This is a genomic window from Pseudomonas sp. ANT_J28, assembly GCF_008370005.1.
In the GTDB taxonomy this organism is placed as follows: domain Bacteria; phylum Pseudomonadota; class Gammaproteobacteria; order Pseudomonadales; family Pseudomonadaceae; genus Aquipseudomonas; species Aquipseudomonas frigoris.
Window position 1 is genome coordinate 1 of record NZ_VOBM01000004.1, and the last position, 115,343, is coordinate 115,343.

Sequence of the window (115,343 nt, forward strand, 5' to 3'; positions counted from 1 at the left end):
CGGAAGAAGACAGGGATTGATCAATCGAACTATGATTTTTCATGGACTCGCCCTCGCTGTCGTTGGCTGTTTAGACTGCCACCGTGGCGCATTGACGCCTCGGCTTGGGCGAGTCCATCCAATTACAAAGGTCCGTGTTTAGATGAGGTGAAGGTGGTTGTCCCAGAGCCCTGCCGGCAGCTCCAGCGGTTTTGCAACCAGATCTGTCTGGCGGCAATCGTAGTACCGGCAACGACCCTGCCCCGAGGTCACGACAAAGCCATCGGCTACCGCGCCGACTCCGGCGCAATCGGGAAGCGGTGCGTCCAGGCGCACTTCACCGCTGTCCAGGTCCCAGATGAAAAAGCGGTTGCCCCGTGGTGCGGTCAACGCCACCAGGCGCAGTTCGCTGTGCACCGCGACGCTGGCGGTGTAATGCCCCATGGCCTGCAACTGATGCTCAGGCACCGGGAAGGCCACGAATGGCTGGCCGGGACGCTTGATCGCCAGAAGCTCCGACGACTCGTGAGACGGCCCCATGAACTGCTGACCGGCGACGATGGTGCCGTCGCTGGCAATCCCCAAATGACGCACGCTGTTCATCTGCTGGGCCAGGGTTTCCTTGCTCAGCAGGGTGCCGTCGCGTTGCATCAGGACCAGGCTCGGTTCCATGGCGTTGAGGTTCATATCGACGCGGCTTTCGGCCTCGGTGCGAATGCCTCCATTGGCCACCACCAGGGTTTCGCCATCGGGCATCCACGACACCTGATGCGGGCCGACGCCGTGGGTCGAAATCTCGCCGCTGTGCACCAGTCGCTCACCTTCGAACTTATACACACCGAGCAAGCCGCGACCCGGATCGGAGGTGTCGTTCTCGGTGGCGTACAGCCAGTCGCCGCTCTTGTGAATCACCGCGTGACCGTAGAAGTGCCGGTTCGGCAGCGAGGTCACGGTTTGCAGCAGCGTGCCGTCGCGCAGGTCGATCAGGTAACTCTCGGTGCCGGGACGACGGGCGACGAACAGCGCAATCGGCAGCGTCGGGTGGTTGATGATGTCGTGGCAACGCTGGCCGACCTGGGTGGCAAATACCCGGGTGCCGTCCAGCCGATAGCCGACGGCGTAGTGTTTGCCGTCAGTATCGTCCCGCGCCGAGAGCAGCAGCGGGCTTTTGTCCTTCTGCTTGAACAGCGTCCAGCCACCCAGTGTCACCGCACCCAGCAGCAAACTACCTAACGTTAAAGCCTGGCGTCGCAGCATGGAACTTGCCCTCATCAGTCACCGTCGTTGGCGTTGAAGCCCAGTTGAATGCCCAGCGCCTTCGCCAGTTCGCCTTCGTGCAGGCGGTGGACGACGTTGAGGCTGTCGTAGAGATCATTGAGTTGCTGGCGACCGGCATCGTCGTTGAGCATCTCGGTCAGCGAGCGCTGGTTGCTGGCGAACAGTTTCAGGGACGCGGCGTAAGCGGCGTCGATCTTGTCGGCCAAAGGTTTTTGCTCGCTCGGCAACAGGCCGCGCAGGCCTTTGTTGTCGACGCCTTCCCATACCGTTTTGGCGGCGGCGAGGCTGGCTTCGAGGCCGGTCAGGGACGACTGGCTGCGCCATGCATCGGCCTGGAACGGTTGTGGCACACCCTTCGTCTGACGGCCCATCGGCGTGCCGAGTTTTTTCTTCAGGCTGTCGAGGGCGGTGACTTGCACGCGCAACAGATCGGCGATGGCTTCGTGGGAATCGGCGTAGCGCTGGTTCGGGAATTTGCTCAATTGCGCGAGCATGCCGTCGGTGTTGTTCCAGGTTTTCAGGATCTCTTCGGCCAGCTGTTTCTGACGCTCGCCAATCGCTTTCAGCAGCGGGCAGTATTTGGCTTTCTGTTCAGCGTTGGCCACATCAGGCTTGCTGTCGAACAGGATGTATTCGTAGGCGGAAAGGCCTTGAACCACAACGCTGGACTTGGCCAATGCAGCGGCATCGATCTGCGGCTGTGCGGTGACCAGTTGCTCGACCTGACGGCCGACCAGGTTTTTCTTGTCCGGCCAGAACTGCACCTGCCAGGCGCGATTGCCTTCGGCCAGCGGCCCGATCAGCAACGGTTGCAGCTCGGCCCAGGCTTTCTGCGCGTGCAGGAAGTCGGCGCGGGCGGTGTCGAGGTTTTCCTTGCCTTCGCAGTAGGCCAATGCGCTGACGGCCAATTGGCGATCGGCTTCAACCCAACGCGTGTAGGTTGGCAGTATCACCGACTTGGCGATCGCCGCCGAGGTGACGGCCTGCGGATCCTGAGGCGAACAGGCGCCCAAGGCTAGCGCAGCAAGGCTGGTGAACAACAATTTGGGACGGAACATGTCGGGCTCCCGGTTCTTATCGAAAAGTGTTTAGAGAGAATTCAAAAACGCCAGCAACGCAGCACGCTGCTCGGCATTGAAAGACAAAACCTGTTGCTGCGCCGCTGCGGCTTCGCCGCCATGCCAAAGCACGGCTTCGAGCAGATTGCGGGCGCGGCCATCGTGTAAAAACTGGGTGTGGCCACTGACCGCCTGCGTCAGGCCGATGCCCCACAACGGCGGGGTGCGCCAGTCGCGGCCGCTGGCCTGGAATTCGGTACGGTTGTCGGCCAGGCCGTCGCCCATGTCATGCAGCAGCAGATCGCTGTAAGGGCGAATCACTTGATTGGCCAGTTCAGGTTCTGCGGCGTTGGCGGCGGTGGTGTATTTCGGGGTGTGGCAGGACTGGCATCCGGCCTGGAAAAACAGGGTCTTGCCGGTCAGCACCTGGGGGGCGCTGACATCGCGGCGGGCCGGTACGGCAAGGTTACGGCTGTAGAACAGCACCAGACGCAGGATGTTATCGCTGACTTCCGGCTCGCCATCCGGGCCATTGCCATTCGGTGCCTGTTTGCAGGCGGTTTGCGCGTCGGCGCAGTCGTCGACGGGCCTCAGGTTTGTGGTCAGACCCATGTCGCCGGAGAACGCATGAACATTTTGCTGATTGAGGTTCGGTTGGCCGGCCTTCCAGCCGAATCGCCCGAGAACGGTTTTTTGCTGCGCGTCATCCCAGACCCGGTTCGGGCGTCCGGCGATCCCGTTCTTCGCTTTTGCCTGAGCGTCGGCATTGGCCAGGATGGCCTCGTCGGGGATCGCTTCGAGCAGGCCCAGGCCAATCATTGGCGGTGCAACCCTGGCCGAGAAACGCGTGTCAGGGTGCATCGGGCCGTAGCCGAGCTGGGTGATCTGCAACGTCGGCTTGCGCAACTCGACTTCGGTGCCGTCCTTGAAACGAATCGGAACGGGCGTGTAATCGACGCGCACTTTGCCTTCCGGCACGACACCCGGCACGGACATGTCCTGGAATTGTCCGCCGTAGACAGGCTCCGGGACCACACCGAGCTGCTCGATGACGTTGGCATAGGCCGGCGTATCGGGAATCGACAGGCGTACCAGCATCGACACGGCGTTCTGCGCATCAGGCGCGGGCGGATGACCGCGGCCGTCCTTGATGTGGCAGCCCTGGCAGGCATTGGTGTTGAACAATGGGCCAAGGCCATCCCGGGCGGTGGTGGTCGAAGGGGCGATCACCCAGGGGTTGCGGAAGAAACTGTTGCCAACGCTGAAGTCCACCCGCCGTGACGGCGAGAGGTTGGCGGACGGCAAAGAAAATGAGTTCTGATCGGTCTTGCGCACGGTTGCGCTGCCACCGGACCGGGCTTCACCGGGTTCGGCTTGGGTAAAACGCGGGGCGTCATCGCAGGCACTCAGGCCCAGGGCCAGAAACAGTGCGGACAAGCGAAGAGGCAGCGAAGGCATCAGACATCCTGCAAGACGAGCAAAACAAGGGGCGCAAAGTCTAACAGGGCAGGGGAGATTGAATAAGAGGAATTATCGTTTGCTTGATGTGGAGCAGGGTTTTTCTGGAAAACCGCAATCCCCTGTGGGAGCGGTGTGAAACCCGATTTTGGGCAGGGATAAAAAAGGCGACCTGCGAAGGTCGCCTTTTTACTCAGCCAGCGTTGATCAGAACTCGTGATCAGCGTTGTCCGGGTTCAGGTCGCTGATGCCCAGTTTGCCAGCGGCCGCTTCGATCGAACCGGTCTGCTTGACCAGGGAGGCGATAGCGTCGCGGACGATCTGGTTGCCTGCGGTGTTGCCGGCGGCGATCAGTTGGTCGTAGTGCTCACCCTTGTTGGCGTGATCGACCATCACCTGCAACTTGGCTTCGGTGGCGGCCAGGTCGGCTTTGAGCGCGGTGTCGGCAGCCGGGTCGGCTTTGGCCACCAGGGACGACAGGCTGGTGCCGGTCATTTTGGTGCCGTCGACGCGGGTGTATTCGCCCAGGTACACGTTACGAATGCCTTTGGCATCGTAGAAGTGCGAGTTGTGGGTGTTGTCGCTGAAGCAATCCTGTTCGTCTTCCGGGGAGTTCGCTTCCAGGGAAACCTTCATGCGCTCGCCTGCCAGTTCGCCCAGGGACAGGCTGCCCATGCCGAACAGCATTTTGCGCAGGCCGGATTCAGCTGGCTCGGCTTCCAGGGTGGCGCGGTAGTTGTCGGCCACGTTCGGCTTCCAGTTACCGACCATTTCTTCCAGGTCGCTGACCAGCAGTTGGGTCACGGACTTCAGATAAGCGCGACGACGATCGTTATGACCGCCGGTTGCGCCTTTGCCTTCCAGGTAGTCGGAAGCTGGACGGTTGCCGGCGCCAGGGCCGGTACCGTTCAAGTCCTGGCCCCAGAGCAGGAATTCGATAGCGTGGTAGCCGGTGGCGACGTTGGCCTCGGAACCACCCAGCTCGTTCAGGCTGGCAAGTTTTGCCGGGGTGATGTCTTTCACATCGACCTTGTCTTCGCCGACCTGAACCTGGGTGTTGGCGATGATGTTGGCCGTGGCGCCCGGGTTACCCAGTGCGTGCTCGTAGGATTTGTCGACGTAGTCGATCAGGCCTTCGTCCAGTGGCCAGGAGTTCACCTGACCTTCCCAGTCGTCGATGATGGTGTTGCCGAAGCGGAACACTTCGCTCTGCAGGTAAGGAACGCGGGCAGCGATCCAGGCAGCCTTGGCGGCTTTCAGGGTGTCGGCGTTCGGCTTGGCGAGGAAAGCGTCGACGGCGGTTTGCAGGGTCTTCGCGGTGGATTCGGCATCGCTGTAAACGGCGAAGACGATGTCGGCGTAATGCGCGACAACGGCTTTGGCGGCGGTTTCGTCGACTTTACTGGCAGCGGCAGGTGCAGCCGCCGGGGCCGTGGTGCTGGCGGCCGGAGTCGGTGCTTGCGCAGCGACTGCTTTGTCTTTGCCTTCGCCACAACCGGCGAGGGAAATAGCGATGGCCAACAGACTGGCGGTAGCCAGAGGCATACGAATCATGGCGAACATCCTGCTTCGAGAGGGGGTGGAATGGCGCAGCAAGCGCGCAAAACTGCGACATAATGCAAATCTTTCGCATTATGTGTAAAGGGTTGTGCTTGGAAATATTTCTTATTCAGGGGGGCAGGTGAGGTAGATCAAAAGATCGCAGCCTCGTTTCACTCTGTAGGAGTTGTCGAGTGAAACGAGGCTGCGATCTTTTGATTTTTTACAAAATAGCCGCGTTACTGCGCTGAGCCTGTTTCAGATACGCGCTCAATTCCCGCGCCGGCAGCGGCTTGCTGTAGAGATAGCCCTGACCTTCGTGACAGCCCTCGGAAATGATGTAGGCCTCTTGCTCGGGAGTTTCCACGCCTTCGGCAATTACCTGCATGCCCAGGCTCTTGCCCAGCTGGATGATGGCCCGAACGATGGTCGCATCGTCGTCGTCATCGAGCAGGTCCTGAACGAAGCTCTTGTCGATCTTGATCTTGTCCAGCGGCAGGCTTTTCAGATAGCTCAGTGACGAGTAGCCGGTGCCGAAGTCGTCGATCGCGATCAGCGCACCGGAGCGGCGCAGGCTCAGCAGGTGCTGGGCGGCCGTGCTGATGTCTTCCATCAGGCCGGTTTCGGTGACTTCCAGCTCCAGGCTGCGCGGAGGCAGGCGATACATCTGCAGCAAATTGTTGACCACCCGTGGCAACTCGGCGTGGTGCAGCTGCACCGTGGACAGATTCACTGCCATGCGCAGGTCGACGAAACCCTGGTCATGCCAGTCGCGCAATTGCTTGCACGCCTGATCCAGCACCCATTCGCCGATGGCGATGATGGTGCCGTTCTGCTCGGCCAGGGGGATGAACAAGTCCGGTGGAACCAACCCGTGCTCGGGATGCTGCCAGCGAATCAGCGCCTCGACACCCACCACCCGGTGATCGCGATAGCTGATCTGCGGCTGGTAGACGAGGTAGAACTGGCCACGGGCCAAGGCGTCGCGCAAGTCTTTCTCCAGCTCGCGACGGCGGCGCATCTCGGTGTCGACGCTGGCGATATAGAACTGATAACGGTTGCGTGAGCGAGTCTTGGCCAGGGTCATGGTCTGCTCGGCTTTTTGCAGCAGTTTCTCGGTGCTGTCACCGTCCTCGGGGAACAGGGTGATGCCGATGGTGGCGCGCAGGCGAATCTCTTGATGATCGAGGGCAAATGCCGCTTCCAGGTCATCGAGAATGCTTTGGGCCAGTTCGGCCGCTTCGTAGGGCTGTTCGATGTCGGCCTGAACCAGGGCGAACTGGTCGCCGCCGAGGCGGGCGAGGGCGCCGAGGCGTCCGCTGTGAGCCCGCAGGCGATCGGCCAGGGCCAGCAGCAGTTGGTCGCCGGTCTGGTAGCTGAATTGTTCGTTGATGCCCTTGAAGTCGTCCAGGCCGACCACCAATACCGCGACCCGACGTTGCAACCTGCCGGCGTCTACCAGGATTTTGTCCAGTTGCTGCTGCAATTGCTGGCGGTTCGGCAGGCCGGTGAGGAAGTCGTACTGGGCCATGCGAAGCAGGCTGTTTTCCGCTTCGTGGCGCAAATGGGTGTTGCGCTCGATGGACTCGAGCAACTGGTTGGCGGTGTTGATCCAGATCCCCAACTCGTTCTTTTCATGCCCCTTGAGCAGCGGGATTTTGTGTTCGCTGGGGCGATCCGGATTGATTTCCGTGAGGTGTTCGATGATCCGCGACAGCGGTTTGGTCAGCAGCCAGTGATAGACCAGGTACAGCACGAGCCCCATGGCCATGGCACGCAACACGCCGGAGATGAAGATGATCACCGAACTGACAATGAAACCCTGGCCGTAGGTGGCGGTGTCGAGGGTGATGCTCAAGTCGCCGTAATACTCGCTGTAGGGTCCGCGACCCACCAGTTGGGTGGTGAAGGTGCGTTCCTTGCCAAGGATCAGGTCGGTCAGCCAGCGACTGTCGGAATGCTGCAGCTCGCGAGACTTTTGCGCGAGCATGGCTTCGTTGGGATGGCCAATGGAGGCCTTGCGCACAGCGTCGTCCTGAAACAGGCCTTCGATCACCTGCATGCCCATCTCCCGGTCCAGGCTGTAGACGGCCTGCGTCGAGGGGTCGCGGAACATGTCGAGGATGCGTTGGGCATCGCCGGCCACAGCCTGGCGCGTTTTATAGGCATCGAAAACGATCTGCGCGCAGCTCAAGACCACGCCGACGACCAATGCCGACAGGAGCACGACCCGAAGCAACTTCACCGACAAGCTGTTCTTGAGTTCCAGCTTCAAAGAGTCATTCCTTGTTCCGTGCGGGTAGCGTCAAGTTGCCATGAGTATTGGCAATCCGGTGATGGCAGTCAAAGGGACAATCAATCACATGGGTTTTTGCCTGTGGCTTGGCCGAAATGCTGTGGTTTGGAGTATTTGCGCTATTTGTACTGTGTCGGTTGTTGGGTCCTTCAACTTGAGGGGGATTGGGACATATTTTCCGTTTGGTTGATGTTAGACGGCTGTGGCGTTGGGGCAAGGGGCTGAAGGCTGGTTTCATCGTGGGAAATCGGCCTGGTTTCTGTGGGTACACTCTGTGTACATATCCATTTCTGCGGTAACGGCCACTGCAGGTTTCGCCCTTACGGCGACTCCCTTTGGCAAACGCCCCAAAGGAAGCAAAGGTCTCGCCCCGAGCGTCCGGCCCCTCGCTTAGGCTCGGCGTTCCTTCGCTCCGGCATTCATCTGGGGGCATCGCCTCCGGTCGGCTTCGCTTCGACCTCCTCTCGATGTGTTCGACTTCGTCGAACGGCGCTGCGCGCCTGCCCCCCAGATGAACACCTCCACTCAGCCTCCCGAAGGGGCGGGTGGATCAAGATCAAGGGCTGCAGGCGAGCTAACGCTCGGCCTGTTGAGTGGTGAGAAGCGAAAGGCGAACACTGATCCCCCTGTGGGAGCGGGCTTGCTCGCGAAGGCGGCCGCACAGACAACGGATGCGTCCGTTTAAATAGCGGTAAAAAAACCAGACCTTTCCCACGAGGTTTTCAGGTTGCCTGTCGGAAGCGGGGTCAATAACCTTTTGGCTGTCGCTGAAAACTCAGCGATCGGGCGTGAGAACCCGGCAACTTATGGTCATACAGAGCCTGTACACGCATAATTAGCGCCAGCTTATCCTGTCGTAAATGCGTTATGGCGGCTGTGTGCGGGCAGACTTTGTTCCTTTGGTCTGGCCCGGGTGTCCATAACCGGTTTCTCACCCCGCACATAGCTGCCACCTCTCCACCGCGTGAGAACGGTAAGTGGTGGCCCTCAACGCGTGAGGAATTTTCTATGGATAAATTAATCCCCGACCCACCCTTCAACACCACCAAACCCTACAGTCCCAACACCATGTTCATGATCGCCCCCGACATGGATACCGAATCCCTCCTGGCCCACGCCTGTGAGTCATTGGCTTCAGCCAACGTCTTGGCCAGTGATTTCGCCACCTACCTGACCGGCTCCCAGCGCAGTACTGCGTTGGCCATTGCGCAGATCGTCATGTTGGCGGACTTAGCCGTTAATCGGGCGTTGGATATCGTCGATCCGCAGGCGACCTGACATTCTCCAGGCAATAAAAAACCCGGCAAAAGCCGGGTTTTTTTACTGGCATCGATCTTAAGCAGTGAAGGTTTTGCCTTCGAACTGCTCAGACACGAATTTCCAGTTGACCAGGTTCCAGAACGCTTCGACGTATTTTGGACGAAGGTTGCGGTAGTCGATGTAGTAAGCGTGTTCCCAGACGTCGCAGGTCAGCAGCGGAGTGTCGCCGTTGGTCAGCGGGTTGCCGGCGCCGATGGTGCTGGCCAGGGCCAGGGAACCGTCAGCCTTTTTCACCAGCCAGCCCCAACCGGAACCGAAGGTGCCGATGGAAGTCTTGCTGAATTCTTCCTTGAACTTGTCGAACGAACCGAAGGCTGCGTTGATGGCTTCCGCCAGTGCGCCGGTTGGTTGACCGCCGGCGTTTGGCGCCAGGCAGTTCCAGTAGAAAGTGTGGTTCCAGACCTGAGCGGCGTTGTTGAAGATACCGCCCGAAGAAGATTTAACGATTTCTTCCAGGGTCTTGCCTTCGAACTCGGTGCCTGGCACCAGGTTGTTCAGGTTCACGACGTAGGTGTTGTGGTGCTTGTCGTGGTGAAATTCCAGAGTTTCCTTGGAAATGTGCGGCTGCAAGGCATCGTGTGCGTAAGGCAGCGGCGGCAATTCGAAAGCCATGATGATTCTCCTAATCAGGTCAGTTGCGGTGAGCGCAAGGCCGATCACGGGCGGCCAGACAAGCGCCGGGGAGTTTGTACTCTTTGCGGCGCATCGGATCGGATCATAGCACCGGGGGTGCGGCATAACCACGCAACAACTGTGTGGGATAGAGGTTCCAGAGCCTTTTGGAATAAATCAGGCGCTGGTGATTAGTTGGGCCGCCACTGTGAACATCATCACGGCCACGAGCAGGTCGAGAATTCTCCAGGTGCTTGGTCGGGCCAACCATGGCGCCAACCACGCCGCGCCGAGCGCCAAGGTGAAAAACCACAGCAACGACGCACTGGCCGCGCCCACGACATAAGCGCCGGGCTCGGTTTGTTGGGCACCGAGGGAGCCGATCAGCAATACAGTGTCCAGATAAACGTGCGGGTTAAGCAGCGTTACGGCCAAAGCACTGAGCATCACTGCGCGCAGCGAGCGCACGGTCTGGCTTTCGCCTTGTTGCAGGCTCTGTTTCGAGCAGGCCCGACGCAACGCCAGGCTGCCATACCAAATCAGGAACGCCGCGCCACCCCAACGGGCGACTGCCAGCAACGTCGGGTTCTGCGCCAGCACCGTCGCCAGGCCGAATACCCCGGCGGCCACCAGCAAGGCATCGCAGGTCACGCAGAGTGCCGCCACGGGCAGGTGATGTTCGCGCCTAAGGCTCTGGGCCAAGACAAACGCATTCTGAGTACCGATCGCCATGATCAGCCCCGCGGCCACCAACAGGCCGTTCACATAGCTTTGCCACATAAGATGTTTACTCCGCGTTGGCCGCCAGATCCCGCAGCACGTGCAGGGCGCGTTCGGCATCGGCCTGGCCGACGAATAAATGGTCGTGGTAATAGCCGGCGATCACGTTGCAGCTGATGCCGGCCTGGCCTAATGCCGTGGCGAATGCGGCGGTCAGGCCGACGGCTTCGAGGGCCGAGTGCACGTTCAAGGTGATCCAGGCCGCGACGTAATCGAAACTGAAACCCGCCTTCTCGGCGTGGGAACGTTCCAGAATCACTGTCAGGCCTTCCTGCTCGCGAAAGCTGCCGACAATCTCAAGACCTGCCGGCAACTTGCCGTCGCGCAGGGTGCAGAACACGTATTCGCCGACGTTGAGTTGCGGGCTCATGCTGCGCAGCAGGGTTGCCAATGAAGTTTCGCCAGCCATGTCGATGATCCTTGTTCAAGAGTTCTTGCTGGCTATTCTCCGGTGCAAAGATGTATAAGAAAAACCAATCTTGCTGATCGCTCATTAGGAAAACTGATGTTCGACTATAAATTGCTTTCTGCCTTGGCCGCGGTGGTCGAGCAGGCCGGGTTCGAACGTGCGGCTCAGGTGCTCGGCTTGTCGCAATCGGCGATCTCCCAGCGCATCAAATTGCTTGAGGCGCGGGTCGGCCAACCGGTGCTGGTGCGGGTGACACCTCCGGCCCCGACCGAAATCGGCCGACGGCTGCTCAACCATGTGCAGCAGGTGCGTTTACTTGAACGGGACTTGCAAACGCTGGTGCCGGCACTCGACGAAGAAGGTCTGCCGGAACGTCTGCGCATCGCCTTGAATGCCGACAGCCTCGCCACGTGGTGGGCCGTGGCGGTCGGGGATTTTTGCGCGGAACAGCGTTTGCTGCTCGATCTGGTGGTCGAAGACCAGACTGTCGGCCTCAAGCGCATGCGCGCCGGTGAAGTTGCGGCGTGCGTCTGCGCCAGCGAGCGCCCGGTGGCCGGCGCACGCAGCGTTTTGCTGGGGGCCATGCGCTACCGTGCGTTGGCCAACCCGGCATTTATTGCCCGGCATTTTCCTGAAGGTGTGCGCGCCGATCTGTTGTCGAAAACGCCCGCGTTGGTGTTTGGCCCGGACGATTTCCTACAGCATCGCTACCTCGCGTCCCTCGGTGTCGAAGGCGGATTCGAACACCATCTATGCCCCTCGTCCGAAGGTTTCATCCGCCTCACGGAAGCGGGACTCGGTTGGGGCCTGGTGCCTGAACTGCAGGTGCGCGAGCAACTGGAGCGCGGTGTATTGGTAGAGCTTTTGCCCGATAAGCCGATCGATGTGCCGCTGTACTGGCATCATTGGCGCAATGGCGGTCAGTTGCTGGGGTTACTCACCGATCAGTTGGTGCGTTCGTCAAAGCAATGGCTGGTGCCGTTGGACTGACGGCCAGCGTCAAGACCTCACGTCTTACGCGATATGCAAAACGCAAAACGAAATATTCGGAGCAATTCATGAAGATTCTGGTTACCGGCGCAAGCGGCTTCATCGGCGGGCGCTTTGCGCGTTTTGCCCTGGAGCAGGGCCTGGACGTGCGGGTCAACGGTCGCCGGGCCGAAAGTGTGGAGCATCTGGTGCGCCGTGGCGCCGAGTTCATCCCGGGGGACTTGAGCGACCCGGAACTGGCACGCGATCTGTGCTCCGACGTTGAAGCCGTGGTGCATTGCGCCGGTGCGGTCGGTTTGTGGGGACGTTATCAAGACTTCCATCAAGGCAATGTCCAGGTCACGGAAAACGTGGTGGAGGCCTGTCTGAAACAGCGGGTTCGGCGACTGGTGCATTTGTCATCACCATCGATCTACTTCGATGGTCGCGATCATCTGGGGCTGACCGAAGAACAGGTGCCTAAGCGCTTCAAGCATCCCTACGCCGCGACCAAATACCTGGCCGAGCAAAAAGTTTTCGGCGCTCAGGAGTTCGGCCTCGAAACCCTGGCCCTGCGCCCGCGTTTCGTGACGGGGGCTGGCGACATGAGCATCTTCCCGAGATTGCTGAAAATGCAGCGCAAGGGACGACTGGCGATCATCGGCAACGGCCTGAACAAGGTTGATTTCACCAGCGTGCAAAACCTCAATGAAGCGTTGCTCAGCAGTTTGCTGGCCAGTGGTTCGGCGTTGGGCAAGGCCTACAACATCAGCAACGGCACGCCGGTTCCGTTGTGGGATGTGGTTAATTACGTAATGCGCAAGATGGATGTCCCACAGGTCACGCGCTACCGTTCCTACGGCTTGGCCTACACCGTAGCGGCGCTCAACGAGGGGGTGTGCAAGTTGTGGCCGGGTCGTCCCGAACCGACCCTGTCGCGCCTGGGCATGCAGGTGATGAACAAAAATTTCACCCTGGACATCAGCCGCGCCCGGCATTATCTGGACTACGATCCGAAAGTCAGTCTCTGGACCGCCCTCGATGAATTCTGCGGCTGGTGGAAGGCCCAGGACATTCGCTGACGCATGGGTTAGCGCCGCCACACTGAACCGAGTTCGGGGTTGAGGGTCAATCGATGCGGCAGTGGGGGTTATACTGCGCCGCATCAAGCCATCACCGCGTTCCTCAAAGGTTGACTCAATGTCCATGCGTAACGATGCCAACGACGACTTCGACGATGTACCGAGCCTGCGTGCCGACAGCCTCGACGACGATGATTTTGTGCCCACTGCTCGCACCACCGTGCATTCGCGGACCGCGCCAGTCGTCAAAGTCAAAAGCCCGAGCACCGGCCCGCTGTGGGCGCTGGTTGGTGCCTTGTTCTTTGCGTTTGCAGGCCTTGCCTGGTGGAGCTTTCAGCAGCTCTCGCTGATGGAACAGCAATTGGTGGCGACCCAGGAAAGTTTCGCGCGTATCAGTGAGGATGCGGCGGGGCGTTTGCAGGACATTTCCGGCAAGGTTGTCGCCAGTCAGACCAACGTCAGCAGCGACAGCGAAGCCTTGAAGCTGCAAATCAAACAGCTGGAAAGCAAACTCCAGGATCAAAGTAAACAACAGCAAGGCGTTGTCGGCCAGACCAGCGATCTGGACAAACGCCTGGCGCAGATGAGTGCACAAACCACCGATCTGGATAAGCGCTTGGCGCAGATAACCGCGCAAGGCACCGAACAACAGACCGCCACCATTCAATTGCAGGCTCAGGTCAAAGTCTTGAACAGCGATGTAGCCGTGCTGAAAAGCAACCCGGCGGACACAGACAAATTCGACGCACAGCTAAAAAGCCTTGGCTCCGACATCGTTGCACTGAAGAAACAAGGCAACCCGAGCGCCGCCATCGAGCGTCTGGAGCAGGAAGTCATCATCCTCAAAAGCCAACAGGACAATCGCCCGGCCGCGACGCCAGGCGGGACCAACACCGCCGAATTCGACGCCTTCCGTAGCCAGGTCACCCGCAACATCAACACCCTTCAGGCGCAGATCCAGAATCTGCAGCAGCAGCTGCGCGCAAGGCCTTGAGCCATGGATCATTCCCGGATTCCCCGGGAATGATTTCCTTACACACTGCCATTCGCTGAATATCCATACATACCCCATTGCCGTCTACGCTCTTGAAACACCAACAAGAACGAGGGATGCGCAATGGGTTTTTTGCATAGGTTGGCCTTGCTGGGCGTGATGCTTTTGCTGTGCCTGGGCCAGGTTCAAGCTGCCGGCAAGAAAAAAGACGACAGCCAGGCTGCCAAAGCCTTGCTGGAAAAAGCCCTGGCGTACCACGACCATGGCGACAAGGCCTTCGCTGCTTTCAGCCGTCAGGGGGAGTTTGTCGACAAGGATCGTTACGTGTTCGTGGTCGACACCAAGGGCGTGATGCTCGCCAGCGGCGGACCGTCTTCGGCGTTGATAGGCCGTGATGTGTCCGATGTGCTCGGGCCGGATTTGCAGAAAACCTTCAAACCCGCCTTGAACGTGCCGGAGGGCAATGGCATCCAGCAGGACGAATATCGCTGGCAGAACTGGTCCGACGGCAAGGTCGAGGACAAGCATGCCTACCTGAAAAAGGTCGGGCATTTTCTCGTGGCTGTCGGGTATTACAGCCCTTGAATGGCGGTGCCTGACTCACCGCTCTCATCCTAATCCCTGCGCAAGACACAAGCGGGCTGCTCGCGAATGCAGGCGACTCGGTCTTCCTATCGAACTTTGTCCTCGCGCCCACGCAACACCATGTTCGGCATGGCAATCGCTGCCGCCAGCCCCAGCAGCGACACCGCCGCGCTGACCATCAGCAAATGTTGAAAGGTCAGCAGCAGCTCAGCGTGCAAGGCGTTCTGCGCATCCCCCGGCGCGGCGTTCAAACCATCGAGCAAGACGTTCCCGGAACTGCCCTCGGCAATCATCGAAGAGCCGGCCAGGTGGGCAAAACTTGAGTCCTGTAACAACGCCAGCAGCAGGGCTGACATCAATGCCACACCCACCGCGCCGCCCAATGAGCGGAACAGGTTGGTGGTGCTGGTGGCGACACCGATGTCCCGTTGTGCCACCGAGTTCTGCGTTCCGACCAGGGACGTCGGGAACTGCATGCCGCTAGCGATCCCGCTGAGCAACATGAACAGACTACTGAGCACAAAGGCCTGGGGAGGACTGAACGCCATACCGAGAATCGAGATCGGCATGATTAGGGCCCCGGTCAGAATCATGGGTTTGTAGCGCCCGGTCACCGAGGTTCGGCGGCCGGCGAAATACGCACCGATCGGCAAGCCCATCGCCAGCGGCAACAGGTGCAGCGCGGCGCTGTCGGCCCCGGCACCGGTAACGCTCTGGAAGCGCAGCGGCATCAACACAATCAGCGAGATCGCCTGGAAACTGGTGAAGAAGATCGTGCACCAGCACAGGATCGCATTGCGATTGGCGAACAAATGCATGGGCAGCAGCGGCTCCCGCGCCCGGCGTTCATGCCAGACGAACAGCGCCAGTACCAACACCGCACAACCGAGCAGGCCCAGCACTTCGGCGCTGCGCCACGAATGGCCCTGGCCGACTTGGGTGATGCCCAGCAACAAGGCGGTCAAGCCGATGATCATCAGCAACGTGCCGAGGTAATCGATGATCGGTTTGCGTTGTGGCACTGGCAAACCCACCAACGTTCGATTGGCCACCAGCCAGGCACCGAGGCCTAACGGCAGGTTGATCAGAAATACCCAGCGCCATGACAGGTACTCGGTCATGTAACCGCCGAGTACTGGGCCGGCCACGCTGGCCACGGCGTACATGCTGCTGAAATAGCCTTGATAGCGGCCGCGTTCCCGGGGCGGCACGATGTCGCCGATGATCGCCTGGCTGACCGAAATCATCCCGCCAGCACCGATGCCTTGAAGAATCCGTGCCAGCACCAGTTGCTCCATGCTCTGGGCCATGCCACAGAAAAACGAAGCGACCGTGAACAACCCCATGCCAAACAGCATCAACGTGCGTCGACCGTACAGATCGCCCAATTTGCCGTAGATCGGCACGGCCACCGTCATCGCCACCATGTAGCCGGAAATCACCCAGGCCAGCAGGCTGACGTCCTTGAATTGTGCGGAAATGGCCGGCATCGACACCGCGACGATGGTCTGGTCCAGCGCGCCAAGAAAAATTGCCAGCATCAGGGCGATCAACACGCTGCGAATGGCCGGTTTGGGCGTTTCAGGCTGGTTGAGATTGGTCACGGGTTAGAACCTGCGGACAGTGATTGACCCGCAAGGAGCAAGGCGAGCGGGGATGCTCGCCAGTGTAAGTCGATAGCAGGCTATTCGATAGCCTCGTATGGAAGGCCGACGTAATTTTCTGCAATGGTTTTCCGACCGGCCTCGGAGTCGACGAAGTACCCCAGTTCCGACTCGGCAATCCGCTGGCTGAAGGCGTCGTTATCGTCGAAGCGGTGCAGCATCGAGGTCATCCACCAGGAAAACCGTTCGGCTTTCCACACCCGACGCAAACAGATCTCGGAGTATTTCTCCAGCAAATCCATACGGCCTTCTCGGTAAACCTTCAACAGAATGTTGAACAGCGTACTGACGTCGCTGGCTGCCAGGTTAAGGCCCTTGGCGCCGGTAGGCGGGACGATGTGCGCGGCGTCGCCGACCAAAAACATCCGCCCGTACTGCATTGGTTCGACGACAAAACTGCGTAACGGCGCGATGCTTTTTTCGATGGAGGGTCCAGTGACCAACGACTCCGCCAACACGCAAGGCAGACGGGATTTGAGTTCATCTCAGAAGCGCTGATCAGACCAGTTCTCGACGTGCTCGTCGGCCGGCACCTGGAGGTAATAGCGGGTGCGGATGGCCGAACGCATGCTGCACAGGGCAAAACCGCGCTCATGCCGGGCGTAAACCAGCTCCTCGTGCACTGGCGGGGTATCGGCAAGAATCCCCAGCCAGCCAAACGGATAGACCCGCTCGAACACGTTCAGGCACTCGGCAGGAATCGACTGCCGGGCCACGCCATGGAAACCGTCGCACCCGGCGATGTAGTCGCAATCGAGTCGATACAGCTCGCCGTCCTTCTCAAAAGTCACGAACGACTCTTCGGTTTTCATCCCGTGAGGAACGACGTTGCTTGCCTGGTAAATCGTCTGCGCACCGGCCTCCCGACGAGCGGCCATCAGGTCGCGAGTGACCTCGGTCTGACCGTAGATCATCACCGTTTTGCCACCGGTCAGGGCTTGCAGATCGATGTGTACGCGGCGTGCGTCGAGGGCCAGTTCGAAGCCTGTGTGGACCAGCCCTTCGGCGTCCATGCGCTGACCCACGCCGGCCTGGCGCAACAGCTCTACCATTCCTTGTTCGAGGACGCCGGCCCGGATTCGTCCGAGCACATAGTCCGGGGTCTGGCGTTCGAGAATGAGGGTGTCGATGCCGGCGTTGTGCAGCAATTGGCCGAGCAATAAACCGGACGGACCGGCGCCGATGATGGCGATTTGGGCTTTCAGCATTTTCATTGTTTTTATGACTCGCAAGCTTCACGCAACCAGGGCCGGTGAATAATTTTTATGGATCGAGTGCTTGCATTTTTCTCTCGCGAGTCTGTCAATTGAAGGGGAAAACTGAGCCGATACCTGTACATTCTGCCAATCGGTGCGATTATCGCCCGCCTACCCCCGAGGCCTGGATTGAAGTGATGAACAAGCCTGACCTACCTTCGATTCCAGTGTTCAAGCTCTACGGTGAAAGCCTGGATTGGCCGACCCCGGACTTGCTGCACTGTGAAACCATTTCCAAACGCAGCCGCGAACACCAATGGGAAATCAAACCCCACCGCCACGCCGATTTGTGCCAGTTGCTCTTCGTATTCAAAGGTCAGGCAGAGCTTGAAATCGAAGGCAAACGTACGCAGCTGACCGAGCCGGCGATCCAGATCCTGCCACCGCTGTCCGTTCACGGTTTCCGGTTTTCCGAGGACGTCGAAGGGTTTGTGGTTACCCTTGCCGCGCCGCTGGTCGCCCATCTTCAGGCGCAACTGGGTAACTCGGTGAACGCTTTGGCCCAGGCCGAAAGTTATCCGGCGGGCAAGGAAGGCGACTACCTCAATAGCCTGTTTTCAGCGCTGCAAGACGAATACACCGGCCACCAGCCGGCTCGCGAAATGCTCATGCATTCGCTGGTCAGCGTGATCATGGTGTGGGTCAGCCGCCAGGTGATTTCCCGTCGCAACGCCAGCCAGCGTCCGCAGCGTGCCCGGGAGTACCTCAACGGTTTTATCCAACTGGTGGAAGAGACCTATCGCCAACACGTCAAGGTCGAAGACCTGGCCCATCGGCTGGGGATTTCCGTGTCCCACCTCAACGGCACCTGCCGTGAGCTGGCGGGACAACCGGCGTTGCAGATCATGCACGAACGTCAATTGCTGGAGGCCAAGCGCTTGCTGACCTACACCAGCATGACCATTTATGAGATGTCCGACGTGTTGGGGTTCTCTGATCCGACCAACTTCACGCGCCTGTTCCGGCGTCGAGTGGGGATCTCGCCGAAGGCATTTCGCGACCGCTTGAAGGCCGATCAGGACAACGAGGCCTGATCCCCTTCGTTACTTGAGGGCGTTGAGGGTCGCGTTGTGGGGAATGCAGCGTTCGAAGTTGCAGCTTGCGTATTCACGGGGCAGTTGTCGCAACTGCTCGACGCGCCAGGCCGCCGTGCCATACAGCGCAAGCGTGGCCGCGCAGGTGATGAAAATCGCGAGGTATCTTCTTGTTTTGATGTTCATGGCGTTGACCTCTGAACGAATACCTTTCGGTATTACTTTCAGCATAGGTCAGTGCCTGTGAGTTGCCAGGCGCGTGGCTTGCGCATGTAACCCGACATTCAGAACACTAATATCCCCATGTGGGAGCGGGCTTGCTCGCGAAAGCGGTGGGTCAGTCGCCATCAATGTTGAATGATCGACCGCATTCGCGAGCAAGCCCGCTCCCACATTTGATCTGGTTACAGGCCGATATCCCACTCCGGTTCTTCCGGGAATCTGAGCACCAGAAAATCCAGCATGCTGCGCAACGCCGCCGGCATGTGTTTGCGTGAGGCATACACCGCGTAAACGTTCATTTGCCGGGGTTCAGCGTGGGGCAGCAGGCGGATCAGTTCGCCGCTGTGGATGTGCACGCCGGCCTGATAACTGGGGAGCATCGCCACCCCGGCACCGGCCATCGCCGCACGCAACAAGGTGCTGGCTTCGTTGGCGCTGATGTTGCCCTGCACCGGCACTGACACCTGCTCACCGTCCTCCTCGAAATGCCAGAGGCTTTTGCCGAAGTAGGAGTGGGTCAGGCAATTGTGCTGGCTCAGATCCTCGACCCGCCGCGGTGTCGGGTGTTCGAGCAGATAAGCGGGGGAGGCGCAGATCACCGAGCGGCAGACCGTCAGCCGTCGCGCGATCAGGTTCGGGTCCAGGTCGTTGCTGGTGCGGATCGCCAGATCGATGCGCTCATCCACCAGGTTCACCGTGCGGTCGAGCATCTGCAGGTCGATGCTGACGCCGGGATAACGTTTGACGTAAGCGGCCATGGCATCCGCCAGTTGTGCCTGACCGAACGAGGTGCTGACGCTGATGCGCAACACGCCGCGCGGTGCCTCGTCCGGTTCGCTGACGGCGGCTTGCATGTCCGTGGACAGGTCGAGCATCTGCCGACATCGAGGCAGGATTTCACTGCCGGCGGCGGTCAGGCTCAACTTGCGCGTGGTGCGGTGCATCAGGCGTGCGCCGACCCAATCCTCCAGCTCCGCCAGATAGCGCGAAACCACGGGCCGTGACAGCTCCAGGTGATCGGCGGCGGCCGACTGGCTGCCGAGGTCAACCACCGTGACAAACACCCGCATTGCTTGTAGACGATCCATCATTTGCTCACTTTCAGAAACAAACTATGTTCCAGCATCGCATTTTTTGTACTGAGTCATGCAACTAAGCTCTGTCCCATCGCCAAACACGGCAGTCGGACCACGGAGCAACAGATGATCGGCTTCACCTCGCTTAAACGTATTTTGCTGGCCACCGCCACCCTCGGTTTCGCCGCCCACGCAGCGGCAGCGTCGATCCTGACCCTGGACGTCTACAACCCGGGCGACAAGGCGATCTTCCCGGTGACCTCGGTGTTGGTCAGCGGCGAGAAAGACGCGATTTTGGTGGATGCGCAATTTGGCAAATCCCAGGCCGAGCAAGTGGTCGAAAAGATCCGCGCCAGCGGCAAGCAACTGACCACCATTTACATCAGCCACGGTGACCCGGATTACTACTTCGGCCTCGACACCCTGACTGCAGCATTCCCCAACGCCAAAGTGCTCGCCTCGCAGCCGACCGTGGATCACATCCAGAAAACCGTCGACGGCAAACTGGCGTTCTGGGGGCCGAAAATGGGCGCCGATGTACCGGCCAAAACCATCGTGCCGGATGTACTCAAAGGCGACAGCCTGATGCTCGAAGGGCAGAAGTTGCAGTTGGTGGGGCTTGAGGGCAAGCAGCCGGATCGCACCTTTGTCTGGATTCCGTCGATCAAGGCTGTGGTCGGTGGCGTCGTCGTCGCGGAAAACATCCATGTGTGGATGGCTGACACCCAGACGCCGCAGTCCCACGCTGATTGGCTGACCACATTGCACGCCATCGAAACCCTGAAACCGAAAACCATCGTGCCGGGTCATTACCTCGGTGAGAGCGCCCGCTCCCTGGCCGCCGTGCAGTTCACCGCCGATTACATCAAGGCATTTGACGAAGAAACCGCCAAGGCAAAGGACGCTGCCGCGCTGATCGCCGCGATGAAAAAACGCTACCCGCAGCTGGGTGAAGAAAGCTCCCTGGAACTGAGCGCCAAAGTCGCCAAGGGCGAGATGAAGTGGTAACCCGATTCACCTACTCTCACTGATCAACACTGGAGAACGTCATGAGCAAGATCGCAATCATTGGTGCTACCGGTCGCGCCGGTAGCCAACTCTTGGAAGAAGCCCTGCGCCGTGGTTATAGCGTTACCGCCATCGCCCGCGACACCTCGAAGATCGGCCAGCGTGCCGGTGTGGTGAGCAGAAATGTGGATGCCCTGGACGCCGAAGCCTTACAAGCGGCAGTCGCTGGCCATGACGTAGTGATCAGCGCTGCGCACTTCGCGACGCTTCCTGCCAGCGCCGTGATCGGGCCGGTGAAGAAGGCGGGAGTGCAACGTCTGCTGGTGGTGGGCGGTGCCGGTTCGCTGTTGCTGCCGGACGGAACCCGCGTCATCGACAGCGAGGGTTTTCCGCAGGCGTACAAGGCTGAGGCCAGTGCCGGTGCGCTGTTTCTGGAAAACCTGCGACAGGAAAAAGAGCTGGATTGGACCTTTGTGTCGCCGTCGGCAGAGTTTGTCGAAGGTGAGCGCACGGGGACGTTTCGGATCGGCAAGGATGATTTGCTGATGAGTAGCGAAGGGCGGAGCTGGATCACTTTCGCCGATTATGCGATTGCGATGCTGGATGAAGTGGAAGTGCCGAAGCATTCACGGCAGCGGTTTGCTGTGGGCTACTGAGTTCACTGAACACTTGTGGGAGCAAGCTCGCTCCCACAGGGTGTGCGCCAAGCCTTCAGGGCTCAGCGACTCTGCGCCTGCTCCACCAACCACCCCATCAACTCGCGCAACTTCGGCGAAGGTCCCGGTTTTTCCGGGAAAACCAGGTAATACGCCAACCCGGTCTTCACCTTCAATTCAAACGGCATGACCAGCCGCCCGGCACTCAGATCATCGCCAATCAGCGACCAATCCCCGATCGCCACGCCTGTCCCCTGGGACGCCATCGACATCGCCAGATCCAGCGTTTCGAAATGCTGACCCTTGGCGACATTGCTCAAGCGAACATCCGCGGTGGCCAGCCAGGCCTTCCAGTCCCGTTCATCCCGGGTCGGGTGGAGCAGCATGTGCTGCTCCAGATCCTCCGGCGTCAGCAGCGGCACCGGACCTTCGAGCAACGGCTTGGAACAGACCGGCGTCAGCTGTTCATCAAACAGATGTTGAGACACCAATGAACTGTCCGGCGGTGCGCCGTACATCACCGCTGCATCGAACTGTTCGCGATGAAAATCCACGCCGTGCTTGACCGTAGTGGTCAATTCCACCGGCACATCTGGGCGCTCCCTTTGCCACTGCAACAGCCGTGGCAACAGCCAGCGCATGACACACGTCGGGGCCTTGAGTTGCAGAGTTTCGCGCTTCTCGCCGATCTGCTCCACCGCCTCGTCGATCAAGCCGAAAATCTGCTGGACCCGTGGCAGCCATTCCCGTCCTTCGGCCGTCAGGTCAAGGCCCCGGGCCTGGCGAATGAACAGTTCATAACCCAGATGTTCTTCCAGCCCGGCGATCTGCCGACTCACCGCACCTTGGGTGATGTACAGCTGTTCAGCAGCGCGGGTGAAGTTGCAGCACTGCGCGGTAATCAGAAAAGTGTGCAGCGCCGGCAGGGGAGGCAATCGTTTCATTGGGATCCAAGGTATGACGTGAGGACATGGCTAGTATGACTTTTTATCCATTGTTGCGGCTACGTGTCGCCCGTTCCAATAAGGCCATCCCTGGACCTGCCCACTCATCATAAACACTGCGCAGGTCCGGCGTCTCGAACGAACAAAAAGGGCAAAGAAATGGCGACGTGCGGCGAAGTATTGGTCAAGTTACTCGAAGATTACGGGGTTGAGCAGGTGTTCGGCATTCCCGGGGTTCACACCGTGGAGCTGTATCGCGGGCTGGCCCGTTCGAGCATCAACCACGTCACTCCGCGTCACGAACAGGGCGCCGGTTTCATGGCCGACGGTTACGCTCGCACCAGCGGCAAACCGGGTGTGTGCTTCATCATCACCGGCCCTGGCATGACCAACATCACCACCGCCATGGGCCAGGCCTACGCCGACTCGATCCCGATGCTGGTGATCTCCAGCGTGCAATCGCGCAACCAGTTGGGCGGCGGTCGCGGCAAGCTCCACGAGCTGCCAAACCAGAGCGCATTGGTCGGTGGCGTCGCGGCGTTCTCCCACACCTTGATGTCGGCGGCTGAATTGCCGGGCGTCCTGGCGCGTGCCTTTGCTCTGTTCCAGGCCGGCCGTCCGCGTCCGGTTCATATCGAAATTCCGTTGGACGTTCTGGTCGAAGAGGCCGATGACCTGCTCGCCAGCGTACCGGTGAACATCGACCGCGCCGGTGCCTCGCCGAGTGCAATCAGCCGCATGACCGCGCTGCTGGCCAGTGCCAAGCGCCCACTGATTCTCGCCGGTGGCGGCGCCATCGATGCCGCCGCCGAGTTGACTGAGCTGGCCGAACTGCTGGACGCCCCGGTGGCCTTGACCATCAACGCCAAAGGCATGCTCGAGTCCAACCATCCGTTGCTGATCGGCTCGACCCAAAGCCTGGTCGCGACTCGTGCTTTGGTGGCTGAAGCTGACGTAGTGTTGGCGATCGGCACCGAACTGGCCGAGACCGATTACGACGTCACCTTCGCCGGCGGTTTCGAGATTCCTGGCGTGCTGCTGCGTGTGGACATCGACCCCGACCAGACCGTGCGCAACTACCCGCCGAAAGTCGCATTGGTAGCCGACTCGCGCAACGCGGTTCAATCCTTGCTTAGCGAACTGTCTCACCACTCGCTGGCCGAGCGCCGTAACGATTGGGGCCAGGTCCGTGCCGCACGCTTGCGCGACGAGCTGGCCGCCACCTGGGATGCGCCGACCCTGGCCCAGACCCGTTTCCTGGAAACGGTTCTGCACGAATTGCCAGAGGCCGTTTTCGTTGGCGATTCCACCCAACCGGTGTACACCGGCAACCTGACCTTCAACCCGGAACGCCCGCGTCGCTGGTTCAACTCGTCCACCGGTTACGGCACCCTCGGTTACGCCTTGCCGGCAGCGATTGGCGCCTGGCTCGGCGGCAGCGTCGAAGGCGGTGCCCGACCCCCAGTGGTGTGCCTGATCGGCGACGGCGGCCTGCAATTTACCCTGCCGGAACTGGCCAGCGCTGTTGAAGCGCGCACCCCGGTGATCGTCCTGCTGTGGAATAACCAGGGCTACGAAGAGATCAAGAAATACATGGTCAACCGCGCCATCGAGCCGGTCGGCGTGGACATCTACACCCCGGACTTCATCGGTGTCGCCAAGGCGCTGGGCTGTGCAGCCGAAGCCGTCTGCGGTGTCGAGCAACTGCGCAGCGCACTGCGCGCCGCGGCCGATCGCCAGGGTCCGACCCTGATTGAAATCGATCAGACTGTGTGGATGAAGGCGGTGTCGAAATGACTTTCCGCATGACTTTCCCAACGGCACTGGACGGCCTGTTCATCGACGGCCAATGGTCCGCTGGCAACGAACACCTGCGCGTGATCAACCCGGCGACCGAAGCCTTGTTGACCACCGTGAACGGCGGCGATGAACGTGCTGTCGATCAAGCCGTCACTGCCGCGACCAACGCCTTCAAGGAGTGGTCGAAAACCACCGGCGCCGAACGCGGCGCGATCCTGCGCAAAATTGCTGCGGGCGTGCAGGCCAGTCGCGAACAGTTGATGCATTTGCAGTCGAGCAACAACGGCAAGCCGCTGTTTGAAGCCGCCATCGACGTCGACGACGTGATCGCCACCTTCGAGTACTACGCAGGTCTGGCCGAAGGTCTCGATGCCAAGCAAGACAGCAATGTGGAGCTGCCAACCGACGACTTCAGCGCTCGCGTGCGCCGCGAACCCTGCGGTTTGGTCGGCCTGATCGTGCCGTGGAATTTCCCGATGGTCACTACCGCCTGGAAACTCGCCCCGGCCTTGGCCGCCGGTTGCTGCGTGGTGCTTAAGCCGTCCGAAGTGACACCGCTGCCAGAACTGGAACTGGCGACGATCATCGCCGAGGCCGGTGTGCCCAAGGGTGTGTTCAACCTGGTCTGCGGTACCGGCCTGGCGGTCGGCGCGCCGTTGTCCGCTGATCCGCGCATCGCCAAAATCTCCTTCACCGGCAGCAACGCCGTCGGCGTGCAGGTCATGCAACGCGCAGCAGAAACCGTGAAGGGCGTGAGCCTGGAACTGGGCGGAAAATCCTCGCTGCTGGTGCTCAAAGACGCAGACATTGAACTGGCCGTGGAAGTGGCCTGTGGTGGCGGCTTCTTCAATGCCGGGCAGATGTGTTCGGCCACCAGCCGCGTGCTGATCGCCGATGAACTGGCGGACGAATTCCTCATCCGTTTGAAGGCCCGCGCCGAAGCCATTCGTGTTGCCGACCCGTTCGACCCGAACGTGGAAATGGGCGCACTGGTCAATCAGGCGCAATACCAGCGCGTGCTGGGCCACATCGATCGTGGTTTGAGTGCAGGCGCCAAACTGGTTTGCGGCGGCAATCGTCCGGCGGACCTGTCGCGCGGTTATTTTTTGCAGCCGACGATTTTCACCGAAGTGCCCCTCGACAGTGCGCTGTGGTGTGAAGAGATATTCGGGCCGGTGATCTGCGTGCGCAGTTTTGCCACCGAAGCCGAGGCGATTGCCCTGGCCAACGACAGCCAGTTCGGTCTGGTGGCCAGCGTGGTCACCCGCGACGCCGAAGCGGCAGATCGGGTCGCCAACGCCTTGCAAGCGGGGCTTGTGTGGATCAATGCGCCGCAAGTGATCTTCCCGCAGACCGCTTGGGGTGGCTACAAACAGAGCAGCATCGGTCGCGAATTGGGGCCGTGGGGCTTGCAGGCTTTCCAGGAAATCAAACACGTGATTCGAGCGGTCTGACGGCTCGAAAAGGGTCAGCGCATGCCTCGTGATGAGGCATGCGCTGGCGTCATGGCTACAATGAGTTTTTATCGATAGTCAGGTGTTTTACACGACCTCAGGATGAACCCGTCGGCTCAGCGCAAACCCCGTGAATACGGGGGCTTGAAGCAGATCTGGCGGCGCAGATGCAACGGTTGCGACCAGCCTCATACCTACAAAAACAAAGGGAGTCCGTAATGGGCGAGCATGATCTGAACAGACGTCAATTCATCAAAACCGTGGGCGTAGCCTCGGTGGCAGCGGCCGCCATGAGCATGCCGTTCATCAAGGCTAACGCCAGCGACACACGCTTTGCGGGCAAGACCCTGCGTTTGCTGACCTGGTCCGATGACACCGGCTTGGCAGCCCTGCGTAACATCGCAGCGACCTTCGAAGACAAGTACGGCTGCAAGGTCATTGCTGACCGCACCGGCAGTACCTCGGAAATGGTCGCTAAACTCAAGGCCGGCGGTGACCGTCCGCAGTACGACATCATCACCCTGGCAGGCGTCGGCGCCGAAGGTCTGGCCGCCGCCAACCTGCTGGAAAAACCCGACCTCAACCGCATTCCCAACCTGGTCGACGTACCGGAGAAATACCGCACCGGCGCCAATGGCCACGGTATCGGTTACCTGCTCTGGTGCAACAGCCTGGTCTACAGCACCCGCACCCAGAAAGAAGCCCCGGACAGCTATGCAGCCCTGTGGGACCCGGAGCTGGCGCCAAACATCTTCCTGCCGCCGCCGAACTGGACCGAGGCCATGGACCTGATCATCATCGCCGCCAAACTGGCCGGTGGTGACGAACACAACATTGAGCCGGGCTTCAAGAAACTCGCCGAGCTGAAAGATCGCGTGGTGACCCTGGGTGAAAACCCGAACCAGATCGCCGAGCTGTTCCGCACCGGTTCCCTGGACATGGGCGGTCTGTACGCGCCGGCATTCTTCCCGAAACAGATCCGCGATCCGGCCTACGGTCTGAGTGCAACCTTTGGCATGAAGGAAGGTTTCTATACCGACTTGATGCAATCGGTGATGCCGAAGAACCGTCCGGGCGACACCGACATGGCGTACGCCTTTATCAACCACTCTCTGGACCCACTGGTGCAGGGCAAGATGGCTGAAGACATCTACAACGGCCCGGTCAACGCCAAGGCGATCATCTCCGCCGAAGCACGCAAGAGCCCGTACATCCTCACGCCAGAGCAGATTGCCGAGAAGGCGATCATGCACGACAACGCCTTCCTGGCCACCGTGCATGACCAATGGATTCGTCGTTACACGGAAATCTTTTCTTCCTGATCGAGTGACGAACACAAGCCCCAAGAGCACCACAAATCAAATGTGGGAGCGGGCTTGCTCGCGAATGCAATCCGTCAGTCGACATCGATGCTGACTGACCCACCGCTTTCGCGAGCAAGCCCGCTCCCACACTAGAACGTCGTTGCTTCAGGTGTTGTGTTTGTCAGCTGCTTTCCATTGACGAGACCCTTGCTATGGAACACCAACCTCTGACTCATCCGGTCGCCGTCGCTGCATCGCGCTCTCCCCGAGGTGTTTCGCCGACGACGCGTGCCTGGTTTTTCCTCTCGCCGTCGATGCTGTTTCTGGGCGTATTGATCGCCGCCAGCCTGCTGGTACTGCGCATGAGCGTGGGCACCAAGGGCGCGGAGTGGACCGGGTTCAGCCTGGCCAGTTACGCCCAACTGCTGGAACCGTATTACCTTAAATCCTTGCTGCTGACCCTGCGTCTGGCCCTGATCAGCGCAGTGATTGCGGTCGTGTTGGCGATCCCGGTGGCCTACACCATGTCGCGGCTGACCTCACCGTTTGTGCGACGGATCTTCCTCGCCGCGGTGCTGCTGCCATTGTTGGTCAACCTGCTGCTGCAAAGCTACGGCTGGCTGGTGATTCTGGGCCCGGGCGGGATGCTCAACCAGGCGCTGATGGGCCTGGGCCTGATCAAGCGTCCGATCATGCTGCTCTACAACCAGAACGGCGTACTGATGGGCCTGGTGCAAACCGCGTTCCCGTTGGCCGTGCTGCCGATTGCCAGCGCCATGCGCGGCGTCGCCCGTACTTATGAAGAAGCCGCTGCAACCCTGGGTGCCAGCCGTTTTCAGGTGTTCCGTCAGGTGGTGTTGCCGATGAGCATGCCGGGGATCATCACTGGCGCGACGTTGGTATTCGCCTACAACGCCAGCAGCTTCGTGGTGCCATTGCTGCTCGGTGGCCGACGCGTGCCGATGCTGGCCGTGATGGTCCATGACCAGATCGCCCCGCTGATGAACTGGCCCGCCGCATCCGCTGCCGGTGTGGTGTTGATTGTCACCACGCTTGCGATCATGACCTTGTCCGAATACATCACTGGCCGTCGTCGGCGCATGCTGGAGGCTTCCCAATGAGCACCCTGATCAAGAAACGTTATGGGCTGCTGCCCGGCGAGACCGGCAAGTTTGCCGGCATCCTGTCGGGCTTCATCCTGCTGCTGGCGGTGTTGCCGATCCTGACCATGATCGTGATGTCGTTCAGCGGTGCGTCGAACCTCGACTTCCCGCCGAGCAGCTACAGCCTGCAATGGTACAAGGCTGCCTGGCACACCTTCGTGTCGCCGGATGCCAGCGATGTGCTGAGCCTCGGCAAGGCCATGACCACCAGCCTGATGGTGGCGTGCCTGACCATGGTGTTTGCAACGATCATTGCGGTGCCGGCCGCTTATGCCCTGACCCGTTGCGAGTTCCGCGGCAAAGCCGTGGCGCTGCAATTGATGTCGCTGCCGCTGGTGTTTCCGATGGTGGTGTTGGGCCTGGCGTTGCTGCTGGTGTTCGACAGCCTGCCGTTCCAGATGACCACCTCGCGGCTGGTGATTGCCCACGTGATCCTGGCGCTGCCGTTCGTGGTGAAAAACTGCACCGCCGCGATGCTCTCCATTGGCAGCGAAGTCGAAGAAGCCGCGCAGATGCTCGGTGCTTCACCGACCCGGGCGATTATCGATGTGGTGGTGCCGCTGATGAAGTCGGGGATTCTGGCGGGGATGCTGCTGGCGTTCATCGTCTCGTTCAACGAATTCACCGTGACCTACTTCCTCTACACCATCGACGTCATGACCGTGCCGATCTGGATGTACAGCCGCACCGTGTCTTCGCTCGACCCAACCGTTTTCTCGTTTGCCGTGCTGATCGTGCTGATCGACTTCGTCCTGATCTGGGCGTTGGAGAAGCTGGTTGGTGAAGGTGGCGTTTCGTTCTGATTCTTGAGGTGCAACATGACTGGTCTGATTCTGGAAAACGTCGAGAAACATTACGGCTCGGCCTGCGCGGTAAAGGATGTAAACCTGCATTTGCCTGAGGGCAAACTGGTGTGTTTTCTCGGCCCTTCGGGCTGCGGCAAAACCACCTTGCTGCGAATGATTGCAGGGCTTGAAACCCTGAGCGGCGGTGAGATTCGCCTGGACGGTGAAGACATCGGCCACACCCCGGCTCATCAACGTAATTTCGGCATGGTGTTTCAATCCCTGGCGCTGTTTCCGCACATGACGGTGGGGGAGAACATCGCCTATCCGCTGAAACTGCGCGGGGTCAGCAAGGCCAATCAGCAGGCGCGGGTGGTGGAGTTGCTGCAACTGATTCAGCTGCAGGAAATGATCGACCGACCGGTGTCGAAACTCTCTGGCGGTCAACGTCAGCGGGTGGCGATTGCCCGGGCGATTGCCAATCACCCGAAAATTCTGCTGCTCGACGAACCGTTGTCGGCGCTGGACGCCAAGCTGCGTGAATCGATGCAGGTGGAAATCCGTCAGCTGCAACAACGCTTGAACATCACCACCATCATGGTGACCCACGACCAGCGTGAAGCCATGACCATGGCGGATATCGTTGTGGTATTGGGTGAACATCGCGTGCAGCAAGTGGGCACGCCGATTGAAATCTATCGTCACCCGGCCAATGAATTTGTTGCGGACTTCATCGGCTCGGGGAATATTTTCCCTGCCACCGCGCTGGGCAACGGCAAGATTGGGTTGCCGGGTGGCGATGCGCTGCAAGTGCCGATCTGCAGCAGCATCGTGGTGGGTGAGAAAGTGAAGATGCTGATTCGTCCTGAGGACCTGCAACTGTCGCATCCGCAGGCGACGGCGGGGAATCGGCTGCTCGGTAAGGTGACGTTCGTGCGCGATATCGGCGCGACGATTGAAACCACCGTTGAATGTTCCGGGGTGTCGTTTACGGCGTTGAGCACGCCGTGTCAGGGGTTTGGGTTGAGCATTGGCAATCCGGTGTCGGTGACATTGCCGGCTGAGGCTTGTCGCGTACTCGGCGCCTGACATTAGAGGTGGATTGACTGTACCGGCCTCTTCGCGAGCAAGCCCGCTCCCACATTGGACCGGTGTACACCAGACCCCTGTGGGAGCGGGCTTGCTCGCGAAGGGGCCCTCAGCCACACAACAAATGCCGGATCAAACCGTCAACCGCAACCGCGCCAAATCCCTTAACGGCGGAGCCCCAAACAACCGGCTGTATTCCCGGCTGAATTGCGAAGGGCTTTCATACCCCACCCGATACCCCGCCGCCGAAGCCTCCAGCCCTTCCGCCAGCATCAACCGCCGCGCTTCTTGCAGGCGCAGTTGCTTCTGATACTGCAACGGACTCATCGCTGTCATCGCCTTGAACCGGTGATGCAACGTCGACACGCTCAGGTTCACTTCCTTCGCCAGATCATCGATGCGCAGCGGCTGTTCATAGTTGCCGTTTAGCCATTTGATCGCCTGGCTGATGCGATGGCTCTGGCTGTTGGCGATAGCGATTTCGTACAGCCGATGACCCTGCTGGCTGCGCAACAGCCGATACAGAATTTCCCGGCGAATCAGCGGTGCGAGCATGGCGATGTCTTTCGGCGCATCCAGCAAACGTGCCAGACGCAACACCGCGTCGAGCATCGCGGTGTCGATCCGTTCGACATACAAACCTCGTCCCGTTGGCCGGGTTGGCACACCGAGAGGACCGGCATCGGCAATCAGCGCGGTGATTTCTGCCGGATCAATGTCCAGCCGCACCGCGAGGATCGGTTCTTCAGACGTGACGTTCACCACTCGTCCGCTCAATGGCATCGAGACCGACACCACCAGGTAGTTCAGCGGATCGTAATTGAAGTATTCATCGGCCAGCCTGACCTCTTTACGGCCCTGCGCCATGATGCACAGCGCGGGTTGCGCCAGTACCGGGGCAAACTCATGGGACTTGCTATGACGAGACATGAAGAGCGAGCCGACGGCAGTCGCATAAGTGCCATCCTCCGCCGTGTTATGGCGAATGATAGCGGCCAGTTCCGCGCGCTGTTTCTCCATGTCGGCGTCCAGCGGGGCTTCAAAGTGATCGAGCGACGACATGCAAGGCATCCTCGGTGGTGCGTCAGTAATGAAGCGAGCTTAAGTTTGTGCAAGACAAAGCGGTAGACACATCCTGCCTCAACCTTGCCTGATTCTGCACGGAGTGAATTTACGGCACCTCTATGACAGGGCAACCCAAGGAAAACTTGCTTGAAAGCCGTGTTTCATCGGCACGAAAACTTTCACAGGTTGTTCCAGGTTTTTCGAGAGACCGCGCAGGATTGTGCAACAAGCCGGCAGGAATCGACTAACCGTGATGGAAGGGGCGCGCTTAACCTTGGATCCTGTCGCAGCCCGTCCCACGGCTGCCACTCGAGTACCTGGGAGGGTTGAACATGTCTACGCAGATCCCCGTCAGTCATATGGCCTTTGTCCGCGCCCGCGCCGGGCGTTCGGCGGAACTCGGTGCGCGCCTGAGCGCCTTGATCGAGCCGTCCCGCAGCGCACCGGGTTGCCTGAATTTTGCCCTGCAACATTCGCAATGCGATCCCGAGTTGTGGCTGGTGTCCGGTTTCTGGATGAACCAGCAGGCCATGACCGCTTATTTCAGCACCCCGGCCATGCAGATTTTTGCCGAGTTGGTGCAAGACCTTGTGGTCAACAGCCTGGATTTTCATACCTTCAAGGACGTGTCTGCTGCCCAGGCGCTGGGACAGTCCCAGTCGTGGGTACACAAAATGGCGGGTTGAGGGTTTAATGGCTCAACTCTCAATCAGCCAGGATCCACGACATGGCACGCAAAGCCTTTGAAACCTTCGAAGCCGTATCTGCCGTAGTACCCCGCGAGGGCGGTTATCACGCCGCAATCGCCACCAAAGCCATCGGTGGTTCGGGTGCACCGCGCTTTCACAAGCTGCTCGAAGAACAGACCTTCAAAACTGCCCGCGAGGCCGATGAAGCCGCGGCGCTGCAGTTGACACACCTCAAAGACGTCAGCGAAGACGGCGACCTGATCTGGTAATTACTTGACCGCCCCCGGGCGATACATCTTGAACAACGCCTCAGGCCCCAGCTGGAAATAATCCGCTGGCCCGCCGCCGCGCAGAATCGGTTCTGCCGCGGCGGTGTCGTACACCCCATCCTTCAACAGCCACTTGGCGATATGCACGGCGACCACTTCGCCGAGAATCAGCCAGCTCGGCACCACGTTCCCATCCGCCCGCTGCAACTGAATGATCTGCGTGACCTTGCACTCGAAGGACACCGGGCTTTCGGCGACGCGTGGCACCTGAATGATTTTCGACGCTGCCGGGGTCAGTCCGGACAGCTCGAACTCGTTGACCTCAGGTCCGACCATGGCAGAGCACTGGTTCATCTGCTCGGCCAGCGTACGGGTCGCCAGGTTCCAGGCGAATTCGCCGGTTCGCTCGATGTTATTCAGGCTGTCTTTGCGCCCGACACTGGAAAAACCGATGATCGGCGGAATGTAGTTGAACGCGTTGAAGAAACTGTAAGGCGCCAGGTTCAGGCGGCCATCGGCATCCTGAGAGGAAATCCAGCCAATGGGACGCGGGCCGACGATGGCATTGAACGGGTCATGCGGCAGGCCGTGGCCGTTGGCGGGTTCGTAGAAATGGATGTCGTCGGGCATGGCGTAAATTCCTGGGGGGCTCGGGAGGCGGTCATGGTGCAAGGACGAACGGATAACTTCCAGCGATGAGATCCAAATGTGGAAACGAGTAAGCCCGGCCGAAGCCGGGCTGTGAACCTTCCTCCAACTATTAGCCGATGGTTTCTGCGGTACCGGTTTTGTCAAAACCGTCAGCGGCATAGGTATCAGAATGAGCGCGGTCGACGGAGGCGCTGGCTTCGGACGCGAAGGAGGCCGAACCGGTTTGGTCATAACCATCAGCGGCGAAGGTGTTGGCGGCCAATACGGAAAGAGTCAGGGCGAGGATCAGTTGGATTTTCATGATAGGTACTCCAGGTTCGTTCGCAATGAATACGTACAGGCGCTGATTCGGGGGCCTGTAACGGATATACGTGCGTCACGTTGATTTGGATGCGGTCAGCTGCAGAATGCTGCGGGGGCATTAACCGATCGTTATCTGCTGGAGAGGGGCGACTTGAAACCGAGGTGCGGCCATCGCGAGCAAGCTCGCTCCCACATTGGATCTGCTTATACCAGACCCTTGTGGGAGCGAGCTTGCTCCGGGCGGCGTTCCGACGATGGGGCCAGTACAGCCACCATCAATGTAACTGTCAGTCCGTCTCGATCCGCGAATGCTTGCGGGTGTCTTTCATGGTCACGTAGACCAGCAACGACACCGCAATACACGCAGTGACATACCAGTAGTAACCGGTTTCCATGCCGATGCTCTTGAACCACAGCGCGATGTATTCAGCGGTGCCGCCGAAGATCGACACGGTCAGCGCGTACGGCAAACCAACGCCCAGCGCACGAATCTCGGTCGGGAACAGTTCGGCTTTAACCACCGCGTTGATCGAGGTGTAGCCGCTGACGATGATCAGCGCCGCCATGATCAGGAAGAACGCGCCCCACCAGGTCTGCACGGTGTGCAGGGTGGTCAGGATCGGCACGGTGAACAGCGTCCCGAGAATACCGAAGGCAATCAGGATTGGCCGGCGACCGACTTTATCCGAGAGCCCGCCAATGATCGGTTGCAGGCACATGAACAGGAACAGCGTGGCGGCCGAAATAGTGGTGGAGTCGGAGATGCTCATGCCGACGGTGTTCACCAGGTATTTCTGCATGTACGTGGTGTAGGTGTAGAACGCCAGGGTGCCGCCCATGGTCAGGCCGACCACGGTCATCAGTTCCTTCGGATGGCGCATCAAGGTGCGCATCGCGCTTTCCTTGGCCTTCTCTTTCTTGGAGAACGACTCGGTTTCTTCCATGCCACGACGCAGGTACAGCGCAACCACGGCACACAGCGCGCCGATGGCGAACGGGATGCGCCAGCCCCAGGCGTACAGCTCTTCAGTGGTCAGGGTCTGTTGCAGCACGATCAGCACTGCCAAAGCGATGAGCTGGCCGGAGATCAGGGTCACGTACTGGAAGCTGGAGTAGAAGCCGCGACGTTCCTTGGTCGCCATCTCACTGAGGTACGTTGCCGAGGTGCCGTACTCGCCACCGACCGACAAACCTTGCAGCAGGCGCGCGAACACCAGCAGGATCGGCGCGCCGATGCCGATGGTTTCATAACCCGGGCTCAGGGCGATCAGCAGAGAGCCGAAGCACATCAGGTAGACCGAGGCCATCAACGCACGTTTGCGACCGGCCTTGTCGGCGTAGAGGCCCATCAACCAGCCACCGATCGGGCGCATCAGGAAGCCCACGGCGAAGATCGCGGCGGTGTTCAGCAGTTGCGCGGTGGTGTCGCCTTTGGGGAAAAAGGCCTTGGCGAAGTACAGGGAGAAGGCGGCGTAGACGTACCAGTCGTACCACTCGACCATGTTGCCGACAGAGCCGCTGAAGATCGATTTGATGCGACTGGCAGTGGTTCTTTCTTTGGCAGGCGAAGCTGCCGACCCAAGAGGCAGGGATTGTGAGTTATCCATGACGGATCCTTCATTTAATTGTTTTTGTGGAGCGCGTTGAAACGCAGCCTGCTTGGGCTATAGCAGGAGATGTGCCAAAGGGAGGAGGGCCGGTTTAGAGGGGGTAGCGAGTTTTATTGAGCGGAAATCCGCTTATTCAGGATCGGGTGCGAGCGGAAAACCGCTTATTCAGGCGTGGGATTGCTTCGTCAGTGCTGGCCCCTTCGCGAGCAAGCCCGCTCCCACATTGGATCTACGGTGAACACAGAATTTGCCTACACCTCGAATCAACTGTGGGAGCGGGCTTGCTCGCGAAGAGGCCAGTTCAGGCACCACAAAAATCAGCTGTCTTGCAAAAACATCTCGCGGGTCAGGCCATGCCGCTGCATCTTTTCATTGAACGTCCGGCGCGGCAGTTGCAGCTCTTCAAGCACCGCTTTCACATCGCCCTTATGCCGGGTCAACGCCGCGCGCAGACAATGCGCTTCAAAGGCTTCCTGCTGCGCCGCCAGGGATTGCCCAGGATCGATCCCCACCGGTTCCGGCTCGCCCAGCCCCAACACTTGTCGCTCAGCAACGTTTGCCAATTCGCGCACATTGCCCGGCCAGTCGTGGCTCAGCAGATGGCTCAACTGCGGGCCGCTCAGCGGTGGAAAAGTGCGCCCCAAACGCTCGGCGGCATTTTGCGCAAACGACTCGAACAACAGCGGAATGTCTTCACGTCGCTCGCGCAACGGCGGCAGCCGCAACTCGGCCACGTTCAACCGATAGGCCAGGTCCTCGCGAAAGCGTCCGGCCCGGGCTTCGTCCAGCAAGTCGGGTTTGGTCGCGGCGATTATCCGCAGATCCACGCGGATGCTCTGATTGGAGCCCAACCGCTCCAGCTTCTGCTCCTGCAACACCCGCAACAATTTCACCTGCTGAGCCAGCGGCATGCTTTCGATTTCATCGAGAAACAGCGTGCCGCCATCGGCGTATTCGAGCTTGCCGATGCGTTTGCCCGAGGCTCCGGTGAATGCACCGCTCTCGTGGCCGAACAGTTCGGCCTCGAACAACTGCTCGGGGATCGCCGCACAGTTCAGCGCCACAAACGGTTTGTCGGCACGCGGACCAAAGTCGTGCAGGCAACGGGCAACCAATTCCTTGCCGCTGCCGGTTTCACCGCGGATCAACACATTGACCGGCAGCGTCGCCAGGTCCAGCACTTGCCGACGCAGCGTCTGTAAACCACGGGACACGCCCAGCAACGTCGCATCGAGTTTGGCGCGGTTGTCTGCCTGCTCGTGCAGGGCGCGGTTTTCCAGCACCAGCCGCCGCTTGTCCAGCGCACGGCGCAGACTGCCGAGCAAGGTTTCGGGGCTGAAGGGTTTTTCAAGGAAGTCGTAGGCACCATCGCGCATCGCTTCGACCGCCATCGGCACATCGCCGTGACCGGTCAGCAGAATCACCGGCAAGTCGGCATCGCGGCGCTGAACCTCGGCCAGCAGTTCCAGGCCGGTCATGCCCGGCATGCGCACGTCGCTGAGGATCACCCCGGGAAAATGCGTCGGCAGCTGCGCCAGGCATTCATCGGCGCGGCTGAATAACTGCACCTCGAACCCCGACAGGCTCAGCCATTGTTCAACGGCGCTGCGAATACTGCTTTCGTCGTCGACCACCATCACTGAGTTCAGCATGAGCCGGGTGCCTCCAGGTCGATGGGCAAGGTCACGGTGAACACCGCTCCGTTTGCATGATTGTCGGCGCTCAGGCGTCCGCCCGATTCGTGAACGATGGCAAAGGATACGGCCAGCCCGAGGCCCAGGCCATCACCCACCGGTTTTGTGGTGAAGAACGGATCAAACACGTTGGCCAAGTGTTCTTCGGCAATGCCGCCACCGTTGTCAGCGACCGTCAGGCGCCAGAGTTGTTCGTCGGCTTCGAGACGGATTTCCAAGCGTTTGCAGGGCTTGTCCTGCATGGCGTCCAGGGCATTGCGCAGCAAATTGATCAGCACCTGTTCCAGGCGAATCGCATCGCCACGCACCCAGGCCGGACGCGTCAGGTGCAGCACCGTGCTGACCTGTTCGTCACGCAAACGCGCGTCTAGCAACTGCAGCGATTGGTCCACCACCGCCGCCAGGTCCAGGCGTTCGCGTAAACCGCTGGGGCTTTTGCGGGCGAAGGTTTTCAGGTGGCCGGTCAGGGCGGCCATGCGCGTCAGCATCTCATCCACCGGTCTGAGTGCTTTGTAGGCGTCATCGACTCGGCCGTGATCGAGCAGCAGCCTCAGAGTAGCCAGTTGCATGCGCTGGGCGGTCAGCGGCTGGTTGATTTCATGGGCCAGCGCGGCAGACATCTGGCCGAGGGCGGCGAGTTTGGCCGATTGCACCAGACCGTCCTGAGCGGTGCGCAGGTCGCGGGTGCGCTCTTCCACCAGTTGTTCGAGCTCTTCACGACTGCGCTGACGCAGCTTGGCCAGACGCCAGCGTTGATTGAGAAACAGCAACAGAAACACCACCGCCAGCCACAGTCCGGCAGCGGCGAGCCCAGCGTTGCGGCTGTCTTCGAAAGCGATTTGCGGGCGGCGCAGCAGGTGCAACGTCCAGCCTTCAGTGCTCAGCGGCAGCGATTCCCACAGATAATTGGCCGTCCCGTCAGGACCCACGACCCGCGTCAGGTCACTGTTGTCGTCGAAGCGCCGCACCGATTGATACTCGAGCGGTGTCAGCGGTTGTTTGTCGTATTGGCGGGTGGCCTTGAGTTCGGCGTGATCGCTGTCACCCAGCGGTTTCAACAAGCGATAGCGCCAGCCCGGCTGGTTGGCGATGAAGATAATGCCGCGCGCATCACTGACCAGCAGTGTGTCGCTGCCCTGACGCCATTCGCGCTCCAGTTCCGGAAATTCGAGTTTCACCACCATTGCGCCGAGGAACTGGCCGTCGTCACCGGTGACCGCGCTGGACAGGAAGTAACCGGGAATGCCGCTGGTCACGCCCACCGCGTAAAAGCGCCCGGTGCCCTGGGTGCGGGTCTGGCTGAAGTAGGGGCGAAAGCCATAGTTGTGGCCGACGTAACTGCTGGGCAAGCGCCAGTTGCTGGCGGCCACGGCGAGGCCGGTGCGGTCGAGCAGTTCCAGGGTTGAGGATTGCGCCGCGCCGTTGATCTTTTCCAGTTTGCGGTTCAGTGCGTCCTGTTGCTCAGCAGACACAGTGCCATTGAGGGCGCCGCGCAACTCCGGGTCTAGCGCCAATACGGCGGGCAGGGCGCGGTAGCGATCGATCAGGGTGTGCAGGGAGTTGGCGTACAACGCCAGTTGCTGATTGGCGCGGGCAGCGTCTTCGACCAGGGCCTGGCGTTCGGTGTGGCGCATGGCCAAACCAGCCGCCAACGCCGCGCCGGCAACGATCAGCAAGGTGTACAGCATCAGACGTAACGTCCGGGAGGTCGCAAGCATGGCGTAGTAAAAAGTCAGCAATACGGGCGCGCACCATAGCATGCCGCTGCTAGGGGACAGAGTTGCCGGTGTAAAGCTCATCCGTTTATGCAGCGGCTTTACCGCTGTTTCTGTGAGCCCGAACAGTATTCACGAAGCTGTACAGCATGCCGGTGATTTTACCCGTTTCCTCATCCAGGCTTCGAATATCGATCCCATTGATACTGGTGACGGAAAGTGCGTCGGCATACTCGTGAAAGCGAGGCCATCAGAATCAACAGCGTCGACGCGGGTGAACGCCTGATCCTGATGGGGCTGGCCGGCTCAAACTGAGCAGCTTCAGCCGGCACGGCCAGCCGTTGCGCGATCACCGAACGATGACCGATGTCGGCTCCCTCACCAGCAGTGGCACCTACAGCCCGCTCGGCGACCTGCTGACCCAGACCAATGCCGGTGGACATCAACAAAGGATGCGGTACGACAACGCCGGGCAGCTCAAACAGGTGTTTGTGCAACTCTGGAACGGCGAGCTGCAATGCGTGCTGCGGGACTCGCGGTACAACGCTGCCGCCAGATCATCGAACAACAGGCTGGCAACCAGGTGGTCAGCACCTGGACCTACGGACGTGTCGGGTGTGAGTGTTTCCACGTCACCACCGACTGTTTTGCGCAGGTAAGTCAGATGACGAATCGGTGAGCCTCTAGCGTCAGTGGCCGTGAGGCTTGGGGTTCAATAGTGTCTGTCATCAGATCAAGCTGCGCGTTGTTGCTGAAGACGTTGTTTTAATCGAGCGTTCAGGTCCACCACGCGTTGCATCTTGGCTTTCACAACGGTTTCGTTATCTCCAAGCCGATGTCGGAGCCCTGCGGCTTCTGCCTTATCGATGGAGTTAGTGCTGCTCTCAAGCTCGTCCAGAGCCTCATCAGCCAGGTCTTTCTGGCTGTTCAGGAAGTCCCCCATTGTTTCGAGGGCCTGGTTTGTTACCTCGAGGTCTCGTGGACCGAGTGTGCCATTTAACGCTTCTGTCATTTCGGTGCTCAAGCGAAAGAGGGCCAGCGATTTTTCCAGGTGAGTTGTGCTGATGAATGTATCTGCAACATTGAAGGTTATTGTTAAGGCAGCTTCTTTTTGGCCGTCCGTTGTTCGGGGGTCGTATTTGGATGCCATTGCTTTCACTTCCGACCTCAGGCTCAAAGGCCCCGCTTCTTTGACGATATTGTCCACAGAAAAGTCGTCCGCCTTTGGTAAGAGTGGAAATCCAAAAGCGCTCTTTTTAGCAACTTTGTCTAGAGCATTGCCTGTTAAATCCGCCGCCAAGATGGCAGCGCCGATACCGAATATCGGTCCGACTATCGGGGCTACCGGTCCCGTAACGACGGCACTGGCTGTCGCCATCGTGCCCGCTACACCGGCTGTAAAGGCTGAGGCAATCAAATTGACGCTGGTGAAAATTAATCTTTTGGCGCCTGATTTGTAGATATCTCGGGTACGGTGCAAATTATTCAATTGATAAATCGACTGATCCAGTTTGGGCTGCAGCGTCGCCAACAGAGTAGAGTAATGATTGACGATGGCTTTCAACTCCGCTGGCGTTCGTTTCTCTCCTAGCTCATCGACATGGTTGAGCGGATTGTTCCCCACAAACCCATACAAATTCAGCCCATCCACATCCCCCGCGGGATCAGCACTCACCCAACGTTGCAACCACGGTGCGTAATAGCGTGCGCCGTAGTAGTACAGCCCGCTGTCATCCATTTCCTTGCCCGAATAGCGAATGGTTTTGTAGTCGACGTCTACCTCGTTACTGCGTGCGTACCAGGCCGTGGCGCCGAACGGGTAATAACCTTCCTCGCTGATCACCTGCGCCTGTTGATCGAGCTCCAGAGCGCAGGAACCCAAATGATCGTCGAGGCTGTAGCGCAATTGGTCTTCGGCGATTTTTGCGGGTTTGCCGCTGGCCCAGTGCAGGCAACGCACGCTGCCGTGCCCGCCAGACAGGGAGATCACGTGTAGCTCTTCGCCGTTGTCGCGGGTGCGGATTTCCAGCCCCGGCAGGTAGATCACTTCCTGGAAATGGCTGAGCGAAGAGGTGTGGGTTTCATGGCGTTTGAACACGCGCACGCCTTGGCTGTAGCGGTAGAACTCTTCGTCATCGGGGCCGTTGGCGCGATTGACCAGAGTCACTGATTCCAGCTGATCAAGGCTGTTCCACGTCAAGATTTTGCCTGGCTGCAAGTCGTTGAGGTTGCCGTGGCGGTCGAACAATGTTTCGAAGTCCGGTGGCGGATCACCGGGTTTCCAGCGCACACCACGGTTGCTGGTGGGGTCGATGAACATCTCGCGGGTCTGTGAGGCGCCCGCACGCACGTGACACAGTTCGATCAGATTACCGCCAGGGTCGTACTCATAGTGTTGCGTGTAGTTGAGCCGATTGCTGGGGTCGCCGGGCAGAGGCCGTCCCGGAATATCCGACGGCGGTGCATCGTCGTAACCGCTGGCGCTGGTCAGCCGGTACAGCGAGTCATAGGTGAAGTCGCGGTGGCCATCGACGAGCTGGTTGGCGAAATAAATCGGCTGGAAGGTGTGGTCTTCGAGGCGGGTGATGTTGCCGACGCGATCGTAGAAATATTCCAGATCCTGCAGCGCCGGCTCGGCGTTTTTTTGCGCTCGCTGCGTGGACAGGCGGCCATCGACCGGGTCGTAGGTCCAGGTGCTGAGCACGTCATTGCCGGCGCGTTGTTCGATGATCTGGCCGGCGGCGTTGTACTGCGCGTCTTTGAGCACCGGCTGCCAGTTCAGGCTGCCTTTTATCCGCAGCTGAACGTGTTTGAGCTGCCCGGCAACGTCGTAGCCGAACTGTTGCTGGTGATCACCGGCATCGGTCTGGCTCAGCACGGTGCCGAGCGGGCTATAAATCCGGTTGCTGTGGTAGGGCTTGCCCTCGACCAGGGTTCGGGTTTCGCGCAACGGTTGTCCGAGCAGGCCGTAGCTGTCGAGGCTCAGGGTGCCGGAGCGGTCGACCTGCTCGGTCAATTGGCCGCGCAGGTTGCGGGCGGGATCGGCGGAGGCGTCAGCGTAGGTAACGGTTTCGACGTTCGGCTGGCCGTTTTCCTCGATGGCGAGCGGGCGCAACTGAGGGTCGTAGGTGGTGCGCCAATGACTGCCACGCTGATCCCAACGCTGAAGCTCTTCACCGGTCAGCCCGACCAGGCTCAAGCGCCAGCCGGCATCTACAGAGGAGACCTTCAGCGGCTCGCCGGAAAGTCGGTAGGTCGTGCTCAGGTTGGCGACGATACCGAACAATCGTGGGTCCCATTGTTCGAGCAATCGCCCGGCAGCGTCATGCCGTTGTCGGGTAATCAGGGTTTCCAGTGGCCCGCCGTTGACCTTGCGCAAGTACGCGATCTGGCGAATCGGTAAGCCCCGGCTATCAATGGCCGTCACATTCGGGGTCCGCCAATGAACCGAGGTCGTCATGGCTTGCCTGCCTTCAACCCACTTTCAGGCGGCGCAACGTAGGTGTCATTAAAGTCCAGACTGGTGGTGTACCAGGGGTGGATGATTTCGAGCGCGACATCTCCTTTGGCATTGATGACTTTGGTCAGGCGACCGAGCACGTCGTAGAACTGTTGATCGTGATGGCCGAACTGACGAAAGGAGTGGTCATTGATATAGCGGTGCCCATTGGCGAAGTAAGGGCGAAACACCCGAACGGCCAAGCCCTTGTTGTTGTATTCCACACGTTCGCTGACGCGCCAGCGCGGGTCGGCGTGCGCGACCTTTGGCTTGCCGTCTTCAATCACCAGCTCACCGTTTTCCACCACAAAAGCCTGCCCCGGCTCGACCAACTGTTTGGTCTGCAGTGGCCGGCCAAAACCATCCACGAAAGCTTTGACGATCTGAATTTGCTGCAGCTCATCATCCCAATAGCGGTCGGCGGTGAGGACGACGCTGTGCACCGGTTCGCGGGGAATCGAGTGGATCAGGTCGAGCAGCGCTTGTTCAGGCCCGGTCAGGGACTTGAGCCGGGACAGTCTACGTCGGGCGCTGGCGCGAATATGCAGGGTGGGTAGCACGTAACCTTGCGCAATCCAGGTGGTCAGCCAGTCAGGTGTCTGCCTGACGGAATGGGGGAGTTCGCCCATCCAGCTGAACAGGTCCTTGCGCAATACACTGGCCGCTTTTTGCAGGGCGCCTTTCGGATCTTCGATGGCAGGGTCTGGACGATGGTCCGCAGGACGTTCGTGTTCGTCGAGGGGGCGAAAACCCATTTGTTCGCCGTCTTCAGTGCCATAAAAACTGATGGCAAGGGGTTGTCCGGACGGCTCGTAAAGGGCTTCCTCGACATTGTCATTGGCATCGATGCTGCGCATGAGTTGCAGCGCGTGATAGTCATATTCGAAACGGGCTTCGCACCCGTCCGGCTGCGTGATGCTTTTCGGCAGCAGACAGTAGGCGTCGTAGCGGGCTGTCGTGATGCCGTAACTGGGCGTTTCGTTGTACTCCATCACTTTGTAAAAACTGTCGAGCTCGCCGTACTTGGCATAACCATACCGGGACGACCATAGATTCCTCTCCTTGTCCTCCTCCTTGTCTGCCTCCTCGTCTACCCCCAGTACCAGGGGCATGGCCGAATAGCCGATTTTTTCCAGTTCGTCCCGAATAACGAGCGACGGCACCGTGTCGTAGGCTTGCAGTGCTGTCTTGTCCAGTTGGGCAATTTCCAACGGTGCCCGCAGTGCCTCGAAATCGGCCTTGCCATCGGCAAGCACTGTTCGGTCGTCAGTCTTGAAGTAGCGATAGACCGACTGCGTGGTCAGTAGCCTCTGTGCGGCCCATTCGGGCGAGGCGTACAGGTCGATAAATCCTTCATAGGAAATGTCTGCGGGGGCGAGCCCCCCGGATGCTGGCTTCTTGGGCAGTACCAACGCATTGTCACGTTGCAGATAAGGCAGGCCCAGTCGCCAGCCTTGCAGGTCCTCTTTCAAGTGAATGAACTCGGCGCGGGATTCACTCAGGTAGTAGGACTGTTGGGCCGGGTCATGGGCATCCGTCCACCATTGGTTTTCATCAGCGTCATCGAACGGCGGTTCGTCATCATCCGGGTTTCTGCGCCGTGCATAACTGACCGAAATGGCATGCACAGGCAGACCAAACTCGTCGTGGCCCAACGTGATTTCATGTCGGCACAGAGGGTCATTCAGGAAGCGTTCGTACTGATAGCTGATCTTTTCCAGCGACAAGGGCAGCATGATCGGGTAAGCGTCATGCTTTCCCTTTTTGCGCAGCTCGCGCACCTTGAAACGACTTTCCTCCACCGCGAAAGGCACCGCCCTGGTCAGGTCATCGTCGGCGGCGTAGGTCTCCACACGCAGCACTGAACCGGCGAGGGCGTGGGCGATTTCGTGGGCGGTGGCTTCATCGGGCGGCGGGATCGGGTCATCGAAATCGTCGTCGCGGTGATACTGGCAGAACAGCGTGGGTTTCAAATCACACGCTTCGGAGTCACGGTTGAAATAGCCATCGCGTGGCAGATCGATTTGCCGTCCGGTGTGAAACCACGTGCAGACCAGTGCCGGGGCGGTAAAGCCGATGTCGTCTTCACTTGCGCTGGTTTCGCTGTCGGTCTGGCGCAGCAGCCCGAAGCCGCGAAACTCGCGGTTTCGGCCATCGTAATAACCGTGCAAATACTCAAAGAACTGGTTGAGGCAGTTGCCGGTGATTTCATCGAGCTGGCTTTGTTGCTTGACCACCGGCACCGGGAACGGCAGGTAGCAAATCGGCAAGCGTTTGAGCTTGAGTATCCGATTCTTTTCATCCAGCCATTCCTGTGCCGAACTGCGATACACCACTTGGGTGCTGCAACCCATGTTGTTGTTACTGGCCACCAGCATGTAAGGCTTGGCGCTGACGAAATCGTAGCGCCAATGCTGTGGTTTCATGTGCGGCACGGTCAGGATCAGGCTGGCGCAGCCCAGGCCTTGCAGGTCGGCGAGGGTGACCTGGCACAGGTTGTCGTAACGGATGTCGTCGGGCCAAGGGACCGTGACGGGGATCTGCTCCAGACCATTGCCGCCGCGATTGAAATAGATCTCGAAACAGTCGGACTTCAGATAAATCAGTGCCGGTGCACCGGAGCCGTCGAGGTCGGCAATCCGCACCCGCGCCGCGTCGAATGTCGCGTAATCGAAGGGCAGGGCACTCATGACAAAACCCTTGCCGAACCGACCGTGACCGAGGTTCGGCCAGCATTTGATTTCGTCGTGCCGGATGCGGCACAGCTCGGTCATGTCGCTGCCCAGCAAGTTGCCCAGCATCACCAGTTCGGTGCGGGAGTTGCTGAACAGCGGCAGGCGATCGGTGTTTGGTTCGTGCTCGACCTCCTGGCCCGGCGCGAAACCTTCCTCACGTCGATTAGCGTACAGGCGCACGCTCCGCGGACCGATCAGCGCCATCGAGCTGAGCCCGTCACCCATCAAATCGCCAGACTGTGAAAGCGTGTGGAAGAATTCCACCGGGAAGGCAGAAAAGGGAATGAACCCTGACCAGCTGCGATCAGGATTGAGGGTGTGGAAACCGCTCATACCAGGCGAGGCGAGGACCCAGTCCAGCCGGCCGTCGCCGGTCAGATCGGTCAACGCCTGATAGGTCGGTTGATTGCGATCGGCCACGGGAATGCGGTTCAGTTCTGTCCATGGGCCATAGTGGATGTCATCCGCCCCCGTCGGCGCGCGCAAGGGTTCGCGGTAATACCAGCTCTGGTCGTAACGACAGAGAAAACCAGGAACGCCTTCACCGAACAGATCGACGCATTGGTGGTTCGCACCGTCCTCGATGCCGGGCATGTTTTCGAACGGGAAGAACTGGCTCGACTGCTTATTGAGTTCGAAGCCTGAATAGTCGAACTCCACCGGCGGCATGTTTTCCACCGCGCCACGGGCATCGTACGCTTGATAGTGCGCCGCCACGATTTGACTATAGGACCAGAGCGCTATGCTGCGGGGGTAGTCGAATACCACACGCCGAACCAGCACCGGATCGGCCTCTGAATCGGGAAATTGATGAAACATCAATACTTGTTGGCAGAGGCGGCGAGTGCCCACTTCAAAGCCTTGACCATAGGAGGAAAAGGGGTCTGAGCGTGTCAGCCACGGATTAAGTGTGTCGCCGTCATAGACCGGTTTTTCCGTCAGGGCTTTAGTACGCTCGCCGTAGTCGAATACCAGATGGAAGTGCCATGAAGGCGGCGCTGATCTCAGTACGTTCCAGCCATACAAGTGCTGACTCGCTTCGAAGTTGCCATACAGCACGCGATGCAAGTAACGCTGAGCCCGGTAGTCGTGTGGCTGATCCGGGTCCTCAGACGAGTCCTCTGCTTTGTATTCGAAGCAAATGTGTTCACCGTGGGGGTTCATGCTTTCCTGCAACAACCAGGCACCAACGCGTTGCGGGTCCTGCGGATCAGCCCGGCGCGAGGTATCGGATTTACCGAACAGGTGAAGACTGCCATCGGCCCCATGCACCAGCCAGAAACCCTCGGGAGTGGTGTCGGAGCGCCAGAGTTCAATCAGATCGAACGAACTCTCGACCCGTGGCCAGTAGCGCACAACGTGGTGTTCACCAATGGGGAGACCGCGATAATCGGTTACAACACTGGACTTTGGCTTGCCCTCGTCATCCAGTTCGGGCATCAACTCCTCGCCGCCGGGGCCGACCATGATGTCGGTGGCGAGGTAATCGGGTACACCCTTGCTGGTCCGGCGAGTGATAGCACTGACGCCCAAACGCCATCCGATGCCAAACGGGCCGTTACCGCCCTGGCTGTCATAGCTCAGCGCCATTGCGGGATCGAAACCGCGTCCTCCTGAAAGGGGCAGCGGCAACTCGAACGAGGCACTGCCGGTCACGCCGACCGATCCCCAGCTTTTGCCAATCGTGGCAATGGAAGCACTCTTGGCGATGGAGGGTTCAGTGATGCTCAGGGAGGCTTGTTCTTCCATGGGGCTGATCCTGTTTTGGCTTGGCACCCGCGCGTGGCAACGGTATCGCGTGATGAAGCAAAGCTAACAAGACCAGCAGGCGGCGTGACCTGTCAGATATGACAGGTAAGGCCGGTTTTTTTAGACCGAATACCGTGGAAAACGCTGCGTTATATAGCGAATAGTTAAAGTGACACGCAAAAAAAAACGGCCGGGTCATCTAAAAGACGACCCGGCCGTATTGGCAGGCTGAAGTGCTTACTGCACTTCCACCGCCAGGCTTTCACTGATCTTTTTCTGCCAGATGGCAGGACCGGTGATGTGTACCGACTCACCCTTGCTATCAACCGCAACGGTAACCGGCATGTCTTTCACGTCGAACTCGTAGATCGCTTCCATGCCCAGTTCGGCGAAAGCCACCACGCGGGATTTCTTGATGGCTTGTGCCACCAGGTAAGCCGCGCCGCCAACTGCCATCAGGTAAACGGCTTTGTGGTCCTTGATCGCTTCGATCGCGGTCGGGCCGCGCTCGGATTTGCCGATCATGCCCAGCAGGCCGGTTTGCTCGAGGATCTGGCGGGTGAACTTGTCCATCCGCGTTGCCGTTGTCGGACCGGCAGGGCCAACCACTTCTTCGCGCACCGGATCAACCGGGCCGACGTAGTAGATGAAGCGACCTTTCAGGTCCACTGGCAGGGTTTCACCCTTGTTCAGCATCTCGACCATGCGCTTGTGCGCAGCATCGCGACCGGTGAGCATCTTGCCGTTGAGCAGGACGGTTTCGCCCGGCTTCCAGCTCTGCACGTCTTCCGGGGTCAGGGTGTCGAGGTTGACGCGACGAGCCGATGGGCCGGCTTCCCAGACGATTTCCGGGTAGGCGTCCAGCGGTGGCGCTTCCAGCGAGGCCGGGCCGGAACCGTCGAGCACGAAGTGCGCGTGACGGGTGGCGGCGCAGTTCGGGATCATGCACACCGGCAACGAAGCGGCGTGGGTCGGGTAATCCATGATCTTCACGTCGAGCACGGTGGTCAGGCCGCCCAGGCCCTGGGCGCCGATGCCCAGTTGGTTGACCTTCTCGAACAGCTCCAGGCGCATCTCTTCGATACGGTTGGACGGGCCGCGCTTTTTCAGCTCGTGAATGTCGATGGATTCCATCAACACTTCCTTGGCCATGACGGCGGCTTTCTCGGCGGTGCCGCCGATGCCGATGCCGAGCATGCCCGGAGGGCACCAGCCGGCGCCCATTTCCGGAACGGTTTTCAGCACCCAGTCGACGATCGAGTCGGACGGGTTGAGCATGGCCATTTTCGACTTGTTCTCGGAACCGCCGCCCTTGGCCGCCACGTCCACTTCGACGGTGTTACCCGGAACGATGGAGTAGTGGATAACGGCCGGGGTGTTGTCCTTGGTGTTTTTACGAGCACCCGCCGGGTCAGCGAGGATCGAGGCACGCAGGACGTTTTCCGGCAGGTTGTAAGCCCGGCGCACGCCTTCGTTGATCATGTCGTCCAGGCCCATGGTGGCGCCATCCCAACGTACGTCCATGCCCACGCGAACGAACACGGTAACGATGCCGGTGTCCTGGCAGATCGGGCGGTGGCCGGTGGCGCACATCCGCGAGTTGATCAGGATTTGCGCCATGGAGTCACGGGCTGCTGGCGATTCTTCGCGCAGGTAGGCTTCGTGCATCGCCTGGATGAAGTCAACGGGGTGGTAATAGGAAATGAACTGCAGGGCGTCGGCAACGCTCTGAATCAGGTCGTCTTGCTTGATCACGGTCATGAGTCGCGCTCCTCTAAAAGACGGGAACATTCAATAAGGTGCTTGCAGCTTGGGTGCATCGGTCGGTTGCAAGCACCTTTACAAGGCACGCCGGGGCTGCTGGCGCGACGCTAAAAAGGCGCGGCAGTATAACGCGCCTCGGTTCCGGGCACACCCGCCGGTAGTCAATCGTTGGTCGCATACGCAGGCAATGCAAATAAACCTGCGGCAGGGCTTTTGGTGGGAGCGGGCTTGCTCGCGAAGGCGTCGGCACATCCAACATTAATGTGACTGACACGCCGCCTTCACGAGCAAGCCCGCTCCCACAAAGGTTTGTGTGCAAATTTGCGGAAAGTCGAAGGTCATGGCATTGACGCCAGTTTTCCACCCTTAAAATTGAATGGTCATTTATCAGGCACGCTACTAAAGTGGCATTCGGTCTGTAGAGTAGGACACTCAAGCAGCCTCCCTTCGCACGGTGAGTCAACGATTGACCCATAACGCCATCCAGCGCTTGTTGCTCAAACGCTTTGCCCTCGCAGCCGGCACTTACGCTTTGGCTTTGGTGCTGTTGTGGCTGGCGTTTTTCACCGGTCATTACGATGAATCCCTGTCCAACGTGGCCATCGGCAGTGCGCTGGTGGTCATCAGTCAGGCGGCGTTGTTTGCGGTGTTTTACAGTGGCTGCAACCTGCGTTTTTCCGACCCCAGCCTGACTGAAGCGCAAGTGTTGCTGGGGCTGGGTTGGCAAACCTGGCTGATCGCCAATCTGGACGAAGCACGCGGCGCGTTCCTGGTGTTCTATGTGCTGATTCTGCTGTTCGGGTTGTTCCATCTTTCGCGCATGGCCTTTTTGCGGTGCGCGCTGTTGGTGTTTTTCAGTTTCAGCGCGATCACGCTGTGGGAGGGCTACCACTTCCAGTTACCCGACCCGGCACTGGCCGCATTGCAGGTGTGCGTGTTGCTCATCGTGTTGGTCTGGCTGGAACTTTATGCCCGTCACGTCCAGGCCTCCCGTCAACGCATGCGTCAGCGCCGATTTGCCTTGCAGGCGCATCAGGACACCTTGCGCGGGATGATGCGCCAGCTCGAAGACCTGGTGGCCACGGACGAACTGACCGGGCTGTTTAATCGCCGGCATTTCCTGCGCCTGGCCTCCCGTGAGCTGAAGGCCATGGACGCCGGTGTCATGCATGGCCTGGCGCTGATCGACCTCGATCATTTCAAACGGATCAACGATGTGCACGGCCATGCCGCCGGTGATCAGGTGCTGCAAGCCTTTGCCGCGGTAGCCACCGCCTGCTTGCGCGAGGGCGATATTCTGGCCCGTTACGGTGGCGAAGAATTCGTCGTGCTGTTGCCCGATTGCAACGCCGAACGCTTGACCTCCTGTTGCGAGCGGCTGCGCATTGCGTTCACCGATGTAGAACTGATCGGACTCAACGTCGCCCATCTCAGCTTGTCGGCGGGCATGACGTTACTCGAACTGGGCGACGATCTCGATGAAGCCTTGCAGCGCGCCGACCAGGCGCTTTATCGCGCCAAGCGTGACGGCCGCAATCGTTGCGCGGCCGCGTGGGAGAACGTCGATGCCTGAGTTACGGGTCGGCGAACGCCAATGGTCGGTGGCGGCGGGCAGCAACCTGCTCGATGCGTTGAATCAGAACGGCGTGTCTGTGCCCTACAGCTGTCGCGCCGGCAGTTGCCATGCCTGTCTGGTGCAATGTGTCCAAGGGCTGCCGAGTGACAGCCGCCCCGACGCCCTGAGTGCAGACCAGCGTCAGCAAGGCTGGCGCCTGGCGTGTCAGTGTCAGGTGGTCGAGGACTTGCAGGTGCACACCTTCGATCCTCAGCAGGATGGCCGCCCGGCCGAGGTGGCGGCTGTCGATTGGCTGAGCGCCAGCGTGTTGCGTTTGCGCCTGACCCCTCAAAGCCCTTTGCGCTACAGCGCCGGGCAGCATCTGGTGTTGTGGGCGGGCAATGTGGCGCGGCCGTATTCATTGGCCAGCCTGCCGGAAGAAGACCGCTTTCTGGAGTTCCATCTTGATTGTCGCCAACCGGGTGAATTCAGCGACGCAGCCCGTCAGCTGAAAATCGGCGATCCAATCCGCCTCGGCGAGTTGCGCGGCGGGGCATTGCATTACGACCCGGACTGGAACACCCGAGCACTTTGGCTGATGGCCGCCGGCACGGGTTTGGGGCCGTTGTTCGGTATCTTGCGGGAAGCGCTACGGCAAGATCACCAAGGTGCCATTCGTGTCATTCACCTGGCCCATGATGGCGAGGAACATTACCTGGCCAAACCCCTGCATGCCATGGCAGCCAGCCACCCGAACCTGAGCATTGAGCTGTGGACAGCGGCCGAGTTGCCAGAGGCTTTGGCGCAACTGCGGCTTGTCTCCCGGCAAACCCTGGCCTTACTCTGCGGGGCCCCTGACAGCGTCGACGCCTTTGCCCGGCGCTTGTACCTGGCGGGATTGCCGCGCAATCAACTGCTGGCGGATGTCTTTGTTCTCCGCGGTTGAGCGCTGATTTTCAGACGCGAGACCGACCATGAGCGATGCCATCCGATTTGAACGTGAGCGCGGCCTGCTGACCCTGCGCCTCAACCGCCCCGACAAGAAAAACGCCCTGACCCGCGCCATGTACAGCCACTTGGCCGAAGCGCTGAAACAGGCGGATTCCGATCCGGAAATCAACGCCGTGCTGATCACCGGTTCTACCGAGTGCTTCACCGCCGGCAACGACATCGCCGACTTCATCCAGCAACCGCCGATCAACCTCGACAGCCCGGTGTTTCAGTTCATGCTCACCCTGCTCGAATGCCGCAAACCGGTGATCGCCGCCGTGGCCGGTGCAGCGGTGGGTATTGGCACGACGATGCTGCTGCATTGCGATCTGGTGTATGTCAGCCGCGATGCGCGCCTTCGCATGCCGTTCGTTAATCTCGGGTTATGCCCGGAGTTCGGCTCCAGCCTGCTTCTGCCGCGATTGCTCGGGCAGGCCAAAGCCGCCGAGTTGTTGCTGCTGGGCGAGGGTTTCAGCGGTGAACAAGCCGCGCAGTGGGGCATTGCAACCGAAGCCTTGGACAGTGGCGAAGCGGTGTTAGCGAAGGCGCGGGAGATGGCGTTGCGTTTCGAGTCGCTGCCTTCGGAAGCGGTGCGTATCAGCAAGCAATTGATGAAAGCCCCGGACCGGGAACAACTGCGCAAGGCAATAGAAGAAGAGAGCGCACAGTTCACCCAACGGTTGCGCTCGCCGGAAGCGATTGCGGCGTTGTCAGCGTTTATCAACCGGCATTGAATCTCCGCTGACTGAGCCGGCCCCTTCGCGGGCAAGCCCGCTCCCACAGGGTTTTGTGTTGTACTCCGGATTTGTGATCACCACCCATTACTGTGGGAGCGGGCTTGCCCGCGAAGAGGCCTGATCAGACAACACAATGCTCGGATCAAAAACCAAAAAGCCCCGCCATTCACATGGCGGGGCTTTTTTGTTTCAGCGGTCGATCACTCAGACCATCGGATCGCCAACGTGCAGGATTTTCATCCCGTTGGTGCCGCCGATGGTGTGGTAGCTGTCGCCCTTGGTCAGGATGACCCAGTCGCCTTTCTCGACTACGCCGCGCTTGAGCAACTCGTCGATCGCGGCCTGGCTGACTTGCTCAGGCGGCAGCGATGCCGGGTCGAACGGTACGGTGTAGACGCCACGGAACATTGCCGCACGGGCCTGGGTTTCGCGGTGCGGGGAGAACGCGTAGATCGGTATCGAGGAACGGATACGAGACATGATCAACGGCGTGTAGCCACTTTCGGTCAAGGCAATGATCGCCTTCACACCCGGGAAGTGGTTGGCGGTGTACATGGCCGCCAGGGCGATGCTCTGGTCGCAGCTTTCGAAGACCTTGCCGATGCGGTGGCTGGAGGTCTTGCTGGTCGGGTGCTTTTCAGCACCGATGCAGATGCGCGCCATGGCTTGCACCGCTTCCAGCGGGTACAGGCCGGCAGCACTTTCCGCCGAGAGCATCACGGCGTCGGTGTAGTCGAGCACGGCGTTGGCCACGTCGGACACTTCGGCGCGGGTTGGCATCGGGTTCTGGATCATCGACTCCATCATCTGGGTCGCGACAATCACAGCCTTGTTGTGGCGACGTGCGTGCAGAATGATTTTCTTCTGAATGCCCACCAGCTCGGCGTCGCCGATTTCCACACCCAGGTCACCACGAGCCACCATGACGGCGTCGGAGGCATTGATCAGCGCGTCGAGGGTTTCGTCGTCGGCCACGGCTTCGGCGCGTTCGATCTTCGCCACCAGCCAGGCAGTACCGCCGGCCTCGTCGCGCAGTTGACGGGCGTATTCCATGTCGGCGGCGTCACGCGGGAAGGACACGGCGAGGTAATCGACTTGCATCTCGGCAGCGAGCTTGATGTCGGCCTTGTCTTTTTCAGTCAGGGCCGGTGCGGTCAGGCCGCCACCGCGACGGTTGATGCCTTTGTGGTCGGACAGCGGACCGCCGATCAGTACGGTGCAATTCAGCTCGGTGGCATTGGCGGTATCAACGCGCATGACCACGCGGCCGTCGTCGAGCAGCAGCTCGTCGCCCACGCCGCAGTCCTTGACCAGATCCGGGTAGTCGATGCCGACGATGGTCTGGGTGCCTTCGGTCAGAGGATGGCTGGTGGAGAAGGTGAATTGATCACCGATCTTCAGCTCGATCTTCTTGTTGGCGAATTTGGCGATACGGATTTTCGGGCCTTGCAGGTCACCCAGCAGGGCGACGAAGCGGCCGTGCTTGGCAGCGAGGTCACGCACCAGCTTCGCGCGAGCCTTGTGCTCGTCGGGGGTGCCGTGGGAGAAGTTCAGGCGGGCGACGTCCAGGCCAGCCAGAATCAGCTGTTCGAGAACTTCCGGCGAGTTACTGGCCGGGCCAAGGGTAGCGACGATTTTGGTGCGACGGACGGACATGCATAGACTCCTGAGTTCAAGCGCTGAGTGAGGCTACTATGGTCCGATGTTGTAGTCATTGTTCGTTTGCACTACTTATTCGTTTGTTTTTTGAAACGAACATTCCTGAAGATTTTGCACAACGGGTCGATACAGAGCTCAAGACAGGAGAACCCCCATGCGATTCGTGCTCATTGCCGCCCTTGCCATCAGTGCCCTCAGCGTCACGGGCTGCACCCGTTGGTCGATGAACCATCATTTGAATAACGCCTACAGCGCCTATGACCGTGGCAATTGCGAGCAAGTAACGCTCGAACTGTCCAAAGTCGAACGCGCCAGCCGCGCGCGGCCTTACGTGTGGCCGGAAGTCTCGATGCTGCGCGGGTTGTGTCTGGAACGGCAGAAACTGTTTGTCGATGCGGCGCAAACCTACCAGTTCATCATGGCCTCGTACCCGCAAAGTGAATACGCCTACCGCGCGCGCGCCCGCCTGGAAACCTTGCAGTCGCTGGGCCACTATCCGCTGCGCAGTGCTGCTGCGGTCGTGCGCCCGACGCAGTTCTGATTGTCGTAGTTGTTCAAAGACTGGCTCACCGGCGGTGGTGAGCTATAGTCGAATAGATCGATTCAGAGCCTTGCCTCTGATCGACTCAACACCTGTGATCGGCAGGAGTAAGCGGCAGCGGCTTTATCGACTGTCGCACCGGGATCGGGGAGAGCGCGCCATGCCTCTTTAGAAGCAGGCCTGTTCCGAAGCATTTGTGCGGCTCTGCTTAAGGGCCTTGCTGGGCGAATTACGCATGTTTACCGACCGCCGGATCGAGCGGCATCAACTGCCGTATTTTCTAAGAGTGTTCAACAGCATCACCGACAAACCCATTGGCTTTCTGGGCAACGTGTCCGAAGACGGGCTGATGCTGATCAGTCAGTTGCCGATGATGATCGGCGCCGATTTCGATTTGCGCCTGAAAATCCCTGCCAGCGACGGCTGCATGCAGGTCATTGATCTTCAGGCGTGTTGCCTGTGGTGCCATGAAGACACGACCCCTCACCACTATGACGCCGGGTTCAGCCTGCAACGGGCACCGCCGGAGTATGGCCAATTGGTCAGCGCCTTGAAGCGATACTTCAGTTTTCAGTCGTTGCCTGCCTCGGCCTGAAGTCCGCAGCCTGTAGCAGCAGGCTACGCCAGCTGCTATCTGTTGTTACGTCGTCTTGATCGCCATCTCGTTCTCCAGCGACCTCTCCACCAGCAACAACCCCAACTCACTCAACTGATAAATCGCCATCGCCAGATGACGCGGCTTGTCGTCCAGGCTTTCTGCCAGGTCCAGCAGCAGAATGCTGACCGACGAAAAGGTTTCGTAGGTCTGGATGGTCAGGGCTTCGGCGGTTGCATCGGGGACGACGGTGAACATTTCCATGGCTCGGCTCTGGGATGAGCGGAGGGAGTCGATGTCGGCGGGATTAGGTGTTTCTTTGAACATAATCGTATTGCCTCTATTAGGGCTACCACCGATTCGCGACTAAACGAGAGGGTGGCGGCGGTACGCAGGTTAGTCGACCGGGAGGCATACGAATTACCGGCGCGCCCGAGGGCGCCCTGCGCACAGCCACCATCGAGTGCGGGGATAGGGAATACCCGACTTGATGATGCTTATGCACCTACATATACCTTCCGGGCGACTAAACCCGATCGCTGATTGGCAGCGACGCGGATCAAGTTACGGGGCAATACCAAGGCGCACAAGCCGGCGGATTCTGGCGGATCTGTAGGCAACGGCGCAAGGTGCTGTAGCCGCGGACTGAGGCGTTGAAAACATGGGGGAAAAGTGCGGAGAGACGGTTACCGCTTGTCGGGACTGTCAGTTTTTACAGGTAGTAAACGCTCAAGCCGGGAAGTAGAACATTGGCAGTATTAGTAATCCTTGGCTGGAGAACGTGTATGGACACTGGTCTTGAAGAGTCTTCCCCAGAAGAACCTATTTTTGAACCTTTCCGTATAACAAGTCCTGAAAATGGTGAAGAACTCACCAGACAGAACGTTTCGATTTCCGGAAGGGGCGGGCTGCCGTTCTTTATTCATGTACGCAAGATACACGCCGATGGAAGCCAAACGCCATTGGGGATCACCTATCCAATCATCTCACCCGGGGGGCCATGGGCAACTCTGCCTATTTTCTTTAGTAACGGTCCGCATAAAATAATTGCCGTGATCATTGGCGTTGATGGTGAGGAGTACCCATCCGACCCGATTACTTTTTCGGTCAAGGCGCCGTTGGAGGCTCCTGTCATCGTTGCTCCTGGTGCCAGCAGTGTTCGGGATCAGACGTTTATGGTTTCAGGTGTAAGGGGCAGGACTGGTGCGACAATCGAGATTCTTAGGGATCATAGCGAACGCATTGTCATTGGTACCGGCCTAGTAAATACCGGCGGAAGCTGGGACGTCACTGTCACCGTAACGCCGGGGCCTATCTCCCTTGTTGCGGAACAATTCATGGATGGTGAACGTTCCGGGCGCAGTCAGGCGCGCGGATTCAAAATCCGACCGCCCCAATTGACGGCCATCAAAACGGAATTTCTGACCACACCTGTAGCAGGCGTGAAGTTTTCAGGTGCCGGTCATGATGGCGCGACGGTCGAGATTACCGTTGTCAGCGGACCCGTGAGAACGGCACCGCCCGCCGTACAGGTGGGAAACGGCCAGTGGGAAACCACGGCGACGAGCTGGCCCTTTGGTACGTACGCGCTGAGTGCGGTGCAGAAAGTCCCCGACAATGCCAATGGCTGGATACTTTCGCAGCCGTACCTATTCGACGTTGTCAGGAAAGTACCACCGCCCACCAATGTGAAGTACACCGTGGACGACCGCACACCGATTTTCACCGGCAATGGCGAGAATGGGGCAACGATTGTTATCACGGACGCTACAGGCGGCTCTGTGAACGTACCAGATGCTTCCGTCAACGCCGGAACCTGGTCGACCCGTGCCAGGGCACCTTGGGCGCCGGTGAACTCGCGATCCATCAAAGTGGTGCAGAAAATCGGAACGGCGACCTCTGATTTCGTCGAGATCAAGGTCACCATCGAAAATCTTGCGCCACCGACCGAGGTGGCCTACAGCGTCACGGACTACAGGCCAACCTTTACCGGCAAGGGCATTGTCGGGGCGACGATTCACGTTCTTGATGCGGGCAATAACGATGTCGTTCTCCCTGTTCTGCTCACCGTTCCAAACTGGTCAATCCCAGCGTCGGCCACTTGGGGGCCGACGAAGTTGCGAAAAGTCTTTGTGGTCCACAAAAAAGATGGGTTGACCTCTACGTCTGTTGCACTGGATGTCACCATCGGGCTGCTGGCACCTGAGATCACCCGTGTCACCGTTGATGAGTTACATGCGGAAGTGGCCGGCACGTGCTGGGCCGGGGCGGTGGTCACTCTGAAGTTCAGCGACAGCGCCGATTTGCATAAGCCTGATATCAGCAACGGCACCTGGGTCTTTAAACGCCCGACTCCGTTCACCCCGGCTGAAGAATATACGGTCACTGCGACGCAGACTTTTGCCGATCTGGAGCCGTCCCCCCCGGCGTCCCGACAATTTGCAGTCAAATTGCCAACCCCGCAGATTACCGGCCCTGATGATGAGGCAGAGGTGTGGCGCGACTTCACCGTAAAGGGCGACAAGGGCTACAAAGGGGCGACGATGCAGCTGGGCGACGCTCAATTTTGCAGGGCACTGGGCGAGCCCAAGGTATTGACCGAGGACGGTGAGTGGTCAATCGATCTCACCGGGCTGGATTTTCGTCGCTACACCATTGACGCGCAGCAGAAGCTCAATCAAGGGGAGTCCGAGCGCAGTGAACCCCGTGTGTTTGAGGTGGTGCTGGTGCCACCGGTCATTGCGGTGCCGATGGAAAACGGCGATTTGCCGCGAACCTCGACCCTTTCGGGATGGGCCATGCCGGGCGGGCGGGTAGAGGTTTGGTTGAAGGATGCTGCCGTGCCTTTGCTGACGAATATTCCGGTGGGTAGTGACGGCCGCTGGAAAGCCGAGGTGACGTTGCCAATCGGGGCTAAAAACATCCGGGCCAGGCAAACTTTCGATAGGTGGACATCCCAGGATAGCCAGCCTCTTAACTACAACGTCGTGCCGGCGGCCCCGCTTATCGAAACCCCGGCCACGGACGAGCACATCGGCCGGCGGGTGGTGGTGTCAGGTTTCGGTGTGCCGGGGGACAGTGTGACGGTGAGGCGGGGCGATGCCACACATTCTGTGCTGGGACGAAGTCCGGTGCTGGAGGATCGCACCTGGTCGGTGACGCTGGAGTTCGATCAGCCCGGCGGCCTCTACGCACTGGTGGCTGTAGCGTCGTGCGACGGGTTCGATTCGGCCGATTCCGCCGCACGTCCGGTGGTGTTGGGTACGTATCAGCCTGTCGTCGATGCGCCAGCGCAGGGGCAGTGGGTCAGTCATCCGGTCGGTTTCAAAGGCCGGGGCAGGCCTGGTGTTGGGCAAGTGGTGAGCTGGTTCAGTCCGGATCAAGTATGGGCGCCCGATCTTCCCGTCACTGGTGGGGCCTGGCAGGGGGAGGCGCAGCAATTGCTGCCTCTGGGTGGCCAATGGTGCCGGTTCAGGCAAAGCATCACTGACGGTACCGATGGTGCGACGGTTTCCGAATGGGTCGAGAGCAAACGCTTCGAAAGCGTGCCTCCGATAGCGGAGCCCTGACATCCGATTACCGACGAACGGTCATAAAAACTGTCAGTTATGACAGTGGACTGTGACCGCGTCAAGGCGCCAAATCTCTTTAATCGAACGCACGGCCTGACCGGTTTTTCAGGCCGTTCAGGGCCGTTATCGACTTAAGGAACCTGACCATGACTGACTCTCGCCCTGCCTTGCAGCTGCTGAACCAAGTATTCAGTGAACAACAACTTACACAGTACGCCGACCTCGGGACTTACCTCGAAAAAGGCGGGTCGATCTTTCCGCTGGTGGAAAAGGGCGTTCAAGGGCTGGTGAGGGACTACTGCATCAGCCCCGATGATGCGCGCCAGTTTTTGCGCCGGGCCAACAGCATGGCCATCTACGTGCGGCGCCAGTTTATCGAGCACAGCCTGCACAGTGATAAAGCAGAGGGGGCCGGGCCGCGCAGCGGTTTGTTGTCGATGGTTGACGGCCCCAGTTTTGAGCGTCTGTTCAGCCCCAGGTTCGACAGCCTGTGCCCCCCGGATGCTCTGGAGTCTCTCGCCTCGCCAGTGGCGTATCTGATCGAGCTGTTGCGGTGGATCGAGCAACACATCGAGTCCCTGTCAAACACCGATGGCAAGCTGCTGCTGCATGACCGCCGCAAAGACCTGAAGCTGCTGGCCGTCGACTTCAACGCGGTACATCGATCAGTGTCCTCGGTCGACATCATCGTTTCGGTGCTTGAAACGTTCATCAAGGCACACCAGGCTCAAACGGATCTTGAGCAGGCGATGATCGAGGCGCGATATCCCAACGGGCTCCCGTACTACCAGCACTGGGTCACCCTGGATGCGGTCGCCCGTCACCATGGCCTGTCGGTGGGCAATTTTGCGCACATGGTGGATATCACCTTTCCCTATTTTTTGCAGGATCAGGCCTGGGACAACGATGCGGGGCGAGCTCTGGCCCATGCGTCGCGGCTGGGACCTTATCAACGACAGTTGCTGACGGAAGGTCCTCCGGCACTTGCAGATAAAGAGAAATTCTATATACGGAATTTCGGTACCGATGAGCTGACGTGGCAGAACCTCAATCAGGTTCCATTTTTCGGCGAGCGAACCAAACTCGACACGCCGGGGCTCGAGGCGCTGCTGTCGGTTCGCAGCTTCGCCCCTGTGCGGTCGGCCAACGTTACGTACCCGGAATCGGTGCCTGCGGAACCGGAAAGCGGGCGCTCCGGTTCGGTTTACCTCAATGCCAATACCCACCCTGCCGTCAGTATTACGGGTGTCGGAGATGGGCCTTCGGTTCTCCATCGGTTGACGGCTGATCCCTCCGTAGCCATTGGTCTTGACCGTTATGACCGGATGAACCGCAAGCTGCGCCTGGATCAGTGGCTGGAGCTGCCCAGCGAGCAGGTGGATGCGCTATTGGTCGCAGCCATCAGGGCTGAAGTGCGCGGTGGTGCGCAGGCCACTGCTTGGCGGATCACGGAAAGAACCGTGCACGCATTGGGCCTGTTTCAGTCGTTGCGCGAGCGCTACAAGTGCACGGCGCAAGAATTTGCCGTGTTTATCGATGAGTTGTCGATTTACGGTCGCGGTGAAGCACTCTCGCAGTTCGATCAAGTCTTCAACGGTCAGGGCAACTATCCTCAACCCTTGAAGCTTGATGGCAACACGTTCCCGGTATTACCGACACAGGGCGTGCCCGATTTGACGGTCATCCAGATATGCAACGCTTTGGTGATCGATCTGCAGACCTACAGTTATCTGGCCCTGGCGATTGCCGGAGCACAGGGTGTCGAGGACAACAATCTGCTGCGTAACGCGGCGACCCTGTCCAGTTTTTACCGTCTGGTGAAGCTGCCGCGCCTGTTGGGCATTACGCCGGTCGAAGGCGTCCTGATGCTCACATTGTTGGGTGGGAAATCCTGGCTCGATGGCCTGGCGGGTGCTCCCCGGATCAATCCGGCCAGCGTCAATACGCCTGATGCGTTGACCCTCATCTATGCGATGCATTCCTGCGCGGGATGGTGTGCAGATCGCAACATTCCGGTGCTCTGGATGCTGCAGCAGGTTTCGGAGCCGCAAGCTCTCGCTGCCGCCTCTGACAAAGAGCGCCAGTTGTTTGAACAGGTGCGCAATCTGTTGTCCGGTGCACTGTTCACCAACGCGGCGTTGTTGATGACCGGTGTGCCAGCGCTGCCGGGTGCCAGCTGGCTGGACCTGTTGACGGCGCTGGTCGATCCCGACGGATTGGTCGTAGCCCAAACGGGAACGGAGGCCGATTATCTGGATGTTGCACGCCTAACGCTTGATCAAGCGGTAAAGGATGGCCTGGGTGAAAGCAATGCAAGCGTGCGCGCTGGCATCGTCGAAAAAATGCTCACCGTACTCTTGCAGGCCAGAGAGACTCAGGTGTCGGTGGTCAAGGAGTGCCTGGCGGTGTATGCGGGCGTCAACGCCGAGCAGGCATTATTGGTGCTGGCCTGGGCCAATGCCACGGTGTACCGACTGTTGCGTCAGGTAATCGAGCGTATGGGGCTGGATCTTGACGAGTCTGTGAGGGGGCGCAACGAACAGCCCGATCCATTGCTCAAACTGTTGGCCGATGTGCACCGCCGCAGCGCGGTGGTGGCGAAGCTGGATCTTGGTGCCGAGCTGTTGCAGGACTATCTGGATTATGGCCATAAGGCTTGGTTGGGCCAGGACGACAAACACGCGTTCACAGTGAGGACGCTTTACTACCTGACGTCACTCGCCCGGGCGTTTGAGCTGAGCAAGCAACCGGCGCAGAAACTGCTCGATTATTTACGCGAGGTCAATGCGCTGCCTGATCCGTTGGGCGAGCATGCAACGCGTCTGGCTCAACAAGCGGCATCGATCCGGCTGGCGGAGTTTTTCGACTGGAGCGTTCAGGAGGTGCGCGAGTGCGTCGGCCGCATCGATCCGCAACTCAAGGTCCTGAAAAACCTGACCCAGCTGGATCTGCTGATGCGCGTTCGGGTGCTGGCGACGCACACCGGCATGGATGCCTTGACGATCTTCCTTATAGGCACGTTGCCGGAGGCGGTAGACAAACCGGCGTACAACACGGCTGCGGAGCATGCCTTGCTGAGCCTGTCCGAAACCCTTGCGCCTGTGCTTGCCTTCTCCGAGGATCTGAAACAGCTCGTTACCATGACCTGTACTGTCGACAACACCGAGGTGGTTGCCAACAAACCGGAGGATAAAATCACCTTCACCGTGACCCTCACAGACATCAACGAACAACCGCTGAGCGGTGTCAACGTTTACTGGAGCGCCGCTCTGGGCAGCATCGCCACCGCCGCAACGGAGCCTAATGGCACGGTCAAGGCGCAGTTCATACCCGGCAAGGTCATGGGTACGGACACCCCGCTGTTCTGGCTGGATCTGTTCGAGCCGCAGTACGCAGACACCATCAACGTCATCGCAGACCACCTTACCTTGCAATTTCCCCAACCGCTCATGGCGCGGGTGCCGTTGGGAGCCGTGGCGTTCGGCGAAGAAATCGAACTCTACGCCACGTTGATGGACAGCTTCAAAAACCTTGGGAAAAACAGCCTCGTGAGATGGACTTCCAAGCCACTGCCACCCTCCGATATTGCGGACGCTTCGCTGATCATTCGCCCGGCGCAGGCCTACACGAACCAGGAGGGGCTGACGCGCGTGTTCGTCTCCAGCCCCACCGGTGGAAAGTTCGAGATCAGTGTCCTGAGCGAGGTCGCTGAGTCGAGGTCCCATTTTGCCGCCATCACCTTCGACGGCGAAGAGGCTGGCCGGTGAACGGCGTCGATGGCTGCTCGTGTGTTCCCGGTTCACACCTTCTGGAGGAAAGACCATGGCACTGAACAATATGGCTGGGTTGCTCGAAAAACGCCGAAGCGCGTTGGTCGAGTACTGCATCGGGCAAGTCGGCAAAGGAGCCAATCCGACGTTCGGCTTCCTGAGAACGCCGGCGGATTTGTTTGAACTGCTGCGCATGGATCCGCTGGACAGCTACCCGGTTCAGAGTTCCTGGGTCGCCGAAGCGACGAGCTGTGCCCAGCAGTTCATTCATGCCGCGTACCGCAAGCTGGAACCGGGCTATGAGAATATCGAATTCGACGAGAAGCATCTGGCCACCTGGGAGCTTTACAGCAATTACCCGGATTGGGCGGCGCTGCAGCTGATTGCGCTTTACCCGGAAAACTTCATCAACCCCTTTGTGCGGCAGCGCAAGACCAGCCTGTTCAAAACCCTTGAAAACAACCTGAACCAGACCCGCTTGAACAGCGACTCCGTTCAGGCCGCCCTGCGGGACTATCTGCAAACGTTCGAGCAGACCTGCAACCTGGATGTGATCAGCAGCTACATGGACGGCGCTTTGCCCACGGATGCCAAATATTACTTTGTCGGTCGCCAGCGCGTGCCGCCCTTCCAGTACTTTTGGCGCAAGGCCGAGGTGATGCTCTCGAATGAGGATATCGCCATCAATCCGGCGGCATGGAGTGAGTGGCAGCCAGTGGATATTCCCACCGGTGCGAAGGTGCTGGACATGCGTCCGGTGTTCTGGAACGGGCGGCTGTGCCTGGTGTGGGCCGAGTGGCGCGAAAGGGCGGAGGGGCACCAGCCTGACGAATTTTTGCCGCACAGACTGGACATCAGCGTGGCTTTCATGACGCAGAATGGCCAATGGTCGGCACCGTTGAGCCTGCACAGTTGCGAGCCACCCAAGGACCTTTCTGAGGGAGCCCGGCTGATTGCGACCGTGTGGGCCGATCATCACAACCCCAAAGGCAAGCTGGGGGTCTTGTTGACTAACGGCAAGGCTGGCGGGGACTCCTTCAGTGTGTCTGCGGTACGTGATGTGTTGTTCCGTCCGTTGACCGACGATGATGGCGGTTGGCTGAAGGCTGCAGCTGAGCGTCGTTTTGTCGACGTCCAGATAGTTCAGCATCCGCTGATGATGCAGCCGACAATCGCCGCCACTCAGGAAGCGCCGGGTGACCTGGTGCCCTATCTGGATCTGCAGGCTGTCGCGTTTCGCGTCGGTGATGATGATGTGCTTGTTGTTCAGGGTGTCTTGCGGCCCACACCCGTTACCGGCGACGCTGAATTTGAATTGAAGTTGACGGGCGCAGATGGCAATGACCCGACTCCGATCACGATCACGATCACGATCAAGAAGCCGAATGCCGGTGGCTGGGGAACCGAATGGCAGGTCTTCAGGCGGTCGAAAGGGATGTGGCAAAGTCCGACCTTTACCTTTGGTTCCGCGGGTGGCCGTAAAAGATTTGTACTAACGATCGCCAACGTTACGGACTTCACGCCACCCCGGTTGCACAAGAACACCCTCGATGCGGCGCAGTTTCTCAACCTTACACAGCCGAAACGGCCGGGACAGCCGGAACAGCTGCTCAAGTTCGTCCGTCTGAACTCGCTGTTCGGCCCGGAACTGGTACAGCGTTCGAACATTTCCGTCGATGACGTACTCGATTGGGACACACAGTTTCTACCAGAACCCTCCCCGAGTTCAGGCACGATCAACGAGCCGAACGGTGCGTTCGACGGCGCCAACGGGTTGTTTTTCTGGGAGCTGTTTTTTCATTTACCTCATCTGGTCGCGACGCGTCTACGGGCGGAAGATCGTTACCTGGAGGCGCAAAAATGGCTGCATTACCTGTTTGATCCGCAGGCGCCGGCGGATCCGGTGGATCCCCCACGTCCGAATCCAAAACCCCTGTATTGGCGCTGCCGTCCATTGAACGTCGAAGGCAATGTGGGCTGTGAAACCCGTGCCCTGACCGATCCGGACGCCATTGGTTACTCCGCGCCATATCACTTCAAGGTTCTGGTGTTCACCGAGTACGTCAAGAATCTGGTGGCCTGGGGGGACTGGTACTACCGCCAGCTCACCCGTGACAGCCTGGTGGCGGCCAAGCTGTGTTATGTCCAGACCGAGTTCCTGATGGGCCAGCCACCGTTGGTGCGAACGGCGAACCGTTGGGTGACAGACACCGTGGACGGTCTATTAAGCAAAAGCACTTCGCGACGGGCGCTTGAGCAGTTTGAAAAAAATCTCGCGTTCAGCCTGGCGGACTTTCCCGCCGCCGCCGAGGCGCCGCCCGAGCTTGGGCTGTTGGCAAACGAACCGTTCACCTGTCCGATCAATGAGCAGTTGCTCGCACTGTATGACTTGCCGGGCCAGCGCCTGCATAACCTGCGCAACAACCTGACCCTGGATGGCAAGCCACTGGATATACCGCTCTTCAGCCCGCCCACGGATCCCAATCAATTGTTGCGCGATCTGGCGGCTGGAGGTGTTGGCGGGCCAAGACCGATGGGCGGGCGACTGGTGGTCGGTGCATTCCGTTGGCGCGTGACGTTTGAGACTGCGTTGCGTGCGGTGCAGGTGCTGCAGGAGTACGGCAATCAGGTGCTGCGCCTGCTTGAGCAACGGGATCGCGCCGAACAGGAAGAAATGCAGCAAAACCATCTGGTGGAGCTTGGAGCCTACGCCAAGACCGTTCAGGAGCAAACCATCGCCCAACTGCAAGCGAACGTGACCGCCCTGGAGCAAAGCCGGACAGTCGCGCAGGAACGGGCTGATGCCTATGCACAACGCTATACCGAGAATGTGTCGGCGGTTGAGTACGAGGTCATGGAAAATCTGTATCTGTCAAAACAATTGTCGTTGGCCGCCGCCAGCATCAAGCCCGCCGGCGCGGTGCTTGCCTCTTTGCCCAACATTTTCGGTTTTTCGAATGGTGGGCATCGCCTCGAGAAAATTGTTGATGCGGTTGTCTTCGGATTGGGCGTCGCCTCGTCGGTAGTGCAAATGGACGCAGACAAACAGGCTGCCACCGAAGGCTACCGCCGTCGCCGCGAGGAATGGCAACTGCAACGCGATCAGGCATTGGCGGAAATCCGTGCAGTCGATGCGCAAATCACCGCACAGAACAGTGCCGTGCAAGCTGCCCAAACCAGTCTGGAGCAAACCCTCAGGGCCAATAGCCAGGCATTGACGGTTTACAACTTCATCAAGAAGCGCGCGACCAATGCCGAACTGTTCGGCTGGTTGCTCGGCCAGTTCAAGGCCTTGCACTACCAGGCGTACGATGCGGTCGTCAGCTTGTGTCTCAGTGCCCAGGCCTCGCTGAGCGCCGAAACCGGCGATTACGACTCGCAGATTCCGTTGCCCCAGGTCTGGCTGGACAACCGTCACGGCCTGACCGCAGGCGAGCACTTGCGCGGGCATTTGCTGCGCATGGAGCGTGAGTATCTGCAACGGCATGAGCGACGGCTGGAACTGGTCAAAACCGTTTCGCTTCGCCAGTTGTTCGAGGACACGATCGATCCGCAGCCCGGTGCTACCTGGAAGGAGGCGTTGGATCGCTTGACGAATCAAGGAACACTGGAGTTCAGGCTCACGCAGTTGCTTTTTGATCGTGATCATCCGGGGCATTACTGCCGGCAAATCAGCTCGGTCGAGGTTGATCTGCCGGTGCTGACCGGGCCCTACCAGGATGTGCGGGCCACTTTGTTGCAAATCAGCAGCATGACGGCAACCAAGGCATCGGCAGCGTCGGTGAGGTATTTGCACGAACCGGATGGCGCTGTGGCTCCATCCGACGTGCAAATCAATCTGCGCAGCGGTCAGCAAATAGCCTTGTCGATGGGCATTGCCGACAACGGCCTGACGGCGATGAAACCCGATGAAGGCTTGCTCAACCCTTTCGAAAACACCGGGGTGGTGTCTCAGTGGCGGGTGCACTGCCCTTGGCCGAAAAAAGAGCCGCAGTCCTCCCTGCTCGCGTCTTTGACGGACATCATTGTGCGCATTCGCTACACGGCCAAAGCCGGCGAGTCGAGCTTCATTCGAGCCGTGGAAGACATGGTGACCCGAGCCGAGACGGATGCCCAGAACACCAAAACAAGGAGCTGGCAGCCATGAGTGAACCGATTATCCAGGCCAATGAGAGTCTTGTGCTCAACGGTGATTTCGAGGAGTCGTGCAGCCACTGGAAAGCGGGGCCGGTTAACTCGAACTGGTTGGGTACGACGACGGAAGAATATGAGGGGGAATGGATTAGTTTTCTGAAGGCCGGCAATAAGTCTTCGGTCAGCCAGGCGCTGAAGATTCCCGTAGACCCTGGCGCACAAGCTCGGTATGTGCTCAGTTTCCTGTGCGAGATGCGGCATATCGAAGCGGGCAAGCTGGTCGTCAGTATCGATGGGCAGTCAGAGACGCTGGAAATCTCGTTGCAGCCGGGTAAACCACCGGATCCGGAGGAAGATCAAGCGCGTCTGAAGAATGGTCAGCCGCTGAAGTTCCAGCCGATCAAGTACGAAGTCGACCTGAATCTGCCGTTCCACGCTCAAGACACGATCACCGTCAGCGTGTTCAGCCCGCCCAACGAGCTCGGGGACTACGCGTCGCAGGTGCGTATTACCCGGATCAAGATTTCTTTGCACCTGGGGCCGATGGAGATGCGAGGGCTGACACTCGATGAGGAGGCATTACCCAGGAGGGGGCCGTTGTATCTGTGTCTCGGAGCCTCGGCATCCAACGCTCATCGGCTCGGGTTTGTGCTTGAACCGGACAATGTCTGGGTGGGCACCCCAGCGGCGTTGATCAGCGACGACAATCCGCAGGGCGCCATTCTCGCGACACCTGACTGGGGCGTGAATCATCAGCTGGATTCATTCTGGTCTCTCGATTGCCCATATATCGGTGACCAGGAGCCCTATCTGTTCGAGATGAACCTGGTTAACAAGTACAACGCCGATCCTTACCCGATTGCCGTGTCGCTGGGCCATCACCGGTTGGTCTTTCGTGAGGTGCTGGAGGCGGCTTATTACCCGGTTCTCGAATACGGGCAAACCGTGCGTCTGGGGGTTCGGGTAGCGTCGTGGTACACCGGGTATCCGGTCGACGGGCGGACGGTGAACTGGACAGTGGAAGCGCAAGGAGTCAAAGGCGCTGCCGTCACCGATGACAATGGTTGGGCGTATTTTGACTATGTGCCGACGGCGCAGGGTACGTTTAGCGTCAAGGCGTCGGTGGACAGTCTTTATTACGCCGCTGGCGTCGTGGTAAGCGAGACGCTGGAGGTTCGGGTTCTGGCGACGGATCCGTGGAAAGAGGTCCTGGCCGTTTCCGAGGGCAACGAGACGCGGTGGGAAGAGAAGACCGGTTATCCCAATCGGGGCTCAACCTATCCCGTCAATGTGAAACTGCCTGTCGACAGTCCTCTTCTGGGAACTGACGTGTGGCTGAGATGGAACGGCGATTCCCCTGAGCAACTGGGGGTTACCGTCAGTCCGGTGCTTGAAGCGCCAGTGCCGGTCAATGAGCCCGACGCAGTCTGGACGCTGACGAACGATGATGACCTTGACGGTCGGTTCGAGCTGTCTCTGGTCTGCTCGAAGCTCTTGCTGCCATCGCCCAAAAAGCTCATGTCACTGGCGCGCAATGTGGTCAGGATCGGCGACGTGCGTGAGGCCAACAAGTTTGCGGTGGTGGATGAAAGCGAAAGTGTGTTGTTGCGGGTGCAGGTGGTACACCACGTGATCAATGGCGACGGTGATCCGGTCACCAATGCACTGGTTGACTGGACGACTCCCGAGGGCATCGTCTCCACCACCACGGGGGCCGGTGGCTGGGCCAATGTGTTGTATACGCCGCAAAACGAAGGGGACACGGTCATCACCGCCAATGTCAGGGCTCATGAAGATGCGGTGGCGATGGAACAGCCTTTCAACGTGAAAGCATTAGCGACCAGCCCATGGAAGGGTGAGGTCAGGATCCTGCTCGATAACGTGGAGGTCGACCGGGTGGCGCTTGGTCTGCTGTGCTGGCGCGGCCAGTCACATACCTTGAAGGTCGAGCCACTGACCGGCAGCAGTTTGATCAACGAAAACATGACGTTGAACTGGCGCAGTGCGCCGCCGGCAATCGGGCTGGTGCCGAGCGACATCGGCACGCCCAGGTCATTGCCTGTGGGCGGCCTGGAGTGGACGCTCGACTCTGAGGCCAATACCAGCCTCAGCGGTCTGTTCGAACTGAAATTGACCAGTGAAGCGTTGTCAGTCGACCGTGAGCTGTTCGGGCGTTTGATATCCCCTGATCTGACTCAGGAAGTGGCTCTGGTGCTGGATCAAATACCGTCTGCGCTGGGCAATCAGACGTTGTATCCATGTTTGGGCGCGTTGCACCGCTTCATCGTTTTGCCCAATGCTCTGAGCCCCCTGGTAGGCCTTTCGGCGATGCTGTTGTGGTCGGGAACACCGGCCGAGCAACTCGGTGCCAAAGTCGAACCTGCACTGGATCAGCGGCAGGCAATCGGTGACGGCGGCGCCCGCTGGGCGTTGGACTTTAACGCCAGCCCGGCACCCGGACAGTTTGCCCTGGCGTTGGCACTGCCTCAGCTGGATTTCGTCGCCACCGCCAACCCGATGGCACTGGCGCATAACAAAGTCAGGATCGAGGCATGGCGCGAATCGGCGGTGGATCCGGTCGTCGGACAGGAACCGGCGTGGATGTGGGTGCAAGTGCTCTCCCACTTCACCGAGCGCGCCGTGGATCAGGTGCCGGTGACATGGGTGGCATCGGAGAGCCCGAGTGTGGTGAAAACCGAGGCGGATGGCTGGTCCGGTTTTGCTTTTGCACCAGCAGCCGGTAATCCGGAGCATCAGGTGGCGGCGTTGGTGACGAGTCCTTACGACGGCTATCAAGAGCAACGCGTCATGACGGTCACTGCGCTGGCGAGCGATCCGTGGGAGGGGCTGAGGGTCAGTTTTGACAAGCAACCCTTCCAGCCGTGGGGCGAAAAAACCTACTTCCCGCGTCGCAAGGGGGAGCATTCTGTCGATCTGGAGGCCGCCAGTAACAGTCCATTGTTTGGTCATCCCTTGATGCTAGGAATGACCGGCACCGGACCTGCCGAACTGGGTATCAGGTTTTTGTCGGAAGGGCTTGGAGTGCCCCGGTCATTCTACGACACGGGATTGCAGTACCTATTCAACGTTGGCGATTTGAAGGACGGCAGTTTTGCGTTGCGCCTGTCGTCGGAGCGACTGGCGAGCCTGTCGCCGGCGAACGCGATGTCGCTGGGTGAGGGGGCACAGGTGCTGAAAATCATCGGGAACAGCAGCGTTTATCAGACGCTGGATTGGGGGCAGGAACTTGTTGAACAGGTCGCCGTGATTTCAGGTATCAGCGGCAGGCCGATGGCGGGCGTTACTGTGACCTGGCGCAGTCCGGAACTGGGTGAAAAGGTCGGCGTGACGGACTTCTATGGGGTGGCGAAAGTGAGCTTCAAACCGACCGTCCCCGGTGTCACGCCACTCACGGCGACGGCGGGAGATGCCATTCACTCGGAGTCGATTGCGTTGCCGTTTACCTTGAACGAGCCTCGTGAGATTCAGTCGCTGGTCTGCGCCGAGCCGGTGGGTTATCCAGGGGACACCGTTTCGGCCATGGCCACGATTGTGTCGGCCCGAACCGGTGGGCCTTTGTCAGCGGTGGAAGTGATGTGGGAGTACGCGGGCGTCAAACTGACGCCGACGATGAGCGGGCCGGACGGGGTGGCATCGGTCAGTTTCAAGCTGTCGACGGTGGGTGAAAATTTGTTGGTCGCGACCGTGAAAGGAGGGCGCGGAGGCTGGGACATGGCGTCGGTGGTGATTGAGGTGTTGCCGGTTCATGCCAGAATCAAAGAGGTCACTGCGTCGCCTAATCCGGCGTTTACTGGTACCTACATCTCTATGACGGCCGTGATCGTGTCAACAGCCTCTGCAGAGCCTTTGCCAGACAGAGAGGTTTTCGTCTCGGTGAATGGTGCGCCATACCTGCCGGCCAAAACGGATGCCCGTGGTGAGATCAAGCGGTATTGGAGGCCGTTGGACGTTGAGCCTGTCTCGCTGTATGTCGAAGTGAGAAATCCAGGTGAGGCGCCGCAACGTTGGGGTGTCGATGTGGTCATCAAAGGATAGAGGTGGGCAATGATTCACAGCGCAGGGTCTTAAAGAACACCGGCTTTTTTCCAACTCAAATACTGCGTCACCAGTTCCGCGCCCAGTTCCGCAGGCCGGACATCCAGCACCGGCACTCCATGAGCACTCAACCGCTCATGGAGTTCGGCCCTGGCGTTCAAGTAGTCCACCGTGCCGCAGTAGGCGAGGGCTTCGTCCAGGGTTTGCACCGGCATTTGTCGCACCGTGTCGAGCATCTCTTCGTGCAAACTCGCCACCAGCACTCGGTGTTGTTTACCCATGCGTTTAACCGCACTCAACAGTTCTTCGTCGTCTTCATCTCGCAGGTTGGTCACCAGCACCACCAGCGCCCGGCGTTTTTGTCGGGCGAGTAACTGGCTGGCGGCGGCTTGGTAATCAGCGGGGCGTTGGGTGCTGTTGAGGTCGTAGACGGTGTTGAGCAGTACCTTGAGTTGATCGGTGCCTTTGACCGGGGCGAGGTAATGCGCTCGGTCGCTGGCGAAGGTACTCAGGCCAACCGCATCGCCTTGGCGCAGGGCTACGTAGCTGAGCAACAGGCAGGCATTCAGTGCGTGATCGAAATGGGCGAGTTCGCCATCCTGGCTGCGCATGCGGCGGCCACAGTCGAGCATGAAGATGATCTGCTGATCGCGCTCGTCCTGATACTCGCGAGCAATCGGCGTGCGTTGTCGGGCAGTGGCTTTCCAGTCGATCTGGCGCAGGCTGTCGCCTTCACGGAACTCACGCAGTTGATGAAACTCCAGACCCAGGCCGCGACGTTGCCGCTGGCGCACGCCAAGCTGGCTGAGCCAGTTGTCCACCGCCAACAGTTGGCCGCCGTAGAGACGGGCGAAGTCCGGGTAGACGCGGGTATTGTCGACCACGTTGAGCAGGCGTTTGCCGGACCACAATCCCAAAGGGCTCGGCAGGCTGATTTCGCACTGTTCGAAAGTGAAGTGACCGCGCTTCAGAGGGCGCAGACGATAGCCGATCTGGCTGTGCTGGCCGGGCTGCAATTCGACCGACAGGGGCAGGTATTCGAAGCTCAGGCCTTCCGGTACATGGTCGAAAATCTGTACGGTCAGTGGTTGTGCAAAATCATGCTCGATCTCCAGTCGCACTTCACCCCATCGACCGAGTGCGAGGCTACCGGGCATTTGTCGTTGGAGGCGGGGCGAGGGCAGTCGTTTGAGACGGATGCCGTCGAGTATCGCCAAGGCCAGCAGTGCCAGCAGCAATCCCCAATTGATCGACAACAGGCTCGAGGGAACCGCGAATTCCAATGCCCGCAACGCGCCCAGCACGATGCCGATGGCTAGCAACAAGGCGAGCCAGATCAACAGCAGGCGCGAGGGTTTCACAAACGTGGCGCCGGCACTTGATCGAGCAGTTGCTTGAGCACTTGATCGACGTCCAGCCCTTCGATGTCCAGCTCCGGCGCAATCCGCACGCGATGGCGCAGCACCGCCAGGGCGCAGCCTTTGATGTCATCCGGGATCACGAACTCGCCACCGCGCAACAAGGCTCGTGCCCGAGCGCAACGCACCAGGGCAATGGAGGCCCGTGGCCCGGCGCCGAGGGTCAGGCCCGGCCAGGAGCGGGTGGTGCGGGCCAGGCGCACAGCATAGTCGAGCACCTGATCGTCCAGCGGCAGATCACTGGCGATGCGCTGCAAGGCCAGCACATCCTTGGCTTGCAGGACGGTGCGCAGCGGTTGCACATCAAGCATGTCGGCCCGGGTCGAGCGGCTGACCTGGCGGACCATGTTCAGCTCCTGATCGGCGTCGGGGTAGTCCATGCGCACCTTGAGCATGAAGCGATCAAGCTCGGCTTCCGGCAGCGGGTAAGTGCCTTCCTGTTCGATGGGGTTTTGTGTGGCGAGCACCATGAACGGTTGCACGATGGGCAGGGCGCGGCCTTCGAGCGTGACTTGCCGTTCCTGCATGGCTTCGAGCAGCGCGGCCTGAGTTTTCGCCGGGGCGCGGTTGATCTCGTCGGCTAGCAAAAGGTTAGTGAACAACGGACCTTTGCGCAGTTTGAACTGCTCGGTTTGCAGGTCGTACACCGCATGCCCGGTGACGTCGCTGGGCATCAGGTCCGGGGTGAACTGGATACGTGCGAACTCGCCGCCGAAACAGCGGGCGAGGGCGCGTACCAACAATGTCTTGCCCAGCCCCGGAACGCCTTCGAGCAGTACGTGGCCACCGGCGATCAGCGCGGTGAGGACGTCGTCGATCACGGTGTTCTGGCCGATCACGGCTTTTTGCAGTTCAGTTCTGACTGCTTGGGCCAACTGGCTGGCGCGCTGGCGTTGCTGCGCGGCGTGGCTCAGTGCGCCGGGCTCGATCTGTTCACTCGTTGCTTCTGGAGCCTTGTTAACAGTTACATGTGTTTTATCTTCCATAAATCAGTCACTTACCTAATCTAACTTTTTTTCACGTTTTTTTACGCGTGGAACGAGTGAGTGACTGCCAATCTGCCTCATTGCAATCCATGGCAACCCCTCCTTTGAGCGTTCGTCAGAGGTGGAGGTTAGTCTATGACGGTCAGAGGGCACGCGATTTCAGAATCGATTACATAACCGAAGAAAATCTAGTTTAACTGGTCGAGCTTTCGTGCATGAAATCCACTTGGGTGCGCTTGGGTTTGAAGGTGTTGATCCTGCTGCAACGGGTCTTCCGGCCTACCATCCGGCGATCTTGCTAGAGATCTATCCTCGGGCATGCTTGTCTCGACCACAGCAAGCCGTATCTAACTGTTGACATCGAGGTTATCCGCCGCGCTTTCGAGCTTGCACTGGCATAGTGACATCGGTAACTCTATCCGCTAGTCAGCATTAATATGGAAATTCCGCTCTACACCACTGCACTTTGCTATGACTGTTGGAGGCAGCATTGATTAATTCAGACGATCCATCACCAACGCTCACTCCGACCGAATTTGAGCAGCACGTGCGTGCCATGCTGGATGCGATGGGGCATAAGGTGCTTGATTACAGATCGGAGCATCAGGAGCTGATCCAAGGTGTAGATGGTGAATAGGAGGTTGACGTTTCCGCAAGATTTTCAGCGTTTGGTATGGACTTTTTAGTGCTTGTGGAATGCAAACATTACAAAAGCGCGATCAAGCGTGAAACGCTGCAAATATTGCATGACAGGATGCGTTCAATAGGTGCTCAAAAAGGAGCGCTGTTCACAACATCGGGTTTTCAATCCGGCGCTTTGGAATACGCCAAAAAGCACGGCATAGCCACGGTCAAGATTGTGGACGGCAAAAGTACCTATATGACCAAGTCATTTGATAATACACATCTACAACTCCCTGTAGGTACCGCACTGGTAGCAGGATGGTTAGTGAACGGCAACAACCTGTCTTTGGTGTCTGCGGACTACGGCGAGGCACTGGAACGTTTTTTTTTCAGCTCACAACCCGATCCACTGAGTTAACGGAAAATCCGCTGCACCATCAGCCCGCCAATGTCGCGGGCTTTGGCAGTACCAGGGTGCGGTTTTCGCATCCTCACATAACGGGGTGACCACATGAGTCAAAGACAAGAGGAAGGTCTTCTCTGACAGACGCACACGCTGCCTGCTCAGCGAAGCCCGCATCCGGCGGTAGCCATAGCAGCGATGATTGAGCTCGAAAATGTCCGCCATGGCACGACGCACTTCGGTGTACTTTTCCGCGACCTGCATTCGGGCTCGATGATAGAAATAGGAGCTTCGGGCTAAGCCCAGCGCTTCAAGCAGCTCTGACAAGGGGTATGTCTGTCTTAGGGCATCAGCCAGCAATGTCTTCTCCCGATTGGTCAGGACTTGCCCGTTGATGCCCATCTCTTTTTTTATGAGTTCATTCGCCTTCATCAACAGGTCGTGCTCAAGTTGTAGACGGCGCACGTCGAGCCGAAGAGATTCAAGTTGCCGCTCCAACTCTTCTCGCTCCGGTGACGATGGAGTTTTTTGTCGGCGTTTCATGGATGCGGATGCCTCTAGGCCGAGTAGCTGATTTTTCCAGTTGTACAAGGTCGGCCTGCACACGCCCAGCTTTTGAGCGACGGCGTTCGCACTTTCTTGTCGCGTGCACAGCGCGATGACAGCAGCCTGCTTCATCGCTGGCGGGCGTGCTAGCCCGCCAGATCGACTAACGACGCGCGTGTGCAGTTCGGGGTGCAATTTGTAAATCCAGGCACGCAACGAATCCCGTGCCGGGTAGCCCAAAGCCTTGATGGTGGAGGCGATGCAGCGCCCGTGGTCAAGATAGTACCCGACAGCCTTTTCCCTTTGGGCCAGTGAGTACTTCGGCTTGAAGATCACGTAGCCACGCGACAGGTCGAGGCATCGCTCGTACTCTTCATGCCAACTCTTCAGAGAGTTCTTCGTCGGGTAGCCCAACTGACGAATAGTTGCCCCGGTGTGCTTCCCCAGTTTGATGTAGAGCTTGACCGCTCTGATGCGGTCTTCGTATGAATACATGAACTACCTCCAGGTAGTCCAAGATTTCTACCGCACCCCCAACACGCAGATCTCCAGGGGTGGTGATTGTTTGTCACACCGCCCATCCAGCCACTCAAATCATTCACTTCGCTCGCAGGGTCTGCTCGATGATTTCGACAAATGCCTTGACCAGCGGGCTGCGCTCCCGTTTGCGCGTCAATACCAGCAAGGGTGCGGTGGCTCCGGGTTCGGCCAAGGGCCGATAGGTCACGCCGCGCTTGACCAGGGTCTGGGTGCACTGGGGCACCACGGCGACGCCACGGCCTGCGGCGACCAGGGCGATGATCGAGGTTATCTGCTTGCCCTTCGGCGCGGGCAGCGGTATCAGCGCCTGGCGCCGATATAGCGCCTCGATGATCTCGTTCAATCCGGAACCGTAGTCGGTCGGGAAGGCGATCAACGGGTAGGCGCTCAGCTCTGCGAGTGTCACCTGTTCTTGCCGGGCGAGCGGGCTGTCACTGGCAATGGCCGCGACCAGCGGCTCGTTGTCCAGGCAGATGGCTTGAATCTCGGCATCTTCGGCGGGCGGCTGCATACGACTCATGCCGATATCCAGACGTCCCTCGATGAGCTGCGACCATTGGGTGCTGGACGCGCCTTCTTCCACGGTCAGTTGCACATCCGGATACGCCGAGCAGAAGGCCTGAATGGTCTGGCTGAAGATGTCCGACAGCGCAATCGAACTGGCGTAGCCCACCGCCAGATGACCAGCGGAACCCGCCGCCAGCTTGCTGGTAATGCTCGCCGTCAGATCGACTTGCTCCAGCACCGCCCGGGCGTAGGGCAGAAAGTGCCGGCCCTCGGAGGTGAGCGTGACGTTGCGGGTGCTGCGATCGAACAGGCGAAAGCCCAGTTCCGCCTCCAGTGCCGAAATCTGCCGCGTCAGTGGCGGCTGGGCAATGTGCAGGCGTGCCGCGGCACGGCCAAAGTGCAACTCTTCGCTGACGATCAGGAAGTAGCGCAGGCGGCGGAGGTCAATCATCGTCATCCTTGAGGTATCAATCGGTCTGAAATAGGTATTGGATCCTTTCGACGGCCTATCTTATAAATTTGTTTAAAAATATTACAAATAATCTTGGGAATCATCGCGTGAGTTGTCCTCGAGTTGCCTTGTTTCTGGCTGGGTGCGCCGCTTTTATCAACCTTTATGCCACTCAAGGGCTGCTCAACGAGTTGGCCGCGGCGTTTCACATTTCCGCCAGGCAAGCGAGCTGGAGCATCACCGTCACCACCCTGGCCGTGGCAATCACCGCCCCCTTTGTCGGCCGGTTGACTGCGTGGGGCGAGCAGCACCGGGTCATCGCCGTGGCCGCGATATCGCTGGCACTGCCTGCGGTGATGGCGGCCTGCTCGGGCAGTTTCAGCGAGCTGCTGCTCTGGCGAGCGGTGCAAGGCATGCTGATTCCGGTGGTGTTTGCCACCAGCGTTGCCTACATCGGCGTGCGCTGGAGCGGCGGGGCCGTGACGGAAATGACCAGCCTGTATATCGCCGGTACGGTTCTGGGCGGCTTTAGCGGACGCTTTTTGTCCGGCCTGGTGACCGAGTTCGATGATTGGCGCCTGGCGCTGGCAGTGCTGGCCGGCTTGAATCTGATCATCGGTCTGGGGATTTTCCTGCTGTTGCCGCGCAACCTTCGGTCACCCGTACAAACGCCTGCCGATCGCCAGGCAATGCGCAGCGAATTGCTAAGCAGGCCGTTGCTGGTCACCTACGCCGTGGGTTTCTGCGTGCTGTTCGCCCAGGTCGCGATGTTTACCTATGTCGGCTTACACCTGAGTCGGGCGCCGTTTGCGCTGGGCACCGCTGCGCTCGGTTCGATTTATGCGGTGTTCCTGCTGGCACTGGTGGTGGTGCCGATCGCCGGGCGCATGAGCAAGGCCCGGCCTCGAAGTGAATTGGTGAGGGTGGCGGCATGGCTGGGCGTCAGCGGCTCGGTGCTGACCCTGTGGCCATCGTTGTGGCTGATCGTTGTCGGTCTGGCGCTCAGTTGCACCGGCGTGTTCCTCGCCCAGTCCGCGGCCAATGCCTTTATCACCGCCCATGCCCGGCAAAACAAGGCCGGCGCCGTGGGCGTGTATCTGACCTGCTACTACCTGGGCGGCAGCTTCGGCGCCTTTGTGCCTGGCGTGCTGTGGGAGCAATGGGGCTGGCCTGGCTGTATCGCGTTGATCGCGGTTTTCCAGTTGCTGCCGCTGCTGATCGTGCGGGGGGGTTGGAAGTATTCCCCATTGCCGTCATCGCCGCTCCCGCGCCCGTGAATGTGCCTGAAATCATCATCCAACAAGGAAAAAAGTGAGATGACCGTGAATAACCTGCTGACGCTGCAAAGCCAGTTGTTGAGCGTGATAGAGCCGGTGCTGGAGCTGATGCCGGTCGGGGTTCTGAAGCAAGCGTTGGTGGATGCGTTTCGCAGCCAGGAATCGGAACTGCTGGACATCGAAAGTACGTTCCAGACGCTCACCTCGCGCCGCCATGCTGCGCCGCAGTTGCGCAAGTTCTTTGGCAGTTGGTCGAAAACCAACAACTCGGCCGCCAGTGTGTCCGGCTTGGCCAACCGCATCACGCTGCTGGCGCGCTCCGAGCAGTGGGGCGACGTGGCGCAACGGCTCTACCGGGTCTGCGGCAGCCTGCAACGGATCACCGACGAGGACCTCGGCGCACTGAGCAACACGCTGCATTCCGAGCTTTTTTACAACATGGCAACGCCGATCTGCGGTGACGATCAGTGGCTGCTGAAAGACAACTGCCTGCCGTCGGCGCAGGCCTTCAAGGACTGGACGGACGCGCGACGCCTGCGTGACCGCGACCTGTTGCAGGGGCTGTTGGTCACCCTGGTTCACGAGGTCTACACCCACGGTGAAGTGGAGTTCATTCATCCGCTGTTCAAGCAATGGTTCGAACGCGACATGGGCGTGCCGCCCGCGAAGGTACGGGCCACTGTTGCCTGGGTCACCGTGCACACCGGCGGCACTGAAAGCAATCACTTCGCCCACGCGGTTACAGCGGTCGAGGAGTTCGTCGATGTCATGGGCATCGCGGTGGTCAAGTCCGCCGCCCGGGAAATCTTCGGCCAATACCTGCAGCGCAAGGCTGCGGTGATGCGTGAGTGCGGCCAATACCTGGGCTGACAGACAACGACCTGAACAGCGCTTGGGAAAGTATCAATAACGACGGAATCGGTATTGGCCTTTACTTCAGGTTTTTCTCAAGATACTGAAGCTCCGGATCCGGCGTGGATTTGATGTACCTGAAGTTGGAGATTTACAAACTATGGAAGATTGCAAGGAAAGCCGTATGCAGCTCATTGTTTTTTGCCCGCCGAAAATTCTTCTCCAGCACTCTGCCGCGAACTGGTCTGCCGCGCTTGGCCAGGGAGGCATGCTGTTGAGCTGCGCCTCGCGATCTCAAGACATTGCGGCGCATCTGGGCCATACCGTCCGCTTCCAGCTCTTCGACAACTTTAACGACAGCGCGCTGGTCGAGATCGATGTCTATGAGCTTGCACGGGAGCTCCATGCGCCGCTGTGTGTGGCGCTTGCCGAGATCGATGTGCTGCGGGTGGCGCGCATCAATGATCGGCTCGGGATTACGCTGGATGCCGAGGATCGAGCCTCGTTTTACCGGGACAAGTTCCTGATGAAGCAACGCGCCAGGGACTGCGGGTTTGCCATCGCCGAAATGGCATCGATCAGCAATGCCACGGAAGCGGTTCGCTTCAGCGAGCGCTTTGGTTTCCCGGTGGTCATCAAGCCTCGCGATGGCCGCGGCTCGAACGGCGTGGAGGTGCTCGACGACGCGCAGCAGCTGCGGGAATGGCTGGCCGGGCGCACTTCAAGCACGTTCCACAACCTGATGATCGAGAGCTATGTACGTGGCAGCCATTACATCGTCAATGGCCTGTACATCGATGGCCGTCCGATCCTGGTTTCACCGGTTCGGGTCATGACCTCGGCTCTGGATTTTCTCGGCGGCAAATCACATGACCTGCACATGCTCGACGCCGACAACCCGATGCGCGACAGGCTGGTTCGCTATGCGCGTTCGCTGGTCGAAGATGTGCTGCCATCCGATCCGACCATGCTGTTTCATCTCGAACTTTTCGTGGATGGAAATGACGAGATCGTCCTCTGCGAAATCGCCTCGCGGTTGGGTGGGGTGTTCTTCAATCAGGAGCTGACCCACGCCTGGGGCATTGATCCGCGGATGAGCTTCCTGCGCGCGCTGCATGATCCGTTCTACCGCCCTGAGCCAATGGCCGCGCCGCTGCGGATGGTCGGGCATATCAGCATCCCGCCGCGGGTCGGTCTGCTGCGCGACGTCCCGCAAACCTGCCCGCTCTACGGTGTCCTGGAGTACCGAATTTCCGCCAGGAAGATGACCTCCTATGGCGGCATGGAATTCACCAACTCGGAAATCCTCAACGCCATCGTGGCAGGCCAGGATGAGGCCGAGTTGCGCGACAAGCTGCATCAGGTCGAAGCCTGGTTCCACGAGAGTTGCGACTGGTCGGGCAGCGAAATCGCCGCCGTGATATAGACCTTACCGCACACCCTTTCGACATTAATTGAGCTGACCTTCCTGAGCTGGACGGAATCGTCACGCCTGCAGAAAAGTGGATATCCAATGACGACTGTGTTCGAAAGCCTTATCCCGATTCCCGTGGCGGCCCTGGGCGCATGGCTCGGTTACATGACCGGGCTTCCGCTTGGTGAGCTGATCGGCGCGATCTGCCTGGTCACGGCGCTCAGCAAAATTGGCGTGCGAATGCGCATGCCGTATCCGTTCGTGGCCACCGTGCAGTTGCTGCTCGGGGTCAGTGTCGGCTCCATCGTCACCGCCTCGATGATGCATGAGTTGACGGATTTCAGCATTCTGGTCGGTTTGCTCATCTGCATGACCACGCAGATTTTCGTCGGCTACAACTGGCTGCGGCGCATGGAGCGCTGGGGGCATATAGAAAGCCTGCTCGGGTCCATTCCCGGCGCAATGGCGGCGGTGATGACGGTCTCGGGAGAGGAGGGCCCGGCCTCCGGGCGCATTGCGTTCGTGCACATTGTCCGTTTACTCGCGCTGTTGCTGGTGGTGACGATCATTGCCGGTGGGCACTCCGAAAGCGCGGCGCCGGTGCTGGGCTCGTTTGATGATTACCTTGGCGTGATCCCTCCGGCGATCGCGGCTGTGGTCGCCGGTTATCTGCTGGAGCGCTTCGATGTTCCCGCGCCTTACATGTTGACCGGGCTGATTTGCTCCGCCGCGGTCAACGTCGGTTTTCCTCAAGTCCATCTGCATGTTCCCGATCCGCTGGCAATCGTTGCGCTGATCTTACTCGGCGGCCTGATCGGCATTCGCCTCAAGGACATCACGCTCAAGGATTTCGTGCGCTACATCCGCGCCGGTCTGGTGGTCACCGCCCTGACGTTCTGCACGACACTGCTGGTTGCCTTCGCGTTCAGCAAGCTGACCGGCAAGCCGTTCCTTTCGCTGTTCATGTCGTGGGTTCCTGGCGGTGTTGAGGTGATGACCGCAGCGGCTTTGCTGCTCAAGCTCGATCCTGCCTTCGTGATGCTCAATCACGTGGTGCGGATGTCGATCATCCATATTTCGCCGGCGTTCCTGCCCAAACGGCTGCTGCAGGAAAACCCGCAGCCAGAACAGTAATTGCTGCAAAAAACTTCGAATGACAAGGATTTGATCTCGATGAGTATTGCTATTCACGACCCAACGCTGCGCGACGGAAATCATGCTGTCTCCCATTCGCTGAGCCTGGAGGATATTGCCTCCTACTGCCAGGCTGTCGATGGCTGCGGCCTCAGCGTTGTAGAAGTCGGCCACGGAAATGGCCTGGGTGCGTCCTCCCTGCAACTCGGACTTGCGCGCTACAAAGACAGCGAGATGCTCGAAACGGCGCGAGCCAACCTGACGCATTCCAGACTCGGCATCCATATGATTCCCGGGTTTGCCAGGCTGAGCGACATCGATACCGCACTGCAGATCGGCGTCGACGTGCTGCGCATCGCGTCCCATTGCACCGAGGCCAGCCTGACTGAGAGCTACATCGAACATGCGCGGGCCAAGGGCGCGTACGTCCAGGGCGTGCTGATGATGACCCACATGGCCAGCCCCGAGACGCTGCTCGAAGAAGCATTGAAGCAGCAGGGCTATGGCGCCAATGCCCTGGTTCTGATGGATTCGGCGGGTCACTTTGACCCGGACAGCACCCGCGAAAAGATCGGCCTGCTGGTCAGGGAGCTCGCCATTCCCGTGGGTTTCCATGGCCACAACAATCTTGGCCTGGCGGTCGCCAACTCGCTGGCTGCCGCCCAGGCCGGGGCGACCATCATTGACGGCTGCATGCGCGGATTCGGCGCGGGTGCCGGCAATACCCAGCTGGAGGTGCTGTGCGCGGTGCTCGAGCGCTACAAGTTCGAGACCGGGGTGAAGGTCTTTGACCTTTGCCGCGCCGTCGAGAGCCTTGAGGATTTCGCGCCGGTCAGGACTCCCACGGTGGTGAAGACTGCCAATCTGATCAGCGGCCTCTACGGCGTTTGCAGCGGGTTCGAGAAGCACGTCGCGCGCGCGGCGGCGGAATTTCGCGTCGAGCCGCGAAAAATCTATGAAGAGCTTGCGCGATGCAACGCCGTGGCCGGCCAGGAAGACCTGATCATCTCGGTGGCCAGCCGCCTTTCTCAACCCGTCGTCGCCTGACTCTGGAGCTGGAAAAATGACTTTGAAAACCGCCATCATCGGCAGTGGCAATATCGGCTGCGACATCCTGTGCAAGGTGCTCGCCCATCCGGATCTGGATTGCACGCTGGTTGCCGGTCGCTCCCTGCACTCATCCGGCCTTACGTTCGCCCGTGAGCGCGGGGTCGCCACCACTGCGGACGGCATCGAAGGCCTGTTTGCCCGGATCAACGAATTTGATCTGGTGTTCGATGCCACCTCGGCGGCCGACCATGAAGCCCACGCACTGCGCCTGATCGAGGCCGGGAAAGCGATCATCAACCTGACCCCGGCCTCTCTGGGCGCGTTGTGCGTGCCGTCCCTCAACGGCGTGGAGCTGACCGAGGCGAGCAATATCAACATGATCACCTGTGGTGGCCAGGCTTCCATCCCGCTTGCGGCCGCGATCGCCCGGGCTAATCCGGGCGTGCGCTACATCGAAGTGGTGTCCTCGATCAGCGCCGAAAGCGCCGGCCCGGCCACTCGGCGAAACCTGAGCAACTACATCACTACCACCGAGAATGCGCTGAGCCATTTCACCGGCTGCAAGGACGTCAAGGCGATCCTCAATATCAATCCGGCCAAGCCGAATGTCTTTATGCAGACCGCGGTTTCGGCGCTGATCGAGACGGTTGATCTGGCCGCCACCCGCCGTGAAGTGGAACGTGCCGTGACCCAGGTACAGTCTGCCGTGCCTGGGTATCAGGTGATCGTCGATCTGCATTACAGCGAGGGACGTTTGTTCACCATGGTACGCGTTGAGGGGGCAGGGGACTTTCTCGATCCAAGCGCCGGCAACCTCGATATCATCACTGCGACCGCAACCCACATGGCCGCGCTCATGGCCCGAGGCCGCGTGACCGAACGCGCAGCCTGACTCAGCGTAACGGAGAGACTTTTATGCCTACTCTTTCGCCAGATCTCGAATTTGCACGGTTTTGCCCGATCCTGGGCGTCGTTCAGAAGGTAAGGGAAACGCTGCATCCTGTGATCGATCTCGGTGTCGGTGTGCCGGGTTTTCTTCCGGCGCCGCATATCGTCGAGGCGGCCGTCAAGGCTGCCTGCGAGCACACCGGCGGGTATGGCTCGAGCCGCGGAGATGAAGCGCTGCTGGCGGCGTATCTGGGTTACCTGCACGGACAGGGGTTCACCCACTATCGCGAGCAGAATCTGGTGGCCGGCCTCGGCGCCAAGCACCTGTTGTTCAGTGTGCTACGCGCGATCATCCGCCCCGGCGACGAGATCCTCGTGTCCACCCCTTGCTGGCCGACCTATTTCGACATTGCCGATCTGGTCGGAGCGGGCGTGGTCAACGTCACCTGCTCGGCGCAAACCGATTTCAAGATGACGGCGCAAGCCCTTGAAGATGCCTTGTCCGACGAGGTACGGGTGGTCATGCTGAACTCGCCGGGCAACCCTACCGGCGCCGTGTATTCCGCCGAGGAACTCGCTGCGTTGGCAGAGGTGCTGCGTAAAAAGGATGTCTGGATCATTTCCGATGACGTCTATCAGCGATTCGTCTACGACATGGATAGCTGCCCCAGTCTGCTTTCGGTTGCACCGGATCTGAGTGACCGCATCATCAAGATCGATAGCGTATCCAAGCTCTATGGGATGCCGGGCTGGCGGGTCGGGCTGTTGGCGGCCAATGAACGGATTGCCGCGGCAGTCACCACGCTCAATTCTAACTCGATCTCGAATATCCCACCGATCCCGGCGGCTGCGGCAGGGGCGGCCTTCAGCGGTGACCAGGCATTCTCCTACGCAGCAAGAGACCGCTTGTACAGCCAACGCCAGGCATTGCTCGCCGACTTGCAGGGAGCGCCACACCTGAGGTTCTGCCAACCATCGGGGGCGTTTTATCTGTTCATGGATATCAGCCATACCCTGGGCAAATCCCTGCATGGCAGATTGATCGCCGATGACGAGGCATTTTGCGCCTTGCTGCTGGAGGAATACGGCGTCGCGCTGATTCCCGGCAGCTTTTTTGGTGCGCCGGGTCATGCGCGATTGTCGTACTCCGGCGATGCCGAGCAGGTCAGGTCCGGGGCCGCGCGCTTGAGAGAGTTCCTGTCTGCCATTTCGTGATACCGGTCTGACAAGGGCGAGGTTTGGCGACGCTGGAGTGTCCTGAATCGGATATCCGCGAGCTGCTCTGCGTTCTTCTGGAAGGGGGAGTGGCTGGCTACGCCACGTCTGCTGCCGGGCCGAAACACACGTAAGGGAAGCGGTTTAATATAAGGAAATACCTTGATGAAAAATGCCTTTGCAATCGTAGGCTGCGGCGCGACGGCTATCGCATTCCTGCAACGTCACCTGGATCGAGTCGCTGCATGCAACGCACCGGCCGGGATCATTTACATCTTCGAAAAACGCGAAGACTTCGGGCGCGGCGCGGCTTATGAGGCTGATCTGCAGAGCAACATCCTCAATACCAAGACAGGTTTCATTACGCCCTATCCGCATCTCCCTGGTCATTTCCAGCGCTGGTTGGAGGACCATCCCGCGGCGTGGCGGCATGCCTTTCCCGAGTTTCGTCCGACCCAGGAGAGCTTTGCTCCGCGGGCCTTGTTCGGCGTTTACCTGCAGGACCAGATCAAGAAGATCGTATTGCGTGGCGCCTCGCTCGGCTGCCAATTGGTGCTGATGAATGCCGAGGTCTGCGCTATCGATCTGATTGACGGAATGGAGACCGTGCGGACGCGATGCGGGCTGAGTATCGCCACGCACAAGGTCTTGCTGTTCTGCGGGCCGTTGGCCAAGAAAATTGATCCCGACAAGCACGACGAGCGCGTCCTGGCGACACCCTATCCGGTTGCGCGCCTGCTGAAGACAATTTCTCCGGGCGAGCGGGTGGCCGTAATCGGTGCGCGGTTGAGCGCCATCGACACGGTGATCGCGCTGATTGAAGGCGGGCATCGCGAGTTGATTCGCATGCATTCGCGTAGCGGCTATTTCCCCGTGGTTCGCGGAACCCAGGAGCGCGTCGAGCTCAAGCACCTGACCCGCGAGGGTGTTCGCGCGCTGGTCGCGCAAAACGGGCCGTTGCAGATCAGTGATCTGGTCGCACTGTTTCGCAAGGAACTGGCCGCCCACGACCCGGCCTCGACGAGTGCTGTGATCCCTCTGCCAGCACCGCCGGCCGACGTCATTAGCTTCATCGAGAACGAGATCAATGTCTCGCAAGCTCCGCGTATCTGGCAGGCCATCCTCTATGCAACCAACGGCTTCATCGAACACCTTTGGCAGGCACTGGACGACACTGCACAAGCCAGGTTCATGAGAGAGTATTTTAGCTTCTTCATGGCTTACCGCGTCTCCATCCCGGCGGAAAACGCGCGCAAGATCCTCGGTTACCTGCGAAGCGGCCAGCTGGAGTTCGTCCCCGGTGCGTTCGCCGCGCCCGAGCCAGTTGATGTGCCGGGACTGAGCATTCGCGGGGCTGGCTGGGAGCATGTCTATGATCGGGTGATCTACGCAACTGGCTTTCCTCGAGATGCGAACCTCATTGAGTCGACCTTGCTGGGCTCGCTGATCAAGAACGGCACGGCCACCTGTCATCCTATGGGTGGCATCTGCGTCGACCCGGATACCTACCGCATTCAGGGCCGGACGGGCTCGGCACGGCAGATTTATGCGGTCGGCGAGCTAACCGTGGGGCAGTTCTTCTTCACCTCTGCGCTAGAAATCAACGGGCGACACGCCTTCTGTTGCGCGGACGCGATGCAATGGCGCGAAGAAAAGCACAGGGTTGAGCGCGTGGAAGAGCATGTCTGAAAAACAGAGGCGCAGCAGTCGTGAGTGGCCTGATGCGGGAACTGGCGTTAGTCATCAAACAACCGGGATCACACGCGTACAAACAGGCGACAGTCGAGCGGCCTGACATTCCGAACGTCTTGAATCGAGAGTTTGATGTGCCGGCAAATGAATTCGGCAACTACCAGATCAAGGCGCCTCTCTCGCTGGGTGTACAGCCAGGGCCACATAAGCGAAGGATTATCCTGAGGAAGGCCAGGAGCTACCGCGGAAAACCTGCACTGGCAGCTGCATGTTGCTTCAGTATTTTCCGACTCTACCTCAAGCTACGCCCTTCGCGATTTAGCCGTTCATTGCTGTTCATGAGACCAAGTCATGCTGGGGTGTTAAATAGATATCATCGGTGTGTCTACGCTTAAGCTCTGTGTGGCGCTAGTCGCGCGAATCTCACAGTGATCACATGAACTCTCAGAACATCGTGCTCAGTGACGATGAACTGATTGAACTGAGTAGGCGCATAAGATCAGTCAGCGTGACGGTCGTCGGGAGCGGGTAATTTTGCTAGCCACTTGAGGTTGTTCTCGTAACGAGATTGCCCAGTTGACCGGTCTCTCCGTTGTTTCAGTCACCCGCTGGTGCAAGCGTTTTCAAGAGCTGCGTCTACAAGGCCTGGTAGATCTGCCCGGACGAGGTCGCAAGCCATCCCTGCTGGCCGAAGCGTTGAAACAGCTCCTTGAGCAAGTCACTCAGCTGCGTATTGGTCAGCCTCGCTGGAGCTGTCGAAGCATGGCGCGAGTCGCCGGTATCTCACCGGCCAGCGTCCAGCGTATATGGGCCGCCAACGACCAAGGGAAAATGTCATGCCGATTAAGCCTTACGAGGTAGATAGGGCAATAGCAGATCGGTTTCGGTTTTCACCACGGCGTAGCATTCGCAGCTAAGTTGCTCCAGAAGGGCTCGTTCACCTCGATAGTACTCGATCACACCGAGGCGTTGCAGTTTACCTGCAGCTTCGGTAACTCCCTCGCGACGCACACCCAGCATGTTGGCGATCAGCTCTTGGGTCATTGTCAACTGATTGCTGGGCAGACGATCAAGAGAGAGCAGGAGCCAGCGACACAGCTGCTGATCGATAGAATGATGGCGATTGCACACCGCCGTCTGGGCCATCTGAGTGATTAGTGCCTGGGTATAGCGCAGTGAATCAGCCCCTGCTCACCGCAGACTTGAGCAACACTCAGATTTTGCCCTCGGATCATCTTTACAACTTCCAGCTTGAAGCTGTCGTCGAATACTTTGCGTTTGTCGGTCATGGAGAACTCCTCAATAGGTGTATTTTCCACCTATCGGGGTGTCCGGGGAAATTAGACCACTGCAAACCTTGCCGCCACTGGCGTCGACGTGCGCAAGAAAGTTTGTTTCGCGCCTTACGACGCGTAACTCATAGGTGAAGGGCAGGCGTTTCACCCACCCCTCCTTGAGGGCGTACTTGTAGAACTTGCAGATGTAAGTCAAGCGCTGGCGAGTGGTGTTCCGTGCCAGTTTGCACGTTGTCAGGCAATAGTCCCGATAGGCTGCCACCAGACTCTTCGCCTCGCCACGATCAACGTCGCGCCAGTCCAACTCATGGGCTTGGAGGAAGCTGAAGAAATCGTAAAGAGCGCGCCCAGTACTGGGCCAGGAACGATTAGACCCGATCTCCCCGCGTAGCAGGTAATGGCGAAAGAACTGATTGGCGGGGACGCAACTCTCCATCGAATCCCACAGAAGAATGGGGAACCCCGGGTAGGGTTGCCCAGCAATCACAAAATCTTGAGTAGCCCTCACAAGCTCCATCTGCCATCCCCTGCACTGACCAGACACCCAATCCCTTTTGTCTGCTTAAACAGATTCAGGGCCATTAGATCGCCCCTTAATCACCAGCTCTGGCTATGAGGTGGTAAGGGGCTATTTCTAATATAGTGGGAATCTAACGTTTGCAAGGTGTCAGATCATAAGGCGTTCCTCAAGGTTTGCAGGTGGGCGACCTGACGGCTGAATTCAGCGCTGGACTGCCGCTGCTTCGGTCGCGGGCTCATGGCCTGGCTGATAGCGCGTGTGGGTTGGCCGGTAAGGCGTGCGAGCACCAGCCATTGTTCGGCAACGCCGAGTTGTTCGAAACCGGGATGACGGCGCCGCACACGACGCAAGATGTCGTGCTGCAAGGCTTGCACCAGGTGCTGCTGACCGTTTCTGCGCAGCATGAAATCGGCGCTGGCGCGCAAGTGTTCCTGAAGTTGGCGGCGGGCTCTCGGGGCCGGTTCCAGCAGCGGACCCTGGCGCACGCCGACGTGCCAGACGCCAAGACCGATCAGGGCAAAAAGGGCGACCAATGCTTGAGGGAAATAGCGCAGAAGCAAGGTCAGCAGACTGTCGTGATCGGTGTTGAACAGCAGGGTCACGTTCGTGTCCGCGGTCAGGTACCAGAGCAGCCAGGCGTTGTCGTACTGGTCGATGGCCGGGGTTTTCCACAGGTCGGCGTCGGTGACCACGGTGATCGACCCGAGCCCGTGATTGAGCTGCATCATGTGCGTGGCTTTGCCGCTGTTGGCCCAGGCTTGCGCGAGGTTTTTCGGGTCGTCGAGATGGAATGCGGTATCAAAACCGGCGTAGGCCGGCGCGTTTTCGTCTTCCAGATACAGCTTGGTCAGCTTGGGGTAAGGATCGTCGTCGATAGCGGGCGGCGGGTCCTTGAGGTCTTTGCTCAGCGACTGGTGCAGCTGCACCCGGTCGAGCAACAGGTCATTGCTTTGGTCGGTCTTTTCATCCCACAGCGACTGGGCAACAAACAAAAGACGTCCGCCGGCCCGGGTCCAGTTCAGCACCTGATGGATCTGGCGCGGGGTCATGTTGTACCGATCCCCGAGCAATAACAGACTGTGCTGATGCGGCTCAAGGGTGGGCAGAATGTCGAGGCTGTTGGCGTGGCTGACGGTCAGGTTCTGTTTGCGCAGAAAATGCTCGGCAGCGAGGTAAGGATTGGCCTGGGCTTCGGGCGAGGGACCGTGATCGATGTCTGCCTGATAGGGCGTCGCCTTGACGTACAGATAAACACTCAGCGCGATCAATATCACGGCGATGAACACGCCGACCGCCAGCCAGCGTTGCCGGTTCAACGCAACACTCCCGGGCCGAACAGGGCTCGCCAGCCATCACAGAGTTCCTGTTGCAAATGCGCGGGCGGCAGGCGATGCCCGTAGGCCATGTTCTGCCAGTGCCCGGTCAGGTTTTTACTGAAGGCCAGCAAGGCAGGTTGTTGCAATTGTTCTATGCGCTCCAGCACCTGGCCCTCGGTGTCGGCGGGTTTCAGCGCCATGTTGAAATCGTGCAGCAAGTGGCTGAGCAGACCGCGATAGAGCAACCCGAGGGCCTCGCGAGGGTGGGTTTGCCAGAGGCGTTCGGCGCTGGCGGCGATGTCGGCGGGCAGGGTTTCGCGGTTGAGGTCCAGGCCGAAAGCCTGTTGCGGTAACGGCCGCGCGACCTTGCTGTTCAAGGCCGGTCGACGGCTGACGAAGGCTTGCAACCAGTCACGGTAATGCCAGATCAATAAACCAATGGCACCGATCACGACACCCCACAACACAACTTCAATCAGCGTGGCCGCTGCGCCGAAGCGTTGGTTGTCCAGAAGCTTGAGCAGCGCCTCCAGCCATTCGGGTGCTTGGCCATCGTCCACCGTATCGGTGGCGGGGTTGTCCTCGCCAAACCGATAGCGCGTGACCGATTCCTTGTTCTTGAACGGAGGCTGATCGAGGATCGCCTTGATGCTGTCCCGGGACGCCTGACTGGTCAGTGGCTGGTCTAGCAGGCGTGGGCTGTCGGGTGAAATGACTGGCTCTGCGGCCCAGATGGTTTGCGCGGTCGGCATCAGCAGGAACGCCGCCAGCAGCAGGGTGACGGCGGCGCTGGTCAAGCGTTGGCGCATGCGGCGGAACACCAGCTCGATATCCCAGGCCTCCAGCACCGTGCGCCGATTCAGATAAAGGCTGAAGCCGCAGGCGACATAAACCGGTTCCCAGACAATGAGCACCAGTGCGTAAAAGGCGTTGGTCAGGTGTTCCAGCCATCGCCAGTCCTGTGTGGCGGCGGTAATCAAGGTCTGCCAGCTCCAGTCGAGTTCGACCTGTTGCGGCAAGAACATATAGAACAGCACCATCAGGCCGATCCATAACGCGCTTTCCAGGTGTACACCGATGATGGTCAGCCACCGCGCGGCACCGGCGTTGCGCTGCAACAGCACCTGCAAGCGCTGTTGTCGCGCTTGCCCACTCAGCCCTTCGAGTTGCACCACCTGCATCAGGAAACTGCGACTCAGGCTCAGGCGCCGCCAAGTCAGACTCACCAGCAGTTGCGGTTGGAGCAGTCGCGGAAATTGGCGCAGCGCCTGCTTGAGCGTGGGCGTTTCGCCAAACATGGCTTTGGACAGTATGTACAGCGGCAGGCGGTCGAACGCCGGTTTCAGCCACCAGAAGATGAACACGGCGAGGGAGGGCGAATCCCACAGCACCCAGCTGAGCAGGGCGAAAACCGGCAAGGTCACGATGGCCCAACTGGTCATCAGCAGGCGCCGGTGTCGCTGGCTCAGCAGGACGCCCAGGTCCATGGCTTCCCAGGTCGTGCGCGGGCGGATCACTACCGTGGCGTCACTCAGGCGCATGGCGGGTCCGTCCGGCAAACAGCAGATAAACCGCCACCAACAACCAGAGCGCTGCACCGACCAGGTACTTGGTCATTGGCGCGACCCCGATCGTGGACGACCAGTAAGCTTCGATAAACGCCGCAATCAGCAGAAACAGCATGACCCCGCAAATCAGCAGCACGCTCTTGCGTGCCGCCAATCGCAGGGCCTCGGAGCGGGGCAGGCGTCCCGGCGCGATTAATGCCCAACCCAGTTGCAGGCCGGCGGCACCGGCCAGGGCGATAGCACTCAGTTCGAAGGCGCCGTGGCCAACCACGAATGACCAGAAGGTTTGCCCGTAGCCGATGTGCGTCAGGTGCCCGGCCACCGCGCCGATCATCAAGCCGTTGAAGAACAGGAAAAACGCGCTGCCCAAGCCAAACAGCACACCGCTGGCGAAGGTCTGAAAGGCGATGCCGATGTTGTGCATGATGTAGTAACCGAACATCACCCAGTCTTCACTGGCCGCCCGTTCCGCCGAACGCCCCAGGTGACCGGCCTCGGGGTCGTACATGCCTTGCATCTCGCTGACCTGCTCGGCCGGGATCAGGTTGTAGACCAGGTCGGGGAACAGATACACCAGCAGTGCGATGCCGATCAGGCTGCCAAAAAACATCAGGCCGGCGGCGAGCACGAAGCGCCACTGTTCGCGCACCAGTCGCGGGAAGTCAGCCAGGATGAAGCTCAGCACGTTGGCACCCAATCGACTGCGGTGGCGATAAAGCTGTTGATGTCCGCGCAGGACCTGTTGCTGCAATGAGTCGATCAGAAAACTGCTGTAACCACGTTCCTGGGCCAGCGCCAGGTGTTGGCAGAGACGACGATAATCGCTTGGAAAACGGGCGACTCGTTCGGCTTCCTTGCCTTGCTCCAGCTGTTCAAGCACGAGGGTAAATTGCTCCCATTCGGCCTTGTGGCGAGTTTCGAAAAGGCTTTGCTTCATGTCGGGCCCAACAAACCGCGGGCGATGCCATTGAGTTCGTCCACGGCCCCTGGCGCCGACACCTGCAACGGTTGCGCGAGTATGGCCGCCAGCTCTTTGACCCGTGCTTCAGAGAGTTCACCCTGACGTTCGGCAAACCCGAGGATGGCGCGTTGTTCGGTCAACGTCAGCGCAAAGGCCGGGCGCCGGGGCTGGACGGCGGGCAGCTGTGGTCGGGCGAGCGGCTGTTCGCGGTAGATCACCAGCGTGCCGGCAGCCAGATCGCCGAGGCGCTTGAAGGTAGGATGTTGCAGGCAACTGATGGCCCCGAGGAAATAGCCGAACGGCAGCATGTCGACAAATCGCAGCAGGTTGCGCAGCAGCGAAGCAGACCAGCCGATCGGCGTGCCATCGTCCTGCACCACCCGCAGGCCCATCCACTGCTTGCCGGGCGAACGCCCCTGATTGAGCACTTCGAACAGCACCATGTACCACCAGCTCACCACGAACAACAGAATCGAGCCGAGCCCTGCACCGAGTTTCCCGAGGAACGCCAGGACGATGAACAGCAGGCCGACGATCAACCCGCGCAGCCCGAGATCGATGAAGAACGCCAGCGCACGAACCATCAACCCGGCCGGGTGCAGTGGCAGGTCGATGCCTTCCGGCGTTTCGACTTGATACCGCGTGTCCAGTGGCGGGGACAGCGTCGCTTTCCTTGGCAGTGCTGTGGTCTCGAGCATGGGCAACCTTGATGTGGCCTGTTCGGGATTCGATGTCCGTCCGATGCTAGCAGCCTCTCGGGGGAAAACGACATAACTATGTATTGCACGGTAAGTGGCCAGAGGTGATTGAATGACGAGATTGCTGGCCGGGGCGGGATGTGAACGCCTAGACTTCGCCGATCTTCAGTTCAGGAATAGCCCGTGACCTCTATCTTCTGGTACGACTATGAAACCACTGGCATCAACCCCCGTTGCGACCGCCCGCTCCAAATGGCGGGGATTCGCACTGACTTCGATCTCAATGAAATAGACGAGCCGGTCAACCTTTACTGCCAGCCCAGTGAAGACATCCTGCCCCATCCGGCGGCCTGTGCGATCACGGGTATTACGCCCGGTCGACTGGCCGAGCAAGGCCTGAGCGAAGCCGATTTCATGACCCGGGTGCATGCCCAACTCGCTGCGCCCGGCACGTGCGGGGCGGGGTACAACACGTTGCGTTTCGACGACGAGATGACTCGTTACAGTCTTTACCGAAACTTTTTTGACCCGTACGCGCGTGAGTGGCAGGGCGGTAATAGCCGCTGGGACCTGATCGATGTGGTGCGTGCAGCCTATGCCTTGCGCCCTGACGGCCTCGTTTGGCCTACGGACGAAGAGGGGCGGATAACGCTGAAACTCGAACGCCTGACCGCCGCCAATGGCATTGATCACGGAAATGCTCACGAAGCGCTTTCGGACGTTCGCGCCACCATCGCCCTGGCGCGACTGATCCGGGAAAAGCAGCCGAAGTTGTATGACTGGTTGTTTCAGTTGCGCGGGAAACAAAAGGTGATGGATCAGATTCGGCTGTTGCAGCCGATGGTGCACATCTCCGGGCGCTTTTCAGCGGCGCGCAATTATGTCGGTGTGGTGCTGCCTTTGGCCTGGCACCCGCGAAACAAGAACGCCTTGATTGTCTGTGACCTGCACCTGGACCCTCAGGGCTTGCTCGATCTTGATGCCGACACCTTGCGCCAACGGCTGTATACCCGCCGCGATGACTTGGCCGAGGGCGAGTTGCCGGTGCCGCTCAAACTTATCCACATCAATAAATGCCCTGTGGTGGCGCCGGTGTCGGTACTTCGCTCTGAAGATCAGCAACGTTTGGGGCTGGATATGTCGCTCTACCATGAGCGCGCGCTGCGGCTAAGTGACGCACAAACAGTTTGGCGAGATAAAGTTCAGGCGATTTACGCCAGCGAAGATTTCACCCCGAGCCAAGACCCTGAGCAACAGTTATACGATGGTTTTATCGGTGATCGGGATCGGCGTCTTTGTGAGCAAGTCAGGTCTGCCGACCCTGCTCAATTGGCGCAACAACAATGGCCTTTCGATGATGAACGACTACCTGAATTATTGTTTCGATATCGCGCACGCAACTTCCCCGATACGCTGAGTTTCGAAGAGCAAGAGCGCTGGCGAATATTCTGTCAGCAACGTTTGTCAGCCCCCGAGTGGGGGGCGCCAAATACGCTGGAAACTTTTGTAGAGGCCGCAGCTCAATGGAGCATTACGGCTACATCGTTTCAGCGAGAGGTGCTGAATGAATGGCAGAATTATGTCGAGGGATTACGCAAACGTTTGAATCTTTGAAATCGAAAATGTTCGGGTGTTGAATGCCGGGCATAAAAAAACGCCAGCAGATGCTGGCGTTCTTTTTTGTCGCGGATGAGTCTGCGACAAGCGCTACGGCTTAGCCCAGCAGGGTAGCCCAGCCTTCAACCACGTCACCGCCCCACTTGGCTTTCCACTCTTTCAGAGTTTTGTGGTTGCCACCTTTGGTTTCGATGACTTCGCCGTTGTGCGGGTTTTTGTATTGTTTAACTTTGCGAGCACGCTTGGTGCCAGTAGTTTTTACTGCGCCGCCGCGTGGTGCTTTGGTTTTGGACTCTGGATCCAATAGCGCAATGATGTCACGCAGAGACTTGGAGTATTCGCCCATCAGGGTGCGCAGTTTGCCTTCGAATTCCAGCTCGGTTTGCAGTTTGTCGTCTTGGGACAGGTTCTTCAAACGGGCTTGCAGCTCTTTTATAGCTTCTTCGGTGGCGCGATATTCGTTGATCAAGGACATGAGGACTACCTTATGTTGTGGCGCAGGATGGCAGGTGACAGTGCGGCAATAATAGTCAGGGTGTTTCATCAAGTAAACATTTAACCGGAGTTTTATTTAAATTAGTTGCGGTGAATAGGGCATAAATTGCCGGTGTAGTTAAATAGTGTGATGCAGTCATCACAGATACTCACAATTGGACACTTGAAGATTGGCAACAGGAACACCATCGCGCGGGTAGCGGATGCCCCCAGAACCTTGCTCGCCCACCTTCGTGCCGGGCAAACGTCATCAATACTGCAGTTTTGCTGCGCAATCGCTAGAATGGCCGCCTTTGCGAAGTTCTGGAGTTTGACCCTCATGCGCACTTTTCGGCTGGTGATTGCTTGCCCGGACCGCGTCGGCATCGTTGCTAAAGTCAGTAACTTTCTGGCGTCACATAACGGCTGGATCACTGAAGCGAGCCATCACTCGGACAATCTCAGTGGCTGGTTCTTCATGCGTCACGAAATTCGTGCCGATTCGCTGCCTTTCGGTATCGATGCCTTTCGCGAAGCGTTTGCACCGATTGCCGAAGAGTTCTCGATGAACTGGCGCATCACCGATACCGAGCAGAAAAAGCGTGTGGTACTGATGGCCAGTCGCGAGTCTCACTGCCTCGCCGACTTGTTGCACCGCTGGCACAGTGATGAGCTGGATTGCGAAATTTCCTGCGTGATTTCCAACCATGACGACTTGCGCAGCATGGTCGAGTGGCACGGGATTCCGTATTACCACGTACCGGTCAATCCGCAGGACAAGGAGCCGGCATTCGCTGAAGTCTCGCGCCTGGTCAAACAGCACGATGCCGAGGTGGTCGTACTTGCCCGCTACATGCAAATCCTGCCACCCGAGTTGTGCCGCGAATATGCTCACAAGGTCATCAACATTCACCACAGCTTCCTGCCGTCGTTCGTCGGTGCCAAGCCGTATCACCAGGCATCGATGCGTGGCGTGAAGTTGATCGGCGCTACATGCCACTATGTGACCGAAGAACTGGATGCCGGTCCGATCATCGAACAGGACGTCGTTCGCGTCAGCCACAGTGACAGCATTGACGACATGGTGCGTTTCGGTCGGGACGTCGAGAAGATGGTGCTGGCCCGAGGTCTGCGTTATCACCTGGAAGATCGGGTGCTGGTGCACGGCAACAAAACGGTCGTGTTCTGATAGCCATTCAACACGGTTGAAATTCGAAGGGCCTGGGCGTTCAATCGCTTCAGGCCCTTCGCCGTTTCTGCACTGAGGACATGAGCATGGCCGATCCACTCGACAAAGCGACATCCAAGGCTCCTGCCACGTTGGGCGAAGGGTGTTTGAGTCGTTACGACCCGGATGACATGAGCCCCGAAGACGGCACGGAGTTTCCCGGTGCGGCGGAGTTGTGGGAACAGTTGCAGCAAGAACCCGACGACAAGCCTACGCCTGTTTGAACTTCATCAACTTCTTCAGCAGCGGCCGCCCGAGCATCAGCAAAAACACCGGGCCACCCACCAGCAAATAGAAGTAATAAGTCACCGCCCGCCAGATCAGAATCGCCGCCGCCGCGGTGGATTTTCCCACCATCGGTGCCAGCAGCGCCGCCGAGGTCAACTCCGCCGCCCCGGCACCGCCCGGCAACAGGCTGAATTGCCCCGCGCTCAGCGAAAGCATCTGGATCAGAAAGCTCCAGGCCCACTGCAAATCCGCCCCGAGCCCACGTAACGCCAGATACAGCACGCTATAGCGCAAGATCCAATGCAGGCAGGTCAAGGCAAACACCGTGATGAGCGTCTGAAAGGGCAGCTTCAGTGTGTCCGTGAACGCCGCCAGAAAGTGCAGGAGTTTTCGCGCCCAGCGCAGACGCGTGGTGGTTTTGACATTCAGGCGAGCGAGCAACCGACCGCTCAGACGAATCAGTATTCGATGGTAGCGGGCGACCACCACGCAACTGAACAACCCGCCGAACATCGAAATGGCGCTGACAGTCAGCAGCCATTCCATGCGTTGGCTGAGGTGCTGGAACAACGCATAAATCAGGATCCCGCTCAGCGCGCAGAGAAAAAACAGCAGATCGCTCAGTTGATCCATGGCAAACACGGCGCTGCCCCGGGCCGGACGCACGCCATTGCGCGCCAACAGCGCCATGATCGTCAGCGGCCCGCCGCTGCCGCCGGGGGTAGCGCAATAGGCGAATTCGGCGGCCATCACCACCCCGAGACTTTTGAGCGGGCCCACCCTGTCGCGCTGATCCCCTAGCAACAGGCGCAGGCGCATCGTGTTCAGCACCCAGCACAGCAGGATCATGCCGAACATGATCAGTAACCAAGTCAGCGGAAAGCTTTGCAGTCGATACCAGGTCTCGTTACCGCCCAGCAGCGACGGAATCAGCACCGCAGCGAGCAGCGCGACGAGCAGCAGAATCCCGCGACTCATACGGCGCGACCCATACGGTCGCTTTGCAGAGTCAGCCAACGAGCCTTGGTCATCGGCACACGTCCCTCGTCGAGCAAGCGCTTGAGGGTTTGCAACCAGTAAGAGCGCGAGAACTCATGGCGCATATCCACCGGGTGCAAGCCAAGACGAATCACCGGTGCTTGCCGCCACCGTTGTTCGCGTTGATCGCTGACCAGCTTCGACAACCCCCGGCGCCAGGCACTGCGCGCACTCCAGACCAGGCCTGGCGCATCAACGGCGGTGAAGTCCGGCAGACGATACAGATGCTGCGAATCGCTGGCGTAACTCAAGGGTAACTGGCGCAAGGCCTGGCGCGTCCCTTCGCTCATCAACCAGGCCGGTGCGACGAAGCCCTCCAGCGGCCAGTGATAACGGTGGAACACTTCGATGCCGGCACGCAGGCGGGCGAAGGCGGCTTTTTGAGACAGGCTGTAAAACTCCCCTTCGTGGGTGTAGATCCGGCGCATGAACCAGTCTCGTGGCGTAGTGGGAGTGGGCGCTTCATCGCAATGAAAGTAACCGTGCAATGCCAGTTCGTCACCTCGGGCGAGACGACGGGTGAGCAGACGTCGAAATCCCGGATGCTCCTCCAGATCGTTGTGCTTGTGGAAATTGGGCACCACCAACAACGTCATCGGCACTTCGCCCCAGGCGTCGACGGCTTCGACAAAAGGTTGATAATCGGCCCAGGTTTGCGGTGCGACGTCGTGCAGGACGAGTATCAGGCTGGGCGGATTCATGGGCTCAACCATTGGCCGTCAGTGGCCAGTGGCTGCCGAGCACGGCGTGATAGTGCACCAGCAGGCTATTGACCACCGTGTCCCAGGAGTAATGCTGCTCGACATGGCTGCGGGCCTGTTTGCCCAAAACCACGCTGCCCGAACTGAACAGCTCGCGTACCGCGTTGGCCATCGCCAATGGATTATTCGGCGCGCAGAGCAGGCCGCATTGATCGGTGATGATTTCCTGAAAGGCCCCGGCCGCCACGGCCACCACCGGAATGCCACTGGCCATGGCTTCAAGAACCACCAGGCCGAATGTTTCCTGATCGCCGGCGTGCAGCAGCGCATCGGCGCTGGCCATCAACCGCGCCACTTGTGCCGCCGGGCAAAACTCATCGACCACGGTAACGTTGTCGGGCACCACGGCCGGCATCGACGAACCTACCAGCAGCAGGTGATAGCGTCGGCCCAGGCGTTTCATGCAGTCCAGCAGCACCGGCAGGTTTTTTTCCTTGGAGCCGCGCCCGGCGAAGATCAGCAAATGAGTGTTTTCATCAATGCCCAATTCGGCCCGCAGGCCGGTGTCTCGTGCCGTGGGATTGAAGGTTTGCAAGTCGACGCCCAACGGTTGAACGAAAACATTCTTCACCCCCAGCCCGATCAGTTTGTCGGCCATGACCTGGCTGGGTGCCAGAACCCGATCGAAGTTGCCATAGAGCTTGCTGACATAGGCTTCGACGTTGGTGGTGACCCAGCTGCCCATGCGGTTGCTGACCAGCAGCGGCAGGTCCGAATGATAAAAGCCGATCACTGGGACATCGAGTTGCCGCCGGGCATCGAGGGCCGCCCATGCGGTGAGGTAGGGGTCGCCGACCTCGATCAGGTCGGGCTGTAAATCGTGCAAAACATTGCGCCAGGGCGCGAGACGGAGGGGGAAGCGATAGCCTTTGCCGAAGGGCAGGGCGGGGGCCGGAACTGTGTAAACACCATCCTGTTCACTTAAGTAAGCCCCAGGGATCAGCAGACTGTGGCGAATGTTCGGCTTGACGCTCAGGCGACGGTGTTTTGCATCCAGATAAGTGCGCACGCCACCGCTGGCAGGGGCGTAGAACATGGTTATGTCAGCGATATGCACGATGAACATCCCTCCGGTCCGTTGGGCTCCCTTGGTTGACCTTTATGAAGGATAGATGTTCGGTTGGGGTTTTGCGGGGCAGTGAGGTTTGCGGTGTTTGGAGGGTCGCCTTCGCGAGCAAGCCCGCTCCCACAAGGTCTGGCGTTGAACCTGTGGGAGCGGGCTTGCTCGCGAAGGGGCCCGTCCGGACGCTAAATACGGAAACTGCCCACCAACTGTTTAAGCCGCGCCGCCTGCTGCTCAAGATCCGAGCACGCACGCAACGTCGACTGCAGGTTTTCCACACCCTCCTGATTCAGTGTGTTGATCTCGGTAATGTCGACGTTGATCGACTCCACCACCGCCGTCTGCTCCTCGGTCGCTGTCGCCACCGATTGGTTCATCCCGTCAATCTCGCCGATACGCAACGTCACGCTGTTCAAGCGCTCGCCGGCCAGGTTGGCGATTTCGACGCTGTCCTGACTGTGGCGCTGGCTGTCGCTCATGGTGCTGACGGATTCGCGGGCGCCGATTTGCAGCTCCTCGATCATGGTCTGCACCTGTTGCGCCGATTCCTGAGTGCGGTGCGCCAGGTTGCGCACCTCATCGGCCACCACGGCAAAACCACGTCCGGCTTCACCGGCGCGCGCCGCTTCGATGGCCGCATTGAGCGCCAGCAGGTTGGTTTGTTGGGAGATGCTGGTGATCACTTCGAGAATCTGCCCGATGTTCACGGTTTTGCTGTTCAGCGATTCGATGTTGGTGCTCGAGGCGCTGAGCATGCTTGACAGCTGATTCATCGCGACAATGCTGCGATCCACCACTTGCTGGCCATCTTCGGCCAGGCTGCGGGCATCGCTGGCCTGACTCGATGCTTGTGCTGCGTTACGGGCGATTTCCTGAGCGGCGGCGCCGAGCTGGTTGATCGCCGCGGCCACGCTGCTGGTGCGCGACGCCTGTTGGTCGGAGTTGAACATCGACGAGTTCGAGGCGGCCACTACACGCAGAGCCACTTCGTTGACTTGTCCGGTGGCCGACGACACTTCGCGGATCGAACCGTGAATGCGTTCCACGAAGCGGTTGAACGCGGTACCGAGGACACCGAATTCGTCGTTGTTCTGGATGGTCAGGCGTTTGGTCAGGTCGCCTTCGCCGTCGGCGATGTCTGCCATGGCGCGGGTCATGACGTGCAGCGGCTGGATCAGGATGCGGATCAGCATGCCGAGCAGAGCGATGATGATGGCGACGGCAATGACCGTCGCAATGAGCGCCGAGGCGCGGAATTCGCTGAGTTTGGAGAAGGCCTTGTCCTTGTCCACCGACAACCCGATGTACCAGTTGACTGAGGACAGCCCTTTGATCGGTGTGAAGGTCACGATGCGAGTCTTGCCGTCGACGTCGACTTCACTGAAGTCGCTGCTGATGCGCGGGGTGTTTTTCGGGTACGCCTCGCTCAGGGACTTCATCACCAGCGCTTTGTCCGGGTGGACCAGGATTTTGCCGTCGGCACCGACCAGGAACGCATAGCCCATGCCGTCGAAGTCCAGTGCGTTGAGGCTGTCGGTGATCACCTGCAAGCTCAAGTCACCACCGACCACACCGATGTTTTGACCGTCCTTGAGGACGCTATTAACGATGGAAATCACCAACTGGCCAGAAGCCAGGTCGATGTAGGGTTCGGTCAGGGCAGAACCGCTGGTGCTTTGCGCGCTCTTGTACCAAGGGCGGGCACGAGGGTCATAACCGTCGGGCATCTTGCTGTCCGGGCGGATGATGAAGGTGCCATCTTTGTTGCCCAGGTAGGCGCCCATAAAGGTCGACGACACGGCCTTCTGTTCCAGCAGGTTGGAGACATTGGCTATATCTGCGTTCAACGCAACGGTTTGCGACAGGTTTTCGATCAGCAGGCTACGGCCGGCCAGCCAGGTTTGAATGTTTTTCGCGGTGACGCTGCCCATTTCCTGCAAGTAGTTGTCCAGATCGCGGCGTATCGCATTGCGCTGCAAATAGTCGTTGTACAGCGTGAACGAGGCGAAGGCGGCAATGACGATGAGGGCGGCGGCAAGCAGGATTTTATGGCTGAAGCGCAGATTTTTGTTCATGGCTCGGGGGGTCCGCTAAGGTCTTATTGTTCGGGGCGCGTTGCTGTTAATGCGCGCAAAATGAGTGCGCAACGGAGCGAGTCGGTAATTCCTGCTCTCCATAGGGGAATGTCGAACCTTGCTTTCAATTGGGTCTCTCGTTTATTTCTATCGGCCGTGAAGGTTCAAAGATTAACCATGGGTGACAAAATGCCTGACTCATTACAACTCGTTATCGGTGCCGACCTCGCCGGGCAGCCCATTGCCCAGGCCATGCGTCTGGCGAACCGTCATGGTTTGGTCGCGGGCGCAACCGGGACGGGCAAAACTGTCACCTTGCAACGGATGGCCGAAGCATTCAGCGATGCCGGCGTGGCGGTGTTCGCCGCCGACATCAAGGGTGACCTGTGTGGGCTGGGCGCCGCCGGCAACCCTCAAGGCAAAATCGCCGAGCGGATTGCCGGGATGCCTTGGCTGAACCACACGCCTCAAGCGTATCCGGTGACCCTGTGGGACATTCACGGTCAGTCCGGTCATCCGTTGCGCACAACCTTGAGCGAAATGGGGCCGTTATTGATTGGCAGCCTGCTGGAGCTGACCGACAGTCAACAGTCGGCGCTGTACGCCGCGTTCAAGGTGGCGGACCGTGAAGGGCTGTTGCTGCTGGACCTCAAGGACCTGAAGGCACTGCTCAATCACCTGCGTGACAACCCCGAATTGCTCGGTGACGACGCCGCGCTGATGACCACCGGTTCCAGTCAGGCGCTGTTGCGGCGTCTGGCGACCCTGGAACAGCAGGGCGCCGAAGCGCTGTTCGGTGAGCCGGCGCTGCAACTCGAAGACATTCTGCAGCCGACCGCCGAGGGCCGCGGGCGCATTCACTTGCTTGATGCCAGCCGTCTGGTGCACGAAGCGCCGAAGGTCTATGCAACGTTCCTGTTGTGGCTGCTGGCCGAACTGTTCGAGCAACTGCCAGAGCGCGGCGATTCGGACAAACCGCTGCTGGCGTTGTTTTTCGACGAAGCGCATTTATTGTTCGCCGGTACGCCAAAGGCTTTGCAGGATCGTCTTGAGCAAGTGGTGCGGTTGATTCGCTCGAAAGGCGTTGGCGTGTATTTCGTCACCCAATCGCCGGGCGACTTGCCGGATGACGTGCTGGCGCAGCTCGGTTTGCGCATTCAGCATGGCTTGCGCGCGTTCACCGCCAAGGAGCAGAAATCCCTGCGAGCGGTGGCCGAAGGCTTCCGGCCGAACCCGGCGTTCGATGCCTTGTCGGTGCTGACCGAGCTTGGGATTGGCGAGGCGCTGGTCGGCACGTTGCAGGACAAGGGCACGCCGGAAATCGTCCAGCGTGTATTAGTCGCACCACCGCAGTCGCGGATCGGGCCGTTGAGCGAGACTGAACGCACAGTGCTGATCACGGGGTCGCCATTCAAGGGGCGGTATGACAAACCCGTTGATCGTGAATCGGCTTATGAAGTGTTGATGGGGCGCAAAGGGTTGGCGCCAGAGCCTGACGCTGTTCCGGGCAAACCGGCAGCCGAAGAGCCAAGCTTCACCGACAAGGCCGGGGAGTTTCTCGGCACCGCGGCGGGGCAGGCACTGAAATCAGCGATGCGCCAGGCGGCCAATCAATTGGGACGACAGTTGGTACGCGGCTTGATGGGCTCGTTGCTCGGCGGCAACAAACGCCGCTGAACAAATGTGGGCGCGGCGGTGCGGCGACCCGACTTGCTCGCGAAAGCGGTGTATCAGGCAACATTGATGTCGACTGACACTCCCTCTTTGCGAGCAAGCCCGCTCCCACATTAGATTTGTGTCATGCCTTGGGTTTAGCGTGAGCCGCAAGGCGTTCCAGCGCTGCCCGAAGATTCGGATCGCTGATCCCGTCGGCGGTGGCCTGAATGGTCGCGCCTGCATTGATCGACAAGCTGATGGTATGGCCAGCCGCCCCTTGCTGAACCGTGGGCGGCTGAACCTTGAACAGAATCCGCGTCAGGCTGGCGAATTCGTCGAACATCTGTAGTTGCCGTTGCAGACGCTTTTGCTGATAACGCAGGCGGGTTGCCCAATGACCGTCGGTCACTATCAGCAACAAACTGCCTTCGCGCCACGACGCCACATGGCAATGCTCGCGGGCGGCGGGCTGCAATTGGCTTTCCAGCAGACGTTGTAAATGACCCAGGCGTTGAGCGTGGCCGAAGATGGCTTTCAGCGGTTTGGCTTCGCGAAGCAGGACGGCGGGTGCTCTGGCCGTAAGAGGGCGAAATGCCATGATCAGACACCTGAAGTAACAGAGCCGCCATGGTAGCAGAAAGCACCGGATGCACCCGAGCCATTGCTTTGCGAGCGCTTTACCCATTAAATCAACAAGTAACTTGTGCCATGAATGGCTTGAAGTTGAGCAAAAAGCCCTTATTTTAAGTGAGCCCCGTCACAGCGCTGTGCCGGCATCGTGGAATAACGCCACTTTCCTCACCATCGTTTCCGGGTAGAATGCTCGTTCGCATGCGGCCATGAGGGCTGCTCGGGCGACTCACGGGGCCGCCCTCCATCCCTTTAGTGTGGAAGATCCTGCCGATATGTTTGCGCCTTTGTTAAAGAAACTTTTTGGAAGCAAGAACGAGCGTGAAGTCAAACGCATGCTCAAGACGGTGCAACTCGTCAATGCCTTCGAAGAGCAAATGGTGGCCCTTTCGGACGATCAATTGCGTGCCAAGACAGATGAGTTCAAGGCCCGCATCGCCAAAGGGGAAACCCTCGACAAGCTGCTGCCAGAAGCCTTTGCGGTCGCCCGCGAAGCCGGTAAGCGCGTCATGGGTATGCGCCACTTCGATGTCCAGCTGATCGGCGGCATGACCTTGCATGAAGGCCAGATCGCGGAAATGCGTACCGGTGAAGGCAAGACCCTGGTGGCAACACTGGGCGTTTACCTCAACGCACTGTCCGGCAAGGGCGTGCACGTTGTGACGGTGAACGACTACCTGGCCCGTCGTGACGCCAACTGGATGCGTCCGCTCTACGAATTCCTCGGAATGTCGGTCGGTGTTGTCACGCCGTTCCAGCCGCCGGAAGAGAAACGTCTGGCTTACGCTGCCGACATTACCTACGGCACCAACAACGAATTCGGTTTCGACTACCTGCGCGACAACATGGCGTTCAGCATGGAAGAAAAATTCCAGCGCGAACTCAATTTTGCCGTGATCGACGAAGTCGACTCTATCCTCATCGACGAAGCCCGTACCCCGCTGATCATTTCCGGTCAAGCCGAGGACAGCTCCAAGCTGTACATCGAGATCAACAAACTGATCCCGCAGCTTGAGTTGCACATCGAAGAAGTTGAAGGCGAAGTCACCAAGGCTGGCCACTACACCGTCGACGAGAAGACCCGTCAGGTTGAGCTCAACGAAGCCGGTCACCAGTTCATCGAAGACATGCTGACCCGCGTTGGCTTGCTGGCTGAAGGCGAGAGCCTGTACTCGGCGCACAACCTTGGTCTGCTGACTCATGTTTATGCCGGTCTGCGCGCTCATAAACTGTTCAATCGCAACATCGAATACATCGTGCAGGATGGCCAGGTCGTTCTGGTCGACGAACACACCGGTCGCACCATGCCGGGTCGCCGTCTGTCCGAAGGCCTGCACCAGGCCATCGAAGCCAAGGAAAACCTGAACATTCAGGCCGAAAGCCAGACCCTGGCCTCGACCACGTTCCAGAACTACTTCCGTCTGTACAACAAGCTGTCCGGCATGACCGGTACCGCTGACACCGAAGCGTTCGAATTCCACCAGATCTACGGTCTGTCGGTGATGGTTATCCCGCCGAACAAACCGTTGGCGCGTAAAGACTACAACGACCTGGTGTTCCTGACCGCCGAAGAGAAATACGCGGCGATCATCAATGACATCAAGGAATGCATGACCCAGGGCCGTCCGGTACTGGTGGGTACTGCAACCATCGAAACTTCCGAGCACATGTCTGCGCTGCTGCAGAAGGAAGGCATCGAACACAAGGTTCTGAACGCCAAGTTCCACGAAAAAGAAGCCGAGATCATTGCCCAGGCCGGTCGCCCCGGCGCACTGACCATCGCCACCAACATGGCCGGTCGTGGTACTGACATCCTGTTGGGCGGTAACTGGGAAGTGGAAGTGGCCACCCTGGAAGATCCGACCCCTGAGCAGATTGCCCAGATCAAGGCCGACTGGCAGAAACGTCACCAGCAAGTGCTCGAATCGGGCGGTTTGCAGGTGATTGCTTCCGAGCGTCACGAATCGCGCCGTATCGACAACCAGCTGCGTGGTCGTGCCGGTCGTCAGGGTGACGCTGGTTCCAGCCGTTTCTACCTGTCGCTGGAAGACAGCCTGATGCGCATCTTCGCCTCTGATCGGGTGAAGAACTTCATGAAGGCCCTGGGCATGCAGCCTGGCGAGGCGATCGAGCACCGCATGGTGACCAACGCCATCGAGAAGGCTCAGCGCAAGGTTGAAGGCCGCAACTTCGACATTCGTAAGCAACTGCTCGAGTTCGACGACGTCAACAACGAACAACGTAAAGTGATCTATCACATGCGTAACAGTTTGTTGGCCGCCGACAACATCGGCGAAACCATCGCCGACTTCCGTCAGGACGTGCTCAACGCAACCGTCAGCGCACATATTCCACCGCAATCGCTGCCTGAGCAGTGGGACGTGGCCGGTCTGGAAGCGGCGTTGCAGAGCGACTTCGGTGTGGCGCTGCCGATCCAGAAATGGCTCGACGAAGACGATCACCTGTACGAAGAAACACTGCGCGAGAAGCTCATGGCCGAGCTGCTGGCCGCGTACAACGAGAAAGAAGAGCAGGCGAGCGCCGAAGCGCTGCGCACCTTCGAGAAGCAAATCGTTCTGCGTGTGCTCGACGACCTGTGGAAAGACCACCTGTCGACCATGGATCACCTGCGTCACGGCATCCACTTGCGTGGTTATGCACAGAAGAACCCGAAGCAAGAGTATAAGCGCGAGTCCTACACGCTGTTCTCCGAGCTGCTGGATTCGATCAAGCGCGACTCGATCCGTGTGCTGTCCCACGTTCAGGTTCGCCGCGAAGATCCGATCGAAGAAGAACAACGCCTGCGTCAGGAAGCCGAAGCGCTGGCTGCGCGCATGCAGTTCCAGCACGACGAAGCACCGGGGCTTGAGCAACCGGAACTGCTGGGTGAAGAGGTCGATGTCGCCCTTGCCATCGCGCCGGTACGCAATGAGCAGAAGTTGGGCCGCAACGAACTTTGCTACTGCGGTTCGGGCAAGAAGTTCAAGCATTGCCACGGGCAGATCCAGTAAACCCCGTTTCTTACGCTGAAATACCCGCGCCGCGACCGGTTTATGCCGTCGCGGCGTTTTGCCATTTAAACCACCGTTCTTCCTGAAAACGGTGCTGACATCATCTAAAGGAGCGCATTCATGGCTGTTGGTCTTGGTCCTTTGCCAACGTTGCACCCGGTTGTCGGTTTTGAACTCGGTATCGCCTCGGCTGGCATCAAGCGCCCGGGGCGCAAGGATGTTGTGGTCATGCGCTGTGCCGAAGGTTCCACGGTCGCTGGCGTGTTCACCCTGAACGCTTTTTGCGCGGCTCCCGTGATCCTGGCCAAGCAGCGTGTGCAAGGTCCGGTGCGTTACCTGTTGACCAATACAGGCAATGCCAACGCCGGCACTGGCGAACCAGGCCTTGCCGCCGCCGAGCGCACGTGCGCCAAACTGGCTGAGCTGACCGGCGTCGACGCCAGCCTGGTGCTGCCGTACTCCACCGGTGTGATCGGCGAGCCGCTGCCGGTCGAGAAAATCGAAGGGGCTCTGCAAGCCGCCCTTGACGACCTGTCGGTCAATAACTGGGAAGCTGCCGCCACCGGCATCATGACCACCGACACCCTGCCAAAAGGTGCCAGCCGCCAGTTCCAGCATGACGGCGTGACCATCACCGTCACCGGTATCAGCAAAGGCGCGGGCATGATCCGCCCGAACATGGCGACCATGCTCGGCTACATCGCCACCGACGCCAAAGTCTCTCGCGATGTGCTGCAAAACCTGCTGCTGGACGGTGCCAACAAATCGTTCAACCGCATCACCATCGACGGCGACACTTCGACCAACGACTGCTGCATGCTGATCGCCACCGGTCAGGCAGCACTGCCGGAAATCACCCGCGCCGAAGGCGAGTTGTTCGCCAAGTTGAAGCAAGCGGTGTTCGAAGTGTGCATGGACGTGGCTCAGGCCATCGTTCGTGACGGCGAAGGCGCGACCAAGTTCGTGACCGTTGAAGTCAACGGCGGTGGCAATCACCAGGAATGCCTGGACGTCGGTTACACCGTGGCTCACTCGCCGCTGATCAAGACCGCACTGTTCGCCTCCGACCCGAACTGGGGCCGCATTCTGGCCGCCGTGGGCCGTGCTGGCGTACCGAATCTGGACGTGAGCAAGATCGACGTGTTCCTCGGTGATGTCTGTATCGCCAGCCGTGGCGCTCGTGCATCGACTTACACCGAAGCCCAGGGCGCGGCCGTGATGCAGCAAGAAGAAATCACGATCCGTATCGAACTGGGTCGCGGTGATTGCAGCGAAACCATCTGGACCACCGACCTGTCCCACGAATACGTGAAAATCAACGCCGAATACCGCACGTAACCAAAGTCAGGACCGAGTCGCTCCCTTCGCGAGCAAGCCCGCTCCCACATTGGTTTGAGGTGTACACAAATCTAATGTGGGAGCGGGCTTGCTCGCGAAAGCGGTCTCTCAGTCACTAAATAGTCTGGCCTGTTTCCTCCATCAAAAGGTCCCGAACATGAGCCTTCACCTGATCATCGGCGACAAACTGATTTCCTCCTGGTCCCTGCGCGGCGCGTTGGCCCTCGACCTGGCTGGCGCCCCTTACACCGAAGAACTGATCAAGCTGAACCAGCCGGATACACGTGAGCGTCTGCTCAAGCACTCGCCGACCGCGAAAGTCCCGCTGTTGAAAACCAAACACGGCACCATCGCCGACTCCCTGGCGATTGCCGAGTATCTGGCAGAGCAGTTCCCCGAAGCCGGCCTCTGGCCCAAAGACACCGCCGCCCGCGCCCAGGCCCGTTCGGCGTGCGCGCAGATGCACAGCGGTTTCTTCGCCATGCGCGGCAACATGCCATTCGACTTGAGTCACGACGCTGCGCTGTCGCCGACACCGGCTGACGTCCAGGCCGACATCGAGCGTATGTTGGCGTTGTGGGCCGAGTGCCGCGCCGCCGCCACCGAAACCGGTCCGTTCCTGTTCGGCGGCGCGACCTTGGCGGATGCCTTCTTCGCACCGATCGCCGTGCGCCTGCGCACCTATCAGGTGAGGCTGCCCGCAGCGGACGCGGCCTACGTCGAAACCATCTACCAATGGCCCGCCTTCAAGGCGTGGCAGAAGGCGGGTCTGGAGGAGGTCGGGCGGTGAAGCGAGTACACGTAGCCGCCGCTGTCATCCGCGATGGCAGTGGCAAGATCCTCATTGCCCGCCGTGCCGACACTCAGCATCAGGGTGGCCTGTGGGAATTCCCCGGTGGCAAGGTCGAGGCCGACGAATCCGTCGAAACCGCCCTGGCTCGCGAACTCCTTGAAGAGTTGGGCATCGTGGTCAACACGGCTCGCCCGCTGATCAAGGTCCGGCACGATTACCCGGACAAGCAAGTGTTGCTGGACGTTTGGGAAGTGTCGGCCTTTACCGGCGAACCGCACGGCGCCGAAGGCCAGCCGTTGGAATGGGTCGCGCCCCGGGATCTGCTGAACTACGAGTTCCCGGCGGCCAACCAGCCGATTGTCGCGGCTGCGCGGTTACCCGCGCAGTATTTGATTACCCCGGACGACCTGGAAACCCCGGCCTTGCTGCGCGGTATTCAAAAAGCCATCGCCGGCGGCATCAAGCTGATCCAGTTGCGGGCACCCAACGGCTACGATCCGAAGTACCGCGATCTGGCGGTGGACGCGGCGGGGCTCTGTGCTGGCAAGGCGCAGTTGATGATCAAGGGGCCGTTCGAGTGGCTGGGAGATTTCCCGTCTGCCGGTTGGCACATCACCTCTGCGCAACTGCGCAAGTACGCGGCGGCTGGCCGCCCGTTACCGGCGTCGCGCTGGCTGGCGGCGTCCTGCCATAACGCTGAAGAGCTGGCGTTGGCCGAGCAGATGGGCGTGGATTTTGTGACCCTGTCACCGGTGCAGCCGACCCTGACCCATCCGGGTGCTCAGCCGCTGGGTTGGGAACAGGCTTTAGCGCTGATCGAAGGTTTCAGCAAGCCGGTGTTCTTGCTCGGTGGTGTTAGCCCGGCGGATCTTCAGAAAGCCTGGGAAGCGGGCGCACAGGGTGCGGCGGGGATTCGGGCATTTTGGCCTGATTCTTTGGTTTAGCCACCGGCCCCTTCGCGAGCAAGCCCGCTCCCACAGTGGTTCGTGGCGGACACAGATTTGTGTACGACATTGATCCCTGTGGGAGCGAGCTTGCTCGCGATGAGGGCCTGGCAGACGATAATTTATTCGGGTTTTGCCGCCGGTTGCCACAATATTTCGGCAATCCCCTGCCGCTTGGCAATCAACCGCGCCACCACGAACAACAAATCCGACAACCGATTGATATACGCCAACCCAACCCCAGCCAACGGTTCGACAGCATTCAAATGCTGACACCGCCGCTCGGCACTGCGCGCCAGGCTTCTGCACACATGGGCCTGAGCAATCAACGCCGAACCACCCGGCAGAATGAAATTCTGCAGCGGCCCCAGCTCTTCATTCCACACATCGATTGCAGTTTCCAGACGTTCCACTTCTGCCATGTTCAGTGCCTGATACACCGGCATCGCCAGTTCACCACCCAAGTCGAACAACCGGTGCTGGCAAGGCGCCAAAACATCGATCACTTCGTTCAAGCCCGGATACTCGCCACTTTCCGCCGCCAACCCGGCCAATAGCACACCCACCTGACTGTTCAGCGTATCGACTTCGCCAATGGCTTCGATCCGTGGATGATCCTTGGGCACGCGGCGGCCGTCGCCCAGCCCGGTTTCGCCTTTGTCGCCGGTGCGGGTGTAAATCTTCGACAAGCGAAAGCCCATGGTTACCTCGATAGCTGATTGAGTTCTTGAGAGACGAGCGGGGTGCCCGCCAAGGGCAGGCGCAAGGTGAAACACGTGCCTTGGCCCAGGGTCGATTGCACTTCCATCTGACCCTTGTGGTTGTTGGTAATGATGAAATACGAGACCGACAGGCCAAGGCCGGTGCCCTGACCGATTTCCTTGGTGGTGAAGAACGGCTCGAAGGTGCGTTTGCGCACGCTCTCGCTCATGCCGATGCCGTTGTCCTCCACCTGGATTTCCGCCCACGGTGGATTCAGTTTGGTGCGCAGAATGATCCGTCCCGGCTCGCGGTCGTCTTCACGTTGGTGAATCGCCTGAGCGGCGTTTTTCAGCAGATTGAGTAGCACTTGCTCCAGTTCGTTCGCGGTCCCGGGCACCGGGCCCAACGCTGGATCGAACTGGCGAATGATCGCCTGGCCCTTGAAGTCGAAACCGATCGCCAGGTCGAAGTCGTTGCCGGCGATTTCCACCGCCTGATCGATCAGCGCCGGCAGGTCGCACGGGGCCATTTGCCGGGTACTGCGGCGGCTGAAACTGAGCATGTGCGTGACAATCTTCGCCGCCCGGGCGCCAGCCTGTTGAATGCCGTCGAGCAACTGCGGTACTTCGCGCGCTTGCAGGTATTTGTTGACCGTTTCCAGCGCGATCCCGGTTTGCTCGGCTTGTTCGAGATTCTTCGGCAGGTCAGGCGAAAGGCGCCGGCGAATGTTCTGCACGTTGTGCAGGATCGCGCCTAACGGGTTGTTGATCTCGTGAGCCATGCCCGCGGCAAGGCCGCCGACCGAGAGCATTTTTTCCGACTGCACCATCATTTCTTCCAGCGACAGGCGCTGAGTGATGTCGTCGATCCGGATCACCACACCACGCCCGGCACCGCCCATCAGCGGGTAAAAGGTCAGGGCGTAGTGCTTGGGTTCTTCGTCCTTGAACCACGTCACCCGTTCAATCTTGGCCACCGTGTGCTGCTCGACGGTTTGCTTGAGTTGCGGCAGAAACGGCTTGAGCGGTTCGAAAGCGAGAAAAATCGGCTGGTTCAGGGCTTCGTCGAGGCGCGTGCCAGACAGGGCGCTGGCCTCCTGATTCCACTGCGTCACGTAGAGCTGCTCATCAAGGGCGATCAGCGCCGAGGGCATGGAATCGATGATGCTGTTGAGGTAGTTCTGGAAACCGGTGAGCTTCTTCTCGATCTTGCTGCGCACCTGAACTTCGAGTTCCAGCTTGCGATTGGTATGACGGGTTTCTTCGGCCAGGCCCTGGGCCTGGTCATACGCGGCCTGGGAATCGTCCCGGGCCCGCTTGAGTTGCTGCTCACGGGCCTCGATCCGCGACAGCATGGTGTTGAACGCCTCGGCGAGGCTGCCGATTTCGTCATGGTTGCCGCGGGAGGCGCGTAGGGCGTAGTTCTCTTCCCGGGTCACTTGCCGGGACAGTTCTTCGAGCTGATGGATCGGCCGGGTAATCAGGCGTTTGATCTGCCGGGCAATCACCAGCCACAACAGCACACTGAAGATCAGAATCCCGAGACTGGCGGTGAGAGTGCCGGTGTAGAAAGCCATCGGCAGTTCGCTGCTGGCGACCAGTAACAGGTGGCCGGGCGCGGTGCCGGGGCGGGGCAGGGTGATGATTTGATTGCTGCGAAATTCGGTGGCTTGCCAGGATTCAATGTGCCGGTAACGCGTTGGCAGGCTCAGATTTTCGCCATGCTGCAACTGCGCCAGACGCTCGCCCTTGCCGTCATAAAGGGCCGCCGCGCGTAGCGGTGAATAGCTGTTGAGCTCATTGAGCAGGCGTTCGGCGCTTTGCGGTGACTGCAAGGCTTCGGACACCAGGCTGGGGTTGGACACCAGGCGGCCGATGGTCTGCAAGGCCTGAGGTGCCATGCTTTCCTGGGAGATGTAGTACGCGGCGCTGATAAAGGTCAGGTTGGCGACCAGCAGGACGGTGGTCAACAACACCAGCAGGGCGGCCAGCAATTTCTGGCCGACCGGAAGGTTTTCAAGGCGCTGGCGCAATGGCATCAGGTTCATCGCTGAAAAGGAACAAGTGGCCAGCGTAGCCGCTGCTCAGTCGCTGGGCAATCCAAGGCTGTGCAGATGGGTGATCAACCTTTGCTCAAGTTGATTGAGGTGCGGCAGGTTGAGTTGATGCCTCGCGGCGACTTTGCAGGCATGACCCAATAGATAGCTGATCTCGGTCCGGCGCTGGTTCGCGACGTCCTGGTACATCGAAGAGTAGTTGGCGGCGGTCGCGTGAATCAACCGTTCGACTTCCTGTTGAAGGTCCTCGGCCGCTGCTGGCTGACCGCATTGCTCAAGCAGCTCGGTCAATTCGCCACAAAGGGTGGCGACTTCGCAGTGGTGTTCCTGTAAACCGCCATTACGGCAGTCGTGTAGCACGGTCAGCGGATTGATCGCGCAGTTGAGCGCCAGTTTTCGCCACAGCCGGGTCAGAATGTCGGTGCTCCACTCGTGGGGAATACCGGCGGCGCTCACGTCATCCAGCCAGATCGGCGCCACGGGATGCCCGGCATCCCCCAGCCAGGTGTAACCGTGGCCGGCGAATACCACGCGCCAATCGCCATCGCGAAAGGCACCTTCAGTGCTTGACGCGAAAATGCAGCGAGCCTGCGGCACCTGCTTGGCGACGGCGTCTTGGCTGCCAAGACCGTTCTGCAACAGGATCAGCTCAGCGTCGAGGGCCAGGCGCGGTGCCAGTTGGGCCACGGCTTTCTCGGCATCGTAGGCTTTACAGGCCACCAGCAGGCGGTTGATCGGTTCATCGTTGTCGGGTGTTTCGGCGGGCACCGGATAGCACTTCGCTTCACCGTGTTCGACTAGCGTCAACCCACCCGCCGCCTCATACGCCTGCAAGCGTGCAGCGTCCCGCACGATCAGCTTGACCGGCACGCTGGCCCGCGCCAGTCGAGTGGCCCATAAGGTGCCAAGGCTGCCGGCGCCCAGAACATGCCAGGTGGTGGACATCAGCTTTTTGCTCTGTTTGTCGCGCGCATGGGAGGCTCGCAGTGAATGATGGGAAAGACCCGTTATAATCAGCGCGGATTTTAACCGCAAGCCAGGCATGCTCCATCGTGATCGAGCATGCCCTTTTATTGGAGAGATTACATGCCGTCGTTCGACGTGGTATCCGAACTGGACAAACACGAAGTCACCAACGCGGTCGAGAACGCCGTCAAGGAACTCGATCGTCGTTATGACCTGAAAGGCAAAGGCACCTTCGAGTTCAAGGAAAAGGACCTGACCGTCAACCTGACCGCTGAAGCCGATTTCCAGCTCGAAGCGATGATTGAGATCCTCAAGCTGGCCCTGGTCAAGCGCAAAATCGACGTGCAGTGCCTTGAAGTCAAGGATGCCTATGCGTCGGGCAAACTGATGAAGCAGGAAGCGGTCCTCAAGGAAGGCATCGACAAAGAACTGGCGAAGAAAATCGTCGCTCATGTCAAAGACGCCAAGCTCAAGGTTCAGGCTGCCATTCAGGGTGAGCAGGTGCGCATTACTGGGAAGAAGCGTGATGACTTGCAGGAAGCCATCGCGGCCCTGCGCGCCAAGACTTTCGATATGCCGCTGCAGTTCAACAACTTCCGCGACTGACCTTTCAGGCGGGACCTGTGGGAGCGGGCTTGCTCGCGATGAGGGCGTATCAGTCGACATCACTGTTGAATGACACACCGATTTCGCGAGCAAGTCGAATCGTCGCAACGTCGCTCCCACCCGGATTGTGCTTAACCCAGGAGAATGTAGATGGATTTGAATACTGAAGTGGACAACCTGGTCAAGGCGTCTCAAGCCTGGATTCCGATGATCATGGAATACGGCAGCCGCGTGCTGCTGGCGGTGATCACCTTGGCCATCGGCTGGTGGCTGATCAACAAGGTGGCGCAAAAGCTTGGCGGGTTGCTGGCGCTGCGTAACGCCGACCTCGCGCTGCAAGGCTTCATCAGTAGCCTGGCGAACATTATTCTCAAGGTTCTGTTGATCGTCAGCGTAGCATCGATGATCGGGGTGGAAACCACTTCGTTCGTCGCGGCCATCGGTGCGGCAGGTCTGGCCATCGGTCTGGCCTTGCAGGGCAGCCTGGCGAATTTCGCGGGTGGTGTGCTGATTCTGTTGTTCCGCCCGTTCCGCATTGGTGACTGGATCGAAGCCCAAGGTGTTGCCGGCACGGTCGACAGCATTCAGATCTTCCACACCGTGCTGCGTACTGGCGATAACAAAACCATCATCGTGCCGAACGGTAATCTGTCGAACGGCATCATCACCAACACTAACCGTCAACCGACGCGCAAGGTTGTGTTTGATGTGGGTGTGGATTATGAAGCGGACTTGCAGAAGGCCCGGGAAGTGTTGCTGGACCTGGCCAAAGATGAGCGTGTTTTGGCTGAGCCGGCACCTCAGGCAGTGATTTCTACCCTGGGCGACAGTTCGATTACTGTTTCCCTGCGAGTGTGGGTCAAGACGGCGGATTACTGGGACGTGATGTTCATGTTCAACGAACAGTCCCGTGATCGATTGAAAACGGCTGGTATCGATATTCCGTTTCCACAGCGGGTTATTCGTGTGGTTCAGGAAGCTGCGGTGCAGTAAAGCAACAAAAAAGGCCCATCCGAAGATGGGCCTTTTTTTATTATCGCGAACTAGCTTTCGGCAATTACAGAACCGAAATCGGGTAGTCGACGATCAGACGGAACTCTTTGATGTCGCCTTCGCCTTCGTCGGCGTTAGCAGTGTGCCAAGCCTGGCGGATACGGAAAGACAGATCTTTGGCCGGGCCAGTCTGAACGACGTACTTGGCTTCAAGGTTGGTTTCGTGGTGTTTGCCATCTGCACCATATAGCGGGTTACCGTCATTGTCACGGTACTGACTGTTGGCAGCAAGACCAGTGCCGTCGATGTTCCAACCTTTCACGTAGCGGGTCATGAAGCTCAGACCTGGAACGCCATACTCAGCCATTTTCAGGTCGTAACGGATCTGGGCAGACTTCTCGCCCGGGGCGTTGAAGTCAGAGTACTGGATGGAGTTGGCGAGGAAGATCGAGTCGCCGCCGCGGTTAGTGGCGCCCTTGTGACCACCTACACCGATGTAGTCGAACGGCGTGTCGCCGTTAACTTTCTGGAACGCCAATGTAATGGTGTGTGCTTTCAGGAACGAGAAAGCAGCTGCCAGGGAGTAGGCGGTGTTGCTGATGTCGCCGACTTTAGCGTCACCGGTATCGGTGGTGCGGTAGATGTTACCGTCCAGGTTAACCGACTGATCGCCACCCATTGGGATGGTGTAGTTCAGGTTGGCGTAGTACTGGTTCCAGATGTCTTCCAGCTTGGCGCCGTACAGCGATGCGCTCAGGTTGTCGGTGATGCCGTACTTGCCACCGAAATAGTCGATGGAATTGGCTTCCACGCCAGCGTAGGTTGCCCACAGGCCGCCGTCGCGAGCGTTTTTGTCCTGGCTGGTCGACGAGTAGAAATGACCGGCTTCGAGGTCAAGGTCTTTGACTTCGCTGCTCTGCAGTTGGAAACCGCTGGCAGTTTGCGGAAGGACGCGGGAGCCACCAACAGCGAACACTGGAGCAGTGCTTGGCTGCATGTCGCCGACTTTCAGCTCGGTTTTGGAGATGCGGAATTTAGCGGCCGCACCGGATTTGCCTTGGCTGTCGTTGACATGGCCATCGGAGTCGCGGCTCATGTTGCCCGTGCCGCCAGTACCGTCGCCACCGTCCAGTTTGATCGCCAGGTAACCGAACGCATCAACGCCGACGCCTACGAGACCTTGGGTGTAACCGGAGTTGTAGTTAGCCCAGAAACCCTGGGTCCAGTCTTTCTGATCGTTTGAGCCATTTTTGCGGTCACGGTTGAAGTAGTAGTTGCGAAGATTCAAGTTCAACTTGGAGTCTTCAACAAAACCCTTGGCTTCAGCCTGGTCACTTACAAAAGGTGCGGCCGTAGCCAACTGAGTACTGGCTGCTGCTGCAACTGCCAGTGCGATCATGCTCCACTTCATCACGCGCATCGTGATTTGCTCCTTTGGTTTTTAGAAGAGTACTGCCGTCCCACCTGATTTATTATCTGGGCGGCTCTTTCTTTTTGTGTCGGCGCAAACTTATATCACGCCGACCATGTTGGCGATACTTGCGCATCTAACCTTTCAGCTTCTTTACGACCCTGTCGCAAACGGCTTGGTAGATGTCGCAAATTTACAGCCTCGACGCAAGCGGACTGACAACTTTTAACGTTGTTTTCCAGGGCCTGAGCATCGGTAAAAAGAGTCCCTGGTGAAACGCTTGAATCTCCATTGGGCAACCCTGCCACTGTTTTTATTTGCCTTAAGGCTTCCACTTCCAGCGGACGCTTTAGAGGCGATGTGGGTGTGAATGCAACAAGCGTGCACAAATCAGAATCCTGCTGGTTTTTTTTCTGAAAGCCTGCCTGTCGCTGTAAAAACCTCATAAAACCGGGGTGTTCAAGCACGTTTTGTTTGGGCTTGACGCCATGGTTTGCATCGTGTTGCACCCTTATGGCCGACTGCATGACAACCAAAAACGTTACCGGTTCACCCCACCAGTGAGTAGATGGCGGATGCCTGACCGACTCAGCGTAGACGCACTGTGCGGTTTTGGTGCAAAAAATTTTAATCGCTGTACTGAATTCATACAGCGCGGCCGTTTGCCAAATGCGAACGCGTCGTTGTTTTTCAGTCACTTCGGCGTTTTTTGCGTGGTTATTGGTTCTGTAATGGTGCGCCCTGATCGAAAATGACTCATGTCGGGGCGCGCGACCAGTCGTTTGTAGTTTCTCGGGGCGGCTTTGACAATGGTTCGTCGTGAAGCCAGCCGCGTTCGCAGGTATGCTGCCGTCCTGTCGCTTGGTGCGCCGTCTCTCGGGATGGACGCTAAGCTGAAAAATGATGACCCGGCGGGAGTGCGCGCAGTGTTCGCTTTAGATCCACGACTTCAACAAGACACGTTACCGATCGGGGATTTCCCGCTCTGCCGGTTGCTGCTGTCCAACGATTCGAACTACCCCTGGTTCATTCTGGTGCCACGTCGCGAAGATATCAGTGAGATATTTCAGTTGGGTGTCGCAGATCAACAGCAGCTGTGGCAGGAAACAACCGCACTGGCGGAAATGCTCAAGGACTCGTTCGACGCGGACAAATTGAATGTCGCGGCCCTGGGTAACGTCGTCAGTCAGTTGCACATGCATGTGATTGTGCGCAAACGTGATGACGCCGCC

The 115,343-nt window shown here is 59.3% G+C and carries 88 protein-coding genes and 8 pseudogenes (1 of these 96 running past the window's edge); 49 read left to right on the forward strand and 47 right to left on the reverse strand.

Going from position 1 to position 115,343, the window contains the following annotated elements; all coding sequences use genetic code 11:
- Nucleotides 1–138 precede the first annotated feature (138 nt).
- The 5 genes from FQ187_RS03200 to FQ187_RS03220 form a co-directional block, all read right to left on the reverse strand.
- A complete protein-coding gene (locus FQ187_RS03200) occupies nucleotides 139–1,236 on the reverse strand; it encodes a DUF1513 domain-containing protein (protein WP_149628376.1) in 1,098 nt (365 codons plus the stop codon).
- Between the two features lie 14 nt (nucleotides 1,237–1,250).
- Complete coding sequence (locus FQ187_RS03205; protein WP_149628377.1) at nucleotides 1,251–2,315, reverse strand: imelysin family protein; 1,065 nt, start codon at nucleotides 2,313–2,315, stop codon at nucleotides 1,251–1,253.
- A 30-nt stretch (nucleotides 2,316–2,345) separates the two neighbouring features.
- Nucleotides 2,346–3,773 (reverse strand): di-heme oxidoredictase family protein, encoded by a 1,428-nt coding sequence (locus tag FQ187_RS03210; RefSeq protein WP_149628378.1) that lies wholly within the window; start codon nucleotides 3,771–3,773, stop codon nucleotides 2,346–2,348.
- A gap of 207 nt (nucleotides 3,774–3,980) precedes the next feature.
- Complete coding sequence (locus FQ187_RS03215; RefSeq protein WP_149628379.1) at nucleotides 3,981–5,327, reverse strand: imelysin family protein; 1,347 nt, start codon at nucleotides 5,325–5,327, stop codon at nucleotides 3,981–3,983.
- A gap of 208 nt (nucleotides 5,328–5,535) precedes the next feature.
- Entirely contained in the window at nucleotides 5,536–7,587 is a 2,052-nt protein-coding gene (locus FQ187_RS03220) for a bifunctional diguanylate cyclase/phosphodiesterase (RefSeq protein ID WP_149628380.1), read from the reverse strand.
- A 1,029-nt stretch (nucleotides 7,588–8,616) separates the two neighbouring features.
- Between FQ187_RS03220 and FQ187_RS03235 the strand changes: the two genes are divergently transcribed.
- Nucleotides 8,617–8,886: a DUF6124 family protein gene (locus FQ187_RS03235; RefSeq protein ID WP_149628381.1), complete on the forward strand. Its 270-nt coding sequence runs from the start codon at nucleotides 8,617–8,619 to the stop codon at nucleotides 8,884–8,886.
- A gap of 57 nt (nucleotides 8,887–8,943) precedes the next feature.
- Here the strand turns inward: FQ187_RS03235 and FQ187_RS03240 are convergent, their stop codons facing one another.
- The 3 genes from FQ187_RS03240 to FQ187_RS03250 all read right to left on the reverse strand — a co-directional run bounded on the left by FQ187_RS03240 (nucleotide 8,944) and on the right by FQ187_RS03250 (nucleotide 10,729).
- Nucleotides 8,944–9,540, reverse strand: coding sequence for a superoxide dismutase (locus FQ187_RS03240; RefSeq protein WP_149628382.1), 597 nt, complete (start codon nucleotides 9,538–9,540; stop codon nucleotides 8,944–8,946).
- 177 nt (nucleotides 9,541–9,717) lie between these two features.
- Nucleotides 9,718–10,320 (reverse strand): LysE/ArgO family amino acid transporter, encoded by a 603-nt coding sequence (locus tag FQ187_RS03245; RefSeq protein WP_149628383.1) that lies wholly within the window; start codon nucleotides 10,318–10,320, stop codon nucleotides 9,718–9,720.
- A gap of 7 nt (nucleotides 10,321–10,327) precedes the next feature.
- Nucleotides 10,328–10,729, reverse strand: a complete 402-nt coding sequence (locus FQ187_RS03250; protein WP_033057513.1) for an ACT domain-containing protein — start codon at nucleotides 10,727–10,729, stop codon at nucleotides 10,328–10,330.
- Nucleotides 10,730–10,825: 96 nt separating this feature from the next.
- On the opposite strand from FQ187_RS03250, the gene FQ187_RS03255 reads away from it, so the two are divergent.
- From FQ187_RS03255 to FQ187_RS03270, 4 genes and pseudogenes are all read left to right on the forward strand, one after another.
- On the forward strand, nucleotides 10,826–11,719 hold the full coding sequence (locus FQ187_RS03255) for a LysR family transcriptional regulator ArgP (protein WP_149628384.1): 894 nt from the start codon (nucleotides 10,826–10,828) through the stop codon (nucleotides 11,717–11,719).
- A gap of 68 nt (nucleotides 11,720–11,787) precedes the next feature.
- The gene (locus FQ187_RS03260) at nucleotides 11,788–12,780 is read left to right on the forward strand and encodes an NAD(P)-dependent oxidoreductase (RefSeq protein ID WP_149628385.1); all 993 of its coding nucleotides are present in this window, start codon (nucleotides 11,788–11,790) and stop codon (nucleotides 12,778–12,780) included.
- Nucleotides 12,781–12,898: 118 nt separating this feature from the next.
- On the forward strand, nucleotides 12,899–13,774 hold the full coding sequence (locus tag FQ187_RS03265; RefSeq protein WP_149628386.1) for an ATPase: 876 nt from the start codon (nucleotides 12,899–12,901) through the stop codon (nucleotides 13,772–13,774).
- Nucleotides 13,775–13,897: 123 nt separating this feature from the next.
- Nucleotides 13,898–14,356 (forward strand): annotated as a pseudogene (locus tag FQ187_RS03270) (cache domain-containing protein); the annotation flags it as partial.
- A gap of 89 nt (nucleotides 14,357–14,445) precedes the next feature.
- Here the strand turns inward: FQ187_RS03270 and FQ187_RS03275 are convergent.
- Both FQ187_RS03275 and pobA read right to left on the reverse strand, forming a co-directional pair.
- Nucleotides 14,446–15,963: an MDR family MFS transporter gene (locus FQ187_RS03275; protein WP_149628387.1), complete on the reverse strand. Its 1,518-nt coding sequence runs from the start codon at nucleotides 15,961–15,963 to the stop codon at nucleotides 14,446–14,448.
- Between the two features lie 80 nt (nucleotides 15,964–16,043).
- Nucleotides 16,044–17,228 (reverse strand): annotated as a pseudogene (gene pobA / locus FQ187_RS03280) (4-hydroxybenzoate 3-monooxygenase).
- A 188-nt stretch (nucleotides 17,229–17,416) separates the two neighbouring features.
- On the opposite strand from pobA, the gene FQ187_RS03285 reads away from it, so the two are divergent.
- The gene (locus tag FQ187_RS03285) at nucleotides 17,417–18,313 is read left to right on the forward strand and encodes a helix-turn-helix domain-containing protein (protein WP_149628388.1); all 897 of its coding nucleotides are present in this window, start codon (nucleotides 17,417–17,419) and stop codon (nucleotides 18,311–18,313) included.
- A gap of 9 nt (nucleotides 18,314–18,322) precedes the next feature.
- Here FQ187_RS03285 and FQ187_RS29890 read toward each other — a convergent pair whose 3' ends face one another.
- Both FQ187_RS29890 and FQ187_RS03295 read right to left on the reverse strand, forming a co-directional pair.
- Nucleotides 18,323–18,499 carry a hypothetical protein gene (locus tag FQ187_RS29890; RefSeq protein ID WP_170206612.1) on the reverse strand — a complete coding sequence of 59 codons (177 nt, stop codon included), beginning with the start codon at nucleotides 18,497–18,499 and terminating at the stop codon, nucleotides 18,323–18,325.
- A gap of 218 nt (nucleotides 18,500–18,717) precedes the next feature.
- Nucleotides 18,718–19,623, reverse strand: coding sequence for a LysR family transcriptional regulator (locus FQ187_RS03295; RefSeq protein WP_149628389.1), 906 nt, complete (start codon nucleotides 19,621–19,623; stop codon nucleotides 18,718–18,720).
- 114 nt (nucleotides 19,624–19,737) lie between these two features.
- Here FQ187_RS03295 and FQ187_RS03300 point away from each other — a divergent pair, with 114 nt between their 5' ends.
- Both FQ187_RS03300 and FQ187_RS03305 read left to right on the forward strand, forming a co-directional pair.
- Nucleotides 19,738–20,619 (forward strand): MBL fold metallo-hydrolase, encoded by an 882-nt coding sequence (locus FQ187_RS03300; protein ID WP_149628390.1) that lies wholly within the window; start codon nucleotides 19,738–19,740, stop codon nucleotides 20,617–20,619.
- 41 nt (nucleotides 20,620–20,660) lie between these two features.
- On the forward strand, nucleotides 20,661–21,275 hold the full coding sequence (locus tag FQ187_RS03305; protein WP_149628391.1) for an NAD(P)-dependent oxidoreductase: 615 nt from the start codon (nucleotides 20,661–20,663) through the stop codon (nucleotides 21,273–21,275).
- A 62-nt stretch (nucleotides 21,276–21,337) separates the two neighbouring features.
- Here the strand turns inward: FQ187_RS03305 and FQ187_RS03310 are convergent, their stop codons facing one another.
- Nucleotides 21,338–22,219, reverse strand: a complete 882-nt coding sequence (locus tag FQ187_RS03310; protein WP_149628392.1) for a LysR substrate-binding domain-containing protein — start codon at nucleotides 22,217–22,219, stop codon at nucleotides 21,338–21,340.
- Nucleotides 22,220–22,378: 159 nt separating this feature from the next.
- Between FQ187_RS03310 and FQ187_RS03315 the strand changes: the two genes are divergently transcribed.
- From FQ187_RS03315 to FQ187_RS03340, 6 genes are all read left to right on the forward strand, one after another.
- The gene (locus FQ187_RS03315) at nucleotides 22,379–24,016 is read left to right on the forward strand and encodes a 5-guanidino-2-oxopentanoate decarboxylase (protein ID WP_149628393.1); all 1,638 of its coding nucleotides are present in this window, start codon (nucleotides 22,379–22,381) and stop codon (nucleotides 24,014–24,016) included.
- 8 nt (nucleotides 24,017–24,024) lie between these two features.
- Nucleotides 24,025–25,473, forward strand: a complete 1,449-nt coding sequence (locus tag FQ187_RS03320; RefSeq protein ID WP_149628394.1) for an aldehyde dehydrogenase family protein — start codon at nucleotides 24,025–24,027, stop codon at nucleotides 25,471–25,473.
- 218 nt (nucleotides 25,474–25,691) lie between these two features.
- Nucleotides 25,692–26,795: an extracellular solute-binding protein gene (locus FQ187_RS03325; protein WP_149628395.1), complete on the forward strand. Its 1,104-nt coding sequence runs from the start codon at nucleotides 25,692–25,694 to the stop codon at nucleotides 26,793–26,795.
- Between the two features lie 194 nt (nucleotides 26,796–26,989).
- Nucleotides 26,990–27,898 carry an ABC transporter permease gene (locus tag FQ187_RS03330; RefSeq protein ID WP_149628396.1) on the forward strand — a complete coding sequence of 303 codons (909 nt, stop codon included), beginning with the start codon at nucleotides 26,990–26,992 and terminating at the stop codon, nucleotides 27,896–27,898.
- On the forward strand, nucleotides 27,895–28,743 hold the full coding sequence (locus FQ187_RS03335; protein ID WP_129437940.1) for an ABC transporter permease: 849 nt from the start codon (nucleotides 27,895–27,897) through the stop codon (nucleotides 28,741–28,743). Before FQ187_RS03330 ends, FQ187_RS03335 begins: the two co-directional genes overlap by 4 nt.
- Nucleotides 28,744–28,758: 15 nt before the next feature.
- Entirely contained in the window at nucleotides 28,759–29,814 is a 1,056-nt protein-coding gene (locus tag FQ187_RS03340) for an ABC transporter ATP-binding protein (RefSeq protein WP_149628397.1), read from the forward strand.
- Between the two features lie 132 nt (nucleotides 29,815–29,946).
- Here FQ187_RS03340 and FQ187_RS03345 read toward each other — a convergent pair whose 3' ends face one another.
- Nucleotides 29,947–30,876 carry an AraC family transcriptional regulator gene (locus FQ187_RS03345; protein WP_149628398.1) on the reverse strand — a complete coding sequence of 310 codons (930 nt, stop codon included), beginning with the start codon at nucleotides 30,874–30,876 and terminating at the stop codon, nucleotides 29,947–29,949.
- 335 nt (nucleotides 30,877–31,211) lie between these two features.
- Between FQ187_RS03345 and FQ187_RS03350 the strand changes: the two genes are divergently transcribed.
- Nucleotides 31,212–31,565 (forward strand): putative quinol monooxygenase, encoded by a 354-nt coding sequence (locus FQ187_RS03350; RefSeq protein WP_123368238.1) that lies wholly within the window; start codon nucleotides 31,212–31,214, stop codon nucleotides 31,563–31,565.
- A gap of 41 nt (nucleotides 31,566–31,606) precedes the next feature.
- Nucleotides 31,607–31,837 carry a hypothetical protein gene (locus FQ187_RS03355; protein WP_056741355.1) on the forward strand — a complete coding sequence of 77 codons (231 nt, stop codon included), beginning with the start codon at nucleotides 31,607–31,609 and terminating at the stop codon, nucleotides 31,835–31,837.
- Here the strand turns inward: FQ187_RS03355 and FQ187_RS03360 are convergent, their stop codons facing one another.
- The 6 genes from FQ187_RS03360 to FQ187_RS30225 form a co-directional block, all read right to left on the reverse strand.
- The gene (locus tag FQ187_RS03360; protein ID WP_149628399.1) at nucleotides 31,838–32,467 is read right to left on the reverse strand and encodes a flavin reductase family protein; all 630 of its coding nucleotides are present in this window, start codon (nucleotides 32,465–32,467) and stop codon (nucleotides 31,838–31,840) included. It abuts the gene before it with no gap.
- Nucleotides 32,468–32,597: 130 nt separating this feature from the next.
- Entirely contained in the window at nucleotides 32,598–32,789 is a 192-nt protein-coding gene (locus FQ187_RS03365) for a hypothetical protein (protein ID WP_149628400.1), read from the reverse strand.
- Nucleotides 32,790–33,078: 289 nt separating this feature from the next.
- Complete coding sequence (locus FQ187_RS03370) at nucleotides 33,079–34,398, reverse strand: MFS transporter (protein ID WP_149628401.1); 1,320 nt, start codon at nucleotides 34,396–34,398, stop codon at nucleotides 33,079–33,081.
- Between the two features lie 320 nt (nucleotides 34,399–34,718).
- Nucleotides 34,719–36,053, reverse strand: a complete 1,335-nt coding sequence (locus FQ187_RS03375) for a sigma-54 dependent transcriptional regulator (protein WP_149628402.1) — start codon at nucleotides 36,051–36,053, stop codon at nucleotides 34,719–34,721.
- Nucleotides 36,047–37,813 (reverse strand): ATP-binding protein, encoded by a 1,767-nt coding sequence (locus tag FQ187_RS03380; protein ID WP_178122670.1) that lies wholly within the window; start codon nucleotides 37,811–37,813, stop codon nucleotides 36,047–36,049. The genes FQ187_RS03375 and FQ187_RS03380 overlap by 7 nt, the downstream gene beginning before the upstream one ends.
- A gap of 170 nt (nucleotides 37,814–37,983) precedes the next feature.
- On the reverse strand, nucleotides 37,984–38,328 hold the full coding sequence (locus FQ187_RS30225; RefSeq protein WP_256667277.1) for a hypothetical protein: 345 nt from the start codon (nucleotides 38,326–38,328) through the stop codon (nucleotides 37,984–37,986).
- Between FQ187_RS30225 and FQ187_RS03385 the strand changes: the two genes are divergently transcribed.
- A complete protein-coding gene (locus tag FQ187_RS03385) occupies nucleotides 38,227–38,469 on the forward strand; it encodes a hypothetical protein (RefSeq protein WP_256667275.1) in 243 nt (80 codons plus the stop codon). The genes FQ187_RS30225 and FQ187_RS03385 overlap by 102 nt on opposite strands.
- Nucleotides 38,470–38,543: 74 nt before the next feature.
- On the opposite strand, the gene FQ187_RS03390 is transcribed toward FQ187_RS03385, so the two are convergent.
- From FQ187_RS03390 to FQ187_RS03400, 3 genes are all read right to left on the reverse strand, one after another.
- Nucleotides 38,544–41,270, reverse strand: a complete 2,727-nt coding sequence (locus FQ187_RS03390; RefSeq protein WP_149628403.1) for an RHS repeat domain-containing protein — start codon at nucleotides 41,268–41,270, stop codon at nucleotides 38,544–38,546.
- Nucleotides 41,267–45,793 carry a SpvB/TcaC N-terminal domain-containing protein gene (locus FQ187_RS03395; RefSeq protein WP_149628404.1) on the reverse strand — a complete coding sequence of 1,509 codons (4,527 nt, stop codon included), beginning with the start codon at nucleotides 45,791–45,793 and terminating at the stop codon, nucleotides 41,267–41,269. Before FQ187_RS03395 ends, FQ187_RS03390 begins: the two co-directional genes overlap by 4 nt.
- A gap of 237 nt (nucleotides 45,794–46,030) precedes the next feature.
- On the reverse strand, nucleotides 46,031–47,554 hold the full coding sequence (locus tag FQ187_RS03400) for a fumarate hydratase (RefSeq protein ID WP_008156025.1): 1,524 nt from the start codon (nucleotides 47,552–47,554) through the stop codon (nucleotides 46,031–46,033).
- Between the two features lie 469 nt (nucleotides 47,555–48,023).
- Between FQ187_RS03400 and FQ187_RS03405 the strand changes: the two genes are divergently transcribed.
- From FQ187_RS03405 to FQ187_RS03415, 3 genes are read left to right on the forward strand one after another with little or no spacing between them, the layout of a single operon-like run.
- A complete protein-coding gene (locus tag FQ187_RS03405) occupies nucleotides 48,024–49,130 on the forward strand; it encodes a GGDEF domain-containing protein (RefSeq protein ID WP_149628405.1) in 1,107 nt (368 codons plus the stop codon).
- Nucleotides 49,123–50,058 carry an iron-sulfur-binding ferredoxin reductase gene (locus FQ187_RS03410; protein ID WP_149628406.1) on the forward strand — a complete coding sequence of 312 codons (936 nt, stop codon included), beginning with the start codon at nucleotides 49,123–49,125 and terminating at the stop codon, nucleotides 50,056–50,058. The genes FQ187_RS03405 and FQ187_RS03410 overlap by 8 nt, the downstream gene beginning before the upstream one ends.
- A 28-nt stretch (nucleotides 50,059–50,086) precedes the next feature.
- Entirely contained in the window at nucleotides 50,087–50,836 is a 750-nt protein-coding gene (locus tag FQ187_RS03415) for an enoyl-CoA hydratase-related protein (protein ID WP_149628407.1), read from the forward strand.
- A 207-nt stretch (nucleotides 50,837–51,043) separates the two neighbouring features.
- On the opposite strand, the gene pyk is transcribed toward FQ187_RS03415, so the two are convergent.
- Nucleotides 51,044–52,495 (reverse strand): pyruvate kinase, encoded by a 1,452-nt coding sequence (gene pyk, locus FQ187_RS03420; RefSeq protein WP_149628408.1) that lies wholly within the window; start codon nucleotides 52,493–52,495, stop codon nucleotides 51,044–51,046.
- A gap of 157 nt (nucleotides 52,496–52,652) precedes the next feature.
- Between pyk and FQ187_RS03425 the strand changes: the two genes are divergently transcribed.
- Nucleotides 52,653–53,039 (forward strand): tol-pal system YbgF family protein, encoded by a 387-nt coding sequence (locus FQ187_RS03425; protein WP_046049689.1) that lies wholly within the window; start codon nucleotides 52,653–52,655, stop codon nucleotides 53,037–53,039.
- Nucleotides 53,040–53,274: 235 nt separating this feature from the next.
- A complete protein-coding gene (locus FQ187_RS03430) occupies nucleotides 53,275–53,634 on the forward strand; it encodes a PilZ domain-containing protein (protein WP_149628409.1) in 360 nt (119 codons plus the stop codon).
- Between the two features lie 45 nt (nucleotides 53,635–53,679).
- Here the strand turns inward: FQ187_RS03430 and FQ187_RS03435 are convergent.
- Nucleotides 53,680–53,928: pseudogene (locus FQ187_RS03435) on the reverse strand (DUF6124 family protein); the annotation flags it as partial.
- A 491-nt stretch (nucleotides 53,929–54,419) separates the two neighbouring features.
- Between FQ187_RS03435 and FQ187_RS03440 the strand changes: the two are divergent.
- The 4 genes from FQ187_RS03440 to FQ187_RS03455 all read left to right on the forward strand — a co-directional run bounded on the left by FQ187_RS03440 (nucleotide 54,420) and on the right by FQ187_RS03455 (nucleotide 69,166).
- Nucleotides 54,420–57,203: a hypothetical protein gene (locus FQ187_RS03440; protein ID WP_149628411.1), complete on the forward strand. Its 2,784-nt coding sequence runs from the start codon at nucleotides 54,420–54,422 to the stop codon at nucleotides 57,201–57,203.
- A 149-nt stretch (nucleotides 57,204–57,352) separates the two neighbouring features.
- Nucleotides 57,353–60,973, forward strand: coding sequence for a Tc toxin subunit A (locus tag FQ187_RS03445; RefSeq protein ID WP_149628412.1), 3,621 nt, complete (start codon nucleotides 57,353–57,355; stop codon nucleotides 60,971–60,973).
- Nucleotides 60,974–61,028: 55 nt separating this feature from the next.
- Nucleotides 61,029–65,123: a neuraminidase-like domain-containing protein gene (locus tag FQ187_RS03450; protein ID WP_178122665.1), complete on the forward strand. Its 4,095-nt coding sequence runs from the start codon at nucleotides 61,029–61,031 to the stop codon at nucleotides 65,121–65,123.
- Nucleotides 65,120–69,166, forward strand: coding sequence for a hypothetical protein (locus FQ187_RS03455; protein ID WP_149628413.1), 4,047 nt, complete (start codon nucleotides 65,120–65,122; stop codon nucleotides 69,164–69,166). The genes FQ187_RS03450 and FQ187_RS03455 overlap by 4 nt, the downstream gene beginning before the upstream one ends.
- A gap of 29 nt (nucleotides 69,167–69,195) precedes the next feature.
- On the opposite strand, the gene FQ187_RS03460 is transcribed toward FQ187_RS03455, so the two are convergent.
- Nucleotides 69,196–70,527 carry a DUF58 domain-containing protein gene (locus tag FQ187_RS03460; RefSeq protein ID WP_149628414.1) on the reverse strand — a complete coding sequence of 444 codons (1,332 nt, stop codon included), beginning with the start codon at nucleotides 70,525–70,527 and terminating at the stop codon, nucleotides 69,196–69,198.
- The gene (locus FQ187_RS03465; RefSeq protein ID WP_149628415.1) at nucleotides 70,524–71,570 is read right to left on the reverse strand and encodes a MoxR family ATPase; all 1,047 of its coding nucleotides are present in this window, start codon (nucleotides 71,568–71,570) and stop codon (nucleotides 70,524–70,526) included. Before FQ187_RS03465 ends, FQ187_RS03460 begins: the two co-directional genes overlap by 4 nt.
- Nucleotides 71,571–72,060: 490 nt before the next feature.
- Here FQ187_RS03465 and FQ187_RS29895 point away from each other — a divergent pair, with 490 nt between their 5' ends.
- Nucleotides 72,061–72,207: a hypothetical protein gene (locus tag FQ187_RS29895; protein ID WP_178122666.1), complete on the forward strand. Its 147-nt coding sequence runs from the start codon at nucleotides 72,061–72,063 to the stop codon at nucleotides 72,205–72,207.
- Nucleotides 72,208–72,222: 15 nt separating this feature from the next.
- Nucleotides 72,223–72,612 (forward strand): annotated as a pseudogene (locus tag FQ187_RS03480) (restriction endonuclease); the annotation flags it as partial.
- Nucleotides 72,613–72,729: 117 nt separating this feature from the next.
- On the opposite strand, the pseudogene FQ187_RS03485 reads toward FQ187_RS03480, so the two are convergent.
- Both FQ187_RS03485 and FQ187_RS03490 read right to left on the reverse strand, forming a co-directional pair.
- Nucleotides 72,730–73,638: pseudogene (locus FQ187_RS03485) on the reverse strand (IS3 family transposase); the annotation flags it as partial.
- A 103-nt stretch (nucleotides 73,639–73,741) separates the two neighbouring features.
- The gene (locus tag FQ187_RS03490) at nucleotides 73,742–74,641 is read right to left on the reverse strand and encodes a LysR family transcriptional regulator (RefSeq protein WP_149628417.1); all 900 of its coding nucleotides are present in this window, start codon (nucleotides 74,639–74,641) and stop codon (nucleotides 73,742–73,744) included.
- A gap of 107 nt (nucleotides 74,642–74,748) precedes the next feature.
- Here FQ187_RS03490 and FQ187_RS03495 point away from each other — a divergent pair, with 107 nt between their 5' ends.
- From FQ187_RS03495 to FQ187_RS03540, 10 genes and pseudogenes are all read left to right on the forward strand, one after another.
- Entirely contained in the window at nucleotides 74,749–75,918 is a 1,170-nt protein-coding gene (locus tag FQ187_RS03495; protein ID WP_256667270.1) for an MFS transporter, read from the forward strand.
- 39 nt (nucleotides 75,919–75,957) lie between these two features.
- Nucleotides 75,958–76,788 carry a hypothetical protein gene (locus FQ187_RS03500; protein ID WP_149628418.1) on the forward strand — a complete coding sequence of 277 codons (831 nt, stop codon included), beginning with the start codon at nucleotides 75,958–75,960 and terminating at the stop codon, nucleotides 76,786–76,788.
- 142 nt (nucleotides 76,789–76,930) lie between these two features.
- A complete protein-coding gene (locus FQ187_RS03505) occupies nucleotides 76,931–78,196 on the forward strand; it encodes an acetyl-CoA carboxylase biotin carboxylase subunit family protein (RefSeq protein ID WP_256667271.1) in 1,266 nt (421 codons plus the stop codon).
- A gap of 87 nt (nucleotides 78,197–78,283) precedes the next feature.
- A complete protein-coding gene (locus tag FQ187_RS03510; RefSeq protein WP_149628419.1) occupies nucleotides 78,284–79,318 on the forward strand; it encodes an AbrB family transcriptional regulator in 1,035 nt (344 codons plus the stop codon).
- Between the two features lie 39 nt (nucleotides 79,319–79,357).
- On the forward strand, nucleotides 79,358–80,365 hold the full coding sequence (gene dmpG / locus FQ187_RS03515) for a 4-hydroxy-2-oxovalerate aldolase (protein ID WP_149628420.1): 1,008 nt from the start codon (nucleotides 79,358–79,360) through the stop codon (nucleotides 80,363–80,365).
- Nucleotides 80,366–80,381: 16 nt separating this feature from the next.
- Nucleotides 80,382–81,260 (forward strand): acetaldehyde dehydrogenase (acetylating), encoded by an 879-nt coding sequence (locus FQ187_RS03520; protein ID WP_149628421.1) that lies wholly within the window; start codon nucleotides 80,382–80,384, stop codon nucleotides 81,258–81,260.
- 23 nt (nucleotides 81,261–81,283) lie between these two features.
- Nucleotides 81,284–82,471 carry an aminotransferase class I/II-fold pyridoxal phosphate-dependent enzyme gene (locus FQ187_RS03525; protein WP_149628422.1) on the forward strand — a complete coding sequence of 396 codons (1,188 nt, stop codon included), beginning with the start codon at nucleotides 81,284–81,286 and terminating at the stop codon, nucleotides 82,469–82,471.
- A 165-nt stretch (nucleotides 82,472–82,636) separates the two neighbouring features.
- The gene (locus tag FQ187_RS03530; protein WP_149628423.1) at nucleotides 82,637–84,160 is read left to right on the forward strand and encodes an FAD/NAD(P)-binding protein; all 1,524 of its coding nucleotides are present in this window, start codon (nucleotides 82,637–82,639) and stop codon (nucleotides 84,158–84,160) included.
- Between the two features lie 20 nt (nucleotides 84,161–84,180).
- Nucleotides 84,181–84,306, forward strand: a pseudogene (locus FQ187_RS30805) (IS3 family transposase); the annotation flags it as partial.
- Between the two features lie 293 nt (nucleotides 84,307–84,599).
- Nucleotides 84,600–84,985: pseudogene (locus FQ187_RS03540) on the forward strand (helix-turn-helix domain-containing protein); the annotation flags it as partial.
- Between the two features lie 21 nt (nucleotides 84,986–85,006).
- On the opposite strand, the pseudogene FQ187_RS03545 reads toward FQ187_RS03540, so the two are convergent.
- From FQ187_RS03545 to FQ187_RS03575, 7 genes and pseudogenes are all read right to left on the reverse strand, one after another.
- Nucleotides 85,007–85,339, reverse strand: a pseudogene (locus tag FQ187_RS03545) (Crp/Fnr family transcriptional regulator); the annotation flags it as partial.
- Complete coding sequence (locus FQ187_RS03550; RefSeq protein WP_149628424.1) at nucleotides 85,318–85,452, reverse strand: transposase; 135 nt, start codon at nucleotides 85,450–85,452, stop codon at nucleotides 85,318–85,320. The pseudogene FQ187_RS03545 and the gene FQ187_RS03550, both read right to left, overlap by 22 nt.
- A gap of 10 nt (nucleotides 85,453–85,462) precedes the next feature.
- Nucleotides 85,463–85,975 carry a phage integrase SAM-like domain-containing protein gene (locus FQ187_RS03555; RefSeq protein WP_256667272.1) on the reverse strand — a complete coding sequence of 171 codons (513 nt, stop codon included), beginning with the start codon at nucleotides 85,973–85,975 and terminating at the stop codon, nucleotides 85,463–85,465.
- 155 nt (nucleotides 85,976–86,130) lie between these two features.
- Nucleotides 86,131–87,294, reverse strand: a complete 1,164-nt coding sequence (locus tag FQ187_RS03560; protein ID WP_149628425.1) for a DUF4350 domain-containing protein — start codon at nucleotides 87,292–87,294, stop codon at nucleotides 86,131–86,133.
- The gene (locus FQ187_RS03565) at nucleotides 87,291–88,835 is read right to left on the reverse strand and encodes a DUF4129 domain-containing protein (RefSeq protein WP_149628426.1); all 1,545 of its coding nucleotides are present in this window, start codon (nucleotides 88,833–88,835) and stop codon (nucleotides 87,291–87,293) included. Before FQ187_RS03565 ends, FQ187_RS03560 begins: the two co-directional genes overlap by 4 nt.
- Complete coding sequence (locus FQ187_RS03570; protein ID WP_149628427.1) at nucleotides 88,822–89,799, reverse strand: stage II sporulation protein M; 978 nt, start codon at nucleotides 89,797–89,799, stop codon at nucleotides 88,822–88,824. The genes FQ187_RS03565 and FQ187_RS03570 overlap by 14 nt, the downstream gene beginning before the upstream one ends.
- Complete coding sequence (locus tag FQ187_RS03575; RefSeq protein WP_149628428.1) at nucleotides 89,796–90,521, reverse strand: RDD family protein; 726 nt, start codon at nucleotides 90,519–90,521, stop codon at nucleotides 89,796–89,798. The genes FQ187_RS03570 and FQ187_RS03575 overlap by 4 nt, the downstream gene beginning before the upstream one ends.
- Before the next feature lie 183 nt (nucleotides 90,522–90,704).
- Between FQ187_RS03575 and sbcB the strand changes: the two genes are divergently transcribed.
- Nucleotides 90,705–92,135 carry an exodeoxyribonuclease I gene (gene sbcB / locus FQ187_RS03580; protein WP_149628429.1) on the forward strand — a complete coding sequence of 477 codons (1,431 nt, stop codon included), beginning with the start codon at nucleotides 90,705–90,707 and terminating at the stop codon, nucleotides 92,133–92,135.
- A gap of 100 nt (nucleotides 92,136–92,235) precedes the next feature.
- Here sbcB and mvaT read toward each other — a convergent pair whose 3' ends face one another.
- On the reverse strand, nucleotides 92,236–92,613 hold the full coding sequence (gene mvaT / locus FQ187_RS03585; protein ID WP_007933316.1) for a histone-like nucleoid-structuring protein MvaT: 378 nt from the start codon (nucleotides 92,611–92,613) through the stop codon (nucleotides 92,236–92,238).
- Nucleotides 92,614–92,952: 339 nt separating this feature from the next.
- Between mvaT and purU the strand changes: the two genes are divergently transcribed.
- On the forward strand, nucleotides 92,953–93,801 hold the full coding sequence (gene purU / locus FQ187_RS03595; RefSeq protein WP_008147434.1) for a formyltetrahydrofolate deformylase: 849 nt from the start codon (nucleotides 92,953–92,955) through the stop codon (nucleotides 93,799–93,801).
- A gap of 86 nt (nucleotides 93,802–93,887) precedes the next feature.
- A complete protein-coding gene (locus FQ187_RS29900; RefSeq protein WP_178122667.1) occupies nucleotides 93,888–94,064 on the forward strand; it encodes a hypothetical protein in 177 nt (58 codons plus the stop codon).
- On the opposite strand, the gene FQ187_RS03600 is transcribed toward FQ187_RS29900, so the two are convergent.
- The 4 genes from FQ187_RS03600 to FQ187_RS03615 form a co-directional block, all read right to left on the reverse strand.
- Entirely contained in the window at nucleotides 94,051–95,046 is a 996-nt protein-coding gene (locus tag FQ187_RS03600) for a lysylphosphatidylglycerol synthase transmembrane domain-containing protein (protein ID WP_149628431.1), read from the reverse strand. The two genes, FQ187_RS29900 and FQ187_RS03600, sit on opposite strands and share 14 nt — an antisense overlap.
- Entirely contained in the window at nucleotides 95,043–95,819 is a 777-nt protein-coding gene (locus tag FQ187_RS03605) for a DUF2334 domain-containing protein (RefSeq protein ID WP_149628432.1), read from the reverse strand. Before FQ187_RS03605 ends, FQ187_RS03600 begins: the two co-directional genes overlap by 4 nt.
- Nucleotides 95,812–96,933 carry a glycosyltransferase family 1 protein gene (locus tag FQ187_RS03610; RefSeq protein ID WP_149628433.1) on the reverse strand — a complete coding sequence of 374 codons (1,122 nt, stop codon included), beginning with the start codon at nucleotides 96,931–96,933 and terminating at the stop codon, nucleotides 95,812–95,814. Before FQ187_RS03610 ends, FQ187_RS03605 begins: the two co-directional genes overlap by 8 nt.
- 182 nt (nucleotides 96,934–97,115) lie before the next feature.
- Entirely contained in the window at nucleotides 97,116–99,005 is a 1,890-nt protein-coding gene (locus tag FQ187_RS03615) for a methyl-accepting chemotaxis protein (protein WP_149628434.1), read from the reverse strand.
- Nucleotides 99,006–99,194: 189 nt separating this feature from the next.
- Between FQ187_RS03615 and FQ187_RS03620 the strand changes: the two genes are divergently transcribed.
- Nucleotides 99,195–100,682, forward strand: coding sequence for a helicase HerA-like domain-containing protein (locus tag FQ187_RS03620; protein WP_149628435.1), 1,488 nt, complete (start codon nucleotides 99,195–99,197; stop codon nucleotides 100,680–100,682).
- A 121-nt stretch (nucleotides 100,683–100,803) separates the two neighbouring features.
- On the opposite strand, the gene FQ187_RS03630 is transcribed toward FQ187_RS03620, so the two are convergent.
- Nucleotides 100,804–101,259 carry a DUF721 domain-containing protein gene (locus FQ187_RS03630; RefSeq protein WP_149628436.1) on the reverse strand — a complete coding sequence of 152 codons (456 nt, stop codon included), beginning with the start codon at nucleotides 101,257–101,259 and terminating at the stop codon, nucleotides 100,804–100,806.
- Nucleotides 101,260–101,566: 307 nt separating this feature from the next.
- Here FQ187_RS03630 and secA point away from each other — a divergent pair, with 307 nt between their 5' ends.
- From secA to FQ187_RS03650, 4 genes are all read left to right on the forward strand, one after another.
- Entirely contained in the window at nucleotides 101,567–104,302 is a 2,736-nt protein-coding gene (gene secA, locus FQ187_RS03635; protein WP_149628437.1) for a preprotein translocase subunit SecA, read from the forward strand.
- 120 nt (nucleotides 104,303–104,422) lie between these two features.
- Nucleotides 104,423–105,640: a bifunctional glutamate N-acetyltransferase/amino-acid acetyltransferase ArgJ gene (gene argJ, locus FQ187_RS03640; RefSeq protein ID WP_149628438.1), complete on the forward strand. Its 1,218-nt coding sequence runs from the start codon at nucleotides 104,423–104,425 to the stop codon at nucleotides 105,638–105,640.
- A 157-nt stretch (nucleotides 105,641–105,797) separates the two neighbouring features.
- Entirely contained in the window at nucleotides 105,798–106,430 is a 633-nt protein-coding gene (locus tag FQ187_RS03645) for a glutathione S-transferase family protein (RefSeq protein ID WP_149628439.1), read from the forward strand.
- Nucleotides 106,427–107,377, forward strand: a complete 951-nt coding sequence (locus tag FQ187_RS03650; protein WP_149628440.1) for a Nudix family hydrolase — start codon at nucleotides 106,427–106,429, stop codon at nucleotides 107,375–107,377. Before FQ187_RS03645 ends, FQ187_RS03650 begins: the two co-directional genes overlap by 4 nt.
- Before the next feature lie 122 nt (nucleotides 107,378–107,499).
- Here FQ187_RS03650 and FQ187_RS03655 read toward each other — a convergent pair whose 3' ends face one another.
- From FQ187_RS03655 to FQ187_RS03665, 3 genes are read right to left on the reverse strand one after another with little or no spacing between them, the layout of a single operon-like run.
- Nucleotides 107,500–108,078, reverse strand: coding sequence for a cob(I)yrinic acid a,c-diamide adenosyltransferase (locus FQ187_RS03655; RefSeq protein WP_149628441.1), 579 nt, complete (start codon nucleotides 108,076–108,078; stop codon nucleotides 107,500–107,502).
- A gap of 2 nt (nucleotides 108,079–108,080) precedes the next feature.
- A complete protein-coding gene (locus FQ187_RS03660; protein WP_149628442.1) occupies nucleotides 108,081–110,117 on the reverse strand; it encodes a HAMP domain-containing sensor histidine kinase in 2,037 nt (678 codons plus the stop codon).
- Between the two features lie 45 nt (nucleotides 110,118–110,162).
- Entirely contained in the window at nucleotides 110,163–111,080 is a 918-nt protein-coding gene (locus tag FQ187_RS03665; RefSeq protein WP_149628443.1) for a putative 2-dehydropantoate 2-reductase, read from the reverse strand.
- A 141-nt stretch (nucleotides 111,081–111,221) separates the two neighbouring features.
- On the opposite strand from FQ187_RS03665, the gene FQ187_RS03670 reads away from it, so the two are divergent.
- Nucleotides 111,222–111,707: a YajQ family cyclic di-GMP-binding protein gene (locus FQ187_RS03670; RefSeq protein ID WP_007906601.1), complete on the forward strand. Its 486-nt coding sequence runs from the start codon at nucleotides 111,222–111,224 to the stop codon at nucleotides 111,705–111,707.
- Nucleotides 111,708–111,857: 150 nt separating this feature from the next.
- The gene (locus tag FQ187_RS03675; RefSeq protein WP_129437855.1) at nucleotides 111,858–112,700 is read left to right on the forward strand and encodes a mechanosensitive ion channel family protein; all 843 of its coding nucleotides are present in this window, start codon (nucleotides 111,858–111,860) and stop codon (nucleotides 112,698–112,700) included.
- 64 nt (nucleotides 112,701–112,764) lie between these two features.
- Here the strand turns inward: FQ187_RS03675 and FQ187_RS03680 are convergent, their stop codons facing one another.
- Complete coding sequence (locus tag FQ187_RS03680) at nucleotides 112,765–114,120, reverse strand: OprD family porin (RefSeq protein ID WP_149628444.1); 1,356 nt, start codon at nucleotides 114,118–114,120, stop codon at nucleotides 112,765–112,767.
- Between the two features lie 95 nt (nucleotides 114,121–114,215).
- Entirely contained in the window at nucleotides 114,216–114,809 is a 594-nt protein-coding gene (locus FQ187_RS29905) for a hypothetical protein (protein WP_178122668.1), read from the reverse strand.
- A 228-nt stretch (nucleotides 114,810–115,037) separates the two neighbouring features.
- Between FQ187_RS29905 and FQ187_RS03685 the strand changes: the two genes are divergently transcribed.
- Nucleotides 115,038–115,343, forward strand: the 5' portion of a protein-coding gene (locus tag FQ187_RS03685) for an HIT domain-containing protein (RefSeq protein WP_149628517.1). Its footprint extends 120 nt past the window's final position; the window shows 306 of its 426 coding nt (coding positions 1–306); it begins with the start codon at nucleotides 115,038–115,040; its stop codon lies beyond the right edge, outside the window.

What these genes read in the sequence shown, in the direction of transcription:
- FQ187_RS03200 (WP_149628376.1), bottom strand. Translation starts at nt 1,236, where the DNA reads ATGCTGCGACGCCAGGCTTTAACGTTAGGTAGTTTGCTGCTGGGTGCG.
- FQ187_RS03205 (WP_149628377.1), bottom strand. Translation starts at nt 2,315, where the DNA reads ATGTTCCGTCCCAAATTGTTGTTCACCAGCCTTGCTGCGCTAGCCTTG.
- FQ187_RS03210 (WP_149628378.1), bottom strand. Translation starts at nt 3,773, where the DNA reads ATGCCTTCGCTGCCTCTTCGCTTGTCCGCACTGTTTCTGGCCCTGGGC.
- FQ187_RS03215 (WP_149628379.1), bottom strand. Translation starts at nt 5,327, where the DNA reads ATGATTCGTATGCCTCTGGCTACCGCCAGTCTGTTGGCCATCGCTATT.
- FQ187_RS03235 (WP_149628381.1), top strand. Translation starts at nt 8,617, where the DNA reads ATGGATAAATTAATCCCCGACCCACCCTTCAACACCACCAAACCCTAC.
- FQ187_RS03240 (WP_149628382.1), bottom strand. Translation starts at nt 9,540, where the DNA reads ATGGCTTTCGAATTGCCGCCGCTGCCTTACGCACACGATGCCTTGCAG.
- FQ187_RS03245 (WP_149628383.1), bottom strand. Translation starts at nt 10,320, where the DNA reads ATGTGGCAAAGCTATGTGAACGGCCTGTTGGTGGCCGCGGGGCTGATC.
- FQ187_RS03250 (WP_033057513.1), bottom strand. Translation starts at nt 10,729, where the DNA reads ATGGCTGGCGAAACTTCATTGGCAACCCTGCTGCGCAGCATGAGCCCG.
- FQ187_RS03255 (WP_149628384.1), top strand. Translation starts at nt 10,826, where the DNA reads ATGTTCGACTATAAATTGCTTTCTGCCTTGGCCGCGGTGGTCGAGCAG.
- FQ187_RS03260 (WP_149628385.1), top strand. Translation starts at nt 11,788, where the DNA reads ATGAAGATTCTGGTTACCGGCGCAAGCGGCTTCATCGGCGGGCGCTTT.
- FQ187_RS03265 (WP_149628386.1), top strand. Translation starts at nt 12,899, where the DNA reads ATGTCCATGCGTAACGATGCCAACGACGACTTCGACGATGTACCGAGC.
- FQ187_RS03285 (WP_149628388.1), top strand. Translation starts at nt 17,417, where the DNA reads ATGAACAAGCCTGACCTACCTTCGATTCCAGTGTTCAAGCTCTACGGT.
- FQ187_RS29890 (WP_170206612.1), bottom strand. Translation starts at nt 18,499, where the DNA reads ATGAACATCAAAACAAGAAGATACCTCGCGATTTTCATCACCTGCGCG.
- FQ187_RS03295 (WP_149628389.1), bottom strand. Translation starts at nt 19,623, where the DNA reads ATGGATCGTCTACAAGCAATGCGGGTGTTTGTCACGGTGGTTGACCTC.
- FQ187_RS03300 (WP_149628390.1), top strand. Translation starts at nt 19,738, where the DNA reads ATGATCGGCTTCACCTCGCTTAAACGTATTTTGCTGGCCACCGCCACC.
- FQ187_RS03305 (WP_149628391.1), top strand. Translation starts at nt 20,661, where the DNA reads ATGAGCAAGATCGCAATCATTGGTGCTACCGGTCGCGCCGGTAGCCAA.
- FQ187_RS03310 (WP_149628392.1), bottom strand. Translation starts at nt 22,219, where the DNA reads ATGAAACGATTGCCTCCCCTGCCGGCGCTGCACACTTTTCTGATTACC.
- FQ187_RS03315 (WP_149628393.1), top strand. Translation starts at nt 22,379, where the DNA reads ATGGCGACGTGCGGCGAAGTATTGGTCAAGTTACTCGAAGATTACGGG.
- FQ187_RS03320 (WP_149628394.1), top strand. Translation starts at nt 24,025, where the DNA reads ATGACTTTCCCAACGGCACTGGACGGCCTGTTCATCGACGGCCAATGG.
- FQ187_RS03325 (WP_149628395.1), top strand. Translation starts at nt 25,692, where the DNA reads ATGGGCGAGCATGATCTGAACAGACGTCAATTCATCAAAACCGTGGGC.
- FQ187_RS03330 (WP_149628396.1), top strand. Translation starts at nt 26,990, where the DNA reads ATGGAACACCAACCTCTGACTCATCCGGTCGCCGTCGCTGCATCGCGC.
- FQ187_RS03335 (WP_129437940.1), top strand. Translation starts at nt 27,895, where the DNA reads ATGAGCACCCTGATCAAGAAACGTTATGGGCTGCTGCCCGGCGAGACC.
- FQ187_RS03340 (WP_149628397.1), top strand. Translation starts at nt 28,759, where the DNA reads ATGACTGGTCTGATTCTGGAAAACGTCGAGAAACATTACGGCTCGGCC.
- FQ187_RS03345 (WP_149628398.1), bottom strand. Translation starts at nt 30,876, where the DNA reads ATGTCGTCGCTCGATCACTTTGAAGCCCCGCTGGACGCCGACATGGAG.
- FQ187_RS03350 (WP_123368238.1), top strand. Translation starts at nt 31,212, where the DNA reads ATGTCTACGCAGATCCCCGTCAGTCATATGGCCTTTGTCCGCGCCCGC.
- FQ187_RS03355 (WP_056741355.1), top strand. Translation starts at nt 31,607, where the DNA reads ATGGCACGCAAAGCCTTTGAAACCTTCGAAGCCGTATCTGCCGTAGTA.
- FQ187_RS03360 (WP_149628399.1), bottom strand. Translation starts at nt 32,467, where the DNA reads ATGCCCGACGACATCCATTTCTACGAACCCGCCAACGGCCACGGCCTG.
- FQ187_RS03365 (WP_149628400.1), bottom strand. Translation starts at nt 32,789, where the DNA reads ATGAAAATCCAACTGATCCTCGCCCTGACTCTTTCCGTATTGGCCGCC.
- FQ187_RS03370 (WP_149628401.1), bottom strand. Translation starts at nt 34,398, where the DNA reads ATGGATAACTCACAATCCCTGCCTCTTGGGTCGGCAGCTTCGCCTGCC.
- FQ187_RS03375 (WP_149628402.1), bottom strand. Translation starts at nt 36,053, where the DNA reads ATGCTGAACTCAGTGATGGTGGTCGACGACGAAAGCAGTATTCGCAGC.
- FQ187_RS03380 (WP_178122670.1), bottom strand. Translation starts at nt 37,813, where the DNA reads ATGCTTGCGACCTCCCGGACGTTACGTCTGATGCTGTACACCTTGCTG.
- FQ187_RS03390 (WP_149628403.1), bottom strand. Translation starts at nt 41,270, where the DNA reads ATGACGACCTCGGTTCATTGGCGGACCCCGAATGTGACGGCCATTGAT.
- FQ187_RS03395 (WP_149628404.1), bottom strand. Translation starts at nt 45,793, where the DNA reads ATGGAAGAACAAGCCTCCCTGAGCATCACTGAACCCTCCATCGCCAAG.
- FQ187_RS03400 (WP_008156025.1), bottom strand. Translation starts at nt 47,554, where the DNA reads ATGACCGTGATCAAGCAAGACGACCTGATTCAGAGCGTTGCCGACGCC.
- FQ187_RS03410 (WP_149628406.1), top strand. Translation starts at nt 49,123, where the DNA reads ATGCCTGAGTTACGGGTCGGCGAACGCCAATGGTCGGTGGCGGCGGGC.
- FQ187_RS03415 (WP_149628407.1), top strand. Translation starts at nt 50,087, where the DNA reads ATGAGCGATGCCATCCGATTTGAACGTGAGCGCGGCCTGCTGACCCTG.
- pyk (WP_149628408.1), bottom strand. Translation starts at nt 52,495, where the DNA reads ATGTCCGTCCGTCGCACCAAAATCGTCGCTACCCTTGGCCCGGCCAGT.
- FQ187_RS03425 (WP_046049689.1), top strand. Translation starts at nt 52,653, where the DNA reads ATGCGATTCGTGCTCATTGCCGCCCTTGCCATCAGTGCCCTCAGCGTC.
- FQ187_RS03430 (WP_149628409.1), top strand. Translation starts at nt 53,275, where the DNA reads ATGTTTACCGACCGCCGGATCGAGCGGCATCAACTGCCGTATTTTCTA.
- FQ187_RS03440 (WP_149628411.1), top strand. Translation starts at nt 54,420, where the DNA reads ATGGACACTGGTCTTGAAGAGTCTTCCCCAGAAGAACCTATTTTTGAA.
- FQ187_RS03445 (WP_149628412.1), top strand. Translation starts at nt 57,353, where the DNA reads ATGACTGACTCTCGCCCTGCCTTGCAGCTGCTGAACCAAGTATTCAGT.
- FQ187_RS03450 (WP_178122665.1), top strand. Translation starts at nt 61,029, where the DNA reads ATGGCACTGAACAATATGGCTGGGTTGCTCGAAAAACGCCGAAGCGCG.
- FQ187_RS03455 (WP_149628413.1), top strand. Translation starts at nt 65,120, where the DNA reads ATGAGTGAACCGATTATCCAGGCCAATGAGAGTCTTGTGCTCAACGGT.
- FQ187_RS03465 (WP_149628415.1), bottom strand. Translation starts at nt 71,570, where the DNA reads ATGGAAGATAAAACACATGTAACTGTTAACAAGGCTCCAGAAGCAACG.
- FQ187_RS03490 (WP_149628417.1), bottom strand. Translation starts at nt 74,641, where the DNA reads ATGATTGACCTCCGCCGCCTGCGCTACTTCCTGATCGTCAGCGAAGAG.
- FQ187_RS03500 (WP_149628418.1), top strand. Translation starts at nt 75,958, where the DNA reads ATGACCGTGAATAACCTGCTGACGCTGCAAAGCCAGTTGTTGAGCGTG.
- FQ187_RS03505 (WP_256667271.1), top strand. Translation starts at nt 76,931, where the DNA reads ATGGAAGATTGCAAGGAAAGCCGTATGCAGCTCATTGTTTTTTGCCCG.
- FQ187_RS03510 (WP_149628419.1), top strand. Translation starts at nt 78,284, where the DNA reads ATGACGACTGTGTTCGAAAGCCTTATCCCGATTCCCGTGGCGGCCCTG.
- dmpG (WP_149628420.1), top strand. Translation starts at nt 79,358, where the DNA reads ATGAGTATTGCTATTCACGACCCAACGCTGCGCGACGGAAATCATGCT.
- FQ187_RS03520 (WP_149628421.1), top strand. Translation starts at nt 80,382, where the DNA reads ATGACTTTGAAAACCGCCATCATCGGCAGTGGCAATATCGGCTGCGAC.
- FQ187_RS03525 (WP_149628422.1), top strand. Translation starts at nt 81,284, where the DNA reads ATGCCTACTCTTTCGCCAGATCTCGAATTTGCACGGTTTTGCCCGATC.
- FQ187_RS03530 (WP_149628423.1), top strand. Translation starts at nt 82,637, where the DNA reads ATGAAAAATGCCTTTGCAATCGTAGGCTGCGGCGCGACGGCTATCGCA.
- FQ187_RS03550 (WP_149628424.1), bottom strand. Translation starts at nt 85,452, where the DNA reads ATGACCGACAAACGCAAAGTATTCGACGACAGCTTCAAGCTGGAAGTT.
- FQ187_RS03555 (WP_256667272.1), bottom strand. Translation starts at nt 85,975, where the DNA reads ATGGAGCTTGTGAGGGCTACTCAAGATTTTGTGATTGCTGGGCAACCC.
- FQ187_RS03565 (WP_149628426.1), bottom strand. Translation starts at nt 88,835, where the DNA reads ATGCGCCTGAGTGACGCCACGGTAGTGATCCGCCCGCGCACGACCTGG.
- FQ187_RS03570 (WP_149628427.1), bottom strand. Translation starts at nt 89,799, where the DNA reads ATGAAGCAAAGCCTTTTCGAAACTCGCCACAAGGCCGAATGGGAGCAA.
- FQ187_RS03575 (WP_149628428.1), bottom strand. Translation starts at nt 90,521, where the DNA reads ATGCTCGAGACCACAGCACTGCCAAGGAAAGCGACGCTGTCCCCGCCA.
- mvaT (WP_007933316.1), bottom strand. Translation starts at nt 92,613, where the DNA reads ATGTCCTTGATCAACGAATATCGCGCCACCGAAGAAGCTATAAAAGAG.
- purU (WP_008147434.1), top strand. Translation starts at nt 92,953, where the DNA reads ATGCGCACTTTTCGGCTGGTGATTGCTTGCCCGGACCGCGTCGGCATC.
- FQ187_RS29900 (WP_178122667.1), top strand. Translation starts at nt 93,888, where the DNA reads ATGGCCGATCCACTCGACAAAGCGACATCCAAGGCTCCTGCCACGTTG.
- FQ187_RS03600 (WP_149628431.1), bottom strand. Translation starts at nt 95,046, where the DNA reads ATGAGTCGCGGGATTCTGCTGCTCGTCGCGCTGCTCGCTGCGGTGCTG.
- FQ187_RS03605 (WP_149628432.1), bottom strand. Translation starts at nt 95,819, where the DNA reads ATGGTTGAGCCCATGAATCCGCCCAGCCTGATACTCGTCCTGCACGAC.
- FQ187_RS03610 (WP_149628433.1), bottom strand. Translation starts at nt 96,933, where the DNA reads ATGTTCATCGTGCATATCGCTGACATAACCATGTTCTACGCCCCTGCC.
- FQ187_RS03615 (WP_149628434.1), bottom strand. Translation starts at nt 99,005, where the DNA reads ATGAACAAAAATCTGCGCTTCAGCCATAAAATCCTGCTTGCCGCCGCC.
- FQ187_RS03620 (WP_149628435.1), top strand. Translation starts at nt 99,195, where the DNA reads ATGCCTGACTCATTACAACTCGTTATCGGTGCCGACCTCGCCGGGCAG.
- FQ187_RS03630 (WP_149628436.1), bottom strand. Translation starts at nt 101,259, where the DNA reads ATGGCATTTCGCCCTCTTACGGCCAGAGCACCCGCCGTCCTGCTTCGC.
- secA (WP_149628437.1), top strand. Translation starts at nt 101,567, where the DNA reads ATGTTTGCGCCTTTGTTAAAGAAACTTTTTGGAAGCAAGAACGAGCGT.
- argJ (WP_149628438.1), top strand. Translation starts at nt 104,423, where the DNA reads ATGGCTGTTGGTCTTGGTCCTTTGCCAACGTTGCACCCGGTTGTCGGT.
- FQ187_RS03645 (WP_149628439.1), top strand. Translation starts at nt 105,798, where the DNA reads ATGAGCCTTCACCTGATCATCGGCGACAAACTGATTTCCTCCTGGTCC.
- FQ187_RS03655 (WP_149628441.1), bottom strand. Translation starts at nt 108,078, where the DNA reads ATGGGCTTTCGCTTGTCGAAGATTTACACCCGCACCGGCGACAAAGGC.
- FQ187_RS03660 (WP_149628442.1), bottom strand. Translation starts at nt 110,117, where the DNA reads ATGCCATTGCGCCAGCGCCTTGAAAACCTTCCGGTCGGCCAGAAATTG.
- FQ187_RS03665 (WP_149628443.1), bottom strand. Translation starts at nt 111,080, where the DNA reads ATGTCCACCACCTGGCATGTTCTGGGCGCCGGCAGCCTTGGCACCTTA.
- FQ187_RS03670 (WP_007906601.1), top strand. Translation starts at nt 111,222, where the DNA reads ATGCCGTCGTTCGACGTGGTATCCGAACTGGACAAACACGAAGTCACC.
- FQ187_RS03675 (WP_129437855.1), top strand. Translation starts at nt 111,858, where the DNA reads ATGGATTTGAATACTGAAGTGGACAACCTGGTCAAGGCGTCTCAAGCC.
- FQ187_RS03680 (WP_149628444.1), bottom strand. Translation starts at nt 114,120, where the DNA reads ATGCGCGTGATGAAGTGGAGCATGATCGCACTGGCAGTTGCAGCAGCA.